Source organism: Streptomyces sp. NBC_01485, from assembly GCF_036227125.1.
Taxonomy (GTDB): Bacteria; Actinomycetota; Actinomycetes; order Streptomycetales; family Streptomycetaceae; genus Streptomyces.
Map to the genome: position 1 here is coordinate 6,923,629 of NZ_CP109435.1, position 115,343 is coordinate 7,038,971.

Annotated in this window: 81 protein-coding genes, 1 tRNA gene, 3 rRNA genes and 4 pseudogenes (1 of these 89 running past the window's edge); 59 read left to right on the forward strand and 30 right to left on the reverse strand. The window is 70.4% G+C overall.

The features are described 5' to 3' along the window. Positions 1–246 carry the 5' portion of a hypothetical protein gene (locus tag OG352_RS31455; RefSeq protein ID WP_329221593.1) on the reverse strand. 201 nt of this gene lie to the left of the window's left edge, so the window shows 246 of its 447 coding nt (coding positions 1–246); its start codon is at positions 244–246; its stop codon lies off the left edge, out of view. 247 nt (positions 247–493) lie between these two features. After that, entirely contained in the window at positions 494–4,465 is a 3,972-nt protein-coding gene (gene eccCa, locus OG352_RS31460) for a type VII secretion protein EccCa (RefSeq protein ID WP_329221594.1), read from the reverse strand. A gap of 222 nt (positions 4,466–4,687) precedes the next feature. On the opposite strand from eccCa, the gene eccD reads away from it, so the two are divergent. Next, entirely contained in the window at positions 4,688–6,172 is a 1,485-nt protein-coding gene (gene eccD, locus OG352_RS31465; protein WP_329224033.1) for a type VII secretion integral membrane protein EccD, read from the forward strand. Between the two features lie 106 nt (positions 6,173–6,278). Here eccD and OG352_RS31470 read toward each other — a convergent pair whose 3' ends face one another. After that, complete coding sequence (locus tag OG352_RS31470) at positions 6,279–6,575, reverse strand: DUF397 domain-containing protein (protein ID WP_329221595.1); 297 nt, start codon at positions 6,573–6,575, stop codon at positions 6,279–6,281. Between the two features lie 423 nt (positions 6,576–6,998). Here OG352_RS31470 and rpsO point away from each other — a divergent pair, with 423 nt between their 5' ends. From rpsO to OG352_RS31495, 5 genes are all read left to right on the forward strand, one after another. Then, positions 6,999–7,286, forward strand: coding sequence for a 30S ribosomal protein S15 (rpsO, locus tag OG352_RS31475; protein ID WP_093779816.1), 288 nt, complete (start codon positions 6,999–7,001; stop codon positions 7,284–7,286). Between the two features lie 441 nt (positions 7,287–7,727). Further along, on the forward strand, positions 7,728–9,950 hold the full coding sequence (locus OG352_RS31480) for a polyribonucleotide nucleotidyltransferase (RefSeq protein WP_329221596.1): 2,223 nt from the start codon (positions 7,728–7,730) through the stop codon (positions 9,948–9,950). Further along, positions 9,947–11,326: a M16 family metallopeptidase gene (locus tag OG352_RS31485; protein WP_329221597.1), complete on the forward strand. Its 1,380-nt coding sequence runs from the start codon at positions 9,947–9,949 to the stop codon at positions 11,324–11,326. Before OG352_RS31480 ends, OG352_RS31485 begins: the two co-directional genes overlap by 4 nt. Before the next feature lie 23 nt (positions 11,327–11,349). Beyond that, the gene (dapB, locus tag OG352_RS31490) at positions 11,350–12,102 is read left to right on the forward strand and encodes a 4-hydroxy-tetrahydrodipicolinate reductase (RefSeq protein ID WP_329221599.1); all 753 of its coding nucleotides are present in this window, start codon (positions 11,350–11,352) and stop codon (positions 12,100–12,102) included. Positions 12,103–12,117: 15 nt separating this feature from the next. Then, positions 12,118–12,573 (forward strand): hypothetical protein, encoded by a 456-nt coding sequence (locus OG352_RS31495; protein WP_329221600.1) that lies wholly within the window; start codon positions 12,118–12,120, stop codon positions 12,571–12,573. An 85-nt stretch (positions 12,574–12,658) separates the two neighbouring features. Here the strand turns inward: OG352_RS31495 and OG352_RS31500 are convergent, their stop codons facing one another. Continuing rightward, positions 12,659–13,237, reverse strand: a complete 579-nt coding sequence (locus OG352_RS31500; protein WP_329221601.1) for a hypothetical protein — start codon at positions 13,235–13,237, stop codon at positions 12,659–12,661. Between the two features lie 248 nt (positions 13,238–13,485). Between OG352_RS31500 and OG352_RS31505 the strand changes: the two are divergent. The 10 genes and pseudogenes from OG352_RS31505 to OG352_RS31550 all read left to right on the forward strand — a co-directional run. After that, a pseudogene (locus tag OG352_RS31505) lies at positions 13,486–13,776 on the forward strand (FAD-dependent thymidylate synthase); the annotation flags it as partial. Positions 13,777–13,935: 159 nt separating this feature from the next. Next, a pseudogene (locus tag OG352_RS31510) lies at positions 13,936–14,682 on the forward strand (HNH endonuclease); the annotation flags it as partial. Between the two features lie 3 nt (positions 14,683–14,685). Continuing rightward, positions 14,686–15,135: pseudogene (gene thyX / locus OG352_RS31515) on the forward strand (FAD-dependent thymidylate synthase); the annotation flags it as partial. Between the two features lie 228 nt (positions 15,136–15,363). After that, entirely contained in the window at positions 15,364–16,263 is a 900-nt protein-coding gene (gene dapA / locus OG352_RS31520; protein ID WP_329221603.1) for a 4-hydroxy-tetrahydrodipicolinate synthase, read from the forward strand. A gap of 128 nt (positions 16,264–16,391) precedes the next feature. Continuing rightward, positions 16,392–18,077, forward strand: a complete 1,686-nt coding sequence (locus OG352_RS31525; RefSeq protein ID WP_329221605.1) for a ribonuclease J — start codon at positions 16,392–16,394, stop codon at positions 18,075–18,077. Between the two features lie 539 nt (positions 18,078–18,616). Next, positions 18,617–20,143, forward strand: a 16S ribosomal RNA gene (locus OG352_RS31530). Between the two features lie 319 nt (positions 20,144–20,462). Then, positions 20,463–23,586, forward strand: a 23S ribosomal RNA gene (locus OG352_RS31535). A 95-nt stretch (positions 23,587–23,681) separates the two neighbouring features. Beyond that, a 5S ribosomal RNA gene (gene rrf, locus OG352_RS31540) occupies positions 23,682–23,798 on the forward strand. Together the 16S, 23S and 5S rRNA genes form the textbook arrangement of a ribosomal RNA operon. Before the next feature lie 114 nt (positions 23,799–23,912). Further along, the gene (locus OG352_RS31545; protein WP_329224034.1) at positions 23,913–24,575 is read left to right on the forward strand and encodes a DegT/DnrJ/EryC1/StrS family aminotransferase; all 663 of its coding nucleotides are present in this window, start codon (positions 23,913–23,915) and stop codon (positions 24,573–24,575) included. Between the two features lie 75 nt (positions 24,576–24,650). Next, positions 24,651–24,726: transfer RNA gene (locus tag OG352_RS31550), tRNA-Thr, on the forward strand. A gap of 54 nt (positions 24,727–24,780) precedes the next feature. Here OG352_RS31550 and OG352_RS31555 read toward each other — a convergent pair. Continuing rightward, complete coding sequence (locus OG352_RS31555) at positions 24,781–27,522, reverse strand: SpoIIE family protein phosphatase (protein WP_329221606.1); 2,742 nt, start codon at positions 27,520–27,522, stop codon at positions 24,781–24,783. A gap of 395 nt (positions 27,523–27,917) precedes the next feature. Between OG352_RS31555 and OG352_RS31560 the strand changes: the two genes are divergently transcribed. From OG352_RS31560 to OG352_RS31600, 9 genes are all read left to right on the forward strand, one after another. After that, positions 27,918–33,380, forward strand: a complete 5,463-nt coding sequence (locus tag OG352_RS31560) for a HAMP domain-containing protein (protein WP_329221607.1) — start codon at positions 27,918–27,920, stop codon at positions 33,378–33,380. Positions 33,381–33,658: 278 nt separating this feature from the next. Continuing rightward, positions 33,659–34,345, forward strand: a complete 687-nt coding sequence (locus OG352_RS31565; RefSeq protein WP_329221608.1) for a response regulator — start codon at positions 33,659–33,661, stop codon at positions 34,343–34,345. A 177-nt stretch (positions 34,346–34,522) separates the two neighbouring features. After that, complete coding sequence (locus OG352_RS31570) at positions 34,523–37,234, forward strand: DNA translocase FtsK (RefSeq protein WP_329221610.1); 2,712 nt, start codon at positions 34,523–34,525, stop codon at positions 37,232–37,234. 267 nt (positions 37,235–37,501) lie between these two features. After that, a complete protein-coding gene (locus OG352_RS31575) occupies positions 37,502–38,338 on the forward strand; it encodes a helix-turn-helix domain-containing protein (RefSeq protein ID WP_329221611.1) in 837 nt (278 codons plus the stop codon). Positions 38,339–38,429: 91 nt separating this feature from the next. Further along, positions 38,430–39,899, forward strand: a complete 1,470-nt coding sequence (gene rimO / locus OG352_RS31580; RefSeq protein WP_329221612.1) for a 30S ribosomal protein S12 methylthiotransferase RimO — start codon at positions 38,430–38,432, stop codon at positions 39,897–39,899. Then, on the forward strand, positions 39,896–40,672 hold the full coding sequence (gene pgsA, locus OG352_RS31585; protein WP_329221613.1) for a CDP-diacylglycerol--glycerol-3-phosphate 3-phosphatidyltransferase: 777 nt from the start codon (positions 39,896–39,898) through the stop codon (positions 40,670–40,672). Before rimO ends, pgsA begins: the two co-directional genes overlap by 4 nt. After that, on the forward strand, positions 40,669–41,214 hold the full coding sequence (locus tag OG352_RS31590; protein ID WP_329221614.1) for a CinA family protein: 546 nt from the start codon (positions 40,669–40,671) through the stop codon (positions 41,212–41,214). The genes pgsA and OG352_RS31590 overlap by 4 nt, the downstream gene beginning before the upstream one ends. Before the next feature lie 109 nt (positions 41,215–41,323). Continuing rightward, positions 41,324–41,704, forward strand: a complete 381-nt coding sequence (locus OG352_RS31595; RefSeq protein ID WP_329221615.1) for a helix-turn-helix domain-containing protein — start codon at positions 41,324–41,326, stop codon at positions 41,702–41,704. A gap of 259 nt (positions 41,705–41,963) precedes the next feature. Then, positions 41,964–42,434 (forward strand): Dps family protein, encoded by a 471-nt coding sequence (locus OG352_RS31600; RefSeq protein ID WP_329221616.1) that lies wholly within the window; start codon positions 41,964–41,966, stop codon positions 42,432–42,434. Positions 42,435–42,874: 440 nt separating this feature from the next. On the opposite strand, the gene OG352_RS31610 is transcribed toward OG352_RS31600, so the two are convergent. Genes OG352_RS31610 through OG352_RS31620 form a run of 3 tightly spaced genes read right to left on the reverse strand, consistent with a single transcriptional unit; the run spans position 42,875 to position 49,553 of the window. Beyond that, positions 42,875–43,639 carry an SDR family NAD(P)-dependent oxidoreductase gene (locus OG352_RS31610; protein WP_329221618.1) on the reverse strand — a complete coding sequence of 255 codons (765 nt, stop codon included), beginning with the start codon at positions 43,637–43,639 and terminating at the stop codon, positions 42,875–42,877. A 55-nt stretch (positions 43,640–43,694) separates the two neighbouring features. Continuing rightward, entirely contained in the window at positions 43,695–44,537 is an 843-nt protein-coding gene (locus OG352_RS31615) for an Fpg/Nei family DNA glycosylase (protein ID WP_329221619.1), read from the reverse strand. Positions 44,538–44,579: 42 nt separating this feature from the next. Then, positions 44,580–49,553 carry an Lhr family ATP-dependent helicase gene (locus tag OG352_RS31620; RefSeq protein ID WP_329221620.1) on the reverse strand — a complete coding sequence of 1,658 codons (4,974 nt, stop codon included), beginning with the start codon at positions 49,551–49,553 and terminating at the stop codon, positions 44,580–44,582. A 135-nt stretch (positions 49,554–49,688) separates the two neighbouring features. Between OG352_RS31620 and OG352_RS31625 the strand changes: the two genes are divergently transcribed. After that, positions 49,689–50,513, forward strand: a complete 825-nt coding sequence (locus OG352_RS31625; RefSeq protein WP_329221622.1) for an AraC family transcriptional regulator — start codon at positions 49,689–49,691, stop codon at positions 50,511–50,513. Here OG352_RS31625 and OG352_RS31630 read toward each other — a convergent pair. After that, the gene (locus OG352_RS31630; protein ID WP_329221623.1) at positions 50,492–51,436 is read right to left on the reverse strand and encodes a hypothetical protein; all 945 of its coding nucleotides are present in this window, start codon (positions 51,434–51,436) and stop codon (positions 50,492–50,494) included. The two genes, OG352_RS31625 and OG352_RS31630, sit on opposite strands and share 22 nt — an antisense overlap. A gap of 78 nt (positions 51,437–51,514) precedes the next feature. Here OG352_RS31630 and OG352_RS31635 point away from each other — a divergent pair, with 78 nt between their 5' ends. The 4 genes from OG352_RS31635 to recX all read left to right on the forward strand — a co-directional run bounded on the left by OG352_RS31635 (position 51,515) and on the right by recX (position 55,473). Further along, entirely contained in the window at positions 51,515–51,709 is a 195-nt protein-coding gene (locus tag OG352_RS31635; RefSeq protein WP_329221624.1) for a DUF3046 domain-containing protein, read from the forward strand. A gap of 60 nt (positions 51,710–51,769) precedes the next feature. After that, positions 51,770–53,032 (forward strand): AI-2E family transporter, encoded by a 1,263-nt coding sequence (locus tag OG352_RS31640; protein WP_329221625.1) that lies wholly within the window; start codon positions 51,770–51,772, stop codon positions 53,030–53,032. 473 nt (positions 53,033–53,505) lie between these two features. Further along, positions 53,506–54,636, forward strand: a complete 1,131-nt coding sequence (recA, locus tag OG352_RS31645; RefSeq protein ID WP_329221626.1) for a recombinase RecA — start codon at positions 53,506–53,508, stop codon at positions 54,634–54,636. Positions 54,637–54,639: 3 nt separating this feature from the next. Next, on the forward strand, positions 54,640–55,473 hold the full coding sequence (recX, locus tag OG352_RS31650; protein ID WP_329221627.1) for a recombination regulator RecX: 834 nt from the start codon (positions 54,640–54,642) through the stop codon (positions 55,471–55,473). Between the two features lie 215 nt (positions 55,474–55,688). Here the strand turns inward: recX and OG352_RS31655 are convergent, their stop codons facing one another. The 8 genes from OG352_RS31655 to OG352_RS31685 all read right to left on the reverse strand — a co-directional run bounded on the left by OG352_RS31655 (position 55,689) and on the right by OG352_RS31685 (position 62,116). Next, the gene (locus tag OG352_RS31655; RefSeq protein ID WP_329221628.1) at positions 55,689–56,090 is read right to left on the reverse strand and encodes a rhodanese-like domain-containing protein; all 402 of its coding nucleotides are present in this window, start codon (positions 56,088–56,090) and stop codon (positions 55,689–55,691) included. After that, on the reverse strand, positions 56,087–56,632 hold the full coding sequence (locus tag OG352_RS31660) for a cysteine dioxygenase (RefSeq protein ID WP_329221630.1): 546 nt from the start codon (positions 56,630–56,632) through the stop codon (positions 56,087–56,089). The genes OG352_RS31655 and OG352_RS31660 overlap by 4 nt, the downstream gene beginning before the upstream one ends. A 99-nt stretch (positions 56,633–56,731) precedes the next feature. After that, a complete protein-coding gene (locus OG352_RS40085; RefSeq protein WP_311605579.1) occupies positions 56,732–56,818 on the reverse strand; it encodes a putative leader peptide in 87 nt (28 codons plus the stop codon). Between the two features lie 111 nt (positions 56,819–56,929). Beyond that, entirely contained in the window at positions 56,930–58,552 is a 1,623-nt protein-coding gene (locus OG352_RS31665; protein ID WP_329224035.1) for an FAD-dependent monooxygenase, read from the reverse strand. 175 nt (positions 58,553–58,727) lie between these two features. Beyond that, the gene (locus tag OG352_RS31670; RefSeq protein ID WP_329221631.1) at positions 58,728–59,630 is read right to left on the reverse strand and encodes an amino acid ABC transporter permease; all 903 of its coding nucleotides are present in this window, start codon (positions 59,628–59,630) and stop codon (positions 58,728–58,730) included. After that, positions 59,627–60,292: an amino acid ABC transporter permease gene (locus OG352_RS31675; RefSeq protein ID WP_329221633.1), complete on the reverse strand. Its 666-nt coding sequence runs from the start codon at positions 60,290–60,292 to the stop codon at positions 59,627–59,629. Before OG352_RS31675 ends, OG352_RS31670 begins: the two co-directional genes overlap by 4 nt. A gap of 118 nt (positions 60,293–60,410) precedes the next feature. Next, positions 60,411–61,262, reverse strand: a complete 852-nt coding sequence (locus tag OG352_RS31680; RefSeq protein ID WP_329221634.1) for a glutamate ABC transporter substrate-binding protein — start codon at positions 61,260–61,262, stop codon at positions 60,411–60,413. A gap of 77 nt (positions 61,263–61,339) precedes the next feature. Continuing rightward, positions 61,340–62,116: an amino acid ABC transporter ATP-binding protein gene (locus tag OG352_RS31685; RefSeq protein WP_329221635.1), complete on the reverse strand. Its 777-nt coding sequence runs from the start codon at positions 62,114–62,116 to the stop codon at positions 61,340–61,342. A 316-nt stretch (positions 62,117–62,432) separates the two neighbouring features. Between OG352_RS31685 and OG352_RS31690 the strand changes: the two genes are divergently transcribed. Both OG352_RS31690 and OG352_RS31695 read left to right on the forward strand, forming a co-directional pair. Continuing rightward, the gene (locus OG352_RS31690; protein ID WP_093779208.1) at positions 62,433–63,119 is read left to right on the forward strand and encodes a response regulator transcription factor; all 687 of its coding nucleotides are present in this window, start codon (positions 62,433–62,435) and stop codon (positions 63,117–63,119) included. Positions 63,120–63,131: 12 nt separating this feature from the next. After that, on the forward strand, positions 63,132–64,541 hold the full coding sequence (locus OG352_RS31695) for a sensor histidine kinase (protein ID WP_329221637.1): 1,410 nt from the start codon (positions 63,132–63,134) through the stop codon (positions 64,539–64,541). A 28-nt stretch (positions 64,542–64,569) separates the two neighbouring features. On the opposite strand, the gene OG352_RS31700 is transcribed toward OG352_RS31695, so the two are convergent. After that, positions 64,570–65,568, reverse strand: a complete 999-nt coding sequence (locus OG352_RS31700) for a TAXI family TRAP transporter solute-binding subunit (protein WP_329221638.1) — start codon at positions 65,566–65,568, stop codon at positions 64,570–64,572. A gap of 131 nt (positions 65,569–65,699) precedes the next feature. Here OG352_RS31700 and OG352_RS31705 point away from each other — a divergent pair, with 131 nt between their 5' ends. Beyond that, on the forward strand, positions 65,700–66,110 hold the full coding sequence (locus tag OG352_RS31705) for a MazG nucleotide pyrophosphohydrolase domain-containing protein (protein WP_329221639.1): 411 nt from the start codon (positions 65,700–65,702) through the stop codon (positions 66,108–66,110). Between the two features lie 57 nt (positions 66,111–66,167). On the opposite strand, the gene OG352_RS31710 is transcribed toward OG352_RS31705, so the two are convergent. The 3 genes from OG352_RS31710 to OG352_RS31720 form a co-directional block, all read right to left on the reverse strand. Beyond that, complete coding sequence (locus OG352_RS31710; RefSeq protein WP_329221640.1) at positions 66,168–67,628, reverse strand: hypothetical protein; 1,461 nt, start codon at positions 67,626–67,628, stop codon at positions 66,168–66,170. Positions 67,629–67,846: 218 nt separating this feature from the next. Further along, positions 67,847–69,070 carry a cation:proton antiporter gene (locus OG352_RS31715; RefSeq protein ID WP_329221641.1) on the reverse strand — a complete coding sequence of 408 codons (1,224 nt, stop codon included), beginning with the start codon at positions 69,068–69,070 and terminating at the stop codon, positions 67,847–67,849. Between the two features lie 5 nt (positions 69,071–69,075). Beyond that, positions 69,076–69,561, reverse strand: coding sequence for a cation:proton antiporter regulatory subunit (locus tag OG352_RS31720; protein ID WP_329221642.1), 486 nt, complete (start codon positions 69,559–69,561; stop codon positions 69,076–69,078). A gap of 222 nt (positions 69,562–69,783) precedes the next feature. On the opposite strand from OG352_RS31720, the gene OG352_RS31725 reads away from it, so the two are divergent. From OG352_RS31725 to OG352_RS31735, 3 genes are all read left to right on the forward strand, one after another. Continuing rightward, positions 69,784–70,206: an ATP-binding protein gene (locus OG352_RS31725; protein WP_329221644.1), complete on the forward strand. Its 423-nt coding sequence runs from the start codon at positions 69,784–69,786 to the stop codon at positions 70,204–70,206. An 84-nt stretch (positions 70,207–70,290) separates the two neighbouring features. Next, the gene (gene miaB / locus OG352_RS31730) at positions 70,291–71,820 is read left to right on the forward strand and encodes a tRNA (N6-isopentenyl adenosine(37)-C2)-methylthiotransferase MiaB (RefSeq protein WP_329221646.1); all 1,530 of its coding nucleotides are present in this window, start codon (positions 70,291–70,293) and stop codon (positions 71,818–71,820) included. Between the two features lie 88 nt (positions 71,821–71,908). Then, positions 71,909–72,625 (forward strand): class III extradiol dioxygenase subunit B-like domain-containing protein, encoded by a 717-nt coding sequence (locus tag OG352_RS31735; RefSeq protein WP_329221647.1) that lies wholly within the window; start codon positions 71,909–71,911, stop codon positions 72,623–72,625. 102 nt (positions 72,626–72,727) lie between these two features. Here the strand turns inward: OG352_RS31735 and OG352_RS31740 are convergent, their stop codons facing one another. Continuing rightward, a complete protein-coding gene (locus OG352_RS31740; protein ID WP_329221649.1) occupies positions 72,728–73,006 on the reverse strand; it encodes an antitoxin in 279 nt (92 codons plus the stop codon). 32 nt (positions 73,007–73,038) lie between these two features. Then, positions 73,039–73,356 (reverse strand): hypothetical protein, encoded by a 318-nt coding sequence (locus OG352_RS31745; protein WP_329221650.1) that lies wholly within the window; start codon positions 73,354–73,356, stop codon positions 73,039–73,041. 182 nt (positions 73,357–73,538) lie between these two features. On the opposite strand from OG352_RS31745, the gene miaA reads away from it, so the two are divergent. The 6 genes from miaA to hflX all read left to right on the forward strand — a co-directional run bounded on the left by miaA (position 73,539) and on the right by hflX (position 81,808). Then, complete coding sequence (miaA, locus tag OG352_RS31750; protein WP_329221651.1) at positions 73,539–74,477, forward strand: tRNA (adenosine(37)-N6)-dimethylallyltransferase MiaA; 939 nt, start codon at positions 73,539–73,541, stop codon at positions 74,475–74,477. 108 nt (positions 74,478–74,585) lie between these two features. Next, a complete protein-coding gene (locus tag OG352_RS31755) occupies positions 74,586–75,095 on the forward strand; it encodes a hypothetical protein (protein WP_329224036.1) in 510 nt (169 codons plus the stop codon). A 33-nt stretch (positions 75,096–75,128) separates the two neighbouring features. Further along, positions 75,129–75,998 (forward strand): diaminopimelate epimerase, encoded by an 870-nt coding sequence (gene dapF, locus OG352_RS31760; protein ID WP_329221652.1) that lies wholly within the window; start codon positions 75,129–75,131, stop codon positions 75,996–75,998. Positions 75,999–76,298: 300 nt separating this feature from the next. Next, positions 76,299–78,500 carry a RelA/SpoT family protein gene (locus OG352_RS31765; RefSeq protein ID WP_329221653.1) on the forward strand — a complete coding sequence of 734 codons (2,202 nt, stop codon included), beginning with the start codon at positions 76,299–76,301 and terminating at the stop codon, positions 78,498–78,500. 177 nt (positions 78,501–78,677) lie between these two features. Then, the gene (locus OG352_RS31770; RefSeq protein ID WP_329221654.1) at positions 78,678–80,177 is read left to right on the forward strand and encodes a M1 family metallopeptidase; all 1,500 of its coding nucleotides are present in this window, start codon (positions 78,678–78,680) and stop codon (positions 80,175–80,177) included. Between the two features lie 137 nt (positions 80,178–80,314). After that, positions 80,315–81,808 (forward strand): GTPase HflX, encoded by a 1,494-nt coding sequence (gene hflX / locus OG352_RS31775; protein ID WP_329221655.1) that lies wholly within the window; start codon positions 80,315–80,317, stop codon positions 81,806–81,808. 84 nt (positions 81,809–81,892) lie between these two features. Here the strand turns inward: hflX and OG352_RS31780 are convergent. Together OG352_RS31780 and OG352_RS31785 are read right to left on the reverse strand one after the other, a co-directional pair. Beyond that, positions 81,893–82,453: pseudogene (locus OG352_RS31780) on the reverse strand (hypothetical protein); the annotation flags it as partial. Between the two features lie 178 nt (positions 82,454–82,631). Beyond that, positions 82,632–83,855 carry a trypsin-like serine peptidase gene (locus tag OG352_RS31785; RefSeq protein ID WP_329221657.1) on the reverse strand — a complete coding sequence of 408 codons (1,224 nt, stop codon included), beginning with the start codon at positions 83,853–83,855 and terminating at the stop codon, positions 82,632–82,634. 363 nt (positions 83,856–84,218) lie between these two features. Between OG352_RS31785 and OG352_RS31790 the strand changes: the two genes are divergently transcribed. From OG352_RS31790 to OG352_RS31805, 4 genes are all read left to right on the forward strand, one after another. Continuing rightward, a complete protein-coding gene (locus OG352_RS31790; RefSeq protein ID WP_329224037.1) occupies positions 84,219–85,880 on the forward strand; it encodes a diaminobutyrate--2-oxoglutarate transaminase family protein in 1,662 nt (553 codons plus the stop codon). A 72-nt stretch (positions 85,881–85,952) separates the two neighbouring features. Further along, on the forward strand, positions 85,953–87,947 hold the full coding sequence (locus OG352_RS31795; protein ID WP_443072399.1) for an IucA/IucC family protein: 1,995 nt from the start codon (positions 85,953–85,955) through the stop codon (positions 87,945–87,947). 21 nt (positions 87,948–87,968) lie between these two features. Further along, positions 87,969–88,574: a GNAT family N-acetyltransferase gene (locus tag OG352_RS31800; protein WP_329221659.1), complete on the forward strand. Its 606-nt coding sequence runs from the start codon at positions 87,969–87,971 to the stop codon at positions 88,572–88,574. Positions 88,575–88,740: 166 nt separating this feature from the next. Further along, positions 88,741–90,717: an ATP-dependent DNA helicase gene (locus tag OG352_RS31805; RefSeq protein WP_329221661.1), complete on the forward strand. Its 1,977-nt coding sequence runs from the start codon at positions 88,741–88,743 to the stop codon at positions 90,715–90,717. Between the two features lie 179 nt (positions 90,718–90,896). On the opposite strand, the gene lexA is transcribed toward OG352_RS31805, so the two are convergent. Further along, on the reverse strand, positions 90,897–91,676 hold the full coding sequence (lexA, locus tag OG352_RS31810) for a transcriptional repressor LexA (RefSeq protein WP_329221662.1): 780 nt from the start codon (positions 91,674–91,676) through the stop codon (positions 90,897–90,899). Positions 91,677–92,256: 580 nt separating this feature from the next. Here lexA and nrdR point away from each other — a divergent pair. Beyond that, entirely contained in the window at positions 92,257–92,826 is a 570-nt protein-coding gene (gene nrdR, locus OG352_RS31815; protein ID WP_329221663.1) for a transcriptional regulator NrdR, read from the forward strand. Positions 92,827–92,992: 166 nt separating this feature from the next. Continuing rightward, complete coding sequence (locus OG352_RS31820) at positions 92,993–95,893, forward strand: vitamin B12-dependent ribonucleotide reductase (RefSeq protein ID WP_329221664.1); 2,901 nt, start codon at positions 92,993–92,995, stop codon at positions 95,891–95,893. A gap of 106 nt (positions 95,894–95,999) precedes the next feature. On the opposite strand, the gene OG352_RS31825 is transcribed toward OG352_RS31820, so the two are convergent. Beyond that, positions 96,000–96,611 carry a TerD family protein gene (locus OG352_RS31825; RefSeq protein WP_329221666.1) on the reverse strand — a complete coding sequence of 204 codons (612 nt, stop codon included), beginning with the start codon at positions 96,609–96,611 and terminating at the stop codon, positions 96,000–96,002. Between the two features lie 77 nt (positions 96,612–96,688). Between OG352_RS31825 and OG352_RS31830 the strand changes: the two genes are divergently transcribed. The 3 genes from OG352_RS31830 to OG352_RS31840 all read left to right on the forward strand — a co-directional run bounded on the left by OG352_RS31830 (position 96,689) and on the right by OG352_RS31840 (position 99,015). Next, positions 96,689–97,294, forward strand: a complete 606-nt coding sequence (locus tag OG352_RS31830; RefSeq protein ID WP_329221667.1) for a YdbC family protein — start codon at positions 96,689–96,691, stop codon at positions 97,292–97,294. A gap of 143 nt (positions 97,295–97,437) precedes the next feature. Next, the gene (locus OG352_RS31835; RefSeq protein WP_329221669.1) at positions 97,438–98,097 is read left to right on the forward strand and encodes a histidine phosphatase family protein; all 660 of its coding nucleotides are present in this window, start codon (positions 97,438–97,440) and stop codon (positions 98,095–98,097) included. A gap of 12 nt (positions 98,098–98,109) precedes the next feature. Beyond that, positions 98,110–99,015, forward strand: coding sequence for an ADP-ribosylglycohydrolase family protein (locus tag OG352_RS31840; RefSeq protein ID WP_329221671.1), 906 nt, complete (start codon positions 98,110–98,112; stop codon positions 99,013–99,015). A 317-nt stretch (positions 99,016–99,332) separates the two neighbouring features. Here OG352_RS31840 and OG352_RS31845 read toward each other — a convergent pair whose 3' ends face one another. Continuing rightward, complete coding sequence (locus OG352_RS31845) at positions 99,333–100,880, reverse strand: MFS transporter (protein WP_329221673.1); 1,548 nt, start codon at positions 100,878–100,880, stop codon at positions 99,333–99,335. A gap of 187 nt (positions 100,881–101,067) precedes the next feature. On the opposite strand from OG352_RS31845, the gene OG352_RS31850 reads away from it, so the two are divergent. The 3 genes from OG352_RS31850 to OG352_RS31860 all read left to right on the forward strand — a co-directional run bounded on the left by OG352_RS31850 (position 101,068) and on the right by OG352_RS31860 (position 103,193). Beyond that, the gene (locus OG352_RS31850) at positions 101,068–101,691 is read left to right on the forward strand and encodes a TetR/AcrR family transcriptional regulator (RefSeq protein ID WP_329221675.1); all 624 of its coding nucleotides are present in this window, start codon (positions 101,068–101,070) and stop codon (positions 101,689–101,691) included. Positions 101,692–101,784: 93 nt separating this feature from the next. Then, positions 101,785–102,486, forward strand: a complete 702-nt coding sequence (locus OG352_RS31855; RefSeq protein WP_329221677.1) for a ribonuclease HII — start codon at positions 101,785–101,787, stop codon at positions 102,484–102,486. A 68-nt stretch (positions 102,487–102,554) separates the two neighbouring features. After that, a complete protein-coding gene (locus tag OG352_RS31860; protein WP_329221678.1) occupies positions 102,555–103,193 on the forward strand; it encodes a hypothetical protein in 639 nt (212 codons plus the stop codon). Between the two features lie 278 nt (positions 103,194–103,471). Here the strand turns inward: OG352_RS31860 and OG352_RS31865 are convergent, their stop codons facing one another. Next, entirely contained in the window at positions 103,472–104,092 is a 621-nt protein-coding gene (locus tag OG352_RS31865) for a hypothetical protein (protein ID WP_329221679.1), read from the reverse strand. 296 nt (positions 104,093–104,388) lie between these two features. Further along, positions 104,389–106,554, reverse strand: coding sequence for a RecQ family ATP-dependent DNA helicase (locus OG352_RS31870; RefSeq protein ID WP_329221680.1), 2,166 nt, complete (start codon positions 106,552–106,554; stop codon positions 104,389–104,391). Positions 106,555–106,939: 385 nt separating this feature from the next. Between OG352_RS31870 and OG352_RS31875 the strand changes: the two genes are divergently transcribed. The 5 genes from OG352_RS31875 (at position 106,940) to OG352_RS31895 (ending at position 115,330) form a co-directional block, all read left to right on the forward strand. Beyond that, on the forward strand, positions 106,940–108,526 hold the full coding sequence (locus OG352_RS31875) for a DUF4192 domain-containing protein (RefSeq protein WP_329221681.1): 1,587 nt from the start codon (positions 106,940–106,942) through the stop codon (positions 108,524–108,526). A 704-nt stretch (positions 108,527–109,230) separates the two neighbouring features. Next, positions 109,231–111,150, forward strand: a complete 1,920-nt coding sequence (locus OG352_RS31880; RefSeq protein WP_329221682.1) for a glycogen debranching N-terminal domain-containing protein — start codon at positions 109,231–109,233, stop codon at positions 111,148–111,150. Positions 111,151–111,280: 130 nt separating this feature from the next. Then, positions 111,281–112,039, forward strand: a complete 759-nt coding sequence (locus OG352_RS31885; RefSeq protein WP_093779279.1) for an NUDIX hydrolase — start codon at positions 111,281–111,283, stop codon at positions 112,037–112,039. A gap of 117 nt (positions 112,040–112,156) precedes the next feature. Continuing rightward, a complete protein-coding gene (locus tag OG352_RS31890) occupies positions 112,157–114,280 on the forward strand; it encodes an ABC transporter ATP-binding protein (protein WP_329221686.1) in 2,124 nt (707 codons plus the stop codon). Positions 114,281–114,442: 162 nt separating this feature from the next. After that, positions 114,443–115,330, forward strand: a complete 888-nt coding sequence (locus OG352_RS31895; RefSeq protein WP_329221688.1) for a FadR/GntR family transcriptional regulator — start codon at positions 114,443–114,445, stop codon at positions 115,328–115,330. Positions 115,331–115,343: the final 13 nt, after the last annotated feature.

Genomic DNA, 115,343 nt, shown 5'->3' on the forward strand with positions numbered 1-115,343 from the left:
CCCCTCACCCTTGAGTCCGCCCGCGGCCGCCGTGGAGGCCACGCGTGCATGCCCGCTGTAGGTCGTGAAGTCCTCGAACAGGTCGTGAGCCGCCTTACCGACCGCCTCCAGGTCCTGGTGGCCGGCCACCAGGTCGCCTTGAGTGCCGTCCCCGCCCTGGTCGGCCGGGTACTGGTTGAGCTGCATCCGGGTGGCATGCTGATCGGCCGCCGCGGCCTTCATCTGCTCCCACTCCTCCCACGCCATGCGTGGACCCCTTCCCCGTATCCCGTGAAGCCCGTCCACCGAACGGGACAGTTCCGCCAAGTTCCTAACAGGCCGGATCCGTGAGCTCAGTTCAAGTGAGTTCACGGATCTCACCCTACTTTCCACAATTCACTGCCATGCGGCTTGACGGCGACGCAGCAGGGCCCTACGACTCCATCGCCGACGACGGGCCGAGGTCGAGGCGACGACGAGCCGGCGGCGTTGCTTCGATGCCAGGTACGCCCGCTCAGTACGTCTCCTCCGGCGCCAACCCCACCTGCACCAACGGCTTCCCCCGCCGTCGCGAGACGAAGACCCCCCGCCCCGCAGGCATCGGCCGAGGCCGAACCCCGCCGAGGAGGTCCCCTTCCCCGGGGTCACCCGCCAACACCACGCCCTGCGCCCCGAGTTCCTTGATGCGCTGCATGAACGCCTCGTACGACGCTCGCCCCGCACCCGCCGTCGACCGGGCGATGATGAACCGCACCCCCACGTCCCGGGCGAACGGCAGCAGCTCTGTCAGTCCCGCCAGCGGGTTTCCGCTCGACGTCGCCACGAGGTCGTAGTCGTCGACGACGACGTACACCGTCGGCCCCCGCCACCAGCTCCGGTCCCGCAGTTGCTGGGCGGTCACTTCGGCGGTGGGCGTCCGACGTCGCATCAGGTCCGCCAGCGCGGCCATGTGGTGGTCCATGGCGTTGGACATCGGGATGTACTCGGCCAGGTGGGAGGACGGGGTCACGTCCAGCAGGGACCGCCTGTTGTCGACCACGAACAGCTTGCACTCGTCGCCCGAGTAGCGCTCCGCCAACTGCTTGATCAGCAGCCGCAGCAGGTTCGACTTGCCGGACTCGCTCTCGCCGAGGACGAGGAAGAAGGGGTCCTGCTCGAAGTCGACGTAGACCGGCTCGAGGTTGTTCTCATCGAGGGCGAAGGCCACCCCGCGGCGCGGGAAACGGCCGCCCGGCGGCAGTTGACTCGCCGGGAACTCGCGCGGCAGCAGCCGCACCTCGGGCGCCGGCGGCGCCTGCCAGTGCCGGGAGACCTCCGTGGCCAGCGCCTGCGTGGCGTCGGAGAGGTCGGTGTCGGAGGCGAGGCCGTCGATCCGCGGCACCGCCGCCATGAAGTGCAGCTTCTGCGGAGACTGGCCACGGCCCGGAACCCCCGCCGGGACGTTCGCGGCGCCCTTGCGGTCGATCTCGGAGTCCATCGTGTCGCCGAGCCGCAACTCCAGGCGGTTCATCAGGTGGTCCTTGAGAGCGGCCCTGACCTCCATCGAACGCGAGGCGGTCAGGACCAGGTGGATGCCGTAGCCGAGACCGCGCGCTGCGATCTCGTGGATGATCTGGTCCATCGCCTCGTAGTCCGCGCGGAAGTTACCCCACCCGTCGATGACCAGGAAGACATCACCCCACGGCTGGTCCGTCACCGCGATGTCCCCCCTCGCCCGCCTCGCCCGGAAGTCCGCGATCGAGGGGATCCCGGCCGAACGGAAGTACTCCTCGCGGCGGGTCAGCACGCCGTACACCTCGGCCACCGTGCGCCGCACCCGCTCCGGGTCCAGCCGCGAGGCGATCCCGCCCACGTGCGGCAGGCCGGCCACCGTCGCCATGCCGCCACCGCCGAAGTCGAGGCCGTAGAACTGGACCTCGGCCGGCGTGTGGGTGAGGGCGAACGCCGAGATCAGCGTGCGCAGCAGCGTCGACTTGCCGGACTGCGGGCCGCCGACGATCTGCATGTGGCCCGCCGCGCCGGAAAAGTCCACCCAAAGGGAATCACGGCGCTGCTCGAACGGCTTGTCCACCAGACCGACCGGCACGACCAGCCGGCCCGCGCCTTCGTAGCCCGGCTGCGTGAGCCCGCGGCCCGGCACCGCCGTGAGCCCCGGCAGGAGCGCGTCCAGCGGCGGCGGGCTGTCCAGCGGCGGCAGCCACACCTGGTGCGCCGCCGGCCCCTGCGCCTCCAGACGGCGCACGATCACGTCCAGCACGGTGTCGGCGAGAGCCTCGTCGACCTCAGGACCGTCCCCGGCACGGAGCTGCTGTGGCACGGCCGCGTACCGCACCGGCACCTCGGCCGAGGTGAACAGGACAGGCCGCCGGTCCAGCGGCAGCGGGCCACTCCCCAGCGCAGCCCGCTGACCGCCCGAGCGGTAGACGCCGGACACGTACGCCGCCTTGAACCGCACCATCTCGTCCGTGCCGAACTTCAGGAACCCGGAACCGGGCACGTTCGGCAGCGAGTAGGCGTCGGGTACACCCAGTGCCGCCCGAGACTCCGCCGCGGAGAAGGTGCGCAGACCGACGCGGTACGACAGGTACGTCTCCAGGCCGCGCAACCGCCCCTCCTCCAGGCGCTGCGAGGCCAGCAGCAGGTGCACGCCGAGCGAGCGGCCGATCCGGCCGATCTGCACGAACATCTCGATGAAGTCCGGCTTCGCCGTCAGCAGCTCGCTGAACTCGTCGATCACCAGGACCAGGGACGGGATCGGCTGCAGGGCGGCACCCGCGGCCCGCGCCTTCTCGTAGTCGTGGATGTTGGCGTAGTTGCCCGCGTCCCGCAGCAGCTCCTGACGCCGGTTGAGCTCGCCCCGGATGGAGTCGCCCATCCGGTCGACCAGCGTCAGATCGTCCGCCAGGTTGGTGATCACGGCCGCCACGTGCGGCATCTGCGCCATGCCGGCGAAGGTCGCGCCGCCCTTGAAGTCGGCGAGGACGAAGTTGAGGGTCTCCGAGGAGTGGGTGACCGCCAGCCCCAGCACCAGGGTGCGCAGCAGCTCGGACTTGCCGGAACCGGTCGCGCCCACGCACAGACCGTGCGGGCCCATACCCTCCTGCGCCGCCTCCTTGAGGTCCAGCATCACCGGACGGCCGTCCTCGCCCACGCCGATCGCCACCCGCAGCCGCTCGGCCAGCGACCGCGGCCGCCAGGTGCGCAGCGGGTCCACGGATGCCGCGTCCCCGAGGTTCAGCAGGTCGGTGAACTCCAGGTTCGCCAGCAGCGGCTCGTCGTCGTCCCCACCGGAGGCCATCCGCAACGGCGCGAGCTGCCGGGCGAGCGCCTCGGCGGACTCCGGCGAGAGGACGTCGGGCGTCCCCTCGTAGACGGCGCCGTGCGCCGACTCCAGCCGCAGCGCGCCGGGCTGTACGACGATGTCCAGCTCGCCGCCCGCCTCCGTGAGCTCACCGGGGACGATCTCGAGCACCGTCACGCCCTGCAGTCCCTCGGGGTTGGCCAGGACCGAGTCCGGGGGGAGGGAGACGCCGTCCAGGACGACGACGATGTGCGGTTCGTCGGGCAGCGGCGCCGCGTTCGGGTGGAACCGCGGCCGACCGGCGAGCCGGGCCCCGAGCAGGTGTTCCAGGTCACGAGTGTCGGAGCCGACCAGCCTGCGGCTGCCCGCTCCGTCCACCGCGCCGGACGCCTGGACGTGCGGCAGCCACTTCGTCCACTCCCAGTGCGGCAGCTCCGCCCGGCCCGCCGCGACGACGAGGACCAGATCCTCGGACGAGTGCAGCGCGGCCAGCGAACCGGCCAGGGCACGCGCACAGGAGCGCACCGACTGCGGCTCGCCGCTGACCGTGACGTGGTAGAAGGCGCGCAGGGACACGGCCAGCGGCAGGTCGTCCAGGCTGTCGTGGACGGCGAGGAAGCGCTGCAGCGCGCCCGCCGTCAGCGGCTCCAGCTGCTCCACCGGGCCCGTCTCGGGGGCGATCAGCGGGGTGGCGAGCGCCTGGGCGCCGAGGCCGACGCGGACCTGCGCGAAGTCCTCGTCCCCGGACCGTCGTTCCCACACCCGGCTGCCCTCGGCGACCAGGGCCCACAGCTGCTCGGGGGAGGGGTGCAGGTAGTACTGCGCGTCCCGCTGGGCCCGCGCGGTGCCGAGCGCGGTGCGCCGGGTCTGCGCCAGGTAGCCCAGGTAGTCCCGGCGCAGGTCCGCCAACTGCCCCTGCGAGCCGCGGCGGAATCGCACCACCATCGCGATCGACATGGCCACGGTCGAGGCGATCATGACCATGCCCATGATCCTCATGAACGGCTGCCCGCTCGTGAAGAAGAAGACCACCGAGCCGCCCATGCCGAGCGTCGGCAGCAGTTGCATCAGCACGCTTTCCTGATGACCCCGCGGCAGCTCCGGCGGAGGCTGCAGGACGACCTCGCCCGTGGGCACTTCGGACGGCAGCGCCCGTGGCGGGCGCTTCACGACGACATGGCTCACTGCTCACCAACCCTCTTGCGAGCCCCCGAAGTACCGTCCGCCGCCCCGTGTCAGGCGGACGCAGGCCGCCGCGTGATCCTACTGACCACCCGTACGACCGGAGGGCGGTAGGGTGCCGGATGTTCGCGTGAGCACACCCGCGGGCCGTGCAGCGCACCAACCGGCGCGGGACCTTCACACAGCCGACGCGGAACCATCACTGAGGGGGAGCAGCAGGTGAGCATGACGGCCTCCGCGGCAGCCACCGGAGCAGGAAGCGGCACCGGAGCCGCGCCGACGGCGGGGACGGGGCTCGGCTTCTGCCGGGTCACCATCGTCGCCCCCGACAGCCGGATCGACGTGGCGCTGCCCGACGACATCCCCGTCGCCGACATCTACCCGGAGATCCTCAGGCTCTCCCGGCAGAGCCCCACCGAGGGCGCCCCGGTCGGCTACCACCTCGTCCGCCGGGACGGCACCGTCCTCGACAGTTCCCGTTCGTTCGCCGCCCAGCACATCCTCGACGGCGAACTCCTCACGCTGCGCCCCTTCGCCGAGTCACTGCCGCCCGCCGTCTTCGACGACGTGTCCGAGGCGGTCGCCTCCGCCGTGACGCGCGAGCACACCCTGTGGAGCGGCGACCTGACCCGCGCCGCGGGCCTCGTCGGCGGAGGCGTCCTGCCGGCCCTGCTCGCCTTCGCAGCCTGGACCGGCGACCCGCGCCACGACATGTACGGCCTGCCCGGCGTCCTCGCCGCGGTCGTCGGCGTCCTGCTGGTCGCCCTCGCCTGTGTCCGGGCCCGCGTCTACGACGACCGTGGCTCCGCGATCGCCCTGGGGCTGGGCGCACTGCCCAACGTGGCGGTGGCGGGCTCCGGGCTCCTCCCAGTCGCCGCCGGCCAGGGCATCGGCAAGCTCCAGTTCCTGCTGGCCTGCGCCGCGGTGCTGCTGGCCGCGGTACTGCTCACCCTGTGCTCCCCCCGTGGGGACGGCCCCTTCGTCGCCTTCGTGGTCGCCTCCGGCGCAGGCCTGGCGGCGGTGTTCGCGGCGATCCTCACGCACTGGACCCCGGCCGAGACCGCCGCCCTGTGCGCCCCCGTCGGCGTGGGCGCCCTGGCCTTCCTGCCCGGGCTGTCCATGCGCTTCGCCCGCCTGCCGATCGGCTTCGACGCCCCGGACTCCGCCCCGCGCAGCGCGTACGGCACCGATCCCACCCCTCGGGAGCCGGTCGACGCCGAGCGGATCGCCGCCCAGGCCCGCCGCGGCCACGAACTCCTGGTCGGCCTGGTCGGCGGCTGTGCGGTGATCACGGTCGGCGCCTGCGCTGTCCTCGGGTTCTCCGACGACGTCTGGGCACAGCTCCTCGCGCTGGCCACGGGCATCGCCCTGCTGATGCGCGCTCACCTCTTCCGCTACACCGCCCAGGTCGCCCCCGTGCTGGCCGCGGGCCTCGGTTCCCTCGTCCTGCTCGGACTCGGCATGGCACTCAACCCGCCGGACTCGGTGATCCGCACCGACCTGGACATCCGCACGGTCTGGCTCGTCGCCGCGATCGCGGCGGCCTCCGCGATCATCACCGCGATCGGCCTGATCACCTCGCGGGGCGGTCTCACGCCGTTCTGGGGCCGGTTCACGGAGATCGCCGAGGGCTTCGTCCTGCTGACGCTGGTGCCGTTGGCCCTGGCCGTCTTCGACGTGTACGCGGCCGCCCGCTCGATGACCGGCTGACCCCGCGGCCGAGGCCGCAGACATCCGCGGCTGCACCCGACACGAGACGAGCGGCGCCCGGTACACACCGGCCGCCGCTCACCCGTCACCACACGAAGCCGTCCGGCTACTCCGCCGCCAGCCCCCCGTTGTGCGGCGCGGGCTCCAGATCGAACTCGCCGTCCCGGGCGCCCAGCACGAAGGCGCGCCACTCCGCCTCGGTGTAGCGCAGCACCGTCTCGGTGTCGAGCGACGAGCGCATGGCGACGGCGCCGTCGGGCAGGTACGCGATCTCGACGCGCTCCTCGTGGTCCTCCGTGCCCGGCGCGCTCTGCCACTCGACGCCGGAGATGTCGAGCGCGTACAGCTCGTCCCGCTCCCGCTCCTTGCGCGCTTTGAGTTCCTTGTCCTCGGCATCGGCCATGTCGGCTCCGACCCTTCCCTCTGTTCCCACTGTGCCAACCTGTTCGTACGGTCTGTCGCACTGTTCCAACGAGCTGTACGGTCACCCTACTTGCCGTAGTTCCCCCAGGTCAGAGGTTCGCCTTTTACCGTTCGAGCCGGCCCCCGCCCCCGTACACTGCCTCCGCCGCTTCCCCCGCCCCCGGGAACGCCGGCGCCCGCCCGGCCCCGCCCGAGCCCGCCCACGCCCGGACAAGCCCGGCGCGTCGGCCTGCTACCCTGGCTCTCGGCCGTTTGTGTACGCACCCCCGGAAGAACCATCAGGCACCCCCTGAAGGCTCTGGAGGTCGCGCCCAGCGGACCCCGCCTCCCGAGTAACGGAAGCTCCCCCGAGACACAGACCGGGGGCACTCGGTGGCCACTAAAAAGACTACGAGGAGTACGCGTGCCGCTCGACGCCGCTACGAAGAAGCAGATCATCACCGAGTTCGGCCAGAAGGAGGGCGACACCGGCTCCCCCGAGGTCCAGGTCGCGATGCTGTCGCGCCGGATCTCGGACCTGACCGGGCACCTCAAGACCCACAAGCACGACCACCACTCCCGTCGTGGTCTGCTGATCCTGGTCGGTCAGCGCCGTCGCCTGCTGCAGTACCTCGCCAAGAAGGACATCCAGCGCTTCCGTGCGCTGGTCGACCGCCTCGGCATCCGCCGCGGTGCGGCGGGCGCCAAGTAGGACGCCGTGAGGGGAGCGGTTCCCGACCATCGGGACCGCTCCTTTTTGCTGTATGCACATGGCTGTACGCACCTGCTACGCACCTGTACGCATGCCGTGCACATCAGGGCCCGTCGTACGTCCTGTCCCGTGCGGAAACATGCGGAAACATGCGGAGTGTCACCAACGCTTTGTAGTGTGGTAGCACAACGCAATACGTACGACACAGCGTGATGACGTGTGATCGCCGCGGGTAGCTGCGGGCAGATGTCACCACGCACCACCGAACGAGGAGAAGCGCACCTCACCGCCGCCGGTCCTCGGTAGTGGCCCCCGGGCAGGAGAACCCCGGGTGCTTCGATCGAAGACCGGCCCGCACCGCACGGCGCGTTTCTCCACAACCGTCCCCCTGCCACACGGGCAGCGAGGGACGAAAGACGACAAGTATCGGAGAAAACGCTAGTGGAGAACGAGACCCACTACGCCGAGGCCGTTATCGACAACGGTTCCTTCGGCACCCGCACCATCCGTTTCGAGACGGGCCGTCTGGCCCGCCAGGCCGCCGGCTCCGCCGTGGCCTACCTGGACGACGACACCATGGTGCTGTCGGCCACCACCGCCTCCAAGAACCCCAAGGACCAGCTCGACTTCTTCCCCCTCACGGTGGACGTCGAGGAGCGGATGTACGCCGCCGGCAAGATCCCCGGCAGCTTCTTCCGCCGTGAGGGCCGTCCCTCCGAGGACGCCATCCTCACCTGCCGCCTGATCGACCGCCCGCTGCGCCCGTCCTTCAAGAAGGGCCTGCGCAACGAGATCCAGGTCGTCGCCACGATCATGGCGCTCAACCCCGACCACCTGTACGACGTCGTGGCGATCAACGCCGCCTCCGCGTCCACGCAGCTGGCCGGTCTGCCCTTCTCCGGCCCGATCGGCGGCGTCCGCGTCGCGCTGATCAACGGCCAGTGGGTCGCGTTCCCGACGCACACCGAGCTCGAGGACGCCGTCTTCGACATGGTCGTCGCCGGTCGCGTCCTGGAGGACGGCGACGTCGCGATCATGATGGTCGAGGCCGAGGCCACCGAGAAGACCATCCAGCTGATCGCGGGCGGCGCCGAGGCGCCGACCGAGGAGGTCGTCGCCTCCGGTCTGGACGCCGCGAAGCCCTTCATCAAGGTGCTCTGCAAGGCTCAGGCCGACCTCGCCGCCAAGGCCGCCAAGCCCACCGGCGAGTTCCCGGTCTTCCTCGACCACCAGGACGACGTCCTGGAGGCGCTGACCGCCGCCGTCCGCCCGGAGCTCGCCTCCGCGCTGACGATCGCGGGCAAGCAGGAGCGCGAGGCCGAGCTCGACCGCGTCAAGGGTCTCGCCGCCGAGAAGCTCCTGCCGGAGTTCGAGGGCCGCGAGAAGGAGATCTCCGCCGCGTACCGCTCGCTGACCAAGTCCCTGGTCCGTGAGCGCGTCATCAAGGAGAAGAAGCGCATCGACGGGCGCGGGCTGACGGACATCCGTACGCTCGCCGCCGAGGTCGAGGCCATCCCGCGCGTGCACGGCTCGGCGCTGTTCGAGCGTGGCGAGACCCAGATCCTGGGCGTCACCACTCTCAACATGCTCCGCATGGAGCAGATGCTGGACACCCTCTCCCCGGTGACCCGCAAGCGCTACATGCACAACTACAACTTCCCGCCGTACTCCGTCGGCGAGACCGGCCGCGTCGGCTCCCCGAAGCGCCGCGAGATCGGCCACGGCGCGCTCGCCGAGCGCGCGATCGTGCCGGTCCTGCCGACGCGCGAGGAGTTCCCCTACGCGATCCGTCAGGTGTCCGAGGCCCTCGGCTCCAACGGCTCGACGTCCATGGGCTCGGTCTGCGCCTCCACCATGTCGCTGCTGAACGCCGGTGTGCCCCTCAAGGCCCCGGTCGCCGGTATCGCCATGGGCCTGATCTCCCAGGAGATCAACGGCGAGACGCACTACGTCGCCCTCACCGACATCCTCGGTGCGGAGGACGCCTTCGGCGACATGGACTTCAAGGTCGCCGGCACCAAGGAGTTCGTCACCGCCCTCCAGCTCGACACCAAGCTGGACGGCATCCCGGCCTCCGTCCTGGCCGCGGCCCTCAAGCAGGCCCGCGACGCCCGCCTCCACATCCTCGACGTGATGATGGAAGCGATCGACACGCCGGACGAGATGTCCCCCAACGCCCCGCGGATCATCACCGTCAAGATCCCCGTGGACAAGATCGGCGAGGTCATCGGCCCGAAGGGCAAGATGATCAACCAGATCCAGGAGGACACCGGCGCCGAGATCACGATCGAGGACGACGGCACCATCTACATCGGTGCCCAGGTCGGCTCGCAGGCCGAGGCGGCCCGCGCGACGATCAACGCCATCGCCAACCCGACCATGCCGGAGGTCGGCGAGCGCTACCTGGGTACGGTCGTGAAGACGACCACCTTCGGCGCGTTCGTGTCGCTGCTCCCGGGCAAGGACGGTCTGCTGCACATCTCGCAGATCCGCAAGCTCGCCGGCGGCAAGCGCGTGGAGAACGTCGAGGACGTGCTCGCCGTGGGCTCCAAGGTCCAGGTCGAGATCGCCGAGATCGACTCCCGCGGCAAGCTCTCTCTGATCCCCGTGGTCGAGGGCGAAGACGGCGACGACGACGACAAGAAGGACGACACCGACAAGTGACGTCTCGTAGCTCCACGGCGACGGCCCGCACCTCTTCGGAGGCGCGGGCCGTCGGCCGTACCCAAACCCTGATCAAGGGCACGGCCGGCATCGGCGTCGTCCGCAAGACCACCCTCCCGGGCGGCCTGCGGATCGTCACCGAGACCCTCCCCTCGGTCCGCTCGGCCACCTTCGGCATCTGGGCGCACGTCGGCTCCCGCGACGAGACGCCGTCCCTGAACGGCGCCACCCACTACCTGGAGCACCTCCTCTTCAAGGGGACGACCCGCAGGTCCGCGCTGGACATCTCCTCCGCGATCGACGCGGTCGGCGGCGAGATGAACGCGTTCACGGCCAAGGAGTACACGTGCTACTACGCGCGCGTGCTCGACACCGACCTGCCGCTCGCCATCGACGTCGTCTGCGACATGCTGACCGGCTCCCTCATCCGCGAGGACGACGTCAACGTCGAGCGCGGCGCGATCCTCGAAGAGATCGCGATGACCGAGGACGACCCGGGCGACTGCGTGCACGACCTGTTCGCGCGCACGATGTTCGGCGACAACCCCCTCGGCCGCCCGGTCCTCGGCACCGTCGACACGGTCAACGCCCTCACCGCCGACCGCGTCCGCCGCTTCTACAAGAAGCACTACGACCCCACCCACCTCGTGGTCGCGGCCGCCGGCAACATCGACCACGACACGGTCGTACGCCAGGTCCGCGAGGCCTTCGAGCAGGCGGGTGCCCTCAAGCACCCCGACGCCGAGCCCATCGCCCCCCGCGACGGACAGCGCGCGATCCGCACCGCCGGCCGCGTCGAACTGATCGGCCGCAAGACGGAGCAGGCGCACGTCGTCCTCGGCATGCCCGGCCTCGCCCGCACGGACGACCGCCGCTGGGCACTGGGCGTGCTGAACACGGCCCTCGGCGGCGGGATGTCGTCCCGCCTGTTCCAGGAGGTCCGCGAGAAGCGCGGCCTGGCCTACAGCGTGTACTCGTACACCTCCGGCTTCGCCGACTGCGGCCTCTTCGGCGTGTACGCGGGCTGCCGTCCGTCGCAGGTGCACGACGTGCTGAAGATCTGCCGGGACGAACTCGACCAGGTCGCTGCCAGCGGTCTCTCCGACGACGAGATCGGCCGCGCCATCGGCCAGTTGAGGGGTTCCACGGTCCTCGGTCTGGAGGACACCGGCGCGCTCATGAACCGCATCGGCAAGAGCGAGCTGTGCTGGGGCGAGCAGATGTCGGTCGACGACATGCTGACCCGGATAGCGGCCGTGACCCCGGACGAGGTCCGTGCGGTGGCCCGCGACATCCTGGGACGGCGTCCGTCGCTGTCGGTCATCGGCCCGCTCAAGGACAAGCAGGCCGCCCGGCTGCACGACGCGGTCGCCTAACCCACCCGTAAGGAAGCAGGAACATGAGCAAGCTGCGCGTGGCGGTCCTCGGCGCCAACGGCCGGATCGGCTCCGAGGCGGTACGGGCGGTCGAGGCCGCCGAGGACATGGAGCTGGTGGCCGCCCTCGGCCGGGGCGACAAGCTGGAGACGCTGACGGAGACCGGCGCCCAGGTCGCGGTCGAACTCACCACGCCCGCCTCGGTCATGGACAACCTCGACTACTGCGTACGGCACGGCATCCACGCCGTGGTCGGCACGACCGGCTGGACCGACGAGCGCCTCGCGCGACTGACGGGCTGGCTGGCCGAGTCCCCGGCGACGGGCGTGCTCATCGCGCCCAACTTCTCCATCGGGGCCGTCCTGACCATGAAGTTCGCGCAGCTCGCCGCGCCGTACTTCGAGTCCGTCGAGGTCGTCGAACTCCACCACCCGAACAAGGTGGACGCCCCGTCCGGCACCGCCACGCGCACCGCCCAGCTCATCGCCGAGGCCCGCCGCGCGGCGGGCACCGCCCCGGCGCCGGACGCCACCACGACGGCCCTGGACGGCGCGCGCGGAGCCAGCGTGGACGGCGTCCCCGTCCACGCCGTCCGCCTGCGCGGCCTGCTGGCCCACCAGGAGGTCCTGCTGGGCGGCGAGGGCGAGACCCTCACGGTCCGCCACGACTCGCTGCACCACAGTAGCTTCATGCCGGGCATCCTGCTGGGCGCCCGCCGGGTCGTGACGACGCCGGGCCTCACCTTCGGCCTGGAAAACTTCCTGGACCTCGGCTGAGACTCTGAGGCTGACATGCGAGCCAAGCTCTCCTACGCCGTCACGGCCGCCGTCCTGGTCTTCTACTTCGTCCTGGCCGGCAGCCGCGGCGTCATGCTCATCCAGTCGGGCACGCTGCTGACGGTCACCTTCGGCGTGGCGGTGCTGATCCTGCCGGTCATCGGCGTCTGGTTCCTGTGGAAGAACACCCAGTTCGTCCGCCGGGCCAACGCACTCGCCGCCGAACTCGACGCCGAGGGCGGCCTGCCCGTCGACGAACTCAAGCGCACCCCGGCCGGCCGCGTCGACCGCGACTCGGCCGACGAGGTCTTCGCCCGGCGCAAGGCCGAGACCGAGGCGGTCCCCGACGACTGGCGCACCTGGTTCCGCCTGGCCGTCGCCTACCACGACGCCCGCGACACCCCCCGCGCCCGCAAGGCGATGCAACGGGCGATCACCCTGCACAACGCCAAACAGACCGAAACAGCCTGAGCGCCCGACCCGTTTGGCCCCCTGCGCCGGAGGGGCCGGCCCGCACCTCGTGGCGGACCGGCCCCTCCGGCGTACGTGCGCGGGATCAGCCGTGCCGGCTCCCGTGCTCGTTCCCGTGCCGGTTCTCCGCGGCCCACGCCTCGACCGAGTCCGCCGCCCGCTCGAACGCCTCGGGACGCGCCAGGAAGTCCGCCCCGTGCGTGGTCAGCAGCGGCGTACCCGCCGCGGCGGGCCGGTCGTGCCGTACGACGGTCAGGGCCTGCCCCTGGACGGTCCGCGGCAGCCCCAGCCAGCGCACCGGCTGCTGCACGGTCCGCACGGCCACGACCCGCTCCCAGGACACCGTGCGCGTGACGAGGAAGCTCACGTGCCGCAGCCCCCGGTCGCTCACCCACACGCCCACCCGCAGCAGCCGCAGGGCGCATGCGATCACCAGCAGGGAGCACCCGAAGACCGCACCGGCCTCCGACACCGACCCGGTCAGCGCGATGATGACGGCCGCGAACAGCACGTACGACGCGAGCAGCAGCGCCAGCGCGGCCACCCCGACCCGCCAGGGACCGGGCCGGTAGGGGCGCCGCCAGCGGTCATGGTCGTCGAAGGGCAACGCGACGTCGTCCGCTGCCTCGTATGCGCGGTCGGCCGTCAGGAAGGGCAGGGGCACGGCGGGTCCTCACTCGATCCATGCTGGGGCTGTGCCCGGTGAGGCTATCCGCCGGTGCCCCCGCTCACCACCATCGGGGGCCCGGATGGAGGCAGCGCCCTACGGAACATGGCGAGTGCCCGAAAACCTGTGCCCCCGTATCCGCAGACGTCCCGCACACGTCTCGCGGCATGCCCGTGACCGTCCGGCCCAACGGCCCCCGTAAAGTTGGCGCCGCTCCGAAGAAGCGATGGAAGGACCCCCGCACAGTGACCGACAGCCCCGCCGACGACCCCAATCCCAGCTTCCGCAGCGACGTCACCGTCGAACTGGTCAAGCACACCGCGTCCGACGCCGACGTGCTCTTCGCCGCCCGTGTCTCGACCGCCGGCGAGCAGTCCCTGGAGGAACTGGGCAAGGACCCCGTGCGCTCCAAAGGGCTGATCAACTACCTGATGCGCGACCGGCACGGCAGCCCGTTCGAGCACAACTCGATGACGTTCCTCATCAGCGCCCCGATCTTCGTCTTCCGCGAGTTCATGCGGCACAGGGTGGGCTGGTGCATCGCGGGAGACACCGAGATCACGCTGGAGAGCGAGGCGGGCAATCTCCGTCGGCGCACCATCGCGGAACTCCACAAGCTCTGGCATCTGGGCGTGGAGGACCACCTCCCGCACTCCGCCGGCGGAGTCACCTGGCACAGCCGCGCGGGCAAGTGGATGGCGCAGGTGCGACGCGGCGAAACCAACCACTACCTCGGCCTGTACGAGAACCGGGAGGCTGCAGAGTCCGCTGTCGCCGAGTTCCGCGAGGAGAACCCGAGTACGCGCCTGCGCAAACTCGAGTCGGTCCGGCGCAATCACGTGCGCTGCTACGACGAGGAGACTCTGCTCGCCCAGCGGGCCAGGATCGTCGACGTGATCGAATCGGGCGTCAAGCCGCTGATCAAGATCACCACCGCGTCCGGGAAGATGCTCCGCTGCACGGCCGACCACGCCGTCTTTACCCCCGAAGGCTGGCTCAAGGCGGGCGAACTCACCGTCGGTGACGCCGTCATGGTGGCAGGGACCGCGCCCAGGCCCTCCCAGGCACTGATCCCGCCGAGCCTGCGGCGTGGCATCGGTGTATGGACCTCCATGCAGCGACAGCGGCTGATCAAGGACGTCGACGCCTGCCATGTGTGTGGAGAGGAATTCCCACGTGATCAGCTCGCACTCGACCACGTCGTCCCGGTGGCGGGGGATCTGACCCTGGCACTGGACGAGAGGAACCTCGCGCCTGCCTGCGAGCCCTGCCATGCCGCCAGGAGCGGCGATGAGCAGGCATTGGCCCAGCGCGGCGGCAAGATCGCCAAGGCGGTTCCGGACCCCGTCGTCGCGATCGAGGCGGATGGCGAGGAGATGACCTACGACCTCTCCGTGGAAGGCCCCTGGCACAACTTCCTCGCGAACGGAATCGTTGTCCACAATTCGTACAACGAGGAGTCCGGCCGCTACCGGGAGCTCCAGCCGGTCTTCTACGTCCCGGGAGAGTCCCGCAAGCTGGTCCAGCAGGGCCGCCCCGGCAAGTACGTCTTCGTCGAGGGCACCGAGGTCCAGCAGGAGCTGGTGAGCCGCACGCTGGAGGACTCCTACCGCCAGGCCTACGAGGCCTACCAGGAGATGCTCGCCGCCGGCGTCGCCCGCGAGGTCGCCCGCGCGGTCCTCCCGGTCGGCCTGTTCTCCTCCATGTACGCCACCTGCAACGCCCGCTCGCTGATGCACTTCCTCGGCCTGCGCACCCAGCACGAACTGGCGACGGTCCCGTCCTTCCCGCAGCGGGAGATCGAGATGGTGGGCGAGAAGATGGAGGCCGAGTGGGCGAAGCTCATGCCCCTCACCTACGCCGCCTTCAACGCCAACGGCCGTGTCGCGCCGTGACGGCCACAATAGAGACGAGCTGCGAAGACGAGCGACGGAGACGTATGTACGGATCATCCGTGCGAAGTGTCCGTATTGCGGCATTTAGAGAAGTTCATCTAGCCTGATCAAACGGACCCGGCACTGCTTGAACCCCCGAGCAGGCAGTGCCGGGCTCCTTCTTTGTCATGACTTTTCCACACCCCCCGAGGGCAGACCCCACGGTGAGCAACGAGTAGCGTGTTACCCATGGCTCCGATCTCCACTCCGCAGACCCCCTTCGGGCGGGTCCTCACCGCCATGGTCACGCCCTTCACGGCGGACGGCGCACTCGACCTCGACGGCGCACAGCGGCTCGCCACCCACCTGGTGGACGCAGGCAACGACGGCCTGGTCGTCAACGGCACCACCGGCGAGTCCCCCACCACCAGCGACGCGGAGAAATCGGACCTGGTACGAGCCGTCCTGGAAGCCGTCGGAGACCGCGCCCACGTGGTCGCCGGCGTCGGCACCAACGACACCCACCACAGCGTCGAGCTGGCCAAGGCCGCCGAGAGGACCGGCGCGCACGGCCTCCTCGTCGTCACCCCGTACTACAACAAGCCCCCGCAGGAGGGCCTGTACCGGCACTTCACGGCCGTCGCCGACGCCGCCGAGCTGCCGGTCATGCTCTACGACATCCCCGGCCGCAGCGGCGTCCCGATCAGCACCGAGACACTGGTCCGCCTCGCGGCGCACCCGCGGATCGTCGCCAACAAGGACGCCAAGGGCGACCTGGGCCGCGCGAGCTGGGCCATCGCCCGCTCGGACCTGGCCTGGTACTCCGGCGACGACATGCTGAACCTGCCGCTGCTCTCCGTGGGCGCGGTCGGCTTCGTCTCGGTCGTCGGCCACGTCGTCACGCCGGACCTGCGCGCCCTCGTCGAGGCGTTCACCGCCGGTGACGTCCAGAAGGCCACCGAGATCCACCAGAAGCTGCTCCCGGTCTACACGGGCATGTTCCGCACCCAGGGCGTCATGACGACGAAGGCGGCACTCGCCCTGCAGGGCCTGCCCGCCGGCCCGTTGCGCTCGCCCATGGTCGAGTGCTCACCCGAAGAGATCGAACAACTCAAGATCGATCTTGCCGCAGGCGGGGTACAGCTCTGACAACAGACTTCACAACTGAATAAGCAGGCCACCGGTGCCTGCGATCCACAACGACATCTGCTTCTGCACGAACGTCATGCGCGCCACGTGCCCACCGGTACGTGGCGTGCGTGTTTGAGGAGAGTCTTTTGAGTCATCCGCATCCCGAACTCGCCCCGCCCCCGCCGCTCCCGGCGGGAGGCCTCCGGGTCACCCCGCTCGGCGGTCTCGGCGAAATCGGCCGCAACATGACGGTCTTCGAGTACGGCGGCCGTCTGCTGATCGTCGACTGCGGAGTGCTCTTCCCCGAGGAGGAGCAGCCCGGAATCGACCTGATCCTGCCGGACTTCACGTCCATCAGGGACCGCCTCGACGACATCGAGGGCATCGTCCTCACCCATGGCCACGAGGACCACATCGGCGCCGTCCCCTACCTCCTCCGGGAGAAGCCGGACATCCCGCTGATCGGCTCCAAGCTGACTCTCGCGCTCATCGAGGCGAAGCTCCAGGAGCACCGGATCCGCCCGTACACCCTCGAGGTGGCGGAGGGGCACCGCGAGCGCATCGGCCCGTTCGACTGCGAGTTCATCGCCGTCAACCACTCGATCCCGGACGCCCTCGCGGTCGCCATCCGCACGCCGGCGGGCATGGTGGTCCACACCGGCGACTTCAAGATGGACCAGCTCCCGCTGGACGGCCGCCTCACGGATCTGCACGCGTTCGCCCGCCTGAGCGAGGAGGGGATCGACCTCCTCCTGTCCGACTCGACGAACGCCGAGGTCCCGGGCTTCGTCCCGCCCGAGCGGGACATCTCCAACGTCCTGCGCACGGTCTTCGGCAACGCCCGCAAGCGGATCATCGTGGCGAGCTTCGCCAGCCACGTCCACCGCATCCAGCAGATCCTGGACACGGCGCACGAGTACGGCCGCAGGGTCGCCTTCGTGGGCCGCTCGATGGTCCGCAACATGGGCATCGCCCGTGACCTGGGCTATCTCAAGGTCCCGCCGGGCCTGGTGGTGGACGTCAAGACCCTCGACGACCTCCCGGACCACGAGGTGGTCCTGGTCTGCACGGGCTCCCAGGGCGAACCGATGGCGGCCCTGTCCCGCATGGCCAACCGCGACCACCAGATCCGCATCGTCCCCGGCGACACGGTGATCCTGGCCTCGTCGCTCATCCCCGGCAACGAGAACGCGGTCTACCGCGTGATCAACGGCCTGACCCGCTGGGGCGCGAACGTCATCCACAAGGGCAACGCCAAGGTGCACGTCTCGGGCCACGCGTCCGCGGGCGAACTCCTGTACTTCTACAACATCTGCCGCCCGAAGAACCTGATGCCGGTGCACGGAGAATGGCGCCACCTGCGCGCCAACGCCGAACTGGGCGCCCTGACCGGCGTCCCGCACGACCGCATCGTCATCGCCGAGGACGGCGTGGTCGTCGACCTCATCGAGGGCAAGGCGAGGATCTCCGGCAAGGTCCAGGCGGGTTACGTCTACGTCGACGGCCTCTCGGTCGGCGACGTCGGCGAGCCGGCCCTGAAGGACCGGAAGATCCTGGGCGACGAGGGCATCATCTCGGTCTTCGTCGTCGTGGACTCCTCCACCGGCAAGATCACGGGGGGCCCGCACATCCAGGCCCGCGGCTCCGGCATCGAGGACTCGGCCTTCTCGGCCGTCACCCCGAAGATCGCCGAGGTCCTGGAACGCTCGGCCCAGGACGGCGTCGTCGAACCCCACCAGATGCAGCAACTCATCCGCCGCACCCTGGGCAAGTGGGTCTCCGACACCTATCGCCGCAGGCCGATGATCCTCCCGGTCGTGGTGGAGGTCTGAGCGACGTACGCCCCCTCGTACACGTGAACTAGGAGCGGGGCGCCTCGATTTGCATCGGGGCGCCCCGCTCAAGTACGTTTACGGCTCCGCCTGAAGGGGAACCCGGCAGCTTCGTGCTCCGGAACCAGTCCCCCGGAGGGGCCGGGAAAACCGACTCAGAACTTCTGATAAAGTCGGAACCGCCGGAAAGGGAAACCGCGAAAGAAAAGCGGGAACCTGGAAAGCACCGAGGAAATCGGATCGGGAAACGGTCTGGTAGAGTCGGAAACGCAAGACCGAAGGGAAAAGCCCGGAGGAAAGCCTGAGAGAGTCTCTCGGGTGAGTACAAAGGAAGCGTCCGTTCCTTGAGAACTCAACAGCGTGCCAAAAATCAACGCCAGATATGTTGATACCCCGTTCCCGGCAGTGATAGCCGGGGATGAGGTTCCTTTGAAACAAAACACAGCGAGGACGCTGTGAACGGCCGGGCTTATTCCGCCTGGCTGTTCCGCTCTCGTGGTGTCGACCCGCGCTTTTAATTAAGCATAGTCGGGAAAACATTCACGGAGAGTTTGATCCTGGCTCAGGACGAACGCTGGCGGCGTGCTTAACACATGCAAGTCGAACGATGAAGCCTTTCGGGGTGGATTAGTGGCGAACGGGTGAGTAACACGTGGGCAATCTGCCCTTCACTCTGGGACAAGCCCTGGAAACGGGGTCTAATACCGGATGATACTTCCACTCGCATGGGTGGGGGTTGAAAGCTCCGGCGGTGAAGGATGAGCCCGCGGCCTATCAGCTTGTTGGTGAGGTAATGGCTCACCAAGGCGACGACGGGTAGCCGGCCTGAGAGGGCGACCGGCCACACTGGGACTGAGACACGGCCCAGACTCCTACGGGAGGCAGCAGTGGGGAATATTGCACAATGGGCGAAAGCCTGATGCAGCGACGCCGCGTGAGGGATGACGGCCTTCGGGTTGTAAACCTCTTTCAGCAGGGAAGAAGCGAGAGTGACGGTACCTGCAGAAGAAGCGCCGGCTAACTACGTGCCAGCAGCCGCGGTAATACGTAGGGCGCAAGCGTTGTCCGGAATTATTGGGCGTAAAGAGCTCGTAGGCGGTCTGTCACGTCGGATGTGAAAGCCCGGGGCTTAACCCCGGGTCTGCATTCGATACGGGCAGACTAGAGTGTGGTAGGGGAGATCGGAATTCCTGGTGTAGCGGTGAAATGCGCAGATATCAGGAGGAACACCGGTGGCGAAGGCGGATCTCTGGGCCATTACTGACGCTGAGGAGCGAAAGCGTGGGGAGCGAACAGGATTAGATACCCTGGTAGTCCACGCCGTAAACGGTGGGAACTAGGTGTTGGCGACATTCCACGTCGTCGGTGCCGCAGCTAACGCATTAAGTTCCCCGCCTGGGGAGTACGGCCGCAAGGCTAAAACTCAAAGGAATTGACGGGGGCCCGCACAAGCAGCGGAGCATGTGGCTTAATTCGACGCAACGCGAAGAACCTTACCAAGGCTTGACATACACCGGAAACGGCCAGAGATGGTCGCCCCCTTGTGGTCGGTGTACAGGTGGTGCATGGCTGTCGTCAGCTCGTGTCGTGAGATGTTGGGTTAAGTCCCGCAACGAGCGCAACCCTTGTTCTGTGTTGCCAGCATGCCCTTCGGGGTGATGGGGACTCACAGGAGACTGCCGGGGTCAACTCGGAGGAAGGTGGGGACGACGTCAAGTCATCATGCCCCTTATGTCTTGGGCTGCACACGTGCTACAATGGCCGGTACAAAGAGCTGCGAAACCGTGAGGTGGAGCGAATCTCAAAAAGCCGGTCTCAGTTCGGATTGGGGTCTGCAACTCGACCCCATGAAGTCGGAGTTGCTAGTAATCGCAGATCAGCATTGCTGCGGTGAATACGTTCCCGGGCCTTGTACACACCGCCCGTCACGTCACGAAAGTCGGTAACACCCGAAGCCGGTGGCCCAACCCCTCACGGGGAGGGAGCTGTCGAAGGTGGGACTGGCGATTGGGACGAAGTCGTAACAAGGTAGCCGTACCGGAAGGTGCGGCTGGATCACCTCCTTTCTAAGGAGCATCTAGGCTGCCGGGCTTGCCCGGTGGTCCAGGGCCATTACGTCGGCGTATGTCCGACGGTGGTTGCTCAAGGGTGGAACGTTGATTATTCGGCCGGTTTCCGGGTCGGAGGCTGCAAGTACTGCTCGTAAGGGTGTGGAAAGCATGATCTTCGGGCGGGGGTTGGTCGGGCACGCTGTTGGGTGTCTGAGGGTATGGCCGCAAGGTCTGTCTTCAGTGCCGGCCCCAGTGCACTCCGACCCGGTGAGGGTTGGGGGTGATGGGTGGCTGGTCGTTGTTTGAGAACTGCACAGTGGACGCGAGCATCTGTGGCCAAGTTTTTAAGGGCGCACGGTGGATGCCTTGGCACCAGGAACCGATGAAGGACGTGGGAGGCCACGATAGTCCCCGGGGAGTCGTCAACCAGGCTTTGATCCGGGGGTTTCCGAATGGGGAAACCCGGCAGTCGTCATGGGCTGTCACCCATACCTGAACACATAGGGTATGTGGAGGGAACGCGGGGAAGTGAAACATCTCAGTACCCGCAGGAAGAGAAAACAACCGTGATTCCGGGAGTAGTGGCGAGCGAAACCGGATGAGGCCAAACCGTATGCGTGTGAGACCCGGCAGGGGTTGCGCATACGGGGTTGTGGGATCTCTCTTTCACAGTCTGCCGGCTGTGAGGCGAGTCAGAAACCGTTGATGTAGGCGAAGGACATGCGAAAGGTCCGGCGTAGAGGGTAAGACCCCCGTAGCCGAAACGTCAACGGCTCGTTTGAGAGACACCCAAGTAGCACGGGGCCCGAGAAATCCCGTGTGAATCTGGCGGGACCACCCGCTAAGCCTAAATATTCCCTGGTGACCGATAGCGGATAGTACCGTGAGGGAATGGTGAAAAGTACCGCGGGAGCGGAGTGAAATAGTACCTGAAACCGTGTGCCTACAAGCCGTGGGAGCGTCGGACATGTGCTTGCATGCATGTCTCGTGACTGCGTGCCTTTTGAAGAATGAGCCTGCGAGTTTGCGGTGTGTTGCGAGGTTAACCCGGGTGGGGTAGCCGTAGCGAAAGCGAGTCCTAATAGGGCGTTTGAGTAGCACGCTCAAGACCCGAAGCGGAGTGATCTAGCCATGGGCAGGTTGAAGCGGAGGTAAGACTTCGTGGAGGACCGAACCCACCAGGGTTGAAAACCTGGGGGATGACCTGTGGTTAGGGGTGAAAGGCCAATCAAACTCCGTGATAGCTGGTTCTCCCCGAAATGCATTTAGGTGCAGCGTCGTGTGTTTCTTGCCGGAGGTAGAGCACTGGATAGGCGATGGGCCCTACCGGGTTACTGACCTTAGCCAAACTCCGAATGCCGGTAAGTGAGAGCGCGGCAGTGAGACTGTGGGGGATAAGCTCCATGGTCGAGAGGGAAACAGCCCAGAGCATCGACTAAGGCCCCTAAGCGTACGCTAAGTGGGAAAGGATGTGGAGTCGCAGAGACAACCAGGAGGTTGGCTTAGAAGCAGCCACCCTTGAAAGAGTGCGTAATAGCTCACTGGTCTAGTGATTCCGCGCCGACAATGTAGCGGGGCTCAAGCGTACCGCCGAAGTCGTGTCATTGCAGCATATAGCCCCAACGGGTGCTGTGATGGGTAGGGGAGCGTCGTGTGCCGGGTGAAGCCGCGCCGGAAGGCAGTGGTGGACGGTTCACGAGTGAGAATGCAGGCATGAGTAGCGATACACACGTGAGAAACGTGTGCGCCGATTGACTAAGGGTTCCTGGGTCAAGCTGATCTGCCCAGGGTAAGTCGGGACCTAAGGCGAGGCCGACAGGCGTAGTCGATGGATAACCGGTTGATATTCCGGTACCCGCTGTGAAGCGTCAAACATTGAATCAGGCGATGCTAAGTCCGTGAAGCCGTTCCGGACCCTTCGGGGAATGGAAAGTGGTGGAGCCGACGGACCAGACTTGTAGTAGGTGAGTGATGGGGTGACGCAGGAAGGTAGTCCATCCCGGGCGGTGGTTGTCCCGGGGTAAGGGTGTAGGCCGTGCGATAGGCAAATCCGTCGCACATTAAGGCTGAGACCTGATGCCGAGCCGATTGTGGCGAAGTGGATGATCCTATGCTGTCGAGAAAAGCCTCTAGCGAGTTTCATGGCGGCCCGTACCCTAAACCGACTCAGGTGGTCAGGTAGAGAATACCGAGGCGTTCGGGTGAACTATGGTTAAGGAACTCGGCAAAATGCCCCCGTAACTTCGGGAGAAGGGGGCCATCACTGGTGAGGGGACTTGCTCTCCGAGCTGGGGGTGGCCGCAGAGACCAGCGAGAAGCGACTGTTTACTAAAAACACAGGTCCGTGCGAAGCCGTAAGGCGATGTATACGGACTGACGCCTGCCCGGTGCTGGAACGTTAAGGGGACCGGTTAGTCACATTTCGGTGTGGCGAAGCTGAGAACTTAAGCGCCAGTAAACGGCGGTGGTAACTATAACCATCCTAAGGTAGCGAAATTCCTTGTCGGGTAAGTTCCGACCTGCACGAATGGCGTAACGACTTCTCGACTGTCTCAACCATAGGCCCGGTGAAATTGCACTACGAGTAAAGATGCTCGTTTCGCGCAGCAGGACGGAAAGACCCCGGGACCTTTACTATAGTTTGATATTGGTGTTCGGTTCGGCTTGTGTAGGATAGCTGGGAGACTTTGAACTCTGGACGCCAGTTCAGGGGGAGTCGTCGTTGAAATACCAGTCTGGTCGTGCTGGATGTCTAACCTGGGTCCGTGATCCGGATCAGGGACAGTGTCTGATGGGTAGTTTAACTGGGGCGGTTGCCTCCTAAAGAGTAACGGAGGCGCCCAAAGGTTCCCTCAGCCTGGTTGGCAATCAGGTGTTGAGTGTAAGTGCACAAGGGAGCTTGACTGTGAGACCGACGGGTCGAGCAGGGACGAAAGTCGGGACTAGTGATCCGGCGGTGGCTTGTGGAAGCGCCGTCGCTCAACGGATAAAAGGTACCCCGGGGATAACAGGCTGATCTTCCCCAAGAGTCCATATCGACGGGATGGTTTGGCACCTCGATGTCGGCTCGTCGCATCCTGGGGCTGGAGTCGGTCCCAAGGGTTGGGCTGTTCGCCCATTAAAGCGGTACGCGAGCTGGGTTTAGAACGTCGTGAGACAGTTCGGTCCCTATCCGCTGCGCGCGCAGGAATATTGAGAAGGGCTGTCCCTAGTACGAGAGGACCGGGACGGACGAACCTCTGGTGTGCCAGTTGTTCTGCCAAGGGCATGGCTGGTTGGCTACGTTCGGGAGGGATAACCGCTGAAAGCATCTAAGCGGGAAGCCTGCTTCGAGATGAGTATTCCCACCCCCTTTGAGGGGTTAAGGCTCCCAGTAGACGACTGGGTTGATAGGCCGGATGTGGAAGCCCAGTAATGGGTGGAGCTGACCGGTACTAATAGGCCGAGGGCTTGTCCTCAGTTGCTCGCGTCCACTGTGTTGGTTCTGAAACCACGAACAGCCCCACACCCCCTTTGGCCGGGGTGTGGTGCGGCTGAAACAGTTTCATAGTGTTTCGGTGGTCATAGCGTGAGGGAAACGCCCGGTTACATTCCGAACCCGGAAGCTAAGCCTTACAGCGCCGATGGTACTGCAGGGGGGACCCTGTGGGAGAGTAGGACACCGCCGAACAATCATTCAAAGGGTTGGGCTCTGAACTTCGGTTCAGAGACCAACCCTTTTTTGTTTTTGGTCACTTGAAGTTCATGTTGCGCCCTCAGCATCCACGGCATGGGTACTGCTGCAATGCTCAGGGCTGCAGGTGTCGGAGTCGGTGACGAGGTCATCGTGCCGGCCTTCGGGAATGTGGAAATCGCCGGAGCGGTAACCCTGGCGGGTGCGCTGCCGGTGTTCGCGGATGTTGATCCGGTGACGTACTGCCTCGAGTCGGCTGCCGTGGAAGCGGTCGTAACTTCGCGGACCGCGGCCGTTGTTGTCGTCCATCGCTTCGGTCGGCCGGCCGATGTCGGGCGGTTGCATGCTGTGGGGCAGCGGCATGGGCTGTTGGTGTTGGAGGAGGGGGAGTCCGAGACGCCGTACGACGAGATCGCGCAGCGTCGGGAGCGGGCCGCTTATCTGGACGGGCGGTTGCGGGGGGTGCGGATGCCCGACGGTGGGGACGGGCACACCTATCAGCAGTATGTCGTGCGGGTGCCGGGGAACGGGCGGCCCGATCGGGACGCGTTCGCGCGCGCCCTGCGGGGGAGGGGAGTTGGGTGCCGGGTGCCGGTGAGGACTCCGTTGCACCGGTTGCCCGAGTTCAGGCGGTGTGTGTCGTTGCCCGAGACCGAGCTCGCGGCCGACGAGACGCTCGCGTTGCCGGTGGACGCCTCGTTGACGAAGCGGGACATGCAGCGCATTGTGGCGGCGTGCAACGCGCTTGGCGGGCTGCTTCAGCCCGCCTCCTGAACGCGTTTGGGAACACCCGCCCGTTCGGGGTATGATCTATTCCGTTGCCGCGAGGGAAACCTCGAAAAGTAGCTGGCCCCCTTAGCTCAGTCGGTAGAGCGTCTCCATGGTAAGGAGAAGGTCAACGGTTCGATTCCGTTAGGGGGCTCCACAAAAGAAAGCCCCTGCCCTTTCGGGCGGGGGCTTTTCTCATGCCCTGATTTCCTCACGCCACCCGCATCGCCAGGATCGCCATGTCGTCGGACGGGGCGTCGGACGCGAAACGTTCCACCGCGCGCATGATGCGGGCGGCGACCGCGCCGGCCGTCAGGCCCGTGCAGGTCGTAAGGACGTCGGCGAGACCGTCGTCGCCCAGCATGCGGGTGCCCTCGCGGCGCTCGGTGACGCCGTCCGTGACGCAGAGCAGGACATCGCCCGGGTCGAGGGTGACCGTCTGCTCGTAGAGCTCCAGGTCCTCCATGACGCCCAGGAGCGGCTGGGGTTCGGCGGCCGCCTCGACCGTGCCGTCCTGACGCAGGCGGAGGGGGAGCGGGTGGCCGGCGCAGACCACCTTCAGCTCCGCGCTGCCGTCCTCCTGCGGGCGCATCTCGCCGTAGAGGAGGGTCAGGAAGCGGCTGCGGGCGCCCTCGTCGAGGATGGCCGAGTTGAGGCGCTCCAGGACGGCCGGGCCGCTGAGGCCCTCGCGGGCCAGCAGCCGCAGGGCGTGGCGGGCGAGGCCCGTCACCGCCGCGGCGTTCGGGCCCGTGCCGCAGACGTCGCCGATGGCGAAGCCGTAGACGCCGTCGCTGATGGGGAAGACGTCGTAGAAGTCGCCCCCGACCTCGTTGCCCTCGCCGGCCGCGCGGTAGATGACCTCGACCTCGACGCCGTCGATCTTGGGGGTCTCCGGGGGCAGGAGGCTGCGCTGGAGGGCCTGGCTGATGGCCGTGCGCTCGGAGTAGAGGCGGGCGTTGTCGAGGGCGAGGGCGGCGCGGCGGGACAAGTCCTCGGCCAGTTCCAGGATTTCCTGGCGGAAGTGTTCGTCGGTGGGCTTGCCGAGGGTCAGCATGCCGATGACGCGGTTGCGGGCGACCAGCGGGAGGACGACGGTCTCGCCGCCCACCGCCGAGGCCGTCGCCAGAGTGGGGCCGATTCCTGAGGACACCTGGTGGGTCGGGCCGCCGGTCAGGCCCAGGCTGCGCATGGAGCTGCGCAGGGCCGCGTCGTGCGCGGCCGCGGCGGGGGCCGCCCAGACCCGGGCGCCGGGGGTGGGTACCGGGTCCGGCGGGGCGATCTTCGACAGCAACGACTTGATGCCGTCGATGAGTTCCTCGTCCTCGTGCAGGACGTACGAGAGGTAGGGGTCGGAGGCCTGGTCGGCGATCGTGTAGACCGCGCACCACGTGGCCAGGGTCGGGACCGTCATCTGGGCCATGAGGGCCAGGGTCTGGTCGCGGTCCAGGGTGCCCGCGAGGAGGTCGGAGGCCTCGACGAGGAAGCTCAGGGAGCCGCGGCGCAGGCGCTCCAACTCGCCCAGGCGGGCCGACTCCACGGCCAGCGCGATGCGGTCGGCCGCGAACTGCAGGCGTAGGGCCTCCTCGTTGGAGTAGCGGTTCGGGGCCTCGGCCGCCACGCCGAGGGAGCCGGTCAGGCGGCCCTCGACCTTCAGCGGGACCGTGACGACCGACCGCATGCCCGTGCCGTTGAGCAGGGGGACGGCGCCGGGGACGGCCAGCAGGTCCTCGTGGACGGCCGGCATGCGGGCCGAGCCGTAGCGGCCCGGGCCCGCCTCGACGGGAACGCGCGCGAAGCGCTGGCGGGCGGAGGGCAGGCCGGTGGAGGCGCGGACCTCCAACTCCGTCTCGTCGTCGGTCGCCAGGAGGAGGAACGCGGAGTCGGCGTCGAGCATGTCGCGGGCGCGCTCCACCGTGCGCTGGAGGAGGCCGTCGAGGTCGTCCGGGGCCGGAGAGCCGATGAACACCTCGAACGGGTCGGCGTTCTGGCCGTCGGAGCCGGTGGCCGGGTCGGAGGCCGGAACGCGCAACGGGGTCTGCAGGACCGCGCGTTCGTGGTCGCGGACGAGGAGACAGACCGTGGAGGGCTCGCCGTCGGTGTCGCGGACCCGGAGGTGGGAGGCGTACACGGGTGTGACGCGGCCGCTGGAGCTGCGGATGCCGTAGCTGCCCTCCCAGCGGGAGAGTTGGAGGGCCTCCACGATGCCGGTGCTGGTGCCGGGGGTGTGCGGCCAGGCGGCGAGGTCGGTGAGGGGCTTGCCGATGACCTGGTCGGCGGGGTAGCCGAAGAGTTCCTCGGCGTCCTCGTTCCACGCCGAGATGGCGCCCACACGGTCGATCTGGACGACCGCCACGCGGACTCGGCTGTCGGCGAGCGGGAGGAGGTCGGCGGGGAGGGACGGGCCGGCGGTGCGGGTGCCCACCGGGCGGTCGGGGAGGTCGAGTTGGAACCAGACCTTCTTGTGGATGGGGGTGTAGTCGACGCCCCAGCGGCCGGCGATGGCCGCGCAGAGCTGGAGGCCGCGGCCGCCTTCGCGGTCGGGGCTGCCCATGGTGGAGGGGGAGCCCTGGAGGGGGATCTCGCGTTCGGGATACCGGTCGGCCACCTCGATGCGGACGCCGTCGTCGCTGCGCAGACACAGGACGTCGGCGTGGGTGCCCGCGTGGACGACCGCGTTCGTCACCAGTTCGCTGGTGAGGACGACGGCGTCGTCGACGATGTCGGCGAAGCCCCAGCCCTGGAGGGTGTCGCGGACGAAGGAGCGGGCCGTCGCCACCGATCGCCCGACGGGCTCGAAGTTGGCGGCCGCGCGCGCGGTGATCACAGAACTCCTCGGCCGGTCGTCGACGTGCAGGGATCCCTGACCGGCCAGGTCGCGCCGCTGCTGGGGCGGACGCGTGCTTGAAGGCCGGGGGTCCGGGGTCTGTCCCCCCGGGATCAGTCCGGTGGTCATGTGTGCGGCCGCCCCTCCGATGCCCGCTCGTGCGCTCGTGCCACCGCCCAGGCCGGACGGACCGGCGTGGCTGGACAGCCGGATGCAAGGTTACTTACCTTCCGGGTCCCTGCGGATGCCGGTCACCAGTGTTTTCGCCCGACGGTGTGGGGACGATGTGCGAAGCTGCCGAACTGTTATGGCCGGGTTCGACAAGGGTGAAACACTGGGCAAGCTTCTTGTGAAGGTCCGGGCAGACTGGGTGTCTTCTGAGTACAGGGGGCAGCAGCCTCCCGGGCACGCCTGGTTTGATCAGGTGGATTACCCGGCGGTAACAGGTAGCGCGAGCAGCAGCACCAGTACTACCGGCAGCACCCAGGCAAAACGATGACGGTCGATCCCTGCGGGAGGGACAAGTGGAGTCTGGCGCAGCGACGCGGGGCACTAAGACGCGCGCGAAAGGCGGACAGTCCCTGAGCAGGCAGCGCACACCACGCGGCGGGACGACCGTCGTGGACACGGCGGCCCTGGACCGGCTGCTGGTCGCCCTCGTGTCCATGCGGGAGGGGAATTTCCGCAAGCGGCTCACGGTGTCCGGGGACGGCGTGATGTCGGAGATCGCGGCCGTGTTCAACGAGGTCGCGGACCGAAATCTCCACCTCACGGGTGAGCTGTCGCGGGTGCGGCGGATGGTGGGACGTGAGGGAAAGCTCACCGAGCGGCTGGAGACGGGCGCCTGCGAGGGGTCCTGGGCGACCGCCATCGACAACTCGAACGCGCTGGTCGACGACCTCGTACGGCCTGTTTCCGAGGTCGGGCGGGTGCTGTCGGCGGTGGCCGAGGGCGATCTGTCGCCGCGGATGGAGCTCCGGACGCACACGCCGGAGGGGACCGGGCATCCGCTGCGCGGGGAGTTCCTGAAGGTCGGGCGGACGGTGAACAACCTGGTCGACCAGTTGTCGACGTTCACCGACGAGGTCACCCGCGTGGCCAGCGAGGTGGGCACCGAGGGCAAGTTGGGCGGGCAGGCCCAGGTACGCGGTATGTCCGGTTCGTGGAAGGACCTCACGGAGTCCGTCAACACGATGGCGTATCGGCTGACGGCGCAGGTGCGGGACATCGCGCTGGTGACGACGGCCGTGGCCAAGGGTGATCTGTCCCGGAAGGTGACGGTTCACGTCGAGGGCGAGATGCTCGAGCTGAAGAACACCGTCAACACGATGGTGGACCAGCTCTCCGCGTTCTCGTCGGAGGTGACCCGGGTCGCCCGGGAGGTGGGCACCGAGGGCATCCTGGGCGGTCAGGCGCAGGTGTCCGGTGTGGACGGGGTGTGGAAAGAGCTCACCGATTCGGTGAACACCATGGCCGGGAACCTGACGGCCCAGGTGCGCGGGATCGCGGAGGTGACGACGGCGGTCGCCAACGGCGATCTGTCGCAGAAGGTGACGGTGTCGGCGCGCGGCGAGGTCGCGCAACTCGCCGACACGATCAACCAGATGACCGAGACGCTGCGGACCTTCGCGGACGAGGTCACGCGCGTGGCCAACGAGGTCGGAGCCGCGGGGCAGCTCGGCGGTCAGGCGAACGTGCCGGGCGCGGCGGGGACGTGGAAGGACCTGACGGACTCCGTCAACACGGTGTTCCGCAATCTCACCACTCAGGTGCGGGACATCGCCGCGGTGACGACGGCTGTGGCCAGCGGCGATCTGTCGCAGAAGGTCACGGTGGACGTGGCCGGCGAGATGCTGGAGCTGAAGAACACCGTCAACGGGATGGTCGACCAGCTGTCGGCCTTCGGCGCCGAGGTCACGCGGGTGGCGCGGGAGATCGGGGTCGAGGGTGAACTCGGCGGTCAGGCGCAGGTGTCGGGCGCGGCGGGGACGTGGAAGGACCTGACGGACTCCGTCAACACGGCGTTCAGGAATCTCACCGGACAGGTGAGGAACATCGCGCAGGTCACCACGGCGGTGGCCAACGGCGACCTGTCGCAGAAGGTCACCGTGGACGTCTCCGGCGAGATGGCCCAGCTGAAGAACACCGTGAACACGATGGTGGACCAGCTGTCGTCGTTCGCCGACCAGGTGACCCGGATGGCCCGGGACGTGGGTACGGAGGGCCGGCTCGGCGGGCAGGCCCGGGTGGACGGCGTCTCGGGCACGTGGAAGGAGCTCACCGACTCCGTCAACTCGATGGCGGGCAACCTCACGTCGCAGGTGCGCAACATCGCGCAGGTGACGACGGCCGTGGCCCGGGGCGACCTCTCGCAGAAGATCGACGTCGACGCGCGCGGCGAGATCCTGGAGCTGAAGAACACCATCAACACGATGGTCGACCAGCTCTCCGCCTTCGCCGACCAGGTGACCCGGGTCGCGCGCGAGGTGGGCACGGCCGGGCAGCTCGGCGGGCAGGCGCAGGTGCCCGGTGTCGCCGGTGTGTGGCGGGACCTGACGGACTCGGTGAACGGCATGGCCGGCAACCTCACCGCCCAGGTGCGCAACATCGCGCAGGTCGCCACCGCCGTGGCCCGCGGTGACCTCTCCCAGAAGATCACCGTGGACGCGCGCGGGGAGATCCTGGAGCTGAAGAACACCCTGAACACGATGGTCGACCAGCTGTCGTCGTTCGCCCAGGAGGTCACGCGGGTGGCCCGGGAGGTCGGTACGGAGGGGCAGCTCGGCGGGCAGGCCGAGGTGCAGGGGGTCTCCGGTACCTGGAAGGACCTCACGCAGTCCGTGAACTTCATGGCGAACAACCTGACGATCCAGGTGCGTCAGATCGCCGATGTCACGACCGCGGTCGCCAAGGGCGATCTGTCGAAGAAGATCACCGTCGACGCCAAGGGCGAGATCCTCGAGCTCGTCACCACCGTGAACACGATGGTCGACCAGCTGTCGTCGTTCGCCGAGCAGGTGACCCGGGTGGCCCGGGAGGTGGGCACCGAGGGCATCCTCGGCGGCCAGGCGCACGCGTCGGGTGTCACGGGCATCTGGAAGGACCTCACCGACAACGTCAACCTGATGGCCAAGAACCTGACCATGCAGGTGCGCAACATCTCCCAGGTCGCGGCGGCCGTCGCCAACGGTGACCTGACGCGGACGGTGACGATCGAGGCGCGCGGCGAGGTCGCGCAGCTCGCCGACACCTTCAACACCATGGTGAAGACGCTGAGTTCGTTCGCCGACCAGGTCACCAAGGTGGCCCGTGAGGTGGGCACGGACGGCATCCTCGGCGGTCAGGCGCACGTGCCGGGTGTGGCGGGTACCTGGAAGGACCTCACCGAGTCGGTGAACCAGATGGCGTCCAACCTGACCGGCCAGGTGCGCAACATCGCCATGGTCACGACGGCCATCGCCAAGGGTGACCTGACGAAGAAGATCGACATCGACGCGCGCGGGGAGATCCTCGAGCTGAAGACGACCATCAACACGATGGTCGACCAGCTGTCGTCCTTCGCCGAGGAGGTCACCCGGGTCGCCCGCGAGGTGGGTACCGAGGGGCAGCTCGGCGGTCAGGCACGCGTGCGTGACGTCGACGGCACCTGGCGCGACCTCACCGAGTCGGTGAACGAGATGGCCGGGAACCTGACCCGGCAGGTGCGTGCCATCGCGCGCGTGGCGACCGCGGTGACCCGCGGCGACCTGAACCTGAAGATCGACGTGGACGCGTCCGGGGAGATCCAGGAACTCCAGGACTACATCAACAAGATGATCGCCAACCTGCGTGACACCACGATCGCCAACAAGGAACAGGACTGGCTCAAGGGCAACCTCGCGCGCGTGTCGGCCCTGATGCAGGGGCGGCGCGACCTGGAGGACGTGGCCTCGCTCATCATGAGCGAGCTGCCGCCCCTGGTGGCCGCGCAGCACGGCGCGTTCTTCCTGGCGATGCCGCCGGCCGACGGCGACGCCGACCAGTACGAGCTGCGCATGCTGGGGTCGTACGGGTACTCGATGGGCTCCATGCCGACGTCGTTCCGGCCGGGTGAGGCGCTGGTCGGGACGGCCGCGAAGGAGAAGCGCACGATTCTCGTCGCGAACGCCCCGAGCGGCTATCTGAAGATCTCCTCGGGGCTCGGCGAGGCGCCGCCCGCGCAGGTGATCGTGCTGCCGGTGCTGTTCGAGGGCCTGGTGCTCGGCGTGATCGAGCTGGCTTCGTTCACGAAGTTCACACAGATCCAGAAGGACTTCCTCAACCAGCTCGCCGAGATGATCGCGACCAGCGTCAACACCATCTCCGTCAACACCAAGACCGAGCTGCTGCTGAAGCAGTCGCAGGAGCTGACCGAGCAACTGCGGGAGCGGTCGGCCGAGTTGGAGCAGCGGCAGAAAGCCCTTCAGGCGTCCAACGCCGAACTGGAGGAGAAGGCCGAGCTGCTGGCCCAGCAGAACCGCGACATCGAGGTGAAGAACACCGAGATCGAGGAGGCGCGGCAGGTCCTGGAGGAGCGTGCCGAGCAGCTCGCGGTGTCGATGCGCTACAAGAGCGAGTTCCTCGCCAACATGTCGCACGAGCTGCGTACGCCGCTCAACTCGCTGCTGATCCTGGCCAAGCTGCTCGCCGACAACGCGGAGGGCAATCTCTCGCCGAAGCAGGTCGAGTTCGCCGAGACGATCCACGGGGCCGGTTCCGACCTGCTCCAGTTGATCAACGACATCCTCGACCTGTCGAAGGTCGAGGCGGGCAAGATGGACGTCTCGCCGACGCGGATCGCGCTCGTCCAGTTGGTCGACTACGTGGAGGCCACGTTCCGGCCGCTGACCGCGGAGAAGGGCCTCGACCTGTCGGTGCGGGTGTCGCCGGAGCTGCCGGCCACGCTGCACACCGACGAGCAGCGGCTGCTCCAGGTGCTGCGCAACCTGCTGTCCAACGCGGTGAAGTTCACCGACTCCGGTTCGGTCGAGCTGGTCATCCGGCCGGCCGGGGCGGAGGTGCCGCTGGCGATCCGGGAGCAGTTGCTGGAGGCCGGTTCGCTGACCGACGCGGACGCGCCGTTGATCGCGTTCTCGGTGACCGACACCGGCATCGGGATCGCGGCCAGCAAGATGCGGGTGATCTTCGAGGCGTTCAAGCAGGCGGACGGCACCACCAGCCGCAAGTACGGCGGTACGGGACTGGGGTTGTCCATCTCGCGGGAGATCGCGCAGTTGCTCGGCGGTGAGATCCACGCGCAGAGCGAGCCGAGCCGTGGCTCGACGTTCACGCTGTATCTGCCGCTGCACCCGAGCGAGTTGCCGCCGCAGGGCTACCAGCAGGTCGTGCCCGCCCTGGAGGCCGGCGACCTGGTGGCCTCGGAGAACGGGGCGGCCGAGCTGTCGGAGCTGTCCGAGGCGGAGATCCGGATGCCGTCCGAGGTGCGGTCGTACCAGGACGCGCAGAACGGTCCGGCGGCTCTCTTCCGGCGCCGGCGCCGCATGGCGAGCGGCGGCGAGCAGGTGGGCAGGCCGGAGCACTGGCCGGCCCGCGGACAGGACGCGGAGGCGCCCGCGCGCGTGGGCATCCGGTTCGGCGGCGAGAAGGTGCTGATCGTCGACGACGACATCCGCAACGTGTTCGCGCTGACCAGCGTCCTGGAGCAGCACGGCCTGTCGGTGCTGTACGCGGAGAACGGCCGCGAGGGCATCGAGGTCCTGGAGCAGCACGACGACGTGGCGGTCGTCCTGATGGACATCATGATGCCCGAGATGGACGGCTACGCGACGACGACGGCGGTCCGGCGGATGCCGCAGTTCTCCGGGCTGCCGATCATCGCGCTGACGGCGAAGGCGATGAAGGGCGACCGGGAGAAGGCCCTGGAGTCGGGCGCCTCCGACTATGTGACGAAGCCGGTCGACCCCGATCACCTGCTGTCGGTGATGCAGCAGTGGATGCGGGACGCGTGAGGGGACCGCGCCGTGACGGGAACCTTCGGCGGGCCGGGAACAATCGGCCTGCGTCCGGAGTTGTCGACTCGGGGTTTCCGACGCCGTGTAGCCGGGCGGAATCCGGGGAACCTTCTGGTCCCCTGCCGCGTTCCCGCTACGTGCACAGTGACATCACGGTGACAGGGTGTGGCGACGGTCGGGGTGCGGCTACCATGACCGGCACAAGGAAGGGCGGCGCAAAGGAGTCGTCCCCAGGGGCGGCGCCCGGTGCACTGCCGGGGCGAGGAGGGCGGGCCATGGTGCAGAAGGCCAAGATCCTCCTGGTCGATGACCGGCCGGAGAATCTGCTGGCGCTGGAGGCGATCCTCTCTGCGCTCGATCAGACGCTGGTGCGGGCATCGTCCGGGGAAGAGGCGCTCAAAGCACTGCTGACGGACGACTTCGCGGTCATTCTGCTGGACGTCCAGATGCCGGGAATGGACGGCTTCGAGACGGCCGCGCACATCAAGCGGCGAGAGCGGACCAGGGACATCCCGATCATCTTCCTCACCGCGATCAACCACGGGCCGCACCACACCTTCCGCGGTTACGCGGCGGGCGCGGTGGACTACATCTCCAAGCCGTTCGACCCGTGGGTGCTGCGTGCGAAGGTCTCGGTGTTCGTCGAGCTGTACATGAAGAACTGCCAGTTGCGCGAGCAGGCGGCGCTGCTGCGGCTCCAGTTGGAGGGCGGTGGCGGCAAGAGCGCGTCGGGCGGCGCGAAGGAGGCGGCGGGGCTGCTCGCCGAGCTCTCCGCGCGGCTCGCGGCCGTCGAGGAGCAGGCGGAGGCCCTGTCCAAGCAGCTCGACGACGAGTCGGCGGACGCGGCCGCGGTGGCCACGGCGGCGCACCTGGAGCGCAAACTCACCGGTCTGCGCCGGGCGCTGGACGCCCTGGAGCCGGGCACCGGCAGCGGCGCGACCTCACTGCCGTCGCCGAACTGATCGGATCCACGGAACGGAACTGACGTGTGCGACGCATGGTGTTGTGCATGAGGACGCGTCAGTTCCCGTTCCCGGCAAAGCGGACGCGTCAGTTCCGCGCCTTGGCGCGGGCGACACGATCGGGTGAAGCAGTGGGCACACGTGTCCCTTGTGGTCTCCACCGGTAACCTCACACCCATGGCCTCACGTCCCTCCGCAGCCAAGAAGCCGCCCGCCAAGAAGGCGGCCGCTCCGGCGAAGAAGGCCGCCGCCAAAAAGGCCCCGGCGAAGAAGGCGCCCGCCAAGAGAGCCGCGGCCAAGAAGCCCGCGCCCGCACCGGCTCCCAATCCCACCGGGGGCATCTACCGACTCGTCCGCGCCGTCTGGCTCGGGCTGGCGCACGGCGTCGGCGCCGTGTTCCGCGGCATAGGGAACGGCGCGAAGAACCTCGACCCGGCCCACCGCAAGGACGGCGTCGCGCTGCTGCTGTTCGGCGTCGCGCTGATCGTCGCCGCGGGCACCTGGGCCGATCTGCGCGGTCCCGTCGGCGACCTCGTCGAGATCCTGGTGACCGGCGCCTTCGGCCGGCTCGACCTGCTCGTGCCGATCCTCCTCGCGGTGATCGCCGTGCGCCTCATCCGGCACCCCGAGAAGCCCGAGGCCAACGGCCGCATCGTGATCGGCCTGTCCGCGCTCGTCATCGGCGTGCTCGGCCAGGTCCACATCGCCTGCGGCGCCCCCGCCCGCAGCGACGGCATGCAGGCCATAAGGGACGCCGGCGGTCTCATCGGCTGGGGCGCGGCGACCCCGCTGACGTACACCATGGGCGAGGTCCTCGCCGTACCGCTGCTGGCGCTGCTCACGGTCTTCGGGCTGCTGGTCGTCACGGCGACCCCGGTCAACGCCGTTCCGCAGCGGCTGCGGCAGCTCGGGGTGCGGCTCGGCGTCCTGCACGACCCGGCGGCGGACGAGTACGACGAGGTCGGCGACGACGACGCGCGCTACGACGAGCAGTGGCGCGAGGCGCTGCCCGGGCGCCCCCGACGGCGCTCGGGCGCCCCCCAGTCGTACGACCCCGACGACGCCGAGCAGGAGGCGCTCTCCCGGCGGCGCGGCCGCCCCCGGCGCTCCGCGGTGCCGCAGCCGGCCATGGACCGGCAACTGGACGCCGTGGACATCGCCGCTGCCGCCGCGGCCGACCTCGACGGCGCCGTCCTGCACGGCATGCCGCCCTCGCCGCTCGTCGCCGACCTCACCCACGGTGTGAGCGTCGGCGACCGGGAGCCGACGACGCCGACGCCCGTCCCGGCGCCGGCCTCCCGCCCCCGGCAGGAGCGGCTCAAGGTCGGCGGGGCGGTCCCCGACCTGACCAAGTCGGCCCCCGAGGAGATGCGCGAGCTGCCGCCGCGCGCCGAACAGCTCCAGCTCTCCGGCGACATCACCTACTCCCTGCCCTCCCTCGACCTCCTGGAGCGCGGCGGCCCCGGCAAGGTGCGCAGCGCGGCCAACGACGTCGTCGTCGCCTCGCTGACGAACGTCTTCACCGAGTTCAAGGTCGACGCCGCCGTCACCGGCTTCACCCGCGGGCCGACGGTCACGCGCTACGAGGTCGAGCTCGGCCCCGCCGTGAAGGTCGAGCGGATCACCGCGCTGGCCAAGAACATCGCGTACGCCGTCGCCAGCCCCGACGTACGGATCATCAGCCCGATCCCGGGCAAGTCCGCGGTCGGCATCGAGATCCCGAACACCGACCGGGAGATGGTCAACCTCGGGGACGTGCTGCGGCTCGCGGACGCGGCCGAGGACGACCACCCGATGCTGGTGGCGCTCGGCAAGGACGTCGAGGGCGGCTATGTGATGGCCAACCTTGCGAAGATGCCGCACGTCCTGGTGGCCGGAGCCACCGGTTCCGGCAAGTCGTCGTGCATCAACTGCCTGATCACGTCGATCATGGTCCGCGCGACCCCCGAGGACGTGCGGATGGTCCTGGTCGACCCCAAGCGCGTCGAGCTCACCGCCTACGAGGGCATCCCGCACCTGATCACGCCGATCATCACCAACCCCAAACGGGCCGCCGAGGCCCTGCAGTGGGTCGTACGGGAGATGGACCTGCGCTACGACGACCTCGCGGCGTACGGCTTCCGGCACATCGACGACTTCAACGAGGCCATAAGGAACGGCAAGGTCAAGCCGCCCCTGGGGAGCGAGCGGGAGCTTCAGCCGTACCCGTACCTGCTGGTGATCGTGGACGAGCTCGCCGACCTGATGATGGTCGCCCCGCGCGACGTCGAGGACTCGATCGTGCGGATCACGCAGCTCGCGCGCGCGGCCGGTATCCACCTGGTGCTCGCCACGCAGCGCCCTTCGGTCGACGTCGTGACCGGCCTCATCAAGGCGAACGTGCCCTCCCGGCTCGCCTTCGCCACCTCCTCGCTCGCCGACTCGCGCGTCATCCTCGACCAGCCGGGCGCCGAGAAGCTGATCGGCAAGGGCGACGGGCTGTTCCTGCCGATGGGTCAGAACAAGCCCACGCGTATGCAGGGCGCCTTCGTGACCGAGGAAGAGGTCGCGGCGGTCGTCCAGCACTGCAAGGACCAGATGGCGCCGGTCTTCCGGGACGACGTCACCGTCGGCACCAAGCAGAAGAAGGAGATCGACGAGGACATCGGCGACGACCTCGACCTGCTGTGCCAGGCGGCCGAGCTGGTGGTCTCCACCCAGTTCGGGTCGACGTCCATGCTCCAGCGCAAGCTGCGCGTCGGCTTCGCCAAGGCCGGCCGGCTGATGGACCTCATGGAGTCGCGGAACATCGTCGGGCCCAGTGAGGGATCCAAGGCGCGGGACGTCCTCGTGAAGCCGGACGAGTTGGATGGCGTGCTCTCGGTGATCCGGGGGGAGTCTGCGGGGTAGACGTCGGGGTAGACGTCAGTGCGGGGAACGGAGGTCGGCCGTGACTCACCCGTTAGAGAGCGGTGGGCAACCGTTTCCCTTTGACGTACGTCAAGTTGAGCGAGAGGACAGGTGCGGCTCCTCGCCGGGGCCGTAACCGGCCCGTCATCGGCATGTCCGGCCATACCGATGGCGTACAAAGTCCCACCGCCCGGTTGCCCCTCTCTTTGGCACCCCCCCTAGACTGAACCTCCAGCACAGGTGGCTACACGCTCGAAAGGCGCCCCCGTGTCCATCGGCAACTCCCCTGAAGACGAGCGTCCGTTCGAAGACCCGTCCGAGGAAGCCCCCTTCTCCATCGGCCGTGCCCTGCAGCAGGCGCGCATCGCGGCCGGGCTCACCGTCGACGACGTCAGTACCGCCACCCGGGTCCGTATCGCCATCGTCCACGCCATCGAGGCGGACGACTTCGCTCCCTGCGGCGGAGACGTCTACGCGCGCGGGCACATCAGGACCCTGGCCAGGGCCGTCCACCTCGACCCCGCCGCGCTGATGGAGCGGTTCGACGCCACCCACGGCGGCCGTCCCGCACCGACGCCGGCCGCGCCCCTGTTCGAGGCGGAACGCATCCGCCCCGAGCGGCGCGGGCCGAACTGGACGGCGGCCATGGTCGCCGCGATCGTCGCCGTCGTCGGCTTCGTCGGCTTCACCGCGGTCAAGGGCGGCGACGACGGCGGGTCGAAGGACCAGGTCGCCGAGGCCACCCCCGCGACCGACAAGACCGTCTCGCCCACGCCGAAGACCGACAAGCCCGCCGACAAGACGCCGCAGCCCTCCGACAGCGCCATCGCCGCCGCCCCCCAGGACAAGGTGACCGTCCAGGTCAGCGCGACCGACGGGCGCAGCTGGATCTACGCCAAGGACCACAACGGCCGCCTGCTCTTCGACGGCCTGCTCAAGCAGGGCGACTCCAAGACCTTCCAGGACAGCGAGAAGATCAGCCTCGTCCTCGGCGACGCCGGCGCGATCGATCTGTACGTCAACGGCAAGAAGCTCAACGACGACTTCCAGCCCGGCGCGGTGGAGCGTCTGACGTACACGAAGGGCGACCCGCAGGTCGGCTGAGCCGGGCGGGGCTTCGTGCGGCCACGGGGTTGACGACCTTCGTCAACCCCGTCGACGTTCGGTGTCGGTGGGACAAAGTAGTCTTGAGCCCATGCCTGAACGCCGTACCGTCGCACTCGTCACCCTTGGCTGCGCCCGTAACGAGGTGGACTCGGAGGAGCTCGCAGGCCGTTTGGAGGCGGACGGCTGGCAGCTCGTGGAGGACGCCGAGGACGCCGACGTGGCCGTCGTCAACACCTGCGGTTTCGTCGACGCCGCCAAGAAGGACTCCGTCGACGCCCTGCTCGAGGCCAACGACCTCAAGGGGCACGGCAGAACCCAGGCCGTCGTGGCAGTGGGCTGCATGGCCGAGCGGTACGGCAAGGAGCTCGCCGAAGCCCTGCCCGAGGCCGACGGCGTGCTCGGCTTCGACGACTACTCCGACATCTCCGAGCGCCTCCAGACCATTCTGAACGGCGGCATCCACGCCTCCCACACCCCGCGCGACCGGCGCAAGCTGCTGCCCATCAGCCCGGCCGAGCGGCAGGAGTCGGCCGCTTCGGTCGCGCTTCCGGGGCACGGCCCGACCGACCTCCCGGACGGCCTCGCGCCCGCTTCCGGCCCCCGCGCGCCCCTGCGCCGACGGCTGGACGGCGCCCCCGTCGCCTCGGTCAAGCTCGCCTCCGGCTGCGACCGGCGCTGCACCTTCTGCGCCATCCCGTCCTTCCGCGGCTCCTTCATCTCCCGCCGCCCGAGCGACGTGCTGAACGAGACGCGGTGGCTGGCCGAACAGGGCGTCAAGGAGATCATGCTGGTCTCCGAGAACAACACCTCCTACGGCAAGGACCTCGGCGACATCCGGCTGCTGGAGTCCCTGCTCCCGGAGCTGGCGGACGTCGACGGGCTCGAACGGGTGCGCGTCAGCTACCTCCAGCCGGCCGAGATGCGGCCCGGTCTGATCGACGTGCTGACCTCCACGCCCAAGATCGCGCCCTACTTCGACCTGTCCTTCCAGCACTCCGCGCCCGGTGTGCTGCGCGCGATGCGCCGCTTCGGCGACACGGACCGCTTCCTGGAACTGCTCGACACCATCCGCGCCAAGGCGCCCCAGGCGGGCGTGCGCTCCAACTTCATCGTGGGCTTCCCCGGAGAGTCCGAGGCCGACCTCGCGGAGCTTGAGCGCTTCCTGAACGGCGCGCGGCTGGACGCCATCGGCGTCTTCGGCTACTCCGACGAGGAGGGCACCGAGGCCGCGACGTACGACGACAAGCTCGACGTCGACGTCGTCGCGGAGCGGCTCGCCCGGGTCTCCCGGCTCGCCGAGGAACTCGTCTCGCAGCGGGCCGAGGAACGGGTCGGCGAGACCGTGCACGTGCTCGTCGAGTCGCTGGACGAGGAGGGTGTGCACGGCCGTGGCGCGCACCAGGCGCCGGAGACGGACGGGCAGGTGCTGCTCACGTCGGGCGAAAGCCTGAGCGTCGGTCGTATGGTCGAGGCGAAGGTGGTCGGTACGGAAGGTGTCGACCTGGTGGCCGAGCCCCTGCCGGGTTCGTTCGGGTGTAGTGAGGAGGCGGGCAGATGACGGGTGCTCCGGCATCGGCCGCGGGCGGCTCCTCGCCGCAGGCGAAGGGCGCAGCGGGTGCGAGCCCGGTCGTCGGCCCGGCCACCGACGTCTCCGACGCCCCTGATGTCTCCGGTGCCGCCGTCGACGGCCAGGACGCCGGCAGGCCCCCGCGCGGCGCGAAGCTGGCGGCCGCCGCCGTCAACCAGGCGAGCGTCTGGAACATCGCCAATCTGCTGACGATGCTCCGGCTGATCCTGGTGCCCGGCTTCGTCGCGCTGATGCTGGCCGACGGCGGCTACGACCCGGCGTGGCGTGCGCTCGCCTGGGCGGCCTTCGCGATCGCCATGATCACCGACCTGTTCGACGGTCATCTGGCCCGGACGTACGACCTCGTCACCGACTTCGGGAAGATCGCCGACCCCATCGCCGACAAGGCGATCATGGGAGCGGCGCTGATCTGTCTCTCCTCGCTCGGCGACCTGCCGTGGTGGGTGACGATCGTCATCCTCGGCCGGGAACTCGGGATCACGCTGCTGCGTTTCCTGGTCATCCGGTACGGCGTCATCCCGGCGAGCCGGGGCGGCAAGCTGAAGACGCTCACCCAGGGCGTGGCCGTCGGCATGTACGTCCTGGCGCTGACGGGGTGGCTGGCGACCCTGAGGTTCTGGGTGATGGCCGCGGCGGTCGTCCTGACCGTGGTGACCGGGCTCGACTATGTGAGACAGGCCATTGTGCTGCGCAGGCAGGGGATCGCCGAGCGCGAGGCCGCGTCGCGGGAGACGGAAGCGTGAGTTCCGCGGCCGCCGACGTGGTGCGACTACTCACGGTCAACGGGGAGACGCTCGCCGTGGCCGAGTCGCTGACCGGTGGTCTGGTTGCGGCGGAGATCACATCGGTGCCCGGGGCGTCCAAGGTCTTCCGCGGTTCGGTCACCGCCTACGCGACCGGGATCAAGCACGAACTGCTCGGGGTCGACGCGGGCCTGCTGGCCGCCCGGGGAGCGGTGGACGCGCAGGTGGCGGCCCAGATGGCGGCCGGAGTGCGCAAGACGCTGGGCGCCGACTGGGGCGTCGCGACGACCGGGGTGGCCGGCCCCGACGCCCAGGACGGACAGCCCGTCGGGACGGTCTTCGTGGCCGTGGACGGGCCGATCGGCGCGGCTTCCGGTTCCGCCGCTGGCGGAAAAGTGGAGGCCCTGCGGTTGAACGGCGACCGGGCGGAAATTCGTAGAGAGAGTGTACGGAGCGTACTCGCACTGCTCCTGACAGAGCTTGCGGGCGAACAGACCGGGAACGAGCGGGCACAGGATACGGAACAGAACGGGGGGTTTTGATGTTTGCAGCCCTGAGTGAACACGACATCGCTCCCCGCACGGCCGCAGCGCGAGGCGGTACGGTGGGGCGTGAAGGATGCGGCTACGCGGTCCGAGGAGGGAGCCACCGATGATTCTGCTTCGTCGCCTGCTGGGTGACGTGCTGCGTCGGCAGCGCCAGCGCCAGGGCCGTACTCTGCGCGAAGTCTCCTCGTCCGCCCGAGTCTCACTCGGCTATCTCTCCGAGGTGGAGCGGGGGCAGAAGGAGGCATCCTCCGAGCTGCTCTCCGCCATCTGCGACGCGCTGGACGTACGGATGTCCGAGCTCATGCGGGAAGTGAGCGACGAGCTCGCCCTCGCCGAGCTGGCCCAGTCGGCAGCGGCAACCCGCAGCGAGCCTGTGCCCACGTCGGTTCGTCCGATGCTGGGTTCCGTGTCGGTGACCGGTGTGCCACCGGAGCGGGTGACCATCAAGGCACCCGCCGAGGCGGTGGACGTGGTCGCCGCTTGAGGTTCATGTGCGTGCAGGTTCATGCGCGTGGGCGCGTGTAGGCACGTAGGCAGGAATGTGAGGCCCCGGCCGGGGCCCCTCCGGGAGATCCGGAGGGGTGCGGTCGGGGTCTTTCGTGTTCCGTTCCGCGTTGTGTTCCGAGTTCCGTTCCAAGTTCCGTTCCGTGTTCGTCGGCGTTCGGATTCGCGTCCGTTTGCCGGTGCCGGGCGCTGAGGTCATCGTGGAGGGGCACGGCGGGAGCCAACCATCGGAGGTTCGGATGTACGTGGTGAAGAGTCCCCTGTCCGACGCCGACCTGAAGACGGTCTCCGAGGCCTTGCAGGGCGCGCTCGTCGATCTGGTCGACCTGTCGCTCGTCGCCAAACAGGTCCACTGGAACGTCGTCGGGCCTCGCTTCCGGTCCGTGCACCTCCAGCTCGACGAGGTCGTGGACGTCGCCCGCGCCCACTCCGACACGGTCGCGGAGCGGGCCTCGGCGCTGGGCGTCTCGCCGGACGGGCGTGCGGCGACGGTGGCCGCGAGCAGCGGGATCGGTGCGGTGCCGGAGGGCTGGGTCAAGGACTCCGACGCGGTCGGGACGCTGGTCTCCGCGCTGGGTGCGGTGATCACCCGGATGCGGGAGCGGGTGGCGGCCACGGGGGATGCGGATCCTGTGAGCCAGGACCTCTTCATCGGGATCACCGGCGACCTGGAGAAGCACCATTGGATGTTCCAGGCGGAGAGTGTGTGAGGCGGCGGGCTGAGTCGTGTGATGCGGCGGTGTCGCGCTCGTGCGCCCTGCCGGGGCGAATAGTGGGGCGGGGGGTTGTGCTGGGGCTCGGCCTGGGGCTGGGCGCGGTGTGGTGGTGGGCCGTGGTGAGACTCGCCGTGGCGCCTGACGCGGGGGTGCTGGAGGGAGCGGTCGCTGCCGGGGGGTGGGGGCTGAGTCTGTTGCCGGTGCACTGCGTGGCCAAGGCGCGGGCGGTGGGAGCTGTTGCGGAGGGGCGGTGGAGGGCTGCTTGGCGGGGGGTGAGGGAGGACGGGGGGTCTGGGGGTGCGGGTGGGAGTGGGGGTGCGTGTGCGGAGGGCGGGGAGTGAGGAGTGTGGTGCAGGAGGTGTGCTGCGGGTGGGATCAGGGTTGGGAATGGGACGGGATGGGCGGAGGGGCACGGCTGCTGGAGGGGCTGTTGGTTACCACGGCATTGCTACGCCGCCGTTTGGGCGGAGGATCTGGCCCGTTGTGAATGCCGAGGCGTCCGAGGCCAGGTGGAGGACGGCGTGGGCGATGTCCTCCGGTTCGCCGACCCGGCCCAGCGGTGACATGCGGGATATGAGCGCCTCGGTGTGCGCCTGGGCGCCGGCGTCGTGGCGGTCGGTCATCGGGGTGCGGATCCAGCCCGGGGCGACGGCGTTGACGCGGATGCCGTACCGGCCGACCTCGGTCGCGAGCGTCTTCGTCAACTGGACCACGGCCGCCTTGGCCGCGCCGTAGCAGAGCAGTCCGGGGCCGCCGGTGTCGACGGCGCCCGAGGCCATGGTGATGATGCTGCCGCCGTTGTCGCGCGCCAGCATCAGGCGGACCGCCTCCTGGCAGGCGTACAGCACGCCCTTGAAGTTGACGGCCAGGACCCGGTCCAGGTCCTCGTCGCGGGTCTCCAGGACCGGGCTGCTGTGCATGATCCCCGCGACCGCCGCCATGACGTCCAGCCGCTGGCAGGACGCGACGGCCTGCCGGACCTGGACACGGTCGGTGACGTCGAGGTGGTGGGTGCGGGCGGTACCGCCCTGGTCCTTGATCAGCGTCGCAGTCTCGTGCAGGCCCTGCGCGTCGCGGTCCGCGCCGTGCACGGTGGCGCCTGCCTGCGCGAGCAGTACGGCGCAGGCGCGGCCGATTCCGCTCGCGGCGCCGGTGACGAACGCGGTGCGTCCGGTGAGGTCGTACGCCTTCACAGCCATGAGAGGGACGGTACGAGGGTTTCTGACGGTCCGTCAATTGGCTGGAGCGTCGACGTCAACGGGTGGTGCGCGGGCGGACGCGGCGCGTCGGTGGGGAGCCCGGAGCCGGGGCGGGGCCTGTCTGGCAGGTGGGGCACCAGTAGGTCGGGCGCTCGCGGGAGCCGTCGCCCTGGTCGGCCGCGCGGACCGGTGTTCCGCAGCGCAGGCAGGGGCGGGGCGCGCGGCCGTACACGAACAGGTCCTGGCCGCGGCGGCCCGTCGTGCTGCGGACCGGGCGGTCGCGGTTGGACTCCAGCAGGCGCTTCGCGAGGGCGGGCAGTCGCCCGGCGCGGTCGGCGGGGAGGGCGCCGATGGGGAGCCACGGGGTGGCGCCGATGAGGAAGCAGAGTTCGCTCTTGTAGATGTTGCCGATGCCGGCGAGGTTGCGCTGGTCGAGGAGAGCCTCGCCGAGGGGACGGGCGGGATCCGTGAGGAGGTTGGCGAGGGCTCGCTCGGGGTTCCAGTCGGGGCCCAGCAGGTCGGGGCCGAGGTGGCCGACGGCGCGTTGTTCGGCGGTGGTGCGCAGCAGGTCGAGAACGGGGAGGCGGTAACCGACGGCGGTCCGGTCGTGGGTGCCGAGAATCACCCGGATCTGGTGCGCCGGGCCGCCGGTCCAGCGCTGGTCGTCGGCGTACACCTTCCACGAGCCGTCCATCCGCAGGTGCGAGTGGAGCGTCAGGCCGCCTTCGACGCGGGTGAGGAGGTGTTTGCCGCGCGAGGTGACGTCCAGGACGGTGCGGCCGGTGAGGTCGGCGGTCGCGTACTTCGGGACCCGGAGGTCCGAGCGGGTCAGCACCTTGCCGGCGAGGGCGTCGTCCAGTCGCCTCGCGGCCTGCCAGACCGTGTCACCTTCGGGCATGCGTCAAGGGTGGCACGGGGGCGGTGGGGTGGGTGGTTGTCGTCATGCTCGTAGGCGTAGACCTCGTGGGGTCGCGATGAAGCCTGCTCCTTCCAGGAGGGTGCCGATGGGGGAGGTGAGGGCCGAGGCGCCGTTGACGCGTTCCACCGTGACCGTGCCGAGGGAGCCCGCGCGTGCGGCCTCGGCGAGGGCCTCCGCGGCGGCGTGCAGGCGTGGGTCGTCGGTGGGTGTGTCCTCGCTGTCCGGGGTGGCGGGCCAGGCCAGCAGGGTCTTGCCGCCGCGCTCCATGTAGAGCGTCAGCTCGCCGTCGACGAGGACGACCAGGGAGCCGGCCTTGCGGCCCGGTTTGTGCCCGGCGCTGCTCGGTGGTTCCGGCCAGCCCAGGGCGGCGCCGTACGCGTTCGCCGGGTCGGCGGCGGCGAGGACGACGGCGCGGGAGGCGGGGGAGGCGTAGGAGGAGCTGCGGTTGCGGTTGCGGCTCTGGGCGTGGCTGCGGTTGGGGTTGGGGTGGGCGGGGAAGCCCGAGCCGTTCTGGGAGCCGCCGCCCGCGCGTGGGCCGCCGGCGCCCGGGGAGGCGAAGTCCTGCGGGGAGACGTACTCGCCCGGCGAGGTGGGGGCGCTCGGGGTGTCGAAGGGGGACGAGAAGGCGGTGTCGGGGTCGGGGAGGTCCCACGCGTCGCCGGACGGGGTGCCGTCGGGGAAGGGGAAGGTGACGTCGTCCAGGGTGTTTGTTGCGGTGCTCGGGCCGGGCAGGGGCTCGCCGCGGTCTCGGGCGTTGGCCACCGCGCGCAGGCGGTCCACCGCGCCGTCCATGGCGAACTGCGCGGCGCCGAGGCCCTCGACGACGTACCCGCGACGGGCCTGACCGCTCTCCTCGAAGACGGACAGGACGCGGTACGTCGCCGCGAAGCCGCCCTCGACGCCCTCGGCCGCGACCGCGCCCCGCGTCACCACACCGTGCCGGTCGAGGAGCGTGCGGGCGAGGGCGTGGGCGCGGACGGTGGGGTCGGGTTCGTGGGCGGGGAGCAGGGACCAGCGGCCGGCGACGGTCGGGGGGCCGCTGCGGGAGGCGGGGCGCGCCGCGGCCGTCAGCGAGCCGTAGCGGCCGCGCGGGACCGTGCGCCTGGCGCGGTGGGCCGTGGAGCCGGCCGTGCGGCCCGAGCCCAGCAGGGAGCGCATGGGGGCGAGCGTGTCGTTGGTGAGCCGGCCGGACCAGGCCAGGTCCCAGACGGCGTCGGCGAGTTGGGGATCGGTGGCGTCGGGGTGTGTGGTGGCGCGGACCTGGTCGGCGATCTGGCGGAAGAACAGGCCGTAGCCCCCGGAGAGGGCGTCCAGGACGGACTGATGGAGCGCCGTCGGCTCCAGGGGGTGGGGCGGGGGCAGCAGCAGGGGCGCCGCGTCCGCCACGTACAGGGAGATCCAGCCGTCCTTGCCGGGGAGGGCGCCCGCGCCGGCCCAGACGACCTCTCCGGCCGCGGTGAGTTCGTCGAGCATCGCCGGGGTGTAGTCCCGTACCCGGGACGGCAGGACGAGTCGCTCCAGGGCCGAGGCGGGCACCGACGCGCCCTGGAGCTGCTCGACGGCACGTACCAGTCCGTCGACGCCGCGCAGGGAGTGGCCCTTGCCGATGTGCTGCCACTGGGGCAGGAACTGGGCGAGCGCGGGCGGCGGGACCGGCTCCAGTTCGTGCCGCAGGGCGGCCAGGGAGCGGCGGCGCAGCCTGCGCAGGACCGTCGCGTCGCACCACTCCTGGCCGATGCCGGCCGGGTGGAACTCGCCCTGGACGACGCGCCCGCCCGCCGCGAGCCGCTGCAGGGCGCCCTCGGTCACCGCCACGCCGAGGCCGAAGCGGGCGGCCGCGGTGGTGGAGGTGAACGGGCCGTGGGTGCGGGCGTGGCGGGCGAGGAGGTCGCCGAGGGGGTCCTTGACCGGCTCCGTGAAGGCTTCCGGCACGCCTACCGGCAGTGCCGTGCCGAGCGCGTCGCGCAGCCGGCCCGCGTCCTCGATCGCGGCCCAGTGGTCGGCGCCCGCGATGCGGACCCGGATCGCGCGGCGGGCGGCGGCCAGCTCCGGTGCCCAGTGCGGTTCGGCGCCGCGCTCGGCCAGCTCGGCGTCGGTGAGCGGGCCGAGGAGGCGCAGAAGGTCCGCGATGCTTTCGGTGTCCTTCGCGCGGCGGTCCTCGGTGAGCCACTGGAGTTCGCGTTCCAGTGTGGTGAGGACCTCGGCGTCGAGCAGTTCGCGCAGCTCCGCCTGGCCGAGCAGCTCGGCCAGCAGACGTGAGTCCAGGGAGAGGGCGGCGGCGCGGCGCTCGGCGAGCGGGGAGTCCCCCTCGTAGAGGAACTGGGCGACGTAGCCGAAGAGGAGGGAGCGTGCGAAGGGGGACGGCTCCGGGGTGGAGACCTCGACCAGGCGCACCTTGCGGGACTCCAGGTCGCCCATCAGCTCCACGAGGCCGGGGACGTCGAAGACGTCCTGGAGGCACTCGCGGACCGCTTCCAGGACGATCGGGAACGAACCGAACTCGCTCGCCACCTGGAGCAGTTGGGCGGCGCGCTGGCGCTGCTGCCACAGCGGGGTCCGCTTGCCCGGGCTGCGGCGCGGCAGCAGCAGCGCGCGGGCGGCGCACTCGCGGAAGCGTGCCGCGAACAGGGCCGAGCCGCCGACCTGGTCGGTGACGATCCCGTCGACCTCGCCCTTGTCGAAGACGACGTCCGCCGCGCCGACGGGCGCCTGTTCGGCGTCGTACTCCGTGCCGAAGGCGGCGCCGGCCTTCATCGGCTCCCGGTCGAGGAGGTCCATGCCCATGAGGTCGGCGTCGGGCAGCCGCAGGACGATGCCGTCGTCGGCGTGCATCACCTGGGCGTCCATGCCGTAGCGCTCGGCGAGCCTGGCGCCCAGGGCGAGGGCCCAGGGGGCGTGGACCTGGGCGCCGAAGGGGGAGTGGACGACGACCCGCCAGTCGCCGAGTTCGTCGCGGAAGCGCTCGACGACGATCGTGCGGTCGTCCGGAATGTGGCCGCAGGCCTGGCGCTGTTCGTCCAGGTAGGAGAGCACGTTGTCGGCCGCCCACGCGTCCAGGCCCGCGGTGAGCAGGCGGAGCCGGGCGTCTTCCTTGGGGAGGGAGCCGACCTCGCGCAGGAACGCGCCCACCGCGCGGCCGAGTTCGAGCGGGCGGCCCAACTGGTCGCCCTTCCAGAAGGGCAGGCGGCCGGGGACGCCGGGGGCCGGGGAGACCAGGACGCGGTCGCGGGTGATGTCCTCGATGCGCCAGGAGCTGGTGCCCAGGGTGAAGACGTCGCCGACGCGGGACTCGTAGACCATCTCCTCGTCGAGTTCGCCGACCCGGCCGCCGCCCTTCTTGGGGTCGGCGCCCGCGAGGAAGACGCCGAAGAGGCCGCGGTCCGGGATCGTGCCGCCGGAGGTGACGGCGAGGCGCTGGGCGCCGGGGCGGCCGGTGACCGTGCCGGCGACGCGGTCCCACACCACGCGCGGGCGCAGCTCGGCGAACGCGTCGGACGGGTAGCGGCCCGCGAGCATGTCCAGGACGGCCGTGAACGCGGATTCGGGGAGGGCGGCGAAGGGGGCGGCCCGGCGGACCGTGGCCAGCAGGTCGTCCACCTGCCAGGTGTCGAGCGCCGTCATGGCGACGAGCTGCTGGGCCAGGACGTCCAGAGGGTTGGCGGGGACGTTGAGGGACTCGATCGAGCCGGTGCGCATCCGCTCGGTGACCACCGCTGCCTGGACGAGGTCGCCGCGGTACTTGGGGAAGACGACGCCCGTGGACACCGCGCCCACCTGGTGTCCCGCGCGGCCGACGCGCTGGAGGCCGGAGGCCACCGAGGGCGGCGACTCGACCTGGATCACCAGGTCGACGGCGCCCATGTCGATGCCCAGTTCGAGGCTCGAGGTGGCGACGACCGCGGGCAGGCGGCCGGCCTTGAGGTCCTCCTCGACCAGGGCGCGCTGCTCCTTGGAGACCGAGCCGTGGTGGGCGCGCGCGATGACGGGCGGGGCGCCCTGGGCCGCGCCCGAGCCGCCCATCAGTTCGGCGGGGGCGTGGTGCTCGCCCAGCGGCTCGCCGGTGGCCCGCTCGTAAGCGATCTCGTTCAGCCGGTTGCACAGGCGCTCGGCCAGGCGGCGGGAGTTGGCGAAGACGATCGTGGAGCGGTGGGCCTGGACGAGGTCGGCGATGCGCTCTTCCACGTGCGGCCAGATCGACGGGCGCTCCGCTCCCTCGGAGCCGTCGGCGACCGGGGAGCCGCCCAGCTCGCCCAGATCCTCCACGGGGACGACGACCGAGAGGTCGAACTCCTTGCCGGACTTCGGCTGGACGATCTCCACCTTGCGCTGTGGGGAGAGGTAGCGGGCGACCTCGTCGACCGGGCGGACCGTCGCCGAGAGGCCGATGCGGCGGGCCGGCCTCGGCAGCAGTTCGTCGAGCCGCTCCAGGGAGAGCGCGAGGTGTGCGCCGCGCTTGGTGCCGGCGACCGCGTGCACCTCGTCCAGGATGACCGTCTCGATGCCGGTCAGGGCGTCGCGGGTGGCCGACGTCAGCATCAGGAACAGGGACTCGGGGGTCGTGATCAGGATGTCCGGCGGGCGCGTGGACAGCGCGCGGCGCTCGGCGGGCGGGGTGTCGCCGGAGCGGATGCCGACCCTGACCTCCGGCTCGGGCAGGCCGAGGCGCACGGACTCCTGACGGATACCGGTCAGCGGGCTGCGCAGGTTGCGCTGCACGTCGACCGCGAGGGCCTTGAGGGGGGAGACGTACAGGACGCGGCAGCGCTTCTTCGGGTCGGCGGGCGGGGGTGTCGAGGCGAGCTGGTCCAGGGCGGCCAGGAAGGCGGCCAGGGTCTTGCCGGAGCCGGTCGGGGCGACCACCAGCACGTCCGCACCCTCGCCGATGGCCTGCCACGCGCCCGCCTGGGCCGCGGTGGGCGCGGAGAACGCCCCCGTGAACCAGCCGCGGGTCGCGGGGGAGAAGCCGTCGAGGGCTCGGTGTGCGGAACTGACCATGCGTCCATCCTGCACCCGACCACTGACAATGGCTCTGACCTGCGGGTGTGGGGTGCGGCAGCGGCTCCGGGCGTGGGTGCGTGGGGGACGGGCGGGGGACGGGGGGTGGGTCCGGGCGTCGCGGAGAATGGGGGTATGGCGGGTTCGGGTGAGCTGGCGCGGCACTGGCGGTACGCCGAGCTGCCCGGCGTCGATCTGCTGCGGGCCCGGTATGTCCGCAAGACCTTCGTGCGGCACACCCACGAACACTTCGTGATCGCCGCCATCGCCGAGGGCGTGGAGGTCTTCCACCACCACGGGGCCGATCAGTACGCGGGGGCGGGGGCGCTCGCGCTGGTCAATCCGGACACCCCGCACACGGGGCGGGCCGGGGTGCCGGAGGGGTGGCGGTACGGGGCCGTGTATCCGTCGCCCGAGGTGGTGGCCGGGATCGCGGCCGAGACGACGGCCCTTCGTGGCACCCCCGGGTTCGTCCGTCCCGTCCTCGACGATCCGTACGCCGTCGGGTTGGTGCATCAGGTGCTCCGAGCCGCCGAGGAGGGCAACGCGCTGGCCGCCGACACGCTGCTGCGGGTGGCCGTGACGCGGTTGCTGCGGCTCAGCGGCGGGCCGCTGCCGCAGCGCGAGGTGCGGACGGCCGGGGCGCGGATCGCCGTACGCGCGCGTGCGGTGCTGGAGGAGCGGCTGGCCGATCCGCCGACGCTGGAGCAACTGGCCGGAGATCTGGGCACCGGTTCGTTCGCGCTGCTGCGCGCCTTCCGGGACGTGTACGGGCTGCCGCCCCACGCCTGGCTGACCGATGCCCGTGTGCGGCGGGCACGGCGGCTGCTGGACGCGGGGACGGCGCCCGCCGAGGCGGCCGTCGCGGTGGGCTTCACCGACCAGGGAAGGAGGGCAGACGGCGGACGCGTGCGGCCGGGGCCGCTGTCCGGCCCGGGTCAGCCGATGGTGCGGCCGTAGGCCCTCAGGGTGCGGAGCGCCTCGATCGTCACCATGGGGCGTGCCTCCAGGGCCGTACCGGGTGCCCAGCGGCGCCATCGGATCGGCCAGCCGCCGTCCGTCTGCTGCTCGTCGGCGAGGTGGTCCAGGCAGCGTGCCATCTCGGCGTCGGTGAACCACGCGCGCGCGAGAGAGCCCGGAGTCCGTGCGAAGTCGTACGGGAAGTGGTGCTCGCCGGGCGCGTAGCCGGGTGCGACCGGGTACGCGTCCAGGTGGTCCGGGTCCAGCGCGGCGAGCCGCTGCGTGCGCACCAGGCGGCCCAGACGGTCGGCGGCCGCCTCCGCGCGCGGGCGGTCGGGGGCGGAGTCCAGGAAGGCCACCGCGGCCTCGACCTCGTACGGATGGGACCGCTCCAGGGAGTCCACCGCCTGCCAGCAGAAGTCCGTGGCCCTGAACAGCCAGGCGTGCCACGCATCGTTGCGGTGCAGCAGGCCCACCACCGGCCCGGTGGACAGGAGTTCGCTGGGCGGGTCGTCCACGATCGGGATGAAGGGGGCCGCCGGGTACCCGCGCTGGCTGGGATGGATCGCCGGCAGCGCGCCGTCGGCGGTGGAGACCGAGGTGAGGTAACGGCACACCCGCTCCACGCGCCGGCCGCCGAGGTGCCCGATGGCGTCCAGGACGCGCAGTGCGCGCACGGTGTGCAGGGGCTGGCTGACGGGGCCGCGCAGATCGGGCTCCAGCGCGTGGCCGTAGCCGCCGTCCTCGTTGCGGTAGGCGTCGAGGGCGGTCTCGACGGGATCGGCGGCGCCGTGGAGGAAGTCGTGCGCGAAGAGGCGCTGCTCCAGCACGCGCGCGGTGAGCCAGACGAAGTGCTCGGCGCGCAAGAGCGGGGAGTGCGCCGGGGGCGTCGGGGGGAGTGGGGATGCTCCGGTTTCGGCCATGGTCAGACCGTAGGGCGCAAAGCGGTCCCGGCAGGCGGTCCCGGCGAGGGGCACCCCCGCGCGCGGGATACTGGTGTCATGCGGTTGACGGTCTTCTGGCAGCGGATGGACGAGCAATTCGGCACGGGGTACGCCGACACCTTCGCGCGCGATCACGTGATGACGGAGCTCGGCGGGCGCACGGTGCACGAGGCGCTGGCGCACGGCTGGGAGGCCAAGGAGGTGTGGCGCGTGGTGTGCGTGGCGATGAACGTTCCGCAGGAGATGCGCTGATCCGTCACGAAGATCGTAGGCGGTCCTCCGGTTGTCGGTGGCGTAGGCGAGACTTGCCCCGTGGCACCCACTGACGAGACCGGGCAGGCCGCCCGGCACGCATCCCCGCCCGGCACGCCGCCGCCCGCCGGGCCGCCCCCGGCCGACGGCGGCACCGCGCAGGGTGCCCGCATGCCGCGCTGGCTTCCGCGCGCCATGGTGCTCGCGCTCGCTCTCGTCGGCGCGTTCCAGCTCGGCACCTGGGCCTTCCACCAGGTCATCGGGCTGCTGATCAACATCCTGATCGCGTTCTTCCTGGCCCTCGCCATAGAGCCCGCGGTCAGCCGGATGGCCGCCCGCGGGGTGCGCAGGGGGTTCGCCACCTTCCTGGTCTTCATCGGCCTGGTGATCGTGGTCGCCGGCTTCTTCACGCTGCTCGGCTCGCTGCTCGCGGGACAGATCATCAAGATGATCGAGGGCTTCCCGGAGTATCTCGACTCGGTGATCAACTGGGTCAACGACACGTTCCACACCGACCTCAGGCGCGTGGACGTCCAGGAGGGACTGCTCCACTCCGAGTGGCTGAAGAAGTACGCCCAGAACAGCGCCGCCGGCGTCCTGGACGTCTCCACGCAGGTCCTCGGCGGTCTCTTCCAGCTCCTGACGATCGCCTTGTTCTCGTTCTACTTCGCCGCCGACGGACCCCGCCTGCGGCGTGCGCTGTGCTCCGTGCTGCCGCCCGCCCGACAGGCCGAGGTGCTGCGCGCGTGGGAGATCGCCGTCGACAAGACCGGCGGCTACCTGTACTCGCGCGGGCTGATGGCGTTGATCTCCGGCGTGGCGCACTACGTATTGCTGCAGGCCCTGGGCATCCCGTACGCGCCCGTCCTCGCCGTCTGGGTGGGTGTGGTGTCGCAGTTCATCCCGACCATCGGCACCTATCTCGCTGGCGCCCTGCCCATGCTGATCGCCTTCACGGTCTCGCCCCTGTACGCACTGTGGGTGCTGATCTTCGTCGTGGTCTACCAGCAGTTCGAGAACTACATGCTGCAGCCCAAGCTGACCGCGAAGACCGTCGACATCCACCCCGCCGTCGCCTTCGGCTCCGTCGTCGCCGGCACCGCCCTCCTGGGCGCCGTAGGCGCGCTGATCGCCATTCCGGCGGTCGCCACGCTGCAGGCGTTCCTGGGTGCCTACGTGAAGCGCTACGACGTCACGGACGATCCCCGCGTCCACGGTCACCGGGGCCGGGGCGAGGGGCCGGGACCGCTCACCCGCGCGCGGGGCTTGTGGACGCGCGTGCGGCACCGGGCGGGCGGCGGGTCGCGGGAGGGGTCCGGCTGAGGGCCGGAGCGGGCGTCAGTAGGTGAGGACGGCCCACACCCCCGATCGGGATCGGGTCCGGCTTCGCCGCGGGGCGTCGTGGTCTTCTGCTCGCCCAAGTCATCCATGTCGTGCATGCACCGAGCGTCTCGGCCGCGCCGGACGCCGTCGTCGTCTGGCCGAAGGCACTCGCCGTACGCCCGGGGAAGCAGCCGTGAGCGGGCCGGACGAGGGGCGGTGCAGGGGCCGGATCCGGGGCGTTGTCGGCTTGTGAACGTAGCCTCGGAAGTGCCGCGTGGTGCGCTTGACACGAAAATCGAACATCCATTCTCATGGAGGCTCCGGTGCGGCTCGCGGTGGGAATTTCGTCCAGGTTTGGACGGGTAAGCACCTGAGTTATCCACAGGCCGGACCGGCGTCGGGGCGCATTGTCAGTGGCAGGCGTTAGCGTCTTTGACGTGAAGCGATCGACTCAAGCAAACCGGGTGGAACCCATGGCAGGAACCGACCGCGAGAAGGCACTCGATGCCGCTCTCGCACAGATTGAACGGCAGTTCGGCAAGGGCGCGGTGATGCGCCTCGGCGAGCGGCCGAACGAGCCCATCGAGGTCATCCCCACCGGGTCGACCGCACTCGACGTCGCCCTCGGCGTCGGCGGTCTGCCGCGTGGCCGGGTGGTGGAGGTGTACGGACCGGAGTCCTCCGGTAAGACGACGCTGACGCTGCACGCCGTGGCGAACGCGCAGAAGGCCGGCGGCCAGGTGGCCTTCGTGGACGCGGAGCACGCCCTCGACCCCGAGTACGCGAAGAAGCTCGGCGTCGACATCGACAACCTGATCCTCTCCCAGCCCGACAACGGCGAGCAGGCTCTGGAGATCGTGGACATGCTGGTCCGCTCCGGTGCCCTCGACCTGATCGTCATCGACTCCGTCGCCGCGCTCGTCCCGCGCGCGGAGATCGAGGGCGAGATGGGTGACTCGCACGTGGGTCTGCAGGCCCGTCTGATGAGCCAGGCGCTCCGCAAGATCACCGGTGCGTTGAGCCAGTCCCAGACCACCGCGATCTTCATCAACCAGCTCCGCGAGAAGATCGGCGTGATGTTCGGCTCCCCGGAGACCACGACCGGTGGCCGCGCGCTGAAGTTCTACGCCTCGGTGCGACTCGACATCCGCCGTATCGAGACGCTGAAGGACGGCACCGACGCGGTCGGCAACCGCACCCGCGTCAAGGTCGTCAAGAACAAGGTCGCGCCGCCCTTCAAGCAGGCCGAGTTCGACATCCTCTACGGCCACGGCATCAGCCGCGAGGGCGGCCTGATCGACATGGGCGTGGAGAACGGCTTCGTCCGCAAGGCCGGCGCCTGGTACACGTACGAGGGCGACCAGCTCGGCCAGGGCAAGGAGAACGCCCGTAACTTCCTGAAGGACAATCCCGATCTCGCCAACGAGATCGAGAAGAAGATCCTGGAGAAGCTGGGCGTCGGTGTGAAGCCGGAGAAGCCCGCCGCCGAGCCGGGTGCGGACGCCGCGGTGGCTGCGGGCACGCCCGTGGACGACCCCGCCAAGACGGTTCCGGCTTCCGCCGCCAAGACCGCCAAGACCAAGGCCGCGGCCGTCAAGAGCTGATCCGTGACGCGACGAACGGACTGGGCCGAGTACGTCCACCCCGACACCCCCCGGGAGGCGGGGGGCGGGGGCGGGGCCGACGGCCGCCTTGCGCAAGGCGGCGACGGCTGGTCGGACAGTTGGCCGGACGGCGGCTCGAACCGGCCCGAAGGGGCGGAGAGCGAGGGGGCGGAGGGCGAGGCCCTGCCCCGTGGCGGCCGGGCCGGCCGAGCGCGACGCGGTGGCGAGGGCGGTCCACGGGGTGGGCGTGGGCGCCGTCGGCGCGGCTTCGGAGAACCGTCCACCGAGGACGGAGGCGATTCCTCCTCGTCGAGGGCCGACCAGGGGGAGCCATCGAGGGACCCGGCCGAGCGGGCACGGGCGATCTGTCTGCGCCTGCTCACCGGGACCCCGCGCACCCGCAAGCAACTCGCCGACGCCCTGCACAAGCGTGAGATCCCGGACGACGTGGCGCAGGAGGTGCTCTCGCGGTTCGAGGAGGTCGGGCTGATCAACGACAGTGCCTTCGCGGACGCCTGGGTGGAGTCCCGGCATCACGGCCGGGGACTGGCCCGGCGCGCGCTCGCGCAGGAACTGCGGACCAAGGGGGTCGACTCGGCGCTGATCGACGACGCCGTCGCCCAGCTCGACTCCGAGCAGGAGGAGGCGACGGCGCGCGAACTCGTCGCCCGCAAGCTGCGCTCGACCCGCGGCCTCGACCGCGACAAACGGCTGCGCCGCCTCGCCGGCATGCTCGCCCGCAAGGGCTACTCCGAGGGCATGGCCCTGCGGGTGGTCCGCCAGGCGCTGGAGGAGGAGGGCGAGGACACGGATTTCCTGGAGGAGGGCGGGGGCTGAGCTGCTCGGGGAGCAGGGGGAAGGGGCGGGAGGGAGGGGGGAGGGGGACCCAAGAGGTTGAAGGCGGTGCGAGACACCCGCCCTCACCGTATGACCCGGTTCCGGACACGGTAGACGCGCGGGGGCGCCGATCGCGTCCAGGGCCGGGCTCTTCCCCTCCTCGCTCCCGTATCTCGGTGGCGGTGGCGGTGGCCGACAATCGACCTCCCGTGCGGCTACGACGTCACCGGGAGCCCCGCCGCCCTCCACGCCTGGAAACCGCCGATCAGGTCGGTGGCCCGGTGCAGTCCCAGTTGGTGCAGGGAAGCGGCGGCCAGGCTCGACGCGTAGCCCTCGTTGCAGATCACGACGGCCCGTACCGCATGGCTCGTCGCCTCGGGGAGGCGATGGCTGCCCTGGGGGTCGAGACGCCACTCCAGTTCGTTGCGCTCGACGACCAGGGCGCCCGGGATCAGACCGTCCCGCTCGCGCAGGGCCGCGTACCGGATGTCGACGAGCAGCGCCTCACCCGCGCGGGCGGCCTCGTACGCCTCGCGTGCCTCCACGCGCGCGTACCCCGCACGCACTCGCTCCAGCAACTCGTCGATACCGGGCGGAGGCGCGCCCGCACCGCTCACTGCCAGTCCTCCGGACGCTCGACCTGCTCCAGCCGCAGCACCTGTCCCGTACGGCTGTAGCGGCGGATGCGCGGCAGCGGCGGGTAGTAGGCGTGGACGGAGACGGCGTGTTCCTCGGTGGACTCGTTGAGGACCTCGTGGACGTGGTGGCGTCCGAAGGAGCGGCCCCGGCCGGCCGTCAGCGTGCGCTCCCGGTCCACGCCCTCGGTCAGCTCCAGGGTCTTCCAGCCGTCGGTGGGCAGCCGCGCGGCGAGCGAGTACTCCCTCAGCTCGCCCCGCGCGGTGAGGAAGGCGCCCACCGAGTCGGCGTGGTCGTGCCAGCCGGTGCCCGTGCCGGGCGGCCAGCCGATCAGCCATGCCTCGCTGCCGCCGGGCCCCTCCAGACGCACCCAGGTGCGGCCCTCGGGGTCGAGGGGCAGCGAGGCGATCAGCTCGGTGTCGGCGGCCGTACGCCGGACGAAGTCGAGGAGGTCTGCCTGCGTGGGCGCGGCGGAGACGGCGGAGATGGCGGTGGCGGCGGGGAGGGAGGGAGAGGCAGACACGGACACCGTCCTGAGAATGTTCGCGGGGAGCACATCGGCACGCGCGAGCGCAGATGCGCATCGGCGGCGTACGCCGGTGGAAAAAGGGGGGATGCGAATTCAGCAGGACGGGCGACACACGCAGCCCGCATAGCGGACGAGGTCCATATGGACCCTCCGCCACAGGCGCACATCGGTGTCGGTCACGATCCGGAGTAGACCATGCCGGTGCAACCCGGTCAACCGGCTGCCACCATGTGGACCGCACGGTGACAGCCGGTACGGACGGGTGCGGGCGGGCGGGTGGCTCCCGCGCCGTCAGGTGGCCGCGGAGCCCGCCGTGGCTTCCGCCGCGGACGTCTCCTGCGCCCCCGTCGGCCCGCCCACCGCCGCCTCCGCCGCCGCGTACAGGTCGGCCGCGCGCACGCCGTTGAGCGCGGTGACCAGATGGCCGTCGGGCCGGATCAGCAGGACCGTGTGGGCGGCCGCACCCGGGTAGCTCTCGGCCACCAGCAGCTCGGCCGGGCTCGGCAGGGCCGTCACCGCGGCGGCGAGCCGGGGCATGATCCCGGCGCTCACCCAGTGCCTGCGCTCCCACACGCCCGTGCCCGGCGCGATCAGCAGGACGAGGAGCGCGCCCCGCCCGAGCCGCTCCCGCAGCCGTACGAACGAGCCGTCCTCCGCCGTCACGCGCACGTCCTCGGCCGGCGCGCCGGGCGGCGTGTCCACCGGGACCTCCGCCTCCAGGTGCCGGGGGGCGAGCGGGGAGCCGTCGTACATGCCCGGCGCGCCCAGCGGGCCGCGTCCCAGGTGGCCGTCGGTGAGCAGCACGTCATGGCCGCGGGCCGCGCCGGGGACGTACGCCCTTATGCCGCCGCCACCGCGCAGCAGCGGCAGCGCCTGGTCGGCGGCGCGCAGCCGGCCGGCGACGGCCGCGCGCCGCTCCGCCTGGTAGCTGTCGAGCAGCGCCTCGTGCGACCCGTGGTGCCAGGCCAGGGCCAGCTTCCAGGCGAGGTTGTCGGCGTCCCGCAGACCCTCGTCGAGACCCTGGGTGCCGAGCGCGCCGAGCAGGTGCGCGGCGTCCCCGGCGAGGAAGACGCGCCCCACGCGCCAGCGGCGGGCCAGCCGGTGGTGCACGGTGTGGACGCCGGTGTCGAGCAGTTCGTACGCGGGTGTGGAGCCCTCGTTCCAGCCCGCCAGGGTCTCGCGGACGCGGGCCACGAGCAGTTCGGGCGTGACGAGGTCCTTGCCGGGCAGCAGCAGCCAGTCCAGCCGCCAGACGCCCTCCGGCAGCGGGCGTCCGGTGATCTCCCCGGCGGAGGGACCGGACGTCCGCCACGGCGGCGTCCGATGGAGCAACGCCTCGTCGGCCCACGGAAGTTCCGTGCGCAGCGCGGCGACGGCGTGTCGCTCCACCGCCGTACGGCCGGGGAAGCGGATGTCGAGGAGTTTGCGGACCGTGGAGCGCGGGCCGTCGCAGCCGACCAGGTGGCTGCCGCGCCACCAGGTGCCCTTGGGGCCGCGGGTGTGCGCCGTGACACCGGAAGGTTCCTGCTCGACGGTGTCCAGACGGCTGTCCACGACGATCTTCACCAGCCGCTCGCTCGCGGCGGCGGCGCGCAGGGCACTGGTGAGCACGTGCTGCGCGATGTGCAGGGGGGCGGGGTCGCTCGCGTCGCCGAACGGGATCTCGCGCGTCACCTGCTTGCGCCGCATCGACCGCCATCCGGCCCAGTGGACCCCGGCCGCGCCGAGGGGCGCTCCGGTCAGCCGCGCCAGGAGAGCGGCGGTGTCCTCGCGCAGTACGACGGTGCGCGCGAGCCGCGGTTCGTCCTTGCCGGGGCCCTCGTCGAGGACCACGGACGGCACCTGCTGACGCGCCAGCGCCAGGGCGAGCGTGAGCCCCACCGGCCCCGCTCCGACGATGATCACCGGGTCCACGGCGTGCCGCCCCCTGCCCGCGACGGTGCCCACAGGGACGTAAGTGAACAAGAGGTAGGAGCAGGGTGCACGATCACAGAACGTATGCAACCCATTGCCGCTGCTCGCGTCAAGTGACGGAGGCAGCGGCGCGCACGCCACTGCCTCCGTACAGGTCACGCCACTTGAGTGAGCGTCAGGCGGACGCACCGCTTCCGAAGCCGCCGCCGACCTCGGCCGCGTTGAGGTCGTCCACGTCGTGGACGCCGAGGACCGCGCCCGTGCTGCGCTTGCTGCGCCGCAGGTAGCGCTCCAGCCAGCTCGCGAAGCTGGTGAGGATGAAGTTCAGCAGGATGAACATGGCCGCGACCACGATGAAGCTCGGGATGACGTTGGCGTAGTTGGCCGCGAGGGTGCCGCGCGAGTTGAGCAGCTCGGTGAAGCCGATCATCACACCGCCCAGCGCGGTGTCCTTCACGATGACCACGAGCTGGCTGACGATCGCCGGGAGCATCGCCGTGACCGCCTGCGGAAGCAGGATGCTGCTCATCGTCTGGCTCTTGCGCAGGCCGATCGCGTACGCGGCCTCCGTCTGCCCCCTGGGCAGGGAGAGGATGCCGGCCCGGACGACCTCGGCGAGAACCGAGGCGTTGTACAGCACCAGGCCGGTGACGACCGCGTAGAGCGGCCGGTCCTCGCTGCTGACGCCCGTGGAGTTGGCGTAGAGCTCGTTGGCGAACAGCATCAGCAGCAGCACCGGGATGGACCGGAAGAACTCCACCACCGTGCCGGCCACGCCCCGCACCCACCGGTGGTCGGACAGGCGGGCGATACCGAAGACGGCGCCCAGCGGAAGGGCGATCACCATGGCGAGGGCCGCGGCCTTCAGCGTGTTGGCGAGGCCGGGCAGCAGGTACGTCGTCCAGGCCTCGGCCTCGATGAACGGCTTCCACAGGGCGGAGGTGAGCTGGTCCTTCTCGTCCATCGTCTGCCACACCCACCACGCGAACAGGGCGAGGAGGGCGAAGAAGATCACCGAGAAGATGACGTTGCGCCGCTTGGCGCGGGGGCCGGGCGTGTCGTACAGGACCGAGCTCATCGCTTCACCGCCAGTCGCTTGCTGAGCCAGCCCAGGATGAGGCCGGTCGGCAGGGTCAGTACCACGAAGCCGAACGCGAAGACCGCGCCGATGAGCAGCGTCTGCGCCTCGTTCTCGATCATGGTCTTCATCAGGTAGGCGGCTTCGGCGACGCCGATGGCGGCCGCCACCGTGGTGTTCTTGGTCAGCGCGATCAGGACGTTGGCCAGTGGCCCGATGACCGAGCGGAAGGCCTGCGGCAGCACGATGAGCGTGAGGGTCTGGCTGAAGCTCAGCCCGATGGCCCGGGCCGCCTCCGCCTGCCCCATGGGCACCGTGTTGATGCCGGAGCGGATCGCCTCGCACACGAAGGCCGCGGTGTAGGCGACCAGACCGAGCACGGCGAGCCGGAAACCCTGGACCGCGAAGTCTTCGGCGCCCAGGGTCATGCCGAAGACGTCGGCGAGGCCGAGCGAGCTGAAGAGGATGATCACCGTCAGGGGGATGTTCCGGACGATGTTGACGTAGACGGTGGCGAACCCGCGCATCAGCGGGACCGGGCTGACCCGCATCCCGGCCAGCAGGGTGCCCCAGATCAGGGAACCGACGGCGGAGAGGGCGGTGAGTTTCACCGTCATCCAGAACGCCCCTAGGACGTCGTAGCCTTCAAGAAAGTCGAACACGATCTCCCGCGCTTCCGGGTGGGTGTCGTATGAAGAGGGCGGGGCGCGCCGCCGCCGTGATCGCGACGGACGGCGGCGCACCGCAGGAACCCCGCATGGCTGGGCCGCGGGACCCGGGTTACTTGACGATGACGCCGACCTTCGGGGCCGGCTCGTTCTTGTAGCCGGCCGGGCCGAAGTTGGCCTCGACGGCCTTCTGCCAGGAGCCGTCGCTGACCATCGTCTCCAGCGCCTTGTTGATCTTGTTCACGGTCGCGGTGTCGCCCTTCTTGACGCCGATGCCGTAGTTCTCGTTGCTGAGCTTCAGGCCCGCGAGCTTGAACTTGCCCTTGTACTGCTCCTGCGAGGCGAAGCCTGCGAGGATCGAGTCGTCGGTGGTGACCGCGTCGACGGCGCCGCTCTGCAGGCCGGCGATGCACTCCGAGTAGGAGCTCAGCTCCTTCAGGTTCGCCTTCGGGGCGATCGTGTCGTGGATGTTCTGCGCCGAGGTCGAGCCGGTCACGGAACACAGCTTCTTGCCGTTGAGGTCCTCGGCCTTGCTGATCTTCGAGTCCGACTTGACCAGCAGGTCCTGGTGGGCCAGCAGGTACGGGCCGGCGAAGTCGACCTTCGCCTTGCGCTTGTCGTTGATCGAGTAGGTGGCCGCGATGAACTTCACGTCACCGCGCGCGAGGGCGTTCTCGCGGTCGGCGCTCTTGGTCTCGACGAACTCGATCTGGTTCGGCTCGTAGCCGAGCTGCTTGGCGACGTACGTGGCGACGTCCACGTCGAAGCCGGCGAAGGACCCGTCGGGCTTCTTCAGACCGAGGCCGGGCTGGTCGTACTTGATGCCGACCTTGATCTTTCCGCCGCTGCCGCTGCTGGCGCTGCTGCCGGCGGTGTCGTCCTTCTTGTCGCTGCCGCACGCGGTGGCGGTCAGGGCGAGGACGAGGGCTGCGGCCGAGACGGCGGTGACCTTGCGAAGCTTCATGAGGAACTTCCTTAGAAGAGTGGTGACGTACTGCGGGCGGTGCGGATTCCGTCAGTGATGCCGGTCAGTGGTGCCGGTCAGTGGTGCAGGATCTTCGACAGGAAGTCCTTGGCACGGTCGCTGCGCGGATTGCTGAAGAACTGGTCGGGCGCAGCCTCTTCGACGATCCGCCCGTCCGCCATGAACACCACGCGGTTTGCAGCCGATCGTGCGAAACCCATCTCGTGGGTGACGACGATCATGGTCATGCCGTCCCGGGCCAGCTGCTGCATGACTTCGAGGACCTCGTTGATCATCTCGGGGTCCAGGGCCGACGTCGGCTCGTCGAAGAGCATGACCTTCGGGTCCATCGCCAGCGCCCGCGCGATGGCGACGCGCTGCTGCTGGCCGCCCGACAGCTGCGCCGGGTACTTGTCGGCCTGCGTGCCCACACCGACCCGGTCCAGGAGGGCGCGTGCCTTCTCCTCGGCCTGCTTCTTGTCGGCCTTGCGGACCTTGATCTGGCCGAGCATCACGTTCTCGAGCACGGTCTTGTGCGCGAACAGGTTGAACGACTGGAAGACCATGCCGACGTCGGCGCGCAGCCGGGCCAGCGCCTTGCCCTCCTGGGGCAGCGGCTTGCCGTCGATCGCGATCGTGCCCTCGTCGATCGTCTCCAGGCGGTTGATGGTGCGGCACAGGGTCGACTTCCCGGACCCGGAGGGTCCGATGACCACGACGACCTCGCCGCGGTCGATCGTGAGATCGATGTCCTGGAGAACGTGCAACGCGCCGAAGTGCTTGTTGACGCTCTTCAGGACGACCAGTTCACCGCTCGCGACCACGTCTTCCTTGGCCACCGATACTTCGGTCATCGCTCTGGGGCTCCGTCCTCCTCGGTTTCGGAGGACAGTAGTGACCACGTGCGACCAGCGTCATTACATCTGAGGGGAATCTGAGCATCACGATCCGATAGCAATCGGACACGTGTCGTAGCACTTGTGGTCTGCGGCCCGTATCGGCCGGGTAACGGAAGCCGCGTGCAACCGGAACTCTCTTGACTGCGTCCTCGTCCATCAGCGTGACTGCCATGATGCACACACGCGTGTGCACGCGTTTTTTCGCACCCGAGAACCGAACACCCGTTGTGGTGAGTCAGACCGTATGCCCGATGAACCGGAGGAGGACGGGATGAGACTGCTGCTCGTCGAGGACGACAACCACGTCGCCGCCGCCCTGTCCGCGGTCCTGAAGCGGCACGGCTTCGACGTCACCCACGCGCGGAGCGGCGAGGAAGCGCTGCAGGCGCTCGTGCCGGAGGGCGCCGGCTTCGGCGTCGTGCTGCTCGACCTGGGGCTGCCCGACCAGGACGGGTACGAGGTCTGCGGCAAGATCCGCAAGCGCACCACCACCCCGGTGATCATGGTCACCGCCCGTTCCGACGTGCGCTCCCGCATCCACGGCCTCAACATGGGCGCCGACGACTACGTGGTGAAGCCGTACGACACCGGGGAACTGCTCGCCCGCATCCACGCCGTCAGCCGCCGCACCGTCCACGAGGACCCGGCAGCGGCCGGCGAGGACGCGCTGAGCCTGGGCCCCGTGCGGATCGAACTGCCCACGCGACGCGTCACGGTGGACGGTTCGGTCGTCCAACTGACCCGCAAGGAGTTCGACCTCCTCGCGCTGCTCGCCCAGCGCCCCGGTGTGGTCTTCCGCCGGGAGCAGATCATCAGCGAGGTCTGGCGCACGAGTTGGGAGGGGACCGGACGCACCCTGGAGGTGCATGTGGCGTCCCTGCGCGCCAAGTTGCGCATGCCCGCGCTGATCGAGACCGTACGGGGCGTCGGTTACCGGCTCGTCGCCCCGGCCGCGTAGCGGGGACCGCGGTTGCGTACACGTCTCCTGCCGCTGCTCATCGTCCTGATGGCGGCCGTGCTACTGGCTCTTGGGGTGCCGCTGGCCGTCAGCGTGGCGGGCGCCCAGCAGCAGACGGTGGTCGTCGACCGCATCGACGACACCGCGCGCTTCGCGGCGCTCGCGCAGTTCGTCACCGCCTCGTCGGACACGAACGCCTCCGCGTCGGCGTCCACGAACGAGCGGCGCGAGACGCTCGGGCGGGAACTCGCCAGCTACTACGACGTCTACGGCATTCGTGCCGGTGTCTTCTACGGCACCGACACCCCCATGGCTCATGCTCCGAAGGACTGGTTCCTCCCCGAAACGGGGGAGGTGCGGGACGCGTTCGACGAGGCGCTGCTCAGCCGTCGCAGCCACGACCCGCAGCAGGTGTGGCCGTGGCAGCGCAGTCGGCTCGTCGTGGCGTCGCCGGTGATCCGGGACGGCGACGTCGTCGCGGTCGTCGTCACCGACTCGCCCACCGGGGCCATGCGGTCGCGGATCCTGCACGGCTGGCTGGTCATCGCCGCGGGCGAGGCCGCCGCGATGCTGCTGGCCATCGGCGCCGCCCTGCGCCTGACCGGCTGGGTGCTCAAACCCGTGCGCGTACTGGACGTCACCACCCACGCGATCGCGAGCGGCCGCCTGAAGTCCCGGGTCGCGGTGGCCGGCGGGCCGCCGGAACTCCGGCGGCTGGCCCGATCGTTCAACGAGATGGCGGACAACGTCGAGGACGTGCTGGAGCAACAGCGCGCCTTCGTCGCCGACGCCTCGCACCAACTGCGCAACCCGCTCGCCGCCCTGCTGCTGCGCATCGAGCTGCTGGGCTACGAACTCCCGGAGGGCAACGAGGAGATCGCCTCCGTCCAGGGCGAGGGAAAGCGCCTTGCCCAGGTCCTGGACGACCTGCTCGACCTGGCGCTGGCCGAGCACGCCGAGGCCGACCTGCGGGTCACCGACATCGGCGCGCTGACCGCCGAGCGCGTCGCCGCCTGGGCGCCCACCGCCGAGCGCAAGGGCGTCCGGCTGGTCGGCGACTGCCCGCCCACCACCGCGTGGGCCGACCCCGTGACGCTCTCCAGCGCGCTGGACGCCGTCATCGACAACGCGGTGAAGTTCACCCCCGAGGGCAAGAGCGTCGAGGTCACGGTCGCGGCCGACGGCGAGATCTCGACCGTCGTCGTCACCGACAACGGGCCCGGGCTGACCGACGAGGAGCTCACGCGCGTGGGCGACCGGTTCTGGCGCAGCGGCCGCCACCAGAACATCAAGGGCTCGGGCCTGGGCCTGTCCATCTCCAAGGCCCTGCTCGCGGCGGGCGGCGGCGCCCTCACCTACGAGCGCCACGAGCCCAGCGGGCTGACGGCGACGGTGTCCGTGCCGAGGTCGCCGGCGTCGTAGCGAGGGACCCTGAGGGCTTGGCGGGGTCCTACGGCTTGACCGAGCGGTAGTAGCGGCGGGCGCCCTGGTGCAGCTTGAGCGGGTCGGTGTAGATGGCCGTGCGCAGGTCCACCAACTGGGCGGAGTGCACGTGTGCGCCGATGCCGTCCCGGCTCTTGATCACGGTCCGTGTCAGCCACTCGGTGAGCCGGGGGGCCATGTCCGTACGGGTCATCAGCAGGTTGGACACCGCGATCGTCGCCACGGTGGAGCCGTTCTGGATGGTCGGGTAGGCCGACTCGGGCATGTTCGTGGCCCGGTAGTAGCTGGTGGAGTCGTCCAGGTCGTGCATCTTGGCGACGAGCTCGGGGCTGATCGGAACGAACCGGAAGGTGAAGCTGTCGGCCAGTTTCTCCAGCCCGGCCGTCGGGACCCCGCCGGACCAGAAGAACGCGTCGATCGTGCCCCGCTTCAACTTTTCGGGGCCGGTGTCGATGCCCTCCGACACGGCCTTGATGTCCTTCGACGGGTCCAGGCCCGCCGCCTTGAGCACCCGTTGGGCGATCAGTCGCACACCCGAGCGGGGCAGCCCCGTCGCCACCGTTCTGCCGCGCAGATCCGCGACGGACCTGATCTTCGAGTCGCGCGGCACCACGAGCTGGACGTAGTCGTCGTACAGGCGGGCCACGCCGCGCAGCCGGGCGGCCGAGCCGGGGTGCTGCTGCTCGTAGGTCTCGACGGCGTCGGCCGCGGCGATGGTGAAGTCGGCCTCGCCGGTCGCCACGCGCGCGACGTTCTCCTGCGATCCGTTGCTGGTCGACAGCTTGACGTCCAGGTCGGGCATGTCCTTGGCGAGTTCGGCGCGCAGCCGGGTGCCGTACTCGTAGTAGACGCCGCTCGTCGTGCCCGTGCTGAAGGTGATCGAGCCGCGCGGCGGCGCCTCGCCCAGCGGCTGCAGCCACCACAGCAGCAGCCCGAGGACGACGGCACCGACGGCCGCACCTTGCAGGGCGCGGCGCCTGCCGACACGGGAGAACACCTTGGACATGGGCGCGATCCTGCCAGCCGGTACGCGGTGCTGACCAGGGCGCGGCTCCCCGGGCCGGCCGGGCGGGGCTCCCCGGGTCGGCTGTGGACCGGCCGGACGGGAGTGTCAGTAATGGTCGTTACAGTCGGTGCATGCGTTCTTCCTCGCCCGCCGACCTGGTCCGTGAGTTCCACCGCGCGTTCGGGCTCGACGCCCGCAGTACGCCGACGGAGGTGCCGCCGAGCCTCGCCGCCCACCGCGGGGAGCTGCTCGCGGAGGAGGCCGCGGAGGTCGCCGAGGTGTCGGTGAGCGGCCCGCTGGACCGGCTCGCGCACGAACTGGCCGACGTCGTCTACGTCGCGTACGGCACGGCTCTGGTGCACGGGATCGACCTCGACGCGGTGCTCGCCGAGATCCACCGGTCCAACATGACCAAGCTGGGCCCCGACGGCCAGGTCGCCCGCCGTGCCGACGGCAAGGTGCTCAAGGGCGAGCACTACGAGACGCCGGACGTGTCCGCGGAGCTGCGCCGCCAGGGCTGGATACCTGGCGGCGCGGCCTGAAGCAGGGGCGGCGGGTCACGCCTTCAGGAGCGGTGGGTCACGCCTTCAGGCGGTGGGTTACGACTTTCCGCCGCCCGCGAGCTTCCACTCCCGGTGCAGCGCCCCGAGCGGGATGTCCCGGTGGAACACGGGCGTGCCGAAGATCGTCAGCTGGAGCCGCAGGGTGCCCCTGAGATCGACACCGCCGTACACGGCCCAGGAACCCTTGGTGCTGAACACCGGGCCGGTGCCGGTGACCTTGGCGTTGCCCTCGCTGCGGACGTAGGGCGCCAGGTCGGCTATGACGCCGACGCTGCCGTACAGGCCGACCGTGGCCTGGGCGCCGAGGGCCGCCTGCACGCTGCCCGCGGTGGTGACGGAGGTGTGTACCGGGGTGCTCTTCATGTTCGAGGAGCTGACCGGGGTCCAGCCCTTGCCCAGGCCGAAGGTGCCGCCCGCCTTGAAGTCGCCCTTCAGGTTCTGCTCCACGTCGACGGTGATCTTGCCGTCGCCGCTGATCTGGACGTAGCAGGTCAGGTCCAGGTTGACCACGACGGGCACGGGCCCGACCTGGAGCACCGGATCGGCGTGCAGGGTGGCGAAGGGGATCCGCACCGGGGTGGCGGAGCCCTTCACACGGCCTTTGAGCGACCAGTCCGAGGACCACTTGCCGGACACGCCCAGGTAGGCCGAGGCGGGCGCGGCCTTGGCGCCCTCGCCGCCGTAGCGGAAGTCGACCTGTGGGGCGACCTGCACAAAGCCGGAGACGGAGGCGGCCGCCGACGCGGACTTGTTGCCGACGGTCGGCAGCTCGGCGCGCACGTCCAGCCGCAGGCTGCCGAGCGGAACCGTCGCTCCCTTGGGGCCGACGTGCACGTCACCCGTCCGCTTCCAGGAGACGTGGACGTCGGGCAGCAGGGTGTCGATGTCGAAGGCGGCCGGGTCGACCGGCACGCTGCCCTTCGCGGTCTTGTTGCGGAGCAGGGCGTTGAGCTGGGCGGGCTCGGTCTGCACCTCGGTGCCCTTGTCCGTCTCGCCGATCACCTTCGTGACCTCGGCGAGCAGCCCTTCCGGCGCACCGGGCGCGGGAGCGCTGGCGATGACGTCGCCGACGGCGGTGCGGTGCGGGGCCGCCGAGGTGCTGGCGGAGGGGGACGCGGGAGAGGCGGAGGACGCGGAGGCCTCGGGGGAGGTGGGGGACGGCGAGTTCGGCGGGGCGGAACTCGGCGTCCCCGGATCGTCGTTGGAGGAGGAGGGGGAGGAGGCGGTGGAGGAGATGACGGCGCGTCGGGTCTTGGCGTCGTACGAGGCGACGTCGAGCTCGGTCCGGTGGGCCTCGCCGCCGGAACTGCCCGGGTGGGCCGCTGCGGTGGGAGTGTCCGCGGGAGCGGCGGCCACGGTGAGCGAACGGTCGGCGGAGGAGGCAGAGGTGTCCGCTTCGGTCTGCCGGGCGGAGGGTGAGGCGGGTGGTTCGGCCTGTGGCGGGGGAGAGGAGCAGCCCGCGGCGAGGAGGAGGGCGGATGCGGCTATGGCGGGCATGAGGGCACGGGAATGCCTCGTGCGTCTGCGCAAGGTCGGTCCTGAGGGGTGGGGGTTCCGAAAGGGAAACCGGCTGGGCATGCGGTGCTGCTGGGCATGCGTTGCTACTGGCCGGTAATGGCCATGAGCATGCCATGGGTGCCACACCGGAGCTTCACGATTCGCCCACACTCCGATGTGACGCGCGCCACAGTTCGCGCCGTGCCTTTCAGGGGCCCTCAGTCACCCACCGGCGCCTGGGTCCGCGGCTCGGGCAGCGGCTCCGCCGTGCCGCCGCCGGGGGCCGTCCGGCGGCGCGCCCACCGAGCCGCCAGCGGCTCCGTCCAGCGCGCGGTGAGCGGGCCGAGGACCACCAGGATCAGCACGTACGCCGTCGCCAGCGGTCCCAGGGACGGCTCGATTCCGGCGGTGACCGCCAGTCCGGCGATGACGATCGAGAACTCCCCGCGCGCCACCAGCGCACCGCCCGCACGCCAGCGCCCCTTGACCGAGATCCCGGCCCGCCGGGCCGCCCAGTAGCCGGTGGCGATCTTCGTCGCGGCGGTGACGACCGCCAGCGCGAGGGCGGGCAGCAGGACGGGCGGGATGCTCGCCGGGTCGGTGTGCAGCCCGAAGAAGACGAAGAAGATCGCCGCGAACAGGTCCCGCAGCGGGCTCAGCAGCGTGTGCGCGCCCTCCGCCGCTTCCCCGGACAGCGCGATGCCCACCAGGAACGCCCCCACGGCCGCCGACACCTGGAGCTGCTGCGCCACACCGGCGACCAGGATCGTCAGCCCCAGCACGACGAGCAGCAGCTTCTCCGGGTCGTCGCTCGACACGAAACGGGAGATGACCCGGCCGTGCCGCACCGCCACGAACAGCACGAGCCCCGCGACGCCCAGCGCGATCGCCAGGGTCAGACTGCCGGCCGCCAGCCCGACCCCGGCCACCAGGGCGGTGACGATGGGCAGGTAGACCGCCATGGCCAGGTCCTCGAGGACCAGCACGCTGAGGATCACCGGGGTCTCCCGGTTGCCGACCCGGCCCAGGTCGCCCAGCACCTTGGCGATCACCCCGGACGAGGAGATCCAGGTGACGCCCGCGAGCACCACGGCCGCCACCGGCCCCCAGCCCAGCAGCAGCGCGGCGAGAGCGCCCGGCACGGCGTTGAGGGCGCAGTCGACGAGCCCGGCCGGATAGTGGGCCTTGAGGTTGGAGACCAGATCGCTCGCCGTGTACTCCAGGCCGAGCATCAGCAGCAACAGGATGACGCCGATCTCGGCGCCGATGGCGATGAACTCCTCGCTCGCGCCGAGCGGCAGCAGCCCGCCCTTGCCGAAGGCCAGACCGGCCAGCAGATACAGCGGGATCGGCGAGAACTGGAAACGGGCGGCGAACCGGCCGAGCAGGCCGAGGCCCAGGATGACGGAACCGAACTCGATCAGCAGGACTGCGGAGTGCACGTGTATCACTCCCGTCCGAGTATCGCCGCGGCCGCGTCCACGCCTTCGCGGGTGCCGATGACGATGAGGGTGTCGCCGCCCGCGAGCCGGAAGTCCGGCGCCGGCGACGGAATCGCCTCGGCCCGCCGCAGCACCGCCACGATCGAGGCACCGGTCTCCGTGCGCATCCGGGTGTCGCCCAGCAGCCGCCCGTTCCAGCGCGAGGCCGCCGCCACCTCGATGCGCTCGGCGACCAGCCCCAGGTCCGTGGTGTAGAGCAGGCTCGCGCTGTGATGGGACGGCATCAGCGCGTCGATCAGCGCGCCCGCCTCGGCGCCGGTCAGCCGCAGGGAGTGGGCGCAGGAGTCGGGGTCGTCGGCCCGGTACAGGCCGACGGTCCGGGTGCCGTCGCGGTGCGCCACCACGGACAGGTGGCGCTGCTCCCGCGTCACGAGGTCGTACTGGACTCCGATGCCTGGCAGCGGCGTCGTTCGGAGGCGTGGAGCAGACACGTTTCTTCCCCTTGCTGGTCGGGTGCCCGGAGCTGCCATGCTGCCATCCGCCCGTACGGTGGCGACATGGGTGTCGTGACGGATGGACAGGGTCGGCGTCGGACGGAGAGGCTGGTCACGGCGGTACGAGTCGCAGGGGGAAGTGCCGGAAGTGCCGGAAGTGCCGGAAGCGCCGGAAGCGCCGGAAGGGTCGGAAGGGTCGGCAGAGGAGGAGCCGCGCGCGTGTCGCTGTTCTGGCGGATCTTCGTCCTCGACGCCGTCGCCCTGATCGTGGCGGCCGCGCTGCTGCTGGGCCCGGTCACCGTCTCCACGGCCATACCGCCGGGCGAGGTGCTCGTCGTGGTGGCCGGTCTGGCCGCGCTGCTGACGGTCAACGCGGTCGTGCTGCGCGTCGGCCTGGCCCCGCTGACCGAGGAGACGGAACTCGTGCTCTACCGCGTGGCCCAGGAAGCCCTCACCAACACCGCCCGCCACTCCGGCGCCGACCGCGCCGAACTCCGCCTGCGCCCGGTAGCCGACGGCGTCGAACTCCTCGTCCGGGACAACGGCAGCGGCCTGGGCGCGGGGGCGGGGAGGAAACTCGGCATGCGCGACCGTCTGGAACTCACCCGCTACGCGATCCGCGCGGGCCTCATCGACCCGTGAGGACCTGCCCGGCGGCGCGCGCCGGCCGGGCCTCGCGCGCGGAGCGGCGGCGGGCGTGCTTCGGGGAGCGCCTACCCTTGAGCCATGACCAGCAGCAGCGACCGGAGCCTCGCAGTGGACGTTCACACCCCCAAGAGCTACGAAATCCGCACTTACGGGTGCCAGATGAACGTCCATGACTCCGAGCGGTTGTCCGGGCTGCTCGAAGAGGCCGGGTACGTGCGCGCCCCCGAAGGGGCGGACGGCGACGCGGACGTCGTCGTCTTCAACACCTGCGCGGTCCGTGAGAACGCCGACAACCGGCTCTACGGCAACCTCGGCCGGCTTGCCCCGATGAAGACGAAGCGTCCCGGGATGCAGATCGCGGTCGGCGGCTGCCTCGCGCAGAAGGACCGCGACACCATCGTGAAGAAGGCGCCCTGGGTGGACGTCGTCTTCGGCACGCACAACATCGGCAAGCTCCCGGTCCTGCTGGAACGCGCGCGCGTGCAGGAAGAGGCCCAGGTCGAGATCGCCGAGTCGCTCGAGGCGTTCCCCTCCACCCTGCCGACGCGGCGCGAGAGCGCCTACGCGGCCTGGGTGTCGATCTCCGTCGGCTGCAACAACACGTGCACCTTCTGCATCGTCCCGGCCCTGCGCGGCAAGGAGAAGGACCGCCGCACCGGCGACATCCTCGCCGAGATCGAGGCGCTGGTCGGCGAGGGCGTCTCCGAGATCACGCTGCTCGGCCAGAACGTCAACGCCTACGGCTCCGACATCGGCGACCGCGAGGCCTTCGGCAAGCTGCTGCGCGCGTGCGGCGCGATCGAGGGCCTGGAGCGCGTCCGCTTCACCTCCCCGCACCCGCGCGACTTCACCGACGACGTCATCGCCGCCATGGCCGAGACGCCCAACGTGATGCCGCAGCTCCACATGCCCCTCCAGTCCGGCTCGGACACGGTCCTGAAGGCGATGCGCCGGTCGTACCGGCAGGAGCGCTACCTCGGGATCATCGAGAAGGTGCGGGCCGCCATCCCGCACGCGGCGATCACCACCGACATCATCGTGGGCTTCCCCGGCGAGACCGAGGAGGACTTCGAGGAGACCCTCCACGCGGTCCGCGAGGCCCGGTTCGCGCAGGCGTTCACGTTCCAGTACTCCAAGCGGCCCGGCACCCCGGCCGCGACCATGGAGGACCAGATCCCCAAGGAGGTCGTGCAGGCGCGCTACGAGCGTCTCGTCGCCCTTCAGGAGGAGATCTCCTGGGAGGAGAACAAGAAGCAGGTCGGCCGCACCCTGGAGCTGATGGTGGCCGAGGGCGAGGGCCGCAAGGACGGCGCCACCCACCGCCTCTCCGGCCGCGCCCCCGACAACCGCCTGGTGCACTTCACCAAGCCGGACCAGGAGGTGCGCCCCGGCGACGTCGTGACCGTCGAGGTGACGTACGCCGCCCCGCACCACCTCCTCGCCGAGGGCCCCACCCTGGACGTGCGCCGCACGCGCGCGGGGGACGCCTGGGAGAAGCGCACCGCGGAGAAGGCGGCGAAGCCGGCCGGCGTCCTGCTCGGCCTCCCCAAGATCGGCGTGCCCGCACCGCTCCCGGTGGCCACGGGCAGCGGCTGCGGCCGCGACTGACGGCCGTCACGGCGCAGCGACAGCCTGACGGCCGACGCGACGCCCGGGCGGGTGCCCGTGGATTTCGTACGGGGCTACCCTGCCGGTCATGCTTGTCGCCGCCGCAGTCTGCCCCTGTCCGCCCCTTCTCGTGCCGGAGGTGGCCGCGGGCGCCGCTCCCGAGCTGGACGCGGCGCGTACCGCCTGCTCCGCCGCGCTGGGCGTGCTGACGGCTGCCCGGCCGGACCGGCTGGTGGTCGTCGGGCCCGCCGGGCAGGCCGGGCGCGGCCCGTACCCGGAGGGCACGCGGGGCGCGTTCCACGGCTTCGGAGTGGACCTCGCCGTACGGCTGGGCCGCGGCGGCGCGGACGCGCCGTCCGACCGCGCACTGCCGCCGTCCCTCGCCGTCGGCGCCTGGCTGCTGGAGCGGGCCGGGTGGTCGGCCGCCCCGGTCGAGGGACTCGGCGTGGGGGAACCGCTCACGGCCGAGCGCTGCGGCGAGGCCGGACAGGAGATCGGCGCGGCGGCGGGACGGGTGGCGCTGCTGGTGATGGGCGACGCCAGTGCGTGCCGGACGCTGAAGGCGCCGGGCTATCTCGACGAGCGCGCGGCACCGTTCGACGCGGCGGTCGCACGGGCCCTCGGCACGGCGGACGTGGCGGCTCTCAGGGCGCTGGACGCGCGACTGGCGTACGAACTCAAGGCTTCGGGCCGGGCGCCCTGGCAGGTGCTCGCGGGCGCCGCCGAGGACGCCGGGCTGACGGGCGCGCTGCTGTACGAGGACGCGCCGTACGGCGTGGGGTACGTGGTCGCGACCTGGTCGTAGCGGTCCTGGCCGGAGGGCGACGGAGACCTTGGCCGCGGGGCGCGGAACGGCGGACGGTCGCGGGCGTCTTGGCTCCGCGGCCGTCCGCCGATCCACGCGCGGTCAGGAAGCCGGCGGGGGCGGGCTCGGCGGGGTGAACGTGTCGCCGTCGCCCGCCGCGGGCTCGTCGCCGTCCTTGTGCGCGAGCTTGTCCATGGCGCCCTTGGCCTTACCGGTGCCCGTCTGGATCTTGTCGCTGTACTTGCCCTTGGTCTTCTCGTCGACGACCTTCGCGGCCTTGTCGAGACCGTGGTGGACCTTGTCCCCGTGCTGATGCGCGAGGTCCGAGACCTTGCTCTTGGCCGGGGCGAGTCTGGCCTTCAAATTGTCCAAAAGACCCATGGGGCACCTTCCTCGCGGGTTCGAGCGGGTTCCTACGTGCGGGCGCTCTCGCCGGCGTCGCTGTCGGCGGCCTCCTCGGCGGACTGCTGCCGGGGGATCTCGACGCCGTCGGCGGCGGCCGGCTCCGTTGCCGTCCCCGTCGCCTTCCGCGTCTCGTTCCGCGTCTCCTTCTGCGCGGCATCGCCGGCTTCGGTCGCCTCCTGCGAGGCCTCCGCTGCCTGGTCCACCTGTTCCACCTCGGCGCCGTCCTCCGGCGTACCGGCCGATGCCTCGGCGGCGATCGTCGTCTCCTCCGTCGCCGGCTCCTCCGTGACCTTGGACCTCCGGAAAAGTCGCGCCAAAACGCTCATATCCACTCCATACGGTACTCGTGCGGGCGAAATCCCGCGTCGGCCGGTGCGTCCGATTGCGCCACCGGGGATCGCCGCCCCTGCGCAGGGTGACGGGAATCTCGCAACGGGCAACGACGTCGGAGCGGCACCGTCACGTAACTCGTTCGAGGGTGGGGGTCGACGTTTGCGAGACTGGTGCCGTGAGCAGCCCACCCCCCACCCCCCGCGTCATCGCCGTCGTCGGACCGACCGCGGCCGGAAAGTCCGATCTGGGCGTCTTCCTGGCCCAACGGCTCGGCGGCGAGGTCGTCAACGCCGACTCCATGCAGCTCTACCGAGGGATGGACATCGGCACCGCCAAACTGACGCCCGAGGAACGCGGCGGCGTCCCGCACCACCTCCTGGACGTCTGGGACGTCACGGTCACCGCCTCCGTGGCCGAGTACCAGAGGATGGCGCGCGCCCGGATCGACGCCCTGCTCGCCGAGGGCCGCTGGCCGGTTCTCGTCGGCGGCTCCGGGCTGTACGTCCGCGGCGCCGTCGACAACCTGGAGTTCCCCGGCACCGACCCCGAGGTCCGCGCCCGGCTCGAGGAGGAGCTCACGCTGCGCGGATCAGGCGCACTGCACGCCCGGCTGGCCGCCGCCGACCCCGAGGCGGCGCACGCGATCCTGCCCGGCAACGGCCGCCGGATCGTCCGGGCCCTCGAGGTGATCGAGATCACCGGCAAGCCCTTCACCGCCAACCTGCCCGGCCACGACTCCGTCTACGACACCGTCCAGATCGGGGTCGACGTGGCGCGCCCCGAACTCGACGAGCGCATCGCCCGCCGCGTCGACCGGATGTGGGACGCAGGGCTCGTGGACGAGGTCCGCGCGCTGGAGGCGCAAGGCCTGCGCGAAGGGCGTACGGCTTCGCGCGCGCTCGGCTACCAGCAGATCCTCAGGGCTCTGACCGGCGAGTGCACCGAGGACGTGGCGCGCGCCGAGACCGTGCGTGCCACCAAGCGCTTCGCGCGCCGTCAGGATTCGTGGTTCAGGCGCGATCCGCGGGTGCACTGGTTGAGCGGGGCCGCGGCTGATCTCGGAGAACTTCCGGAGCTCGCGCTGGCGTTGGTGGAACGACCGGTCACAGCCTGATCACGTCATGGCATCGGGACGCCCAGGCCGTCATCCGGTTCTCCGGTGCCGTGCCATCATCGAGCTTCGATCGAGCAAGTGGAGTCCGAGTTGGGAGGGCGCGTGGCGATGGAGGCCGGCCCTCGCGACACCGCACAAGGCACGGAGCACCGCACCACCGGGCGTGGTGAACCGGAGCCCGAGGAGAGCCGTCTGAGCCCCGACGGCCCGGACGTGGACGACACCCAGGGCGGCGTGACCGACGACGGTCCCGAGCCCGAGGAGATGTTCGCGGGCGGCCCCGAGGTCGAGGTCGAGCTGCGCCCGCAGCGCCGGCTGCGGATCTGGCAGCTCGCGCCCACCGTGTGCCTCGCCGCGCTCGGCTCCCTGATGTTCGCCTTCCCGCTCGCCTTCGACTTCGGCGACAGCGGGGCCATGATCGCCATGCTCGGCCTGCTGATCTGCTTCTGCGCGGCCGGCTGGGGAATGACGGCCGCCCGCCGCGTCGGTTACACGTGGCCCGGCCTGCCCGAGCGCGGCTCCGGGCGCCGACCCGACTGGCGGGTCGCCCTCGCCTACCTCGTGATGGTCGCGGCGGTGGTGGCCCTGGCCGTCTGGCGGGTCGCCCGGCTGCGCTGACCGCCCCGCGCGCCCACCCCGTACGATCGGGGAATGAGCACGCGGATCGCCTTCCTCAAGGGGCACGGCACCGAGAACGACTTCGTGATCGTCCCGGACCCCGACAACACCATCGACTTTCCCCCGGCCGTCGTCGCCGCCCTGTGCGACCGTCGCGCGGGCATCGGCGGTGACGGTCTGCTGCACGTCGTGCGGTCCGCCGCGCACCCCGAGGCGAAGGGCATGGCGGCCGAGGCGGAGTGGTTCATGGACTACCGCAACGGTGACGGCTCCGTCGCCGAGATGTGCGGCAACGGCGTCCGCGTCTTCGCCCGCTACCTCCAGCGGGCCGGGCTCATCACCGAGGGGGACCTCGCCGTCGCCACGCGCGGGGGCGTCAAGAGCGTGCACATCGCCAAGGACGGGGACGTCACCGTCGGCATGGGCAAGGCCCGCCTCCCCGAAGGGGACGTCACGGTGCGCGTCGGTGAGCGCAGCTGGCCCGCGCGGAACGTCAACATGGGCAACCCGCACGCCGTCGCCTTCGTGGACGACCTCGCCCACGCGGGCGACCTGTTCGCCCCGCCGCCCTTCAGCCCCGCAGCCGCCTACCCGGACGGGGTCAACGTCGAGTTCGTCGTGGACCGCGGCCCCCGGCACGTCGCCCTGCGCGTGCACGAGCGCGGGTCCGGCGAGACCCGCTCGTGCGGCACGGGCGCGTGCGCCGTCGCCGTGGCGGCCGCGCGCCGGGACGGCATCGACCCGGCGGTCACCGGGACGCCGGCCACGTACACCGTCGACCTCCCCGGCGGACGCCTGCTGATCACCGAGCGGCCCGACGGCGAGATCGAGATGACCGGGCCCGCAGTGATCGTCGCCACAGGAGAGATCGATCCCGAGTGGCTGGAAACCGCCGCCCGCTGATTCCGTCGAGGCTTGGCATCGGAGGTCGGAACGGCCCGCAGGTGCAGGCGAGCATGCCCCGGGGGCCGGTGGTGGGATCGAATGCGCGACCGGCTTCAGCTCTGGCGGCTCAAAACCGTAAACCTCCCGTCTGTCGCTCGAATGGGTGATCCGTTTCACGCTCGGCGAGAGGCGGTCGGTCGCGCGTGATGGGCTCGGTAGCATCAAGCACCGGCCCGGACGGGGGACCGATCACCAGTCCCCTGAGCCGTGTCCGCCCTGGGACACCCCGTCCGCCGGTCCACGCAGCCGGAGGTGCCCATGAGTGCGGAGGCCACGAACCCTGCGACCCCAGGCCCGGTAGTGCCTGCAGCGCCCCGCAGGCGCAGCCGTCCCCGGATCGATCTGCGCCGCCTGGGCCGGGCCGCTCTGCTGGGCCCCGCCTCCCGCGGCCGGCTGCCCGACGCGATCGGCCATGTGGTCGAGGCCCACCGCGCCCACCACCCCGACGCCGACCTGGAACCGCTGCACCGCGCCTACGTGCTGGCCGAGTCCTCGCACCGCGGCCAGATGCGCAAGAGCGGCGAGCCCTACATCACCCACCCGCTCGCCGTGACCCTGATCCTCGCCGAACTCGGCGCGGAGACAACGACCTTGACGGCCTCTCTGCTCCACGACACCGTCGAGGACACCGAGGTGACGCTCGATCAGGTCGGCGAGCAGTTCGGCGCCGAGGTGCGCTATCTGGTCGACGGCGTCACGAAGTTGGAGAAGGTCGACTACGGCGCGGCCGCCGAGCCCGAGACCTTCCGCAAGATGCTCGTCGCCACCGGCAGCGACGTCCGCGTCATGTCGATCAAACTCGCCGACCGGCTGCACAACATGCGCACCCTGGGCGTGATGCGCCCCGAGAAGCAGGAGCGCATCGCCAAGGTGACCCGGGAGATCCTCATCCCGCTCGCCGAACGCCTCGGCGTACAGGCCCTCAAGACCGAGCTGGAAGATCTCGTCTTCGCGATCCTGCACCCCGAGGAGTACGAGCACACCCGCGAGCTGATCATCGACAACGCCTCCCGCGCGGACGATCCCCTCGCCGAGTTCTCCGAGGCGATGCGCACGGTCCTGCGCGACGCCGGCATCCAGGCCGAAGTCCTCATCCGGCCACGCCACTTCGTCTCCGTGCACCGCGCGTCCCGCAAACGCGGCCGTATGCGGGGCGCCGACTTCGGCCGGCTGCTGGTGCTGGTGAACGAGGACGCAGACTGCTATGCCGTCCTGGGTGAACTGCACACCTGCATGACGCCGGTCGTCTCGGAGTTCAAGGACTTCATCGCCGTCCCGAAGTTCAACCTGTACCAGTCGCTGCACACCGCGGTAGCCCGCGAGGACGGCCAGGTCGCCGAAGTCCTCATCCGTACGCACCAGATGCACAAGGTCGCCGAGGCCGGTGTCGTCGCGCTCGGCAATCCCTACACGGCTCCGGCCGAGGAGCAGACCCGCGAGGGAGCCCCCGCCGACGGGGAACGCGTCGACCCCACCCGGCCCGGCTGGCTCTCCCGCCTCCTCGACTGGCAGGAGGCCGCACCCGATCCCGACACCTTCTGGTCCACCCTGCGCGAGGACCTCGCCCAGGACCGCGAGATCACCGTCTTCCGCCCCGACGGCGGCACGCTCGGCCTGCCCGACGGGGCGACCTGTGTCGACGCCGCGTACGAGCAGTACGGCGAGGACGCCCACGCCTGCATCGGCGCCCGCGTGAACGGCCGCCTGGCGACCCTCAGCACCGTTCTGAGGGACGGCGACACCGTCCAGCTCCTCATGGGGCAGGACCCCGCCTCGGAGCCGTCCAGGGAGTGGCTGGAGCACGCCCACACCCCCGCCGCCCGGATCGCCATCCAACGGTGGCTGGCGACGCACCCGGCCCCGGCCGAGCACTCCGTACCGGAAGAGGGCTCCGCACCGGAAGGGAGCCCCGTACCGGAAGAGGGCTCCGGGGCCGCCCCCGCACGGACCGCGGCCGACGCGGCCACCACCGACGCGCCCGCCGCGCGGCCCGGCGCCGCGATCACCGTCGTCGACCGGCCCGACGCGAGCGTCCGGCTCGCCGGGTGCTGTACGCCCGTACCGCTCGACGAGGTCACCGGTTTCGCCGTGCGCGGGGGAGTGGTGACCGTGCACCGCGCGGAGTGCGCCGCCGTGGCGCGCATGGCGAACGCGGGGCGCGACGAGGTCGACGTGCGCTGGGGCGACACCACCGGATGCCGGGTCACCCTGGTCGCCGAATCGTTCGGCCGCCCCCACCTCCTCGCGGACCTCACCGAGGCCATGGCCCTGGAGGGCGCCGAGATCGTCTCCGCGACCGTCGAGCCCCCGACCCAGCAGCGCGTACGCCACACGTACACCGTCCAACTCCCGGACGCGGCCCACCTGCCCACCCTCATCCGCGCCATGCGGAACGTGCCCGGGGTGTACGACGTGGACCGCGCGCAGCACCACGCCTCGTCCTCCTCAGGGACGACGTAGGGCATCGGCCACAGGGCCAAGGGGACGGCGGCACGGGTCATCCCCACGCGCGCGGGCGTGAGTTGCGCGCCGGTTCGCGCTCCCGAGCGTCTGCCCACGCGCGCGTGAGCAACTCGTTCGGGTGGGCCGGGCGCGCGTCGCCCACGCGGCACCCGTGCGCGCTGGTAGCCGTGGTGCATGCTGCTCACCCCCCGCGCCCGAACGCCCCGAGCCCCTTCCTCCCGCCCCGGCACCTCCCGTCGGCTGAAGTCCGCGCTGCTCGCCTCGGCCGTCTCCGTCTGCCTGGTCGCCGCGAGTGCCCCGGTTGCCCCGCTCGGCGTCGGCGACCGCCTCTTCCCGGAGCTGGGCAACCCCGGGTACGACGTCGCGTCCTACGACCTGTCCTTCACCTATCCCGGCGTCAACGGCAAGCCCCTCCAGGCGGTCACCACCATCGACGCCTGGACCACGACCGCCCTGGACCGGATCAACCTCGACTTCGCCCACGGCAAGGTCGACTCGGTCGAGGTCGACGGCGAACCCGCCGCGTTCGCCAGTGCCGGCGACGACCTGGTGGTCACCCCGGAGGACGCGCTGACCCGGGGCAGCTGGATGCGGATCACCGTGCGGCACACCAGCGACCCCGTGAGCCCCGCCGACCGGGACGGCGGCTGGGTCAGGACCAAGGACGGCCTCGCCATGGCCAACCAGGCGGACGCCGCGCACCTGGTCTTCCCGTGCAACGACCATCCGTCCGACAAGGCGATGTTCACCATCCGGATCACCGCGCCCAACGACTACACGGCCGTCGCCAACGGGCTGCCGGCCGGCGTCGACCGGGTCGGCCGGTCGACCACCTGGACGTACCGCACCCAGCACCCCATGGCCACCGAGCTCGCCCAGGTGTCCATCGGCCGGTCCACCGTCGTGCACCGCAACGGGCCGCACGCACTGCCCGTACGGGACGTCGTCCCCACCAAGGACCGCGCACTCCTCGAACCGTGGCTGAAGAAGACCCCCGACCAGATCGCCTGGATGGAGGGCAAGGTCGGCCCCTACCCGTTCGAGACGTACGGCGTGCTCATGGCCGAGGCCTCCACCGGGTTCGAACTCGAGACGCAGACCCTCTCTCTCTTCGAGAGAGACCTGTTCACCGAGCCCGGCTACCCCGCCTGGTACATCGAGTCGATCATGGTGCACGAGCTGTCGCACCAGTGGTTCGGCGACAGCGTCAGCCCGCGCACCTGGTCCGACCTGTGGCTCAACGAGGGACACGCCACCTGGTACGAGGCGCTGTACGCGCAGGAGAAGGCGGGCCGCACCCTTGAGGCGCGCATGAAGGCGGCGTACGGCGCCTCCGACCGCTGGCGCGCCGCTGGCGGGCCGCCGGCGCTGCCCAAGGCGCCCCAGCCCGGCCAGAAGATCAGCATCTTCCGCCCCAACGTCTACGACGGCGCGGCCCTAGTCCTCTATGCCCTGCGCCAGGAGATCGGCCGGCCCGCGTTCGAGCACCTGGAGCGGGCGTGGGTGCACGACCACCGGGACTCCACGGCGACCACGGCCGACTTCGAGCGCCTCGCCGAGGACGTCTCCGGACACGATCTCGCCCGGTTCTTCAAGGACTGGCTGTACGGCGAGAAGACCCCGCCGATGCCCGGCCACCCGGACTGGAAGTCGGCGGCGCCGGTCGCGAAATAAGACCATGACGAGACGGGCCGTACCGTGCGACCATCGTGAGGTCGGCGCGGCACGGGACCCGGGAATCTCCCGGGGCGCTCGTACGTTGAATGTGACGAAGACCGCCGAATCGGCATCCCCAACGACGTAAGGACCCAATGACCTCCTCTTCTTCCCCTTCCCAGGACGCCCAGCGCATTGCGCACGCCTACCCCGAAGGTCTTCGGGCCGATGCCCTGATGGAAGAGGACGTCGCCTGGAGCCACGACATCGACGGAGAGCGGGACGGCGACCAGTTCGACCGCTCCGAGCGCGCGGCACTGCGCCGCGTGGCGGGCCTCTCCACCGAGCTGGAGGACGTCACCGAGGTCGAGTACCGCCAGCTCCGTCTGGAGCGGGTCGTCCTCGTCGGCGTCTGGACCACGGGGACCGCACAGGACGCCGACAACTCCCTCGCGGAGCTGGCCGCCCTCGCGGAGACCGCGGGAGCGCTCGTCCTCGACGGTGTCATCCAGCGCCGCGACAAGCCCGACGCGGCCACTTACATCGGCTCCGGCAAGGCCGAAGAACTGCGGGACATCGTCCTCGAGACGGGCGCGGACACCGTCATCTGCGACGGTGAGCTCAGCCCGGGCCAGCTGATCCACCTCGAGGACGTCGTCAAGGTCAAGGTCATCGACCGGACGGCCCTGATCCTCGACATCTTCGCCCAGCACGCCAAGTCCCGGGAGGGCAAGGCGCAGGTCGCGCTCGCGCAGATGCAGTACATGCTGCCGAGGCTGCGCGGCTGGGGTCAGTCGCTGTCCCGTCAGATGGGCGGCGGCAAGGGCGGCGGCCTCGCCACCCGTGGTCCCGGTGAGACCAAGATCGAGACGGACCGGCGGCGGATCCGCGAGAAGATGGCGAAGATGCGCCGGGAGATCGCGGACATGAAGACCGGCCGCGAGATCAAGCGCCAGGAACGCAAGCGCCACAAGGTGCCGTCCGTCGCCATCGCGGGCTACACCAACGCCGGCAAGTCGTCCCTGCTCAACCGCCTCACGGGCGCGGGCGTCCTGGTCGAGAACTCCCTGTTCGCGACCCTGGACCCGACCGTGCGCCGGGCGGAGACGCCCAGCGGCCGCCTGTACACGCTGGCGGACACGGTCGGTTTCGTCCGGCACCTGCCGCACCACCTGGTCGAGGCGTTCCGCTCCACCATGGAGGAGGTCGGCGAGTCCGACCTGATCCTGCACGTGGTGGACGGCTCGCACCCGAACCCGGAGGAGCAGTTGGCCGCCGTGCGCGAGGTGATCCGGGACGTCGGCGCCACCGGCGTGCCCGAGATCGTCGTGATCAACAAGGCGGACGCGGCCGACCCGCTGACACTCCAGCGGCTCATGCGGATCGAGACGCGTTCCATCGCGGTCTCGGCCCGCACCGGCCTGGGCATCGCCGAACTGCTCGCGCTGATCGACGACGAGCTGCCGCGGCCGTCGGTCGAGATCGAGGCGCTCGTGCCGTACACCCACGGCAAGCTGGTCGCCCGTGCCCACTCCGACGGCGAGGTGATCTCCGAGGAGCACACCCCGGAGGGCACCCTGCTCAAGGCGCGGGTACACGAGGAACTGGCGGCAGACCTCGCCCCGTACGTACCGGCGCCGGCCGCCTGAGCCGTCGCGGCCCTCTGACGGCTGAACGCCCGAAGGCCCGCTCCCTGCCTGGTCCGCAGGGGGCGGGCCTTCGGCGTGTACGGCTCACCCGCCGCCGTAGGTCCTGCTCATGTTCTGGTACAGAATCTCGGCCTCCTGGCCGAGCTGCGGGCCCGCCAGCCAGGTGTCGTCGGCCGGGCCGATCGAGGTGTTGGAGACCGGCTTGGTCCTGCCGTCCAGCACCCGGAACCAGCCGCCGCCGGAGGAACCGCCGGTCATCGTGCAGCCGATGCGGTACATCGCCGGCAGCGAGGTGTTCAGCGAGAGCCGCCCGGGCCGGTCGAGGCACTTGAACATCCTCAGCCCGTTGCAGGGCGGGGCCGCCGGGCAGCCCCAGGCGCCCATCGAGGCGACCTCGGTCGCGGACGGCGCGGAGAAGTCCACGTCCAGCGCCGCGCCGACCGTCTCCTCCAGCGACTTGGAGCCCTGTTCCAGCGTCACATGCAGGACGGCGTAGTCGTAGGCGGCACCCGCGCCGCCCGTCTCCGCGCCGCCCGCGATCCACTCGTCCGAGGTCGACGCCCAGTCCGCCCACGACTTGCCGTAGGGGGAGATCTCCGCCGCTGTGGCGTCGCCGAGCTGCGCCTCGCTCTTGCCGAGGTCGTGGATCGTCGCAGCATGGGAAGAGGCATGACCGTCCGGCCGTCATGTCATGCGACTGTCAGGGGGGTGTCGAGTCGGCACCACGACCACCCGCAGGCAACACCCCACTTTGCCCGGGGAATTCGGGACGAACGGCGGTGGGACGGTGAGGTTCCCGTCAGGCACCCCACCGCCGATCCGGCTACTGACCGGCGAACTTGTCGCTCACCGAGTCGTACACACCCTTGGCCACATCACCCAGTCGCGGACCCGCGAGCCACCCCGAGTCCACCGGGCCGATCGAGGTGTTGGACACCAGCGCGGGCTTTCCGTCCGACCCGGCCGCGACCCAGCCGCCGCCCGACGAACCGCCGGTCATCGTGCAGCCGATGCGGTACATCGTCGGATCCGCCGAGTCGAGCGAGAACCGCCCCGGCTTGTCCTGGCACTGGTAGAGCTTCTGCCCGTCGTACGGCGCCGCCGCCGGGTAACCGGTCGCGGTGATGCTGCTGACCTTCGGCACGGCAGGGGCCTTGAAGTCCACCGGCAGTGCCGAACCGACCGTCTCCTCAAGGGACTTGCCGGAACCGCCCTCCTCCGGCGTCACATGGATGACGGCGTAGTCGTACGAGGCGCCGTCGCCGCCGGTCTGTCCGCCCTGCGCGATCCACTGGTCCGAGGTCTTCGTCCAGTCGCCCCACCAGACCCCGTACGGAGCGGCCTGCTCCTTGGTGGCCGTCTGCAACTGTTCGGCCGACAGTCCCTGGTCGTTGTACGACGGCACGAACGCGATGTTGCGGTACCAGCCGCCGCCCTTGCCGGCGTGCACGCAGTGGCCCGCCGTCCACACCAGGTTGGACTTGCCGGGGTGGGCCGGGTCCTGAACGACCGTCGCCGAGCAGACCATCGTGCCCTCGGGGGAGTCGAAGAACACCTTGCCCGCCTCGGGGGCGTTGGCGTGGTACTTCGTCGGCACGGCCTTCGCGTCCACCGCCTCCGGCGTCGGGTCGGTCACACCCTGGTCACCGGAGAGGTCGCTGTCGTCTACGCCCCGGTCCGGGTCCTCGGCCTGCCGCATCCGCTCCGGGTCCCACAGCCCCTTGATGATCGGGTTGACGTAGTCCTGCGCCTCGCGCAGCCAGTCGTCCTTGTCCCAGTTCTTCCAGGCGCCGTTCTTCCACTTGTCGAGGTCGATGCCGTGCTCTTTGAGCTGTTCCTTGATGTCGTCCGGGATGGTGATCTTTCCGTCGCCGGCGGCCGACGCCGACGCGCTGGCCTTGCTGTCCGCGTTGGTGTCGCCCGAATCGCAGGCGGTCGCGGTGAGGGCGAGCACCGAGGCGAGGGCCACGGCGCCCAGCACGGGGGCGTTTCTGCGGCGCGCGTTCCTCCCCCGACGAGCGGTGAACGACGGCCGTGTGGATCGCATGGTCTGAACTCCCCCTGCTGTGAACGAACGTGAAACACCGGCCGTTCCCCCGGAGCGGAACTCATCGTGCTCTCATGGCGAGTTCAAGCGGGTCTCACGGCCTGGTGCGATGCCACCACACGATATGCCGTCGCCGTGGGGGACTTCTGGCGGAACGGCAACTGTTCGGTCACAGCAACGATCTTGAGGCAACCCGTAACCAGGAAGACCGCCCGGGGTTGGTAGCGGTGGGGAGTCCGCTGTCCGCGCCCGGACTCCTGAACTGCGGGAGGACGGGGAGCCGTGGCCGTGACCGAACCAGTGCCCGAGGAGACCCCCTCGGGGCGTGCCACCGGAACTTCCCCCGCAGGAACCGCTGCCGTTCTGAAGTCGCCGGGCGAGCGACCGGCGCACGAGGGCATCCTGCGGCGTCAGTCGGCACGCGAGTCGGCGGCGCGCACATACGCGCGTGCCCTCCCGATCGTGCCGGTACGGGCACGCGGGCTGACCATCGAGGGCGCGGACGGCCGCCGCTACCTCGACTGCCTCTCGGGCGCCGGCACCCTCGCGCTCGGCCACAACCACCCCGTCGTGCTGGAGGCCATCCGCAAGGTCCTCGACTCGGGCGCGCCGCTGCACGTCCTCGATCTCGCCACCCCCGTCAAGGACGCCTTCATCACCGAACTGTTCCGCACCCTGCCGCCCGGTCTCGCCGACCACGCACGCGTGCAGTTCTGCGGACCGGCCGGCACGGACGCCGTGGAGGCCGCCCTCAAACTGGTCCGCGCCGCCACCGGCCGCACCGGCGTCCTGGCCTTCACCGGCGCCTACCACGGGATGACGGCCGGCTCCCTCGAAGCGTCCGGCGGCGCCTTCGACGTACGGGTGGCCCGCCTGCCCTATCCGCAGGACTACCGCTGTCCGTTCGGCGTCGGCGGCGAACGCGGCGCCGAACTCGCCGCCCGCTGGACCGAGTCCGTCCTCGACGATCCCAAGTCGGGCGTACGCCGGCCCGCCGGGATGATCCTCGAACCCGTCCAGGGCGAGGGCGGTGTCATCCCCGCGCCGGACGCCTGGATGCGCCGTATGCGGCAGATCACGGCCGACCGCTCGATCCCGCTGATCGCCGACGAGGTCCAGACGGGCGTCGGCCGCACCGGTGCCTTCTGGGCGGTGGAGCACAGTGGGGTCACCCCTGACGTGATGGTCCTGTCCAAGGCCATCGGGGGCAGCCTGCCGCTCGCCGTCGTCGTCTACCGCGACGACCTCGACGTCTGGGAACCCGGCGCCCACGCGGGCACGTTCCGCGGCAACCAACTCGCCATGGCCGCCGGCACGGCCACCCTCGCCTACGTCCGCGAGAACGGCCTCGCCGAACGCGCGGCCACGCTGGGCGCCCGCATGCTGGGCCGACTCCGCAGCCTCGCCCAGGACTTCCCCTGCATGGGCGACGTGCGGGGGCGCGGGCTGATGATCGGGGTCGAGCTGGTGGACCCCGAAGGGGGAAGCGGGCACGGGGAGATCGGGCACGCGGGGATCGGGCACGGTGGGATCGGGCACGGTGAGAACGACGCTCCGCTGGTCGCCGCTCAAGCCGGTGACGGGTTCGACGCGTTCACCGACGGTGCTGGTGCGGAGGCTGGAGCTGGCGGTAGTGCTGGCGGCGATGCCGATGTCGCCACGCCCCGCGCGACACCGCGCTCGACACCTGCGCACGGCCCCTTCCCTGCCGCCCCCGCGCTGGCCGCCGCCGTCCAGCGGGAGTGCCTGCGGCGCGGCCTGATCGTCGAACTCGGCGGGCGCCACGCCAGCGTCGTACGGCTGCTTCCCCCCTTGACCATCACCGACGAGCAGGCCGCCGCGGTACTCGACCGACTGGCGGACGCGCTGGCGGCGGTGTCCCGCGCCCAGGTCAGCGGTACGGGCGGCGGTACGGGCGGCGGTACGGGTCGCGGGGACCACGCCCGGTCGAACCGGCCGGACCGAACCCGTCGGCCGCCTGGGCCGGTCCCGCGCCAGGGTGACCCCGCTGACCGGGCGGGGTAGCCCGGGCGACCGCTGCCGAACCCGTGCCACTGCCTGCTCGCGGCCGGCCCCACCACGTCACGAGGAACGACCTTGACCACCTCCCCTCAGCCCGCCGACTCCGACGCCGCCACGCCTTCGGTCCCGGTCCCCCGACAGCAGGGCGAGGCCCCCCACGCCTCCCACGCCCCCCAAGCCGAACCGCCGCACCACTCCGCTGCCGCCGATCTCCTGGACCATCCCGATCCATACACGGCGGCCCAGGCCGCGGCCGTGGAGAACCTGCTGCGCTGCTGGGTACGCGAGGCGAACCTGCCCGCCCCCGGCGACGGCACCCTCCACGTGCCGCTGCCCGCCAGCGGCACCGCCCTGCTCACCCCCGTCCACTACTGGTCCCCGACGGGCTGCCATCGCTTCGGCCTCCCGCGCCTGGCCGGCGCTCCCGAGCAAGCCCCACCCGCGGACGCCGTCACGGTCGCGGCCCTGCTGGCCCGCGAGGCACCCCCGGCCACCACACACGGCAGCACCGTCACCACCGGCACCACCGGCACCACCGGCACCACCGTCACCACCGGCACCAACGGGACGGCCGTCACCACCGGCCCGACCGCGACCGCCGAACCGGGCCCCGCCCCCGTGAACGGCGACGGCATCGACCTGGTGGCACGCGTCGCCGACTCGGTCCGCCGTACCGCCGACTTCATCGCCGAGCGCCGCGAACGCCCGGCCGACGGACCCGACCTGGACCTGTTCCTGTCGGCCGAACAGGCACTGCTGCTCGGACACCCGCTGCACCCCACCCCGAAGAGCCGCGAAGGTCTCTCGGACGCTGAAGCACGGCTCTACTCACCCGAGTTGCGTGGGTCCTTCCCCCTCCACTGGCTGGCTGTCGCTCCTTCCCTGCTCGCCACTGACTCCGCCTGGACCGAGAGCGGCCGTACCGTCCCCGCCGAGCGGCTGACCGCCGCACTCGCCGGCCCCGACCTGCGACTGCCCGACGGCTACGCCGCCCTGCCGTTGCACCCCTGGCAACTGAGCGAGGCCCGGCACCGCCCCGACGTTGCGGCCCTGCTCGACGCCGGGCTGCTCCGCGACCTCGGCGCACACGGCTCGCCCTGGTGTCCCACCTCCTCCGTACGCACCGTCCACCAGTCCGGCGCCCCGGCGATGCTCAAGCTCTCGCTCGGCCTGCGCATCACCAACTCCCGTCGCGACAACCTCCGCAAGGAGCTCCATCGCGGGGTCGAGGTGCACCGCCTGCTGCGCGCCGGCCTGTCCGAGCGGTGGCGGGCGGCCCACCCGGGCTTCGACATCGTCCGGGATCCGGCCTGGCTCGCGGTCGACGCAGCGGACGGCCTCCCGCTGACGGGCCTCGACGTGGTGATCCGCCACAACCCGTTCGCCCCGGCGGACGACGTCTCCTGCATCGCCGGCCTCGTCGCCCCTCGGCCCGACTCGCGTACCGCCCACCGCTCCCGGCTGGCCTCGATCGTCAGGCGCCTCTCCGTACGGACCGGTCGCCGGCCCGGGGCGGTCGCCGCCGAGTGGTTCCTGCGGTATCTGGAGCAGGTCGTCCGGCCCGTCCTGTGGCTCGACGGTGAGGCGGGCATCGCCCTGGAGGCGCACCAGCAGAACACGCTCCTCCTGCTGGACCCCGACGGCTGGCCCATGGGCGGCCGCTACCGCGACAACCAGGGCTACTACTTCCGCGAGTCCAGCCGCGCGGACCTCGAAGCCCGACTGCCTGGTATCGGCGAGCGCAGCGACACCTTCGTCGCCGACGAGGTCACCGACGAGCGCTTCGCCTACTACCTGGGGATCAACAACGTGCTCGGACTCATCGGCGCGTTCGGCTCCCAACGGCTCGCCGACGAACGCCTGCTGCTCGCCGCCTTCCGGCGCTTCCTCGCCGACGCCGCCTCCGGACCCGCCCGTATGCGCAGTTCGCTGCCCTCCCGTCTCCTCGACTCGCCCTCCCTGCGCTGCAAGGCCAACCTGCTCACCCGGATGCACGGCCTCGACGAACTCGTCGGCCCGGTGGACACCCAGTCCGTCTACGTGACCATCGCCAACCCCCTGCGTTCCTGAGCCGTCCGAGAGGAGCCCGCCGTGCATGCCGTCGAGACCGACGCCGCCCCCCGTCCGGCCCCTGCCCTCGGCATCGGCGACTGGGGGCCCACCGCCACCCCCGTGGGCGTGTTCCGCCTCGTCCCCGTCAGGATCGAGCGGGACCTCTCCCTCGTCGGCCGGTGGATGAACGACCCCGCTGTCGCGGCGTTCTGGGAGCTGGCCGGGCCCGAACCTGTGACCGGGCGGCACCTGCGCCGTCAACTCGCCGACGACGGGCACAGCGTCCCGTGCCTCGGCGTGCTGGAGGGGCGGCCCATGAGCTACTGGGAGATCTACCGGGCCGACCTCGACCCACTGGCGCGGCACTATCCGGCCCGGCCGCACGACACCGGGATCCACCTGCTCATCGGCGGTGGCGCCGACCGTGGGCGAGGACTCGGCAGCCTTCTGCTGAGAGCCGTCGCCGACCTTGTCCTCGACAGGAGACCTGCGTGTGCCCGCGTCGTCGCCGAACCCGACCTTCGCAACATTCCGTCCATCGCCACCTTCCTGAGCGCTGGGTTCCGGTTCTTCGCCGAGGTCGACCTGCCCACCAAGCGGGCGGCTCTCATGGTCCGGGACCGGCCCCTGCGCAATCTTTTGTGACGCTCTGTAATCACGCCGTCACTTCTGGAACGTCGCGCGCGCTCGTCCGGTTCCCGCTGACGCCCCCCTCTTTCGCCCCCTCCGAGAAACCCACCGTCTTGATCCCTTCTCTCCCGTCCGCCTCGACCACCCGTTTGTCAGTGCCGCGCCGTAGGGTGGTCGCGCTATGACGAAGCCCTCACTCCCTGAACTCCTGCACGCTGCCGTCACCGCCGTCGGCGGCACGGAGCGCCCCGGCCAGGTGACCATGGCCGAAGCCGTCGCCGAGGCGATCGACGAAGGCTCCCACCTGCTGGTCCAGGCCGGCACCGGCACCGGTAAGTCGCTCGGCTACCTCGTGCCCGCGCTCGCGCACGGCGAACGCGTCGTGGTGGCGACCGCCACGCTGGCCCTGCAACGCCAGCTCGTGGAGCGCGACCTGCCGCGTACTGTCGACGCGCTGCATCCGCTGCTGCGCCGGCGCCCGGAGTTCGCGATGCTCAAGGGCAGGTCGAACTACCTGTGCCTGCACCGCCTGCACGAGGGCGTCCCGCAGGACGAGGAGGAGGGCCTCTTCGACCAGTTCGAGGCGGCCGCACCCACCAGCAAGCTCGGCCAGGACCTGCTGCGGCTGCGGGACTGGTCGGACGAGACCGAGTCCGGTGACCGCGACGACCTCACGCCCGGCGTGTCCGACCGGGCCTGGGCCCAGGTGTCGGTGTCCTCCCGGGAGTGTCTGGGCGCCACCAAGTGCGCCTACGGGGCGGAGTGCTTCGCGGAGATGGCTCGTGAGCGCGCCAAACTGGCCGAGGTCGTCGTCACCAACCACGCCCTGCTCGCCATCGACGCCATCGAGGGCGCCCCGGTCCTCCCGCAGCACGAGGTGCTGATCGTCGACGAGGCGCACGAGCTGGTCTCGCGGGTCACCGGTGTCGCCACCGGCGAGCTCACTCCCGGTCAGGTCAACAGGGCCGTGCGCCGGTCGGCGAAGCTGGTCAACGAAAAGGCGGCGGACCAGTTGCAGACCGCCGCCGAGGGCTTCGAGCGGCTCATGGAGCTGGCCCTGCCCGGCCGCCTGGAGGAGATCCCCGAGGACCTCGGCTACGCCCTCATGGCCCTGCGCGACGCCGCCCGGACGGTCATCTCCGGCATCGGCGCGACCCGCGACAAGTCCGTCCAGGACGAGGACGCGGTCCGCAAGCAGGCCCTCGCCTCCGTGGAGACCGTGCACGACGTGGCGGAGCGGATCACGAACGGCTCCGAGTGGGACGTCGTCTGGTACGAGCGGCACGACCGCTTCGGCGCCTCCCTGCGCGTCGCCCCCATGTCCGTGTCGGGCCTGTTGCGGGAGAAGCTCTTCGCGGACCGCTCCGTGACCCTGGCCTCGGCCACCCTGAAGCTGGGCGGGGACTTCAACGGCGTGGGCGCCTCGATGGGCCTCGCCCCGGAGGGCACGCAGGGCGAGGACGTCCCGCAGTGGAAGGGCCTCGACGTCGGCTCGCCCTTCGACTACCCCAAACAGGGCATCCTGTACGTCGCCAAACACTTGTCACGCCCCGCGCGGGACGGCGACCGCGGCGACATGCTGGACGAACTGACCGAACTGATCCAGTCGGCCGGCGGACGCACCCTCGGCCTCTTCTCCTCCATGCGGGCGGCACAGCTCGCCGCCGAGGAACTGCGAACCCGCATCCCCCAGTTCCCGATCCTCCTCCAGGGCGAGGAGACCCTCGGCGAGCTGATCAAGAACTTCTCGGCGGACCCGAAGACGTGCCTGTTCGGCACGCTGTCGCTCTGGCAGGGGGTCGACGTCCCCGGTGCCAGTTGCCAACTGGTCGTCATGGACAAGATCCCGTTCCCGCGCCCGGACGACCCCCTGATGAGCGCCCGCCAGAAGGCGGTGGAGGACGCCGGCGGCAACGGCTTCATGGCCGTCGCCGCCACACACGCGGCGCTCCTCATGGCACAGGGCGCGGGGCGTCTCGTAAGGGCGTCGGGGGACCGCGGCGTGGTCGCCGTACTGGACCAGCGGCTGGCGACGGCCCGTTACGGGAGCTACCTGAAGGCGTCCCTGCCGGACTTCTGGTACACCACGGACCGCAACCAGGTCCGCAGGTCGCTCGCGGCGATCGACGCGGTGGCCAAGCAGGCAGAAGCAGAGTGACAGCAGGAACGTAGTGAAAGCGCGGGTGCAGCGAAGGCGGGGGCCGTCCCTGAACGAACCGGGACGGCCCCCGCCTTCACTGCACACCTTGGGTACAACACAGGGCCCCGGAACCGGCGCAGGGATCCCGGGGCCCAGTCACAGGGGGGTGGACGGGGGAAGCCCGCCCGCCGCCGTGTTCAGACGCGGCGGAGTACGGCCACCACCTTGCCGAGGATGGTCGCGTCGTCGCCGGGAATCGGCTCGTACGCCGCGTTGTGCGGGAGCAGCCACACATGGCCGTCCTCGCGCTTGAAGCGCTTGACGGTGGCCTCGCCGTCGAGCATCGCGGCCACGATGTCGCCGTTCTCGGCGACGGGCTGGCGGCGGACGGTGACCCAGTCGCCGTCGCAGATCGCGGCCTCGATCATCGAGTCGCCGACGACCTTCAGCACGAACAGCTCACCGTCGCCGACCAGTTGCCGCGGGAGCGGGAAGACGTCCTCGACGGACTCCTCGGCGAGGATCGGGCCACCGGCGGCAATCCGGCCGACCAGCGGAACGTACGAAGCGGCGGGCTTGCCGGCGGTGTCCGTGGCCTGCACGGAGGAGGCCTGGTCGGAGCCGCGCACCTCGTACGCGCGCGGGCGGTGCGGGTCGCGGCGCAGGAAGCCCTTGCGTTCCAGCGCCATCAACTGGTGTGCGACCGAAGAGGTGCTGGACAGGCCGACCGCCTGACCGATCTCCCGCATCGACGGCGGATAACCGCGCCGTTGCACGGAGTCCCTGATGACTTCGATCACTCGGCGCTGCCGGTCCGTGAGTCCCGAGCTGTCCGCGCGGATGCCTGGAGGTCGGCCCGGCAGCGAGCGCTTGTGCACCTCGGGATTCATGGCTTCGTTCATCGCATGCACCGGCTCGAGTCGGCCCTGGGAGCGGTCCTGGGCAGTGATGGTGGCACTGTCTGCGGTGGTGGTCACGTCGGCCCCTCTCGGTTGTCTCCCTGCTGGACAACGGTAGTTGCTTTCGAAAGGTTGCGCCAAACACACGTTCGAGTGAAAAAGCGTGGATAGCCTGACTTGATCATGTGTCTGGGTGTATGGCTAACGCGGTCCCGGGTGGATAAAGGGCTGATCGTTGTACCCTTCACCGCCGAGGCCGATGACCTGGTGAGGCGTGGCCCAGTCTGCCATCCGGCCTCCCGTCGGCCGGGGACCGGCCCCACTCTGTGCGAGAGTCCCACTTCTCCTCCCCGCGGCGCCCACGGTATCGCCGTAAGTGCCGGGGCGATACGGCTGTACGCGCGCGTGCGCGGGTGGATTTCGGGTGCTCGGCGTGACGGCGGGATCGCGTGCGGTGAGCGCGGTCGGTGCGACACGCGATACGGCCTGGATGTATGGGCCAAGCCCCACATGTAGTGGTTGGATTGCATCAGCAGCCCAGAAGTTGTGGTCCCCGGTGTCTTCGGGTGCTCGCGGATCCCCTATGCTTGGGGCTGCTTCGAGGGGCCCATGAGGTCCGGCGAGGCCAATGAGTCTGCTGTGAGGAGGGTTGGAGTTCATGCACTGCCCCTTCTGCAGGCACCCCGACAGCCGTGTCGTCGACAGCCGTACGACGGATGACGGCACGTCGATCCGCAGGCGCCGCCAGTGCCCTGACTGCTCCCGTCGTTTCACGACCGTGGAGACGTGCTCGCTCATGGTGGTGAAGCGGTCCGGAGTCACGGAGCCCTTCAGCCGTACCAAGGTCATCAACGGCGTGCGCAAGGCATGCCAGGGGCGGCCGGTCACCGAGGACGCGCTCGCTCAGCTCGGCCAGCGGGTCGAGGAGGCGGTGCGGGCCACCGGAAGCGCCGAGTTGACCACCCACGACGTGGGGCTGGCCATACTCGGTCCGTTGCAGGAGCTCGACCTCGTCGCCTATCTGCGGTTCGCCTCCGTCTACCGGGCGTTCGACTCGCTCGAGGACTTCGAGGCCGCCATCGTGGAACTCAGGGGCCAGACGGGACACCCCGCCGCGGACGACGACGACCGCGAGGACGACGCAGGGGATGTCGTGGGGAGCCGGAAAGACGACGGCGGGCGCGGAGGGACCGTACAGGTCCCCGAGCCCGCCCACGCCGCCGACTGACCGACGGGCCGAACCCGGACCTCAGGTTCGGGGAACGGCCGGGCGGCGGCGGACGAAGACCTGCTGTGGGCGGTAGCGCGTGGACGCCCGCAGTAGCAAGACAGAACACCGTGTCACGGGAACAACGTGGCATTTCTGGGCGTTTTGCCCGTACCAGGGAGGCGGCATGACAGAGACGGCGAGCGGTCCGGCACGAGGTTCCCGAGCCAAGGGCACCAAGACCACCAAGGGCCTGCGTATCGAGCGCATCCACACCACCCCGGGCGTGCACCCGTACGACGAGGTGGTCTGGGAGCGCCGTGACGTCGTCATGACCAACTGGCGCGACGGCTCGATCAACTTCGAGCAGCGTGGCGTCGAGTTCCCCGACTTCTGGTCGGTGAACGCGGTCAACATCGTCACCAGCAAGTACTTCCGGGGTGCCGTCGGCACCCCGCAGCGCGAGACCGGCCTCAAGCAGCTGATCGACCGCATCGTGAAGACGTACACGAAGGCCGGCGAGGACCACAAGTACTTCGCCTCGCCCGCCGACGCCGAGATCTTCGAGCACGAGCTGGCGTACGCCCTCCTGCACCAGATCTTCAGCTTCAACAGCCCCGTCTGGTTCAACGTCGGCACCCCGCAGCCCCAGCAGGTCTCCGCCTGCTTCATCCTGGCCGTCGACGACTCCATGGAGTCGATCCTCGACTGGTACAAGGAAGAGGGCATGATCTTCAAGGGCGGCTCCGGCGCCGGCCTGAACCTCTCCCGCATCCGCTCCTCCAAGGAGCTCCTCTCCTCCGGCGGCAACGCCTCCGGCCCCGTCTCCTTCATGCGTGGCGCCGACGCCTCCGCCGGCACCATCAAGTCCGGTGGCGCCACCCGTCGCGCCGCCAAGATGGTCGTCCTGGACGTGGACCACCCGGACGTCGAGGACTTCATCGAGACCAAGGTGAAGGAGGAGGAGAAGATCCGCGCGCTGCGCGACGCGGGCTTCGACATGGACCTGGGCGGCGACGACATCACGTCCGTCCAGTACCAGAACGCGAACAACTCCGTCCGCGTGAACGACGAGTTCATGACGGCCGTCGAGAACGGCACCGAGTTCGGCCTGCGCGCCCGGATGACCGGCGAGGTCATCGAGAAGGTCGACGCCAAGAAGCTGTTCCGCAAGATGGCCGAGGCCGCGTGGGCCTGCGCCGACCCGGGCATTCAGTACGACGGTGTGATCAACCGCTGGCACACCTGCCCCGAGTCCGGCCGGATCACCGCGTCGAACCCGTGCAGCGAGTACATGCACCTGGACAACACGTCCTGCAACCTCGCCTCGCTGAACCTGATGAAGTTCCTCAAGGACGACAGCAAGGGCACCCAGTCCTTCGAGGCCGACCGCTTCCAGAAGGTCGTCGAGCTCGTCATCACCGCGATGGACATCTCCATCTGCTTCGCCGACTTCCCGACCCAGAAGATCGGCGAGAACACGCGCGCGTTCCGCCAGCTCGGCATCGGCTACGCCAACCTCGGCGCCCTGCTGATGGCCACCGGCCACGCCTACGACTCCGACGGCGGCCGCTCCCTGGCCGGCGCCATCACCTCCCTGATGACGGGCACCGCCTACCGCCGCTCCGCCGAACTGGCCTCGGTCGTCGGCCCGTACGACGGCTACGCCCGCAACGCCGACGCCCACAACCGCGTCATGAAGCAGCACTCCGACGCCAACGGCACGGCCGTCCGCGTGGACGACCTGGACTCCCCGGTCTGGGCCGCCGCCACCGAGGCCTGGCAGGACGTGCTGCGGGTCGGTGAGAGGAACGGCTTCCGCAACTCCCAGGCGTCCGTGCTCGCCCCGACCGGCACCATCGGTCTGGCGATGTCCTGCGACACCACCGGCGTCGAGCCCGACCTCGCCCTGGTCAAGTTCAAGAAGCTGGTCGGCGGCGGCTCGATGCAGATCGTCAACGGCACCGTCCCGCAGGCCCTGCGCCGCCTGGGTTACCAGGAGGAGCAGATCGAGGCGATCGTCGCCCACATCGCCGACAACGGCAACGTGATCGACGCCCCCGGCCTCAAGCCCGAGCACTACGAGGTGTTCGACTGCGCCATGGGCGAGCGCGCCATTTCCCCGATGGGCCACGTCCGCATGATGGCCGCGATCCAGCCGTGGATCTCCGGCGCCATCTCCAAGACGGTCAACATGCCGGAGACTGCGACCGTCGAGGAGATCGAGGAGATCTACTACGAGGCCTGGAAGCTCGGCGTCAAGGCGCTCGCGATCTACCGCGACAACTGCAAGGTCGGCCAGCCCCTCTCCGCGAAGACCAAGGAGAAGGAGAAGACCGAGATCACCGTGAAGGCCGAGGACACGATCCGCACCGCGGTCGAGAAGGTCATCGAGTACCGCCCGGTCCGCAAGCGCCTGCCCAAGGGCCGCCCCGGCATCACGACCTCGTTCACGGTCGGCGGCGCCGAGGGCTACATGACCGCCAACTCCTACCCGGACGACGGTCTCGGCGAGGTCTTCCTGAAGATGTCCAAGCAGGGCTCGACCCTCGCCGGCATGATGGACGCCTTCTCCATCGCGGTCTCCGTCGGCCTCCAGTACGGCGTGCCGCTGGAGACGTACGTCTCGAAGTTCACCAACATGCGCTTCGAGCCGGCCGGCATGACCGACGACCCGGACGTGCGGATGGCGCAGTCGATCGTCGACTACATCTTCCGCCGCCTGGCGCTCGACTTCCTGCCCTTCGAGACGCGCTCCGCGCTCGGCATCCACTCCGCCGAGGAGCGTCAGCGCCACCTGGAGACCGGTTCGTACGAGCCGAACCTCGAGGAGGAGGACATGGACGTGGAGGGCCTCGCCCAGTCCGCCCCGCGCCCGACGGACCTGAAGGCCGTCGTCACCCCCAAGGCCGACGTCGAGGCGGCCGTGCCCGCCCCGAAGCAGGTCCACACCAGCGCCGAACTGGTGGAGATGCAGATGGGCATCCAGGCCGACGCCCCGCTGTGCTTCTCGTGCGGCACGAAGATGCAGCGAGCCGGCTCCTGCTACATCTGTGAGGGCTGCGGTTCGACCAGCGGCTGCAGCTGATGTCGGACACCCGCGGGATGTGAACCAGCCGCCGAGGGCGGTGGAACCGGACAGCGGCTCCACCGTCCTCGGCGTGTTGTGACCCCAGTGCTGACGTGCGCGGCCGTCAGGACTGGCGGACCTGGCCCATGATCCTCGTGAACGTCGCCGGGTCGTCCTCGAAGCCCTGGACGCCGGGGTGGAACGACCACCCGTCGGCCGTCTCGCGTACGAACTCCCCGACCGTCGCCGCGGTCGCGCCGAGGACGCCGCCGAAGTCGTCCTCGGCCAGGACGCCGTAGCCCTCTCGTATCCGGAAGCCGGGGTTGAGCACGCTGACGAAGGTCCGGTGCTCCGGGTTCTGCTGGATGACGACGCCGACGACCACGCGCGCGTACCGCGCGTCCAGGCGGTCGAGTTCCAGCGTCATGACCTCGTCCCAGCCGAAGCCCTTGCCGTCCTTGCTGTCCCGGTTGAGATAGATCGTGCCGTCGGGGGAGCGACTGTCGAAGTGCACCACATAGGCGGGGGCGCCGTTCGGATCGCTCGCCAGGTACGTCGCGGCCACGATGTCCAGGTCGGTGGGCGGCTGCCCCGCCGGACTCGGGTCCCACTTCAGCGACATCTCGATCTTGCGGATTCCCTTGTTGAGGCCGCTCACGGACTTCTCCTCCCCGTATCCCCGTCTGCTGTCGCCCCGAACTGGCCGACCGCCAGGGCGGGTTGTCCATCCTGCCACGCGCGCGTGCGTCGCCGCAGCGCTGCACCGCGTCCAAGGGTGACCAACGCCACGCCCGCTGGCCTTACCATGGCGCGGTGCTGGTCAAGTGGATTCGCTGCACCGTCGTGGACCGCCGCGGTTTCGAACGAGGACAGCGAAAGTGGGCGGGGCTTCTGGGGGAGCCGGGGTTTCGGGGACAGGGCGGGGGCTGGAGCAGAGGGCGGCCCTCCGTCGCGCATGTCTTCGCCTTCTGGGAGAGCCGTGCCTTCTACGACTCCTTCATGGCCCGCTCCCACGATCGGCTGGCGGCGGCGCAGTCGGGCACCTTCAAGGACGCCCAGGTACGCTTGTTCGACTACCGCTTCGACGTGAAGACGGGCTTCGAGCCCCGCTTCACCGACTCCGACCTGGTGCGGGTGGCCCTGTGCGGGGTCCACGAGGAACGCGCCGAGCACTTCACCCTGATGCAGGAGAAGGTGTGGAACCCCGCCATGGCCGGCTCGCCAGGCATGATCCGCGGGCTCTTCGCTGAAGCGCCCGGGCACGAGTTCCTGGTGCTGTCGATGTGGCGCTCGGAGGCCGAGCGCGGAAAGTACCGCACCGAGCGCGTGGAGCGGCTCGCCCTGCGGGCCCAGACGGAGGCGGACATCTCCTCCCTCACCGGTGACATCGTCGAGCTCGAGTCCACCTGGATAGTTTGAAATCCGGACTCACTGCCGGACTCGTCGCCGAGGTCGCCGATCGTGTGTTGTTATGTGCCTTCTGGTGCGGGATAAGTGTGACCTGCGCCGTATGGAGGCCGTACGAGTGCTCGATCCGCCGTGATCCGATCTAGGGTTTTGGCATGGCACGACCACGGCGCATCGTCCTTGTCCGGCACGGGGAGTCAACGGGCAATGTTGATGACACCGTCTACGAGCGTGAACCCGACCACGCACTGGCCCTGACCGAGCAGGGTTGGCGGCAGGCGGAGGAGACGGGAAAGACCCTGCGGGAGGTGTTCGGCCGCGAGCGGGTCAGCGTGTACGTCTCCCCGTACCGGCGCACCCATGAAACCCTCCGCGCCTTCCACCTCGATCCCGAACTCATGCGGGTACGCGAGGAGCCCCGGCTGCGCGAGCAGGACTGGGGAAACTGGCAGGACCGCGACGACGTACGGCTGCAGAAGACATACCGGGACGCCTACGGGCACTTCTTCTACCGCTTCGCCCAGGGCGAAAGCGGAGCCGATGTCTACGACCGGGTCGGCGGCTTCCTGGAGAGCCTGTTCCGCAGCTTCGAGGCCCCCGACCACCCGCCGAACGTGCTCCTGGTGACCCATGGCCTGGCGATGCGGCTGTTCTGTATGCGCTGGTTCCACTGGACGGTCGCCGAGTTCGAGTCCCTCGCGAACCCGGGGAACGCCGAGATGCGGATGCTCGTTCTCGGGGACGACGGCAGGTACACCCTGGACCGGTCCTTCAAGCGCTGGCGAGATCCGGAGCCGTATGGAATCACTGGATAGAGTGACAGAACGATGACCATTGACTACTCTCCCGGCGGGCGCCTGGAGCGCGCCCTGGCCAGTCTGCGCGGCCTCGCCGTGGGTGACGCGCTGGGCTCCCAGTTCTTCGTGCCGGTGAACTATCCCCTGCTGCAGCGCCGCGAGCTGCCGCCCGGCCCTTGGCAGTGGACCGACGACACCGAGATGGCCTGCTCCGTTGTTGCCGTCCTCGCCGCCCACCACCGCATCGATCAGGACGCCCTGGCCCACGCCTTCGCAGAGCACCACGACTTCGACCGCGGGTACGGTCCGGCGGTCAACCGGCTGCTGAGGCTGGTCAGGGAGGGCGCCGACTGGCGCGAACTGTCGGCCGCCCTGTTCAACGGGCAGGGGTCCTGGGGCAACGGCGCCGCGATGCGGATCGCCCCGTTGGGCGCCTGGTACGCGGACGACCCCGAGCAGGCGACCCACCAGGCGGAGATCTCCGCCTACCCCACGCACCAGCACCGGGAGGCCGTGGTCGGGGCCATGGCCGTCGCTGCGGCCGCCGCGCTCGCCGGTGCCCCCGAAGGCCCGCCGAGCGCCGAGGCGCTTCTGGACGGCGTCATCGCACTCGTCCCGAAGAGCGCCGTCGGCGCCGGCCTGCGGCGCGCCAGGGACATGCTCGACTACGCCGACGCGGCCACCGTCGCCGCCGTGCTGGGCTGCGGGAGGCGTACGTCGGCCCATGACACCGTCCCCTTCGCGGTCTGGTCGGCGGCTCGCGCCCTTGGTGACTACGAGGCGGCGTTCTGGACGACCGCGCAGGTCGGTGGGGACGTGGACACCACCTGCGCCATCGTGGGCGGCGTGCTGGCGTCCGGCAAGGCCGGGACGCCTCCAGCGGCGTGGGCGCGGCAGGTGGAGGCGCTGCCGGGGTGGGTGCCCGCGTCCGTGTGAGGCGTGAGGTGTGGCGTTTTTTGAGGCGCCACACGGGTGTGGCAACTCTCGGTGCCCGATGGGAACTCTGCGTGACTGCTCGTGCGTTGTTCCGACATCCGCTGTGCGACGTGTGCGTGCAGGTGGGCGGGTGGGTGAGCGCGAGAGCGATGTAGGGGGTGTACGGGGTGAGCATGTGGTTCGTCTTGTTCGTGATCATGCTGCTGGTTCCGAGCGGTCGGGCGGGCAGGGCCCGGGTGGGCCGACCGGGGAGCGGCGGACGCGCCTGCGCCGTGCCAGGCGGCGACGCTCCGAGGTCGGCCCATGGGGCCGTTCCGTCAACCGACCGTGGAAGCTGTCGTGCCGGACAGCGCCTCCAGGTCGCTCTTGCGGACGCGGATCACGAGCCAGGCTGTCAGGAGGGCGATCGCGGCGATCGCGGCGGCCGGGACAAAGGCCGTCGAGATGCCGTGGGCGAGTACGTCGTGCCCCCAAGGGGCGGGCAGTTGGTGCGTCCTGGTGAACTCGGCCTTCTGTTCCGCGGAACCGTCGGCGAGGAACTTCGGCAGTTGTTTCTCCGCCTCGTTCTTACTGGCCGAGCCGAAGACGGTCGTCAGGATGGACAGCCCGAGCGAACCGCCCACCTGCTGCGTGGCGTTGAGCAGGCCGGAGGCGGCGCCCGCCTCGTGCGGGGCGACACCCGAGACCGCGGTGACCGTCACCGTCACGAAATTCAGGCCCATGCCGAGGCCGAAGACCAGCATCGGTCCGAGCACCCCGCCGACGTAGGAACTGTCCGGGGTGATGAAGGCCTGCCAGGTGAGGCCGATGACCACCAGCGTCGACCCCGTGAGCATGAACGGCTTGGGGCCCAGGTCCGGAAGGAAGCGCTGCGACAGGCCCGCGCCCGTCGCGATGGCGACCGTGACGGGGAGGAAGGCGAGGCCGGCCTTGATCGGGCTGTAGCCGAGTACGTTCTGCACGAACAGGACGATGTAGAAGAACATGCCGAACATGGCCGCGGCGAGGCTCAGCATGATCACGTACGTACCGGAGCGGTTGCGGTCGGCGAACATTTTCAGCGGCGTGATCGGTTCCTTGGCCCGCATCTCCGTGAACACGAAGGCGATCAGCAGGACCAGAGAGGCGCCGAAGGCGCCGAGGGTGAGACTGTCCCGCCAGCCTTCCTCCGCGGCGCGGATGAACGCGTAGACCAGGGAGGCCATGCCGGTCGTCGAGGTCAGCGCGCCGGCGATGTCGAAGCGGCCTGGGTGCCGCTCGGACTCGCTGATGTACAGCGGCGCGAGGGCCGCGATGAGTATCCCGATGGGCACGTTGACGAACAGCACCCAGCGCCAGTCGAGCCACTCGGTGAGCATGCCGCCCGCGAGCAGGCCGATGGCGCCACCGCCCGCGGAGACGGCGGCGAAGACGCCGAAGGCCCGGTTCCGCTCCGGCCCTTCGGGGAACGTGGTGGTGATGAGCGCCAGCGAGGTGGGCGACGCGATGGCGCCGCCCATGCCCTGCAGCGCGCGTGCGGCCAGCAACTGCCAGGGCTCCTGGGCCAGTCCGCCCAGAAGCGAGGCGAAGGTGAAGAGCAGGATGCCGGCCATGAACACCCGACGCCGCCCGAGGATGTCACCGGCCCGGGCGCCGAGCAGCAGCAGGCCGCCGAAGGTGAGCGTGTAGGCGCTGACCACCCAGGTCAGGTCGGTGGTACTGAACTTGAGCGCGTCTTGAATGTGCGGGAGCGCGATGTTCACAATCGTCGCGTCGAGTACCACCATGAGTTGGCAGGCCGCGATCACGGTGAGCGCGATGCCGGGATGCCCCTCCCGGCGGGCGGCGCCCGGTTTCTGATTCTGGGTCAATTGAGAGGTTGTCACTATGGGTCCCCCACAAGAGCGTTAGTGAACGCTGGCGTTCACTGGCTCGACAACGGTAGTGAGTCCTGCATAGTGAACGCAAGCGTTCACTCGCGGCGTCGCCTTTCGGCGTGTCCCCCGTCGCGGTCGCACACTGCCTCGCCCCACCGCGTCATCCCCGCTCCCTCTGCTCGCTGGAGACACTCAGATGGTTACTTCGCGCTGGACGGCCGCCCCCGCTCAGGCGACCTCCCCCCGCCGGCGCGGCGCCGTGCTCGAACGTGCGATTCTCGATGCCGCGCTGGATCAGTTGGGCACCGTCGGCTGGAACGGACTCACCATGGAAGGCGTCGCGGCCGGCGCCCAGACCGGCAAGGCGGCCGTCTACCGCCGCTGGCCCTCCAAGGAGGACCTTGTCGCGGACGCCTTGCGGGCCGGGCTGCCCCGGCTGGACGCCGCCCCCGATCTGGGGAGCGTGCGCGAGGACCTGGTGGCGCTGTGTCGCGAGGCGCGTGACGCGATGTTCTCCCGGCCCGGCTCCGCACTGCGCTCGGTGATTCACGAATGCGATCCAGCTCGGGCGGAGCGCTTCCAGGCCCTGATCCTCGAGGGCGTGGTGGAGCCGACCGTCAGGCTCCTTCATGAGGTCATCAGTCGAGGAATCGACAGGGGTGAGGTGCGGCCGGACGCGGCCAACGGATACGTCTTCGACGCCATTCCGGCCATGATGATGTATCGATCCAAGGTGTGCGCATGCGAATGGAATGATCGTGATCTCGATGAGATGATCGACCAGCTCATGCTGCCGCTGCTCCGACCGGTCGCGCCCTGAGTGCGCTTGCGACGCCGTTGTCATCGGCCCAGGACAGGCCACTTCCGACCGGGGTGTCGCGAGGGGATCCCGGCGGCGTAATCTAAGGGCGCCATGCCGTACGAACCACCCACACACACTGTCGAGCGCTCCCTCCGCGCCACGACCGGAGCGAAGGTCATCGCCGGTGTCGACGAGGTGGGCCGCGGTGCGTGGGCCGGCCCCGTCACCGTCTGCGCGGCGGTCACCGGACTCCGCCGACCGCCCGTAGGCCTCACGGACTCCAAGCTGCTCACCGTCAAGCGCCGCACCGCGCTCGCCGAGGAACTGCTGAAGTGGGTGACGTCGTACGCCCTGGGGCACGCCTCCCCGGAGGAGATCGACGATCTGGGGATGACCGCCGCGCTGCGCCTCGCCGCCGTGCGGGCCCTGGAGGCTCTCCCGATCCGTCCCGACGCGGTGATCCTCGACGGGAAGCACGACTACCTCGGTGCCCCGTGGCAGGTCCGCACGGTGATCAAGGGCGACCAGTCGTGCGTGGCGGTCGCGGCGGCCTCGGTCATCGCCAAGGTCCAGCGAGACAGAATGATGGCCGAACTGGGTATCGACCATGCAGACTTCGGCTTTGCGGACAATGCCGGGTATCCGGCGCCCGTCCACAAGGCCGCACTGGAGGAGCGGGGCCCCACCCCGTACCACCGGTTGTCGTGGGCGTATCTTGATGCGCTGCCCCAGTGGCGGCACCTCAAGAAGGCCCGCAGCTGGGCGAACGGAAGCGCTCCGGAGATCGAAGGCCAGCTCGGCTTCGACTTCTGACGAATCCGGCCGCACCGATGTGCCACCCGCTGGCGCGTGCCGCACCAACGTTTGATAAATAACAGCTCATGCCTCTCATTCCCGAGGAGCCTCAGATTCACGAGAGTGCCCAGGGTCCCCGCGCGACTCCGGCCAGCGGCCGCACCGCACCGACCCCTCGACCTGTACCCGGACCCCGTCCCGCGGCTCCGTCGCGTCCCGGTCGTCCCGGACCCCTCCGGCCCACCCCACCGGTGCAACGCGCGCCGCGTGACGTGGCCGCCAAGCCCGGGCCCTCGGCCCCGGCCGCTCCTGCCGTCGCCTCGCCCGCTTCGGTGACTCCCCAGGTCCAGTTGGTCCCGGCCTCGGCCGAGGGCGCGCTGGACGCCGCCGAGGAGGCCGTGGACCTCCTCCTGGACTCGGGCCGCGCCCCGGGGGACGTGCTGGTGATCACCACCGGCGAACAGCACCCCTGGGCCGCCCACGAACTGTCCTTCGGCGAGGCGCCCTACTGGGCGCAGCACGACGCGGGAGACGACGTCTTCTACGCCGATGCCGCCGAGGTGGCACGGGTTGGCGTGCGTCCCGTCGTCGTGGTCGCCGTCAACGGCGGTCCCGACACCGTGGCCGCCACCGCTCTGCCGCTTGCCCGTGCTCGGGCCGCTGCCCTGCTGATCGTCTGTGGTGACGCGCAGCAGATCAACGCGGTGCTGGGCGCGGGCGTCTGAGCAGGTTCCGGTAGGCCGGCAGGCTCCGGGGCCACGGAGGCGTCGCTGTGTGCGGCGCCTCTGTGGTGTGCCGTGGGGTCTTGAGCGCCTTGGGGCGGCCGCACGGGTACCGTCCGGCGCGGCTCGCCCCGGGTGGCACGCACGCGCCCTCGGCGGCTACCGGGACAGTGCTACGGCGCCCGCACCGCCCGTCGCCAACCGTGACGTACCCATCCTCGCGTGTGGTTCGGCCAATCGGTCGCCTTCAGCGGGCGCCTCGCTCGGCCAACTGGTCGCTGTCAGCGGGCGGCCGCGCGGCGCAGCACATCCGAGGCGACGCCGCCGGTCCGTGGCAGCGGGGGCGGGGCCTCGGACAGGCCGAACGGCTCCGGAGCGGAGTCCGCGTTGGGCCGACGGCCTCCACGCCCCTCGCCGAGGACCTGCCAGCCGTCCCGGGTCAGCGTGATGTATGCCCCGCAGCGCAACCCGTGCAGCGTGCAGGCGTCACGCAGGCCCCACATCCACGCCCCGTCCTCCTCCGTCCAGCGGGCGTCGCCCTCACGGCAGTAGAGCAGCACGGCGGTGCGCACGGGCGTGCGGCGCCGCAGGTCGTGCGGGATGACGTGGCGCAGTTGGGCGAGCAGGGCGTTGCGGAACACCCAGCCGTCGGTCGATGCCTGGCGCCGGGTGAACGAGGCGCTGGCCCGCACCCGCTCGTCCGGGTCGAGCACGGCCACGATCGCGGTGGCCGGCCGTGGCCGGTGCCGTGAGTGCAGCCCGCTGACGACTTCCCGAGGGTTGCGCAGCAGGGGTATGCCGGCCGCGGCCCATTCGGCAGGCTCGAGCAGGCGGTTGGCGGAGGTGGCGGACGTGGACGTCGACAGCGATGCCGCCGAGGACGGAGCGAATCCGAAGGTCACGATCCTCCCTTCGGCTACGGCCCACACTGCGGGCGGGTCGGATTCGGGGGAGCGCACACCGCAGCAGAGCCCTACCGGACTACGGACGAGCCGTGCGGGGAGCGGACCTCAATTCTTCCTGTCGAACTTGGATGCGGCAACGAGCAATTGGGGCCACCGACCGTTATATGGCGGTGAGTGTCATATATCCCTACCCAGTGATTCGCGGGAGGACGCCTGATCCCACAGTTCACGCCCCGTCAGTACCCATGAGGCAGGGGGTTCGACGGCACGTCGCCGCAGGAGCGCTTCCGTCGTCAGCCCTGAACGGCCAGAACCAGAGGCAACACCCCCTGTGCGCCCGCGCGGCGGAGCATCCGGGCCGCGACCGCGAGGGTCCAACCGGTCTCCGTGTAGTCGTCCACTAGCAGAACGGGGCCCTGTGCCTCGGCCAGCGCGGCAGCGAGCGCGGGCGGTACCTCCAGCAGCCCGTGCAGTGCTTTGAGGCGTTGGGCGCTGTTGCTCCGAGAGACCGGTGAGGCGTCGGCGGCGTACTCCAGGGAGCCCAGGAGCGGCAGTCGGCCGACCTCCGCGATGCGCGCGCCCAGTGAGTGGATCAGCCGCGGTCGCGTGCGTGAGGCGACGGTGACCACGCCGACCGGGCGCGGCGTGGCGTCCGCCGCTACGGAGGCCCAACCGCCGGGACCCTTCGCCCAGTCGGCCAGCACACCCACCACGGCCTTCGCCACGTCGTCCGGAATCTGCCCGTCGGAAGCCTGGGCGGTGAACATCGGGCGGAGCCGGTTGCCCCAGCCGATGTCCGAGAGACGTCCCAACGCCCGCCCGGCCGCCGCCTGTTCACCGGCCGGAATGCGCCCCTTGAGCTCCATTCCGATCGCCGGCAGGCCGGTCGGCCACATCCGGCGGGGCTCCACCTCGAGGCCCGCGCGGCCCAGATCCACCCGTGCGGCGTCCAGCGCGGCCGTGGACGTCTCGGCCGCATAGCGCGCCCCCGCGCAGTTGTCGCAGCGTCCGCAGGGCTTAGCGCCCTCGTCGTCGAGCTGGCGCTGGAGGAACTCCATCCGGCAGGCCGTCGTCGACGCGTACTGCCGCATCGCCTCCTGTTCGGCCTTGCGCTGCCGCGCGACCCACTCGTACCGCTCGGTCTCGTACGTCCACGGCTCCCCGGTCGCGAGCCAGCCGCCCTTGACCCGTTTCACCGCCCCGTCCACGTCGAGGACCTTGAGCATGCTCTCCAGGCGGGAGCGGCGCAGCTCCACCAGGGGCTCCAGGGCGGGCAGCGACACGGCCCGCTCCGCGCGCGCGAGGACGTCCAGCGTCCGGCGCACCAGGTCCTCCGACGGGAAGGCGAGCGACGCGAAGTACTCCCAGATCGCCTCGTCCTCCTTCCCGGGCAGCAGGAGCACCTCCGCGTGCTCGACACCGCGTCCGGCGCGGCCCACCTGCTGGTAGTACGCGATGGGGGAGGAAGGCGAGCCGAGGTGTACGACGAAACCGAGGTCGGGCTTGTCGAAGCCCATACCGAGCGCGGAGGTGGCGACCAGTGCCTTGACCTTGTTGGCCTGCAGATCCTCTTCGGCCTGCTGTCGGTCGGCGTTCTCCGTACGACCCGTGTACGAGGCGACGACGTACCCGCGCTGCCGCAGGAACGCGGTGACCTCCTCGGCGGCGGCCACAGTGAGCGTGTAGATGATTCCGGAGCCGGGCAGTTGGTCGAGGTGGTCGGCGAGCCAGGCCATCCGGTGCGCGGCATCGGGCAGCCGCAGCACGTTCAGACTGAGACTCTCGCGGTCCAGCGGGCCGCGCAGCACCAGGGCGTCCGACGTGCCGCCGGTGCCGAGCTGTTCGGCGACGTCGGCGGTCACGCGCGCGTTGGCGGTCGCGGTCGTCGCGAGCACCGGTACGCCGGGCGGGAGATCCGCGAGCATGGTCCGCAGCCGACGGTAGTCCGGCCGGAAGTCGTGGCCCCAGTCGGAGATGCAGTGGGCCTCGTCGACCACGAGCAGCCCGGTCGCCGCGGACAGCTCGGGCAGTACCTGGTCGCGGAAGTCCGGGTTGTTGAGCCGCTCGGGACTGACCAGCAGGACGTCGACCTCGCCCGCCGCGATCTCGCCCTGCACGGTCTCCCACTCCTCGCTGTTCGAGGAGTTGATGGTCCGGGCGTGGATACCGGCCCGGGCCGCGGCCTCGACCTGGTTGCGCATCAGGGCGAGCAGCGGAGAGACGATCACCGTGGGGCCGGAACCACGGGCTCGGAGCAGGGAGGTCGCCACGAAGTACACCGCGGACTTGCCCCATCCCGTCCGCTGGACCACCAGAGCCCGGCGCCGGTCGGCGACCAGCGCCTCGATCGCCCGCCACTGATCCTCGCGCAGCCGGGCCGCGCCTGAGGCACCGCCGACGAGGCGGGCGAGGACGGCGTCGGCGTCGGCCCGGAGATCCGTGTTGCTCGTGTGCTCCATGCCCCCATACAACAGGACGCCACTGACAATCCGGTCGCGGCCGGGGTGGGAGCAGGGCGCTCGCTAGTACCGCGGGCCCGCCGAGCCGCCCGAATGACGTGTCCCTGATTGGACTTATCCACAGGCCAAAGCGGAATCTCAAGATCCGCGAGATCGTCTGCGCATGACGAATCACAGCGAAACCACTGGATCCCCCGAAAACAGCGACATCACCGGGCGCGACGGATACGACGGATGTGACGGACTTGGTGGGCGGGATGTGCATGACGGGCGGGATGGACGTGACGCGCGGGATGGATGGGACAGGCAGGACGGAAGGACCGGAGACTCCCCGCGCGAGGGACAGCCGACGACCAGCGGGCACACGGCGTACGTCAGTCACACGATGTACGACGGGAACGCCGAGTACGGCGCAAGCCCCGCCGCGCACCAGGTGACCCTGCGTACCCCGGGTGAACTGGCCGACGCGTTGCCCTACTTGCTGGGGTACCGGCCGGAGGACAGCATCGTCCTGGTCGCCCTGCACGACCTGGGCGGACGGGGCCGCTTCGGCGGCCGGGCCCGGCTCGGCCTTCCCGCGAACCCGGACGACTGGGGAGCCGTCGCCCGGCAGCTGGCGCAGGGCCTCGTGAAGGGCAGCGAACGCCGGGGCGACCGTCCGGCGCAGATGGTCGCCTACCTCTGCCAGGATCCGGCGAAGGGCGAGACGGGCCGTCAGGTCATGGAACGGCTCCAGTCACTGGCCCACCAACTCCGTCTCGAATGCGGCAACCTCGACATCCCTGTGATCGAGGCGCTCTGTATCTCCGACGGCCGTTTCTGGTCGTACTGCTGCGGAGGCAAGGGCTGCTGCCCTGTCGAGGGCGTCCCGATGGGCCTGCCCGGCACCTCCGTGCTGGCGGCGGCCGCGACCTACGCGGGGATCCAGGTCCGAGGGACCCTGCGCGAACTGCGGGCCCGGCTGCTGCCTCTGGAGACCGGCGCCGCAGTGGAGCAGGAAATCGCCCTGGACACCGCCGGTATGGCGCTCGTCCCGAGGATCCTCGACGAGGCGAGCCGCTCGGCGGTGGCCCAGGAGACGCTGGAACTGGCCGGACGGGTCATGCGACGCTTCGCCGAGGCGCCCGTCGTAGCCGGTGTCCTCCTGGCGGACCACCGAGACGACGAACTGCTCGGATTCGACGAGGCCGCGGCTCTGATCCTCGGCCTTCAGGACCGGGTGACACGCGACCGGGCGGCGGAGTGGATGGAGGGCGACGAGGCCGCTCCCGCCCTGCGTCTGTGGCGGGCACTGGCACGCCGCTGCGTCGGGCCCTACAGCGAACACGCGGCGGCGCTCCTCACCCTCGCCGGCTGGGTCGCCTGGTCCAGCGGCGACGAACTCGAGGCGAGGGAGGCCCTTGCCATGGCCCTGGGCGCGGACCCCGGATATCTCTTCGCCCGCCTCCTCCACCAGGCTTGCAACGAGGGCCTCGACCCCGAGTCCGTACGACGCTGCCTGCGTACCGAGCGCGAGGGACGCGGCCGGCGCACAGCAGCGCAGAGTCCGGGCAGGCCGGCGCCGGCCGAGGGCTCCAAGGGCGCGGAGGGTAAAGAAGCGGAGGGTGAAGAAGATGCGGAAGGTGCGGCGGAAGGTGCGGAGGACAGGGGCGGGACGAAGGCCCCCGCAAGCGCCAGCGAAGCCAAAGACGCGAACCGCCCCGGTGAGGTGACGGAACGTACCTCGGACTCAGGCCCGCACGGCCCAGCCGCATGCGCAGAAGAAGGAGAAGAAGGACAGGAACCGGAACGCCGAGCATCGGGAAAGAATGCCCTTCGCTCTCGCACCCCCAGGACGCACACCACGCGTCCCGTAGCGCCGAGCCGTGGGGTATCCCGCCCCCGCTCCGTAGGCAAGGCCTCCACGCGGCGTCGCGGCAACTGTGCGGAAGGCGCGCAGTCCGACGGCGACGACCCCACGGGGCAGGCGTGACGCCCTTGCCTCCTGTGCCTCCTGGTGCACGACGGTCGTGGCGAAGGGGAGCGTGCCGGGCGTGGGCGCCCGGCGCCGACCGCAACCAGGCGAACGCCCTGCCCTGCCCGGCCGGCGAGGACGGCCGGGCAGGCCCCCGAAGCCGGGCCGGCATGTCTGGGTCCTGCCGTTCCCGCAGCCATTCGGTGGGGCCCGAGTTCCAGGGGCGTGACCCGGGGGAGTCCCGTCCCGTTCACCTGAGTGGCGGAACACCTGCACGGTCGTACCGCCGCAGCGCACCCGCCCTGTCGGAGCCTTCCACCCGGCCTCGAACATGTCCGAGGCGCACAGAGAGCAGAAGAAGTCACCGCATGCATCAGCCGACTCCGCCCTCCGCCGCCGCCGAGCGCTCCCGCCGCCACGACAACCCAGGGCCGACCCACGGCATGGGCGCCGACCAACCGCTTTCGGACGGGCCCGGTCCTCAAAGGGCCGGAGTTCCCGGAGCCGGCCGACGCATCTCGCCCATCGGCTGGCCCGAGGGAGGTCCCGGCATGTCCGCAGGCCCGGGCATCCGTGGCACGTCCCCGTCCCTGTCCCCGCCCCCGACGCAGCCCGCCGGTACGCCCAGTCGCCCGTCCCCACCCTCGTCCAGAGGCGCCGCACCACCGCCCCGGGCGCCGGTCCAGCCTCGCGGCACCGGCCTGCCGCCCGCCCATACGGCGATGATCTGCGTCGCTCTGCCGGGCCTCGCCATCTCGACGGAACAGGGGCAGCTCACCGGGCGGGGACTGGAGGGGTTCTACCGGTCGGGTCGGCGCATCCTCTCCCGTTGCCAGGTGCGGGTGGCGGGACGCGAACCGTTGGTGGTTCAGGCAAGGATGACCTCGGCCGACCGGGCCCGCTTCGTCGGCACCCTGCGCGTCACTCCACACGGCGGCCCGGACCCGGACGTCGTCGTCGAGCGGACCCGCTCCGCCGACGGCACGGAGCGGATCACCCTGCACAGCGCCGCCACACGGCCGCTACGGCTCCCGGTCGAGGTGGCCCTCGCCACCGACCTGGCCGACCTGGGGGCGATCGCGTCCGGCACCGTGGGCCCCGAACTACCCGCCGGCGTCCACGACGGCGGCCTGCGTTGGTCCTGCGCCACCGGGACATCGAGCGTCACCGCCGACCCACCACCAGCCGACGCGATCGCCTCCGCCGGGCTGCTGCGCTGGAACTTCGACGTGCCTCCCGGCGGCAGCGTCTGCGTGGAGCTGAGAGTTCGCCTGGACGGGGCGGGCCCGGTCCGGGCCGTGGGCCGTGCGGCGACAAGCCCGTTGGCTCCGGCACACGCGACGGGCGACGATCCACGCGTCCGGGCGCTACTGGCGACGAGCCTCGAGGATCTACAGGCCCTGCTGGTGCGCGACCCGGCACATCCCGCGGACATCCACCTCGCGGCCGGGGTGCCGTGGCGCTGCGGGCTGGCCCCGGCCGAGGCGCTCGCCGCGGCCCGTATGACGCTGCCCCTCGGCACCCGCCTCGCCGCGGGCACCCTGCGCACCCTGGCCCGCACCCAGGTCACCGGCCGGGGACCGCGGTCCGGCATGATCCCCGGCCCCCGGCGAGACGCGGGCGCGCACCTGCTGCCGGGGTGTACGGGCACGGAGGCCACGCTGCTCTTCCCGGTACTCCTCGCGGAGGCCCGCCGATGGGGCCTGCCCGACCAGGAGACGGAGGAACTGCTGCCGGCGGCCGAACGCTGCCTCACCTGGCTGCGCGCCACAGTCGGCGAGGGTCCCTACCTCAGTGACCCCCAGCCCGGCGGGCCCGTCCGCTGCGAGACACAGGCCCACGCCCATCGCGCGGCACTGCTCGGCGCCGACCTGCTCGACGCCTGCGCCAGACAGGGCGCCGGCGGACTGCGGGAGTGGGCGCAGAGCATGCGTGCCGCGTTCCGACGGGACTTCTGGATCGACGACCGGGGAGGCGGCCGACCCGTGGCAGCCCGTACGCCGGACGGGCGGCCGCTGCCCCACCTCGGCGCGACGACCGTCCACCTCGTCGACACCGGGCTGCTGGGCGGCGGCGCCCACGCCCCCGGACTGCTGGACAAGGTGCAGACCGAACAACTCGCCCGGCTGCTCGGCAGCCCCGTCATGGACTCGGGCTGGGGACTTCGGGGCCTCGGCGCGAAGGAGCCCGGCTACAACCCCTTCGGTCACCGCAGCGGATCCGTACGGGTCCACGAAACGGCGATCGCCGTCGCGGGCCTGGCCGCCGCGGGCTACGAGAAGGAGGGCGCCGCGCTGCTGCGAGGCGTACTGGCGGCGGCCGAGGCCTTCGGCCATCGCCTCCCCGAGATGTACGCGGGGGAGCAGCGCGGTGACGGGAGCGCTCCGCTTCCCCATCCGGCCGCCTGCCGTCCCGCCGCCACCGCGGCCGCGGCCGGAATCCTGCTGCTGATCACCCTGGTCGGCATCCGTCCCGACGCCCCGGCCGGAACCGTCACGCTGCGTCCTCTGCAGAGCGCGCCTCTGGGCGAGATCGGCCTGACCGGGCTGCGGGTCGCGGGCGCCCCCTTCTCCGTACGGGTCAGCCGCCTCGGACTCGCCATGGTGGAGGAGGCGGCCGACGGGCTGCAATTGGGAGTCTGACCTCGTACGACGCCGAGTCGGACGGACGCCTGGGCGACCGATGACAGCCGTGCGCAACCGAAGTGGATCAGCCATCGAAGCGGTTGATGAAGGGAGTGTTTATCGTCAGGAAGACGACTATGATCGCCGCATGCCCTACGACCCGTCAGCCTTTCCGCCCTTCGCCGTCACCGTGGATCTGGTCGTGCTGACCGTGCGCCGCCACGCCCTGTGCGCGCTGGCGGTGCGCAGGGGTGAGGCGCCGTTCCAGGGGCGGTGGGCGCTTCCGGGCGGCTTCGTGCGGGCCGACGAGGATCTCACCCAGGCGGCGGCGCGTGAGCTGGCCGAGGAGACCGGGCTGCACGCCCACGACCCTTCGGTCCCGGCCCAGGACAACGGCGCCCACCTGGAACAGCTCGCCACGTACGGCGATCCCAAGCGTGATCCGCGGATGCGTGTCGTGAGCGTCGCGCATCTGGCACTCGCTCCCGACCTGCCGGCCCCGCGAGCGGGCGGCGACGCCAGCAACGCGCGCTGGGCGCCCGTCGAGGAACTGCTGCAGCACGGCGGTTACGGCCGGGACGGGGAGCCGGTCGCACCGCTGGCCTTCGACCACGCCCAGATCCTCGCGGACGGGGTGGAACGCGCCCGCTCCAAGATCGAGTACTCGTCCCTGGCGACCGCGTTCTGCCCCACCGAGTTCACGGTCGGCGAACTGCGCCGGGTCTACGAGGCGGTGTGGGGCGTGGCGCTCGACCCGCGCAACTTCCACCGCAAGGTGACAGGCACGCCCGGCTTCCTGGTGCCCACCGGCGGCACCACCACCCGGCAGGGCGGCCGGCCTGCCCAGCTCTTCCGCGCGGGCGGCGCGACCTTGCTCAATCCGCCGATGCTGCGTCCCGAGGTGTGACACCGGCCCACCACGACCGCTGACGCACGGGCGGGATCCCGAACAGGTCGACCACGCCTGCGCAGCCGACCGTGCGGCACCCGGGTAAAACGGACATAACGCGCTATCTTGCTACGGGTGATCCAGGCCTTCGGACTGACCAGCAACTCCCGCAAGGCGCTTCCGCCCGCCGTCGACGATGTCTCCTTCGAGGCACGCGCGGGCCGCGTCACCGTACTGCTCGGAGCGCCGGGCGCGGGCAAGACCACGGCGCTGAGACTCATGCTCGAACTCCAACAGGGCCGCGGCCTCGCCCACTTCAGAGGCCGCCCCCTGCACCGCATCGCCCACCCCTCCCGCGAGGTCGGCGTCCTCCTGGGCGAGGTGCCCGGGCATCCGGCCCGCACGGTCCGCGGCCACCTGCGCATGCTGTGTGCGGCCGTCGGCGTCCCGGTCCGGCGGGCCGACGAGGTGCTCGAGGTGGTCGGCCTGGTCAGCCTGCGCGACGAACGTCTCAGCACCCTCTCCCGCGGCATGGACCGGCGGCTCGGCCTGGCCTGCGCCCTCCTCGCGGACCCGCACACCCTCGTCCTCGACGATCCGGCCGATGGTCTCTCCGGGCGCGAGAACCGTTGGCTGCACGGCATGCTGCGCGCGCACGCGGACCAGGGAGGCACGGTCCTGATGACCACGGCCGACCCCAAGGAGGCCGCCCGCACCGCCGACCGGGTCGTCACCCTGGACCAGGGCAGACTCGTCGCCGATCAGGAGGCCGCCGACTTCGCCCACACCCGGCTGCGCCCCCGGGTGGCCGTCCGCAGCCCGCACGCCGTCCGTCTGGCCGCCCTGCTCACCAAGGAGGCCCGGGCCGCGCGACGCTCCGTCGAAGTCGCGCAGGAGGACGGCAACCGGCTCTCGGTGTACGGCAGTAGCTGCGCCCACGTCGGCGAGACGGCGTTCCGGCACGGCATCCTCGTCCACCAACTCGCCGACGAGACGGGAGACATGGGGCCGGGAGCAGGAGCACTGCCACTGGCCCCGCATCGGACGGACGCCGACACAGGGCCGTCCCCCTCGGACTGCGAGCCGGCCACCGTCGGAGCCACAGCGCCGGGCGCGGAACGCCTGGAGGTCCCCGGGGACGCACGTACGGGGAACGGCTCCCAGGAGGCCATCGCCGCTGTCGGCCCGCGCACGCCTGAGGATGAGCCGCAGCCGTTTCCCGCGCCGTGCCGGCCGACCGACGCACCTCCTGCCGATGACATCCGGGGTTCCGACGACGACTCCAGGTCCGGTGTCGCCGCAACGGCTGTCGACAGCACGGCCTCGGCCGGCCCTGGCACGACCGCGACCGATACCGCCGCCGTGGACGAACGGCAGCCCAGTACTGAGCCGGCCGCCGTGCCCTCCACCCGACACCCCCTGCGCACCTCCACCTCCCGCAACTTCGACACCTTGCCCGCCCTGCCACCCCCCATCTCCGTCCGCTCCGCCCCCAGCCCCCTGCGGCCCCTCCGCTACGAACTCCGTCGCGCCACGGGGATCAGCACCGGATTCCTCACCAGTGCCGCCGTGCTGCTCGTCTCCGCCCTCACCGCCGTACTCCTGGCCCGCGTGGGCCACACCTCGCAGGCGCGGCTGCTGACCGCCTGGCCCGTGCCGTTGCCGTTGCCGCCCGCCGCGCTCGGCGCGGGACTGCTCGGTGCGCTGGCCTTCGGGGACGAGTTCCGCCACCCCGCTCTGGCGGCGGACCGCGGCACCGTGCCCCGCAGACTGGGCGTACTCACCGCCAAGCTCCTCGTCGCCGCATTCACCGCTCTGATGCTGGCCTTCCTCACGGTGGGCTGCGATGCCGAAGCGCTCTATCTCGTCTACGGACGGGAGCTCGCGCAAGTTCCCGCGGAGTGGCTTCCGCTGAGCGCGAGTTGGCTCGGACTCGTGGTCGGCTGCTCCTGGGCCGGTGTGCTGGCTGCCGGCGTCTTCCGGTCCACCACGGCCGGCCTGGCCGCGGTGGTCGCCGTCCCCGTCGTCGTCGTACCCGTCGTACAGAAGGCCGTGGAGAGCGCGTCCGTGCGGACGGCGGCCGGGCTCTCGATGCGGTTGCGCGAGACGTTTTTGGTGCAGTGGCCCTTCGGGGGAGAGCGCTATCTGTCCGCCGCGGCACGCGTCATCGCCCAACCCGTCGGTGGAGCACTGACGTTGTCCCTGACGGCCTTGCTGTGCGCGTATCTGCTCACGACCCTGCGGAGCAGGGTCCGATGACGACCGTCCGGGCCCATCCGGTCCGGGCGTGTGCACAACTCCCCGTAGAAAGCCCATTTCTTTCCGATAAGGCGTCAATTGCGACGGGGTGAGCGATCACCCTTTCGTGTGCTTTTCACCAAAGACCTCAAGGGAGTTGGAGACAGCGCCGACAAAGGATCCGTGAGTACCCTTGCGCACACCATGATGACCGCCGCCCGCTCCGCCGACTCCGGTCTGGCCGGCCCGGGCGAACTCGATCGCTACCCCTACGCCCAGGCCCCTGCCGCCGACCGCGTCGGAGCTCCCGTCTGGGAGACCGCGGACCCCGAGCTGGGCCGCGTGGGCCGTCGCAGCGCGGGCAGCCGCGGACGCGGACTGCACGGCCAACTCGTCCAGCAGCTGGGCCAGATGATCGTCTCGGGCGACCTGGGCGCCGACCGTCCGCTGGTGCCCGAGGAGATCGGTCAGCGGTTCGAGGTGTCCCGCACCGTCGTCCGCGAGTCGCTGCGTGTCCTCGAGGCCAAGGGCCTGGTCAGCGCCCGGCCGAACGTCGGCACGCGCGTGCGTCCCGTGAGCGACTGGAATCTTCTGGACCCGGACATCATCGAGTGGCGGGCCTTCGGTCCCCAGCGCGACGACCAGCGGCGTGAGCTGAGCGAGCTGCGCTGGACGATCGAGCCGCTCGCCGCCCGCCTCGCCGCCGGCCACGGGCGCGCCGACATCCAGCAGCGACTGTCCGACATGGTCGAGATCATGGCGCATTCCATGGGGCAGGGTGACGCGCTCACCTACTCCCGGGCCGACGCCGAGTTCCACTCGCTGCTCATCCAGGTCGCGGGCAACCGCATGCTGGAGCACCTTTCCGGGATCGTGTCGTCCGCCCTCCAGGTCTCCGGCAGCCCGGTCACGGGCTGTGACCGGCCGACCGAGGCGTCGCTGGGACACCATGGCAGGATCGCCGACGCCCTCGCCGCGGGCGACGGAACCGCGGCCGAGGCGGCCATGCGACAGCTGCTCACCGTTCACCCCGAGGTGGAGCGCGTCGTACCGGCACCGCGCGAACACTGACCGCACCCACGGG

What these genes read in the sequence shown, in the direction of transcription:
- eccD (WP_329224033.1), top strand. Translation starts at nt 4,688, where the DNA reads ATGACGGCCTCCGCGGCAGCCACCGGAGCAGGAAGCGGCACCGGAGCC.
- OG352_RS31470 (WP_329221595.1), bottom strand. Translation starts at nt 6,575, where the DNA reads ATGGCCGATGCCGAGGACAAGGAACTCAAAGCGCGCAAGGAGCGGGAG.
- dapB (WP_329221599.1), top strand. Translation starts at nt 11,350, where the DNA reads ATGAGCAAGCTGCGCGTGGCGGTCCTCGGCGCCAACGGCCGGATCGGC.
- OG352_RS31495 (WP_329221600.1), top strand. Translation starts at nt 12,118, where the DNA reads ATGCGAGCCAAGCTCTCCTACGCCGTCACGGCCGCCGTCCTGGTCTTC.
- dapA (WP_329221603.1), top strand. Translation starts at nt 15,364, where the DNA reads ATGGCTCCGATCTCCACTCCGCAGACCCCCTTCGGGCGGGTCCTCACC.
- OG352_RS31545 (WP_329224034.1), top strand. Translation starts at nt 23,913, where the DNA reads ATGCTCAGGGCTGCAGGTGTCGGAGTCGGTGACGAGGTCATCGTGCCG.
- OG352_RS31555 (WP_329221606.1), bottom strand. Translation starts at nt 27,522, where the DNA reads ATGACCACCGGACTGATCCCGGGGGGACAGACCCCGGACCCCCGGCCT.
- OG352_RS31565 (WP_329221608.1), top strand. Translation starts at nt 33,659, where the DNA reads ATGGTGCAGAAGGCCAAGATCCTCCTGGTCGATGACCGGCCGGAGAAT.
- OG352_RS31570 (WP_329221610.1), top strand. Translation starts at nt 34,523, where the DNA reads ATGGCCTCACGTCCCTCCGCAGCCAAGAAGCCGCCCGCCAAGAAGGCG.
- rimO (WP_329221612.1), top strand. Translation starts at nt 38,430, where the DNA reads ATGCCTGAACGCCGTACCGTCGCACTCGTCACCCTTGGCTGCGCCCGT.
- pgsA (WP_329221613.1), top strand. Translation starts at nt 39,896, where the DNA reads ATGACGGGTGCTCCGGCATCGGCCGCGGGCGGCTCCTCGCCGCAGGCG.
- OG352_RS31595 (WP_329221615.1), top strand. Translation starts at nt 41,324, where the DNA reads ATGATTCTGCTTCGTCGCCTGCTGGGTGACGTGCTGCGTCGGCAGCGC.
- OG352_RS31600 (WP_329221616.1), top strand. Translation starts at nt 41,964, where the DNA reads ATGTACGTGGTGAAGAGTCCCCTGTCCGACGCCGACCTGAAGACGGTC.
- OG352_RS31610 (WP_329221618.1), bottom strand. Translation starts at nt 43,639, where the DNA reads ATGGCTGTGAAGGCGTACGACCTCACCGGACGCACCGCGTTCGTCACC.
- OG352_RS31615 (WP_329221619.1), bottom strand. Translation starts at nt 44,537, where the DNA reads ATGCCCGAAGGTGACACGGTCTGGCAGGCCGCGAGGCGACTGGACGAC.
- OG352_RS31620 (WP_329221620.1), bottom strand. Translation starts at nt 49,553, where the DNA reads ATGGTCAGTTCCGCACACCGAGCCCTCGACGGCTTCTCCCCCGCGACC.
- OG352_RS31625 (WP_329221622.1), top strand. Translation starts at nt 49,689, where the DNA reads ATGGCGGGTTCGGGTGAGCTGGCGCGGCACTGGCGGTACGCCGAGCTG.
- OG352_RS31630 (WP_329221623.1), bottom strand. Translation starts at nt 51,436, where the DNA reads ATGGCCGAAACCGGAGCATCCCCACTCCCCCCGACGCCCCCGGCGCAC.
- OG352_RS31635 (WP_329221624.1), top strand. Translation starts at nt 51,515, where the DNA reads ATGCGGTTGACGGTCTTCTGGCAGCGGATGGACGAGCAATTCGGCACG.
- recA (WP_329221626.1), top strand. Translation starts at nt 53,506, where the DNA reads ATGGCAGGAACCGACCGCGAGAAGGCACTCGATGCCGCTCTCGCACAG.
- OG352_RS31670 (WP_329221631.1), bottom strand. Translation starts at nt 59,630, where the DNA reads ATGAGCTCGGTCCTGTACGACACGCCCGGCCCCCGCGCCAAGCGGCGC.
- OG352_RS31680 (WP_329221634.1), bottom strand. Translation starts at nt 61,262, where the DNA reads ATGAAGCTTCGCAAGGTCACCGCCGTCTCGGCCGCAGCCCTCGTCCTC.
- OG352_RS31685 (WP_329221635.1), bottom strand. Translation starts at nt 62,116, where the DNA reads ATGACCGAAGTATCGGTGGCCAAGGAAGACGTGGTCGCGAGCGGTGAA.
- OG352_RS31690 (WP_093779208.1), top strand. Translation starts at nt 62,433, where the DNA reads ATGAGACTGCTGCTCGTCGAGGACGACAACCACGTCGCCGCCGCCCTG.
- OG352_RS31700 (WP_329221638.1), bottom strand. Translation starts at nt 65,568, where the DNA reads ATGTCCAAGGTGTTCTCCCGTGTCGGCAGGCGCCGCGCCCTGCAAGGT.
- OG352_RS31705 (WP_329221639.1), top strand. Translation starts at nt 65,700, where the DNA reads ATGCGTTCTTCCTCGCCCGCCGACCTGGTCCGTGAGTTCCACCGCGCG.
- OG352_RS31710 (WP_329221640.1), bottom strand. Translation starts at nt 67,628, where the DNA reads ATGCCCGCCATAGCCGCATCCGCCCTCCTCCTCGCCGCGGGCTGCTCC.
- miaB (WP_329221646.1), top strand. Translation starts at nt 70,291, where the DNA reads ATGACCAGCAGCAGCGACCGGAGCCTCGCAGTGGACGTTCACACCCCC.
- OG352_RS31735 (WP_329221647.1), top strand. Translation starts at nt 71,909, where the DNA reads ATGCTTGTCGCCGCCGCAGTCTGCCCCTGTCCGCCCCTTCTCGTGCCG.
- OG352_RS31740 (WP_329221649.1), bottom strand. Translation starts at nt 73,006, where the DNA reads ATGGGTCTTTTGGACAATTTGAAGGCCAGACTCGCCCCGGCCAAGAGC.
- OG352_RS31745 (WP_329221650.1), bottom strand. Translation starts at nt 73,356, where the DNA reads ATGAGCGTTTTGGCGCGACTTTTCCGGAGGTCCAAGGTCACGGAGGAG.
- OG352_RS31755 (WP_329224036.1), top strand. Translation starts at nt 74,586, where the DNA reads ATGGAGGCCGGCCCTCGCGACACCGCACAAGGCACGGAGCACCGCACC.
- dapF (WP_329221652.1), top strand. Translation starts at nt 75,129, where the DNA reads ATGAGCACGCGGATCGCCTTCCTCAAGGGGCACGGCACCGAGAACGAC.
- OG352_RS31765 (WP_329221653.1), top strand. Translation starts at nt 76,299, where the DNA reads ATGAGTGCGGAGGCCACGAACCCTGCGACCCCAGGCCCGGTAGTGCCT.
- OG352_RS31770 (WP_329221654.1), top strand. Translation starts at nt 78,678, where the DNA reads ATGCTGCTCACCCCCCGCGCCCGAACGCCCCGAGCCCCTTCCTCCCGC.
- hflX (WP_329221655.1), top strand. Translation starts at nt 80,315, where the DNA reads ATGACCTCCTCTTCTTCCCCTTCCCAGGACGCCCAGCGCATTGCGCAC.
- OG352_RS31785 (WP_329221657.1), bottom strand. Translation starts at nt 83,855, where the DNA reads ATGCGATCCACACGGCCGTCGTTCACCGCTCGTCGGGGGAGGAACGCG.
- OG352_RS31805 (WP_329221661.1), top strand. Translation starts at nt 88,741, where the DNA reads ATGACGAAGCCCTCACTCCCTGAACTCCTGCACGCTGCCGTCACCGCC.
- nrdR (WP_329221663.1), top strand. Translation starts at nt 92,257, where the DNA reads ATGCACTGCCCCTTCTGCAGGCACCCCGACAGCCGTGTCGTCGACAGC.
- OG352_RS31820 (WP_329221664.1), top strand. Translation starts at nt 92,993, where the DNA reads ATGACAGAGACGGCGAGCGGTCCGGCACGAGGTTCCCGAGCCAAGGGC.
- OG352_RS31835 (WP_329221669.1), top strand. Translation starts at nt 97,438, where the DNA reads ATGGCACGACCACGGCGCATCGTCCTTGTCCGGCACGGGGAGTCAACG.
- OG352_RS31840 (WP_329221671.1), top strand. Translation starts at nt 98,110, where the DNA reads ATGACCATTGACTACTCTCCCGGCGGGCGCCTGGAGCGCGCCCTGGCC.
- OG352_RS31850 (WP_329221675.1), top strand. Translation starts at nt 101,068, where the DNA reads ATGGTTACTTCGCGCTGGACGGCCGCCCCCGCTCAGGCGACCTCCCCC.
- OG352_RS31855 (WP_329221677.1), top strand. Translation starts at nt 101,785, where the DNA reads ATGCCGTACGAACCACCCACACACACTGTCGAGCGCTCCCTCCGCGCC.
- OG352_RS31860 (WP_329221678.1), top strand. Translation starts at nt 102,555, where the DNA reads ATGCCTCTCATTCCCGAGGAGCCTCAGATTCACGAGAGTGCCCAGGGT.
- OG352_RS31870 (WP_329221680.1), bottom strand. Translation starts at nt 106,554, where the DNA reads ATGGAGCACACGAGCAACACGGATCTCCGGGCCGACGCCGACGCCGTC.
- OG352_RS31875 (WP_329221681.1), top strand. Translation starts at nt 106,940, where the DNA reads ATGTACGACGGGAACGCCGAGTACGGCGCAAGCCCCGCCGCGCACCAG.
- OG352_RS31880 (WP_329221682.1), top strand. Translation starts at nt 109,231, where the DNA reads ATGATCTGCGTCGCTCTGCCGGGCCTCGCCATCTCGACGGAACAGGGG.
- OG352_RS31885 (WP_093779279.1), top strand. Translation starts at nt 111,281, where the DNA reads ATGCCCTACGACCCGTCAGCCTTTCCGCCCTTCGCCGTCACCGTGGAT.